109 protein-coding genes and 1 pseudogene (1 of these 110 cut by a window edge) are annotated in these 113,167 nt (G+C 68.5%); 47 read left to right on the plus strand and 63 right to left on the minus strand.

Annotation, left to right across the window (positions count from 1 at the left end):
* The 11 genes and pseudogenes from KF889_14725 to KF889_14775 form a co-directional block, all read right to left on the minus strand.
* Window positions 1-219 (minus strand): hypothetical protein (locus KF889_14725; protein MBX3500700.1); only part of this gene is annotated, 219 nt, incomplete at its 3' end.
* 163 nt (window positions 220-382) lie between these two features.
* A complete protein-coding gene (locus KF889_14730) occupies window positions 383-1,348 on the minus strand; it encodes an ATP-binding cassette domain-containing protein (protein MBX3500701.1) in 966 nt (321 codons plus the stop codon).
* Window positions 1,349-1,499: 151 nt separating this feature from the next.
* Window positions 1,500-2,474 (minus strand): ABC transporter ATP-binding protein, encoded by a 975-nt coding sequence (locus tag KF889_14735; GenBank protein ID MBX3500702.1) that lies wholly within the window; start codon window positions 2,472-2,474, stop codon window positions 1,500-1,502.
* A gap of 175 nt (window positions 2,475-2,649) precedes the next feature.
* Window positions 2,650-3,510: an ABC transporter permease gene (locus tag KF889_14740; protein ID MBX3500703.1), complete on the minus strand. Its 861-nt coding sequence runs from the start codon at window positions 3,508-3,510 to the stop codon at window positions 2,650-2,652.
* Window positions 3,507-4,424 (minus strand): ABC transporter permease, encoded by a 918-nt coding sequence (locus KF889_14745; GenBank protein MBX3500704.1) that lies wholly within the window; start codon window positions 4,422-4,424, stop codon window positions 3,507-3,509. The genes KF889_14740 and KF889_14745 overlap by 4 nt, the downstream gene beginning before the upstream one ends.
* Before the next feature lie 236 nt (window positions 4,425-4,660).
* Entirely contained in the window at window positions 4,661-5,014 is a 354-nt protein-coding gene (locus KF889_14750) for a cupin domain-containing protein (GenBank protein ID MBX3500705.1), read from the minus strand.
* A 78-nt stretch (window positions 5,015-5,092) separates the two neighbouring features.
* Window positions 5,093-5,485: pseudogene (locus KF889_14755) on the minus strand (VOC family protein).
* A 71-nt stretch (window positions 5,486-5,556) separates the two neighbouring features.
* The gene (locus KF889_14760; GenBank protein MBX3500706.1) at window positions 5,557-6,405 is read right to left on the minus strand and encodes a helix-turn-helix transcriptional regulator; all 849 of its coding nucleotides are present in this window, start codon (window positions 6,403-6,405) and stop codon (window positions 5,557-5,559) included.
* A 159-nt stretch (window positions 6,406-6,564) separates the two neighbouring features.
* Window positions 6,565-6,906, minus strand: a complete 342-nt coding sequence (locus KF889_14765; GenBank protein MBX3500707.1) for a hypothetical protein — start codon at window positions 6,904-6,906, stop codon at window positions 6,565-6,567.
* A 29-nt stretch (window positions 6,907-6,935) separates the two neighbouring features.
* A complete protein-coding gene (locus KF889_14770) occupies window positions 6,936-7,757 on the minus strand; it encodes a hypothetical protein (protein ID MBX3500708.1) in 822 nt (273 codons plus the stop codon).
* 202 nt (window positions 7,758-7,959) lie between these two features.
* Window positions 7,960-8,703, minus strand: coding sequence for a GntR family transcriptional regulator (locus tag KF889_14775; GenBank protein MBX3500709.1), 744 nt, complete (start codon window positions 8,701-8,703; stop codon window positions 7,960-7,962).
* Between the two features lie 68 nt (window positions 8,704-8,771).
* Here KF889_14775 and KF889_14780 point away from each other — a divergent pair, with 68 nt between their 5' ends.
* The 6 genes from KF889_14780 to KF889_14805 all read left to right on the plus strand — a co-directional run bounded on the left by KF889_14780 (window position 8,772) and on the right by KF889_14805 (window position 15,205).
* Complete coding sequence (locus KF889_14780; protein MBX3500710.1) at window positions 8,772-9,944, plus strand: acyl-CoA dehydrogenase family protein; 1,173 nt, start codon at window positions 8,772-8,774, stop codon at window positions 9,942-9,944.
* The gene (locus tag KF889_14785; GenBank protein MBX3500711.1) at window positions 9,941-11,074 is read left to right on the plus strand and encodes a CoA transferase; all 1,134 of its coding nucleotides are present in this window, start codon (window positions 9,941-9,943) and stop codon (window positions 11,072-11,074) included. The genes KF889_14780 and KF889_14785 overlap by 4 nt, the downstream gene beginning before the upstream one ends.
* A 142-nt stretch (window positions 11,075-11,216) precedes the next feature.
* Window positions 11,217-12,341, plus strand: coding sequence for a CoA transferase (locus tag KF889_14790; protein MBX3500712.1), 1,125 nt, complete (start codon window positions 11,217-11,219; stop codon window positions 12,339-12,341).
* Between the two features lie 56 nt (window positions 12,342-12,397).
* Window positions 12,398-12,916 (plus strand): MaoC family dehydratase, encoded by a 519-nt coding sequence (locus KF889_14795; protein MBX3500713.1) that lies wholly within the window; start codon window positions 12,398-12,400, stop codon window positions 12,914-12,916.
* A gap of 91 nt (window positions 12,917-13,007) precedes the next feature.
* Window positions 13,008-14,459 carry a M81 family metallopeptidase gene (locus tag KF889_14800; GenBank protein MBX3500714.1) on the plus strand — a complete coding sequence of 484 codons (1,452 nt, stop codon included), beginning with the start codon at window positions 13,008-13,010 and terminating at the stop codon, window positions 14,457-14,459.
* A gap of 71 nt (window positions 14,460-14,530) precedes the next feature.
* Window positions 14,531-15,205, plus strand: a complete 675-nt coding sequence (locus KF889_14805) for a hypothetical protein (GenBank protein MBX3500715.1) — start codon at window positions 14,531-14,533, stop codon at window positions 15,203-15,205.
* 113 nt (window positions 15,206-15,318) lie between these two features.
* Here the strand turns inward: KF889_14805 and KF889_14810 are convergent, their stop codons facing one another.
* The 4 genes from KF889_14810 to KF889_14825 all read right to left on the minus strand — a co-directional run bounded on the left by KF889_14810 (window position 15,319) and on the right by KF889_14825 (window position 19,722).
* The gene (locus KF889_14810; GenBank protein ID MBX3500716.1) at window positions 15,319-15,795 is read right to left on the minus strand and encodes an SRPBCC family protein; all 477 of its coding nucleotides are present in this window, start codon (window positions 15,793-15,795) and stop codon (window positions 15,319-15,321) included.
* Window positions 15,796-15,844: 49 nt separating this feature from the next.
* Complete coding sequence (locus KF889_14815; protein ID MBX3500717.1) at window positions 15,845-17,074, minus strand: MFS transporter; 1,230 nt, start codon at window positions 17,072-17,074, stop codon at window positions 15,845-15,847.
* 145 nt (window positions 17,075-17,219) lie between these two features.
* Window positions 17,220-18,194 (minus strand): 2-dehydropantoate 2-reductase, encoded by a 975-nt coding sequence (locus KF889_14820; protein MBX3500718.1) that lies wholly within the window; start codon window positions 18,192-18,194, stop codon window positions 17,220-17,222.
* Between the two features lie 4 nt (window positions 18,195-18,198).
* The gene (locus tag KF889_14825) at window positions 18,199-19,722 is read right to left on the minus strand and encodes an AMP-binding protein (protein MBX3500719.1); all 1,524 of its coding nucleotides are present in this window, start codon (window positions 19,720-19,722) and stop codon (window positions 18,199-18,201) included.
* Between the two features lie 73 nt (window positions 19,723-19,795).
* Here KF889_14825 and KF889_14830 point away from each other — a divergent pair, with 73 nt between their 5' ends.
* Complete coding sequence (locus tag KF889_14830) at window positions 19,796-20,584, plus strand: class I SAM-dependent methyltransferase (GenBank protein ID MBX3500720.1); 789 nt, start codon at window positions 19,796-19,798, stop codon at window positions 20,582-20,584.
* A 17-nt stretch (window positions 20,585-20,601) separates the two neighbouring features.
* Here KF889_14830 and KF889_14835 read toward each other — a convergent pair whose 3' ends face one another.
* From KF889_14835 to KF889_14845, 3 genes are all read right to left on the minus strand, one after another.
* Window positions 20,602-22,035 (minus strand): amidase, encoded by a 1,434-nt coding sequence (locus KF889_14835; GenBank protein MBX3500721.1) that lies wholly within the window; start codon window positions 22,033-22,035, stop codon window positions 20,602-20,604.
* A 190-nt stretch (window positions 22,036-22,225) separates the two neighbouring features.
* On the minus strand, window positions 22,226-22,756 hold the full coding sequence (locus KF889_14840) for a chromate transporter (protein MBX3500722.1): 531 nt from the start codon (window positions 22,754-22,756) through the stop codon (window positions 22,226-22,228).
* Entirely contained in the window at window positions 22,753-23,313 is a 561-nt protein-coding gene (locus KF889_14845; GenBank protein MBX3500723.1) for a chromate transporter, read from the minus strand. The genes KF889_14840 and KF889_14845 overlap by 4 nt, the downstream gene beginning before the upstream one ends.
* 333 nt (window positions 23,314-23,646) lie before the next feature.
* On the opposite strand from KF889_14845, the gene KF889_14850 reads away from it, so the two are divergent.
* Genes KF889_14850 through KF889_14860 form a run of 3 tightly spaced genes read left to right on the plus strand, consistent with a single transcriptional unit; the run spans window position 23,647 to window position 28,624 of the window.
* The gene (locus KF889_14850; protein MBX3500724.1) at window positions 23,647-24,660 is read left to right on the plus strand and encodes a 2-hydroxyacid dehydrogenase; all 1,014 of its coding nucleotides are present in this window, start codon (window positions 23,647-23,649) and stop codon (window positions 24,658-24,660) included.
* A gap of 9 nt (window positions 24,661-24,669) precedes the next feature.
* Entirely contained in the window at window positions 24,670-26,187 is a 1,518-nt protein-coding gene (locus KF889_14855) for an L-lactate permease (protein MBX3500725.1), read from the plus strand.
* A gap of 19 nt (window positions 26,188-26,206) precedes the next feature.
* Entirely contained in the window at window positions 26,207-28,624 is a 2,418-nt protein-coding gene (locus tag KF889_14860; GenBank protein ID MBX3500726.1) for a glycoside hydrolase family 65 protein, read from the plus strand.
* Here KF889_14860 and KF889_14865 read toward each other — a convergent pair.
* The 5 genes from KF889_14865 to KF889_14885 form a co-directional block, all read right to left on the minus strand.
* Entirely contained in the window at window positions 28,598-29,362 is a 765-nt protein-coding gene (locus tag KF889_14865; protein ID MBX3500727.1) for an HAD-IA family hydrolase, read from the minus strand. The genes KF889_14860 and KF889_14865 overlap by 27 nt on opposite strands.
* 103 nt (window positions 29,363-29,465) lie before the next feature.
* On the minus strand, window positions 29,466-29,609 hold the full coding sequence (locus KF889_14870) for a hypothetical protein (GenBank protein ID MBX3500728.1): 144 nt from the start codon (window positions 29,607-29,609) through the stop codon (window positions 29,466-29,468).
* A gap of 747 nt (window positions 29,610-30,356) precedes the next feature.
* Window positions 30,357-30,965: a DUF882 domain-containing protein gene (locus tag KF889_14875; protein ID MBX3500729.1), complete on the minus strand. Its 609-nt coding sequence runs from the start codon at window positions 30,963-30,965 to the stop codon at window positions 30,357-30,359.
* A gap of 61 nt (window positions 30,966-31,026) precedes the next feature.
* Complete coding sequence (locus tag KF889_14880; GenBank protein MBX3500730.1) at window positions 31,027-31,569, minus strand: DUF882 domain-containing protein; 543 nt, start codon at window positions 31,567-31,569, stop codon at window positions 31,027-31,029.
* Between the two features lie 58 nt (window positions 31,570-31,627).
* The gene (locus KF889_14885) at window positions 31,628-32,437 is read right to left on the minus strand and encodes a DUF882 domain-containing protein (GenBank protein MBX3500731.1); all 810 of its coding nucleotides are present in this window, start codon (window positions 32,435-32,437) and stop codon (window positions 31,628-31,630) included.
* Between the two features lie 132 nt (window positions 32,438-32,569).
* Here KF889_14885 and argE point away from each other — a divergent pair, with 132 nt between their 5' ends.
* The gene (gene argE, locus KF889_14890) at window positions 32,570-33,742 is read left to right on the plus strand and encodes an acetylornithine deacetylase (protein ID MBX3500732.1); all 1,173 of its coding nucleotides are present in this window, start codon (window positions 32,570-32,572) and stop codon (window positions 33,740-33,742) included.
* 190 nt (window positions 33,743-33,932) lie between these two features.
* Here the strand turns inward: argE and KF889_14895 are convergent, their stop codons facing one another.
* The 4 genes from KF889_14895 to KF889_14910 form a co-directional block, all read right to left on the minus strand.
* Window positions 33,933-34,664: a hypothetical protein gene (locus tag KF889_14895; GenBank protein MBX3500733.1), complete on the minus strand. Its 732-nt coding sequence runs from the start codon at window positions 34,662-34,664 to the stop codon at window positions 33,933-33,935.
* 166 nt (window positions 34,665-34,830) lie between these two features.
* Window positions 34,831-37,488: a glycosyltransferase family 4 protein gene (locus KF889_14900; GenBank protein MBX3500734.1), complete on the minus strand. Its 2,658-nt coding sequence runs from the start codon at window positions 37,486-37,488 to the stop codon at window positions 34,831-34,833.
* Window positions 37,489-38,424 carry a cyclic nucleotide-binding domain-containing protein gene (locus tag KF889_14905; GenBank protein MBX3500735.1) on the minus strand — a complete coding sequence of 312 codons (936 nt, stop codon included), beginning with the start codon at window positions 38,422-38,424 and terminating at the stop codon, window positions 37,489-37,491. It abuts the gene before it with no gap.
* A 42-nt stretch (window positions 38,425-38,466) separates the two neighbouring features.
* Window positions 38,467-38,616 (minus strand): hypothetical protein, encoded by a 150-nt coding sequence (locus KF889_14910; GenBank protein ID MBX3500736.1) that lies wholly within the window; start codon window positions 38,614-38,616, stop codon window positions 38,467-38,469.
* A 439-nt stretch (window positions 38,617-39,055) separates the two neighbouring features.
* On the opposite strand from KF889_14910, the gene KF889_14915 reads away from it, so the two are divergent.
* Genes KF889_14915 through KF889_14925 form a run of 3 tightly spaced genes read left to right on the plus strand, consistent with a single transcriptional unit; the run spans window position 39,056 to window position 42,174 of the window.
* The gene (locus tag KF889_14915) at window positions 39,056-40,228 is read left to right on the plus strand and encodes a hypothetical protein (GenBank protein ID MBX3500737.1); all 1,173 of its coding nucleotides are present in this window, start codon (window positions 39,056-39,058) and stop codon (window positions 40,226-40,228) included.
* 13 nt (window positions 40,229-40,241) lie between these two features.
* Window positions 40,242-41,189, plus strand: a complete 948-nt coding sequence (locus KF889_14920) for an ABC transporter ATP-binding protein (protein ID MBX3500738.1) — start codon at window positions 40,242-40,244, stop codon at window positions 41,187-41,189.
* Entirely contained in the window at window positions 41,179-42,174 is a 996-nt protein-coding gene (locus KF889_14925) for an ABC transporter permease (GenBank protein ID MBX3500739.1), read from the plus strand. The genes KF889_14920 and KF889_14925 overlap by 11 nt, the downstream gene beginning before the upstream one ends.
* A gap of 138 nt (window positions 42,175-42,312) precedes the next feature.
* On the opposite strand, the gene KF889_14930 is transcribed toward KF889_14925, so the two are convergent.
* The 5 genes from KF889_14930 to KF889_14950 form a co-directional block, all read right to left on the minus strand.
* On the minus strand, window positions 42,313-42,783 hold the full coding sequence (locus tag KF889_14930; protein ID MBX3500740.1) for a DUF1488 family protein: 471 nt from the start codon (window positions 42,781-42,783) through the stop codon (window positions 42,313-42,315).
* Complete coding sequence (locus KF889_14935; GenBank protein ID MBX3500741.1) at window positions 42,708-43,952, minus strand: HipA domain-containing protein; 1,245 nt, start codon at window positions 43,950-43,952, stop codon at window positions 42,708-42,710. Before KF889_14935 ends, KF889_14930 begins: the two co-directional genes overlap by 76 nt.
* A gap of 82 nt (window positions 43,953-44,034) precedes the next feature.
* Window positions 44,035-44,343, minus strand: a complete 309-nt coding sequence (locus KF889_14940; protein ID MBX3500742.1) for a hypothetical protein — start codon at window positions 44,341-44,343, stop codon at window positions 44,035-44,037.
* 15 nt (window positions 44,344-44,358) lie between these two features.
* On the minus strand, window positions 44,359-45,243 hold the full coding sequence (uraD, locus tag KF889_14945) for a 2-oxo-4-hydroxy-4-carboxy-5-ureidoimidazoline decarboxylase (protein ID MBX3500743.1): 885 nt from the start codon (window positions 45,241-45,243) through the stop codon (window positions 44,359-44,361).
* 108 nt (window positions 45,244-45,351) lie between these two features.
* A complete protein-coding gene (locus KF889_14950) occupies window positions 45,352-46,068 on the minus strand; it encodes an RNA pseudouridine synthase (GenBank protein MBX3500744.1) in 717 nt (238 codons plus the stop codon).
* A gap of 219 nt (window positions 46,069-46,287) precedes the next feature.
* Between KF889_14950 and KF889_14955 the strand changes: the two genes are divergently transcribed.
* The 4 genes from KF889_14955 to KF889_14970 all read left to right on the plus strand — a co-directional run bounded on the left by KF889_14955 (window position 46,288) and on the right by KF889_14970 (window position 51,895).
* Window positions 46,288-48,099, plus strand: a complete 1,812-nt coding sequence (locus KF889_14955) for an FAD-dependent oxidoreductase (GenBank protein ID MBX3500745.1) — start codon at window positions 46,288-46,290, stop codon at window positions 48,097-48,099.
* Window positions 48,084-49,916: a 2-oxoacid:acceptor oxidoreductase subunit alpha gene (locus tag KF889_14960; GenBank protein ID MBX3500746.1), complete on the plus strand. Its 1,833-nt coding sequence runs from the start codon at window positions 48,084-48,086 to the stop codon at window positions 49,914-49,916. Before KF889_14955 ends, KF889_14960 begins: the two co-directional genes overlap by 16 nt.
* Window positions 49,917-50,081: 165 nt before the next feature.
* Complete coding sequence (locus tag KF889_14965) at window positions 50,082-51,137, plus strand: 2-oxoacid:ferredoxin oxidoreductase subunit beta (protein MBX3500747.1); 1,056 nt, start codon at window positions 50,082-50,084, stop codon at window positions 51,135-51,137.
* 152 nt (window positions 51,138-51,289) lie between these two features.
* Window positions 51,290-51,895 carry an alpha-ketoglutarate-dependent dioxygenase AlkB gene (locus KF889_14970; protein MBX3500748.1) on the plus strand — a complete coding sequence of 202 codons (606 nt, stop codon included), beginning with the start codon at window positions 51,290-51,292 and terminating at the stop codon, window positions 51,893-51,895.
* A gap of 1 nt (window position 51,896) precedes the next feature.
* Here KF889_14970 and KF889_14975 read toward each other — a convergent pair whose 3' ends face one another.
* The 5 genes from KF889_14975 to KF889_14995 all read right to left on the minus strand — a co-directional run bounded on the left by KF889_14975 (window position 51,897) and on the right by KF889_14995 (window position 56,684).
* Window positions 51,897-52,319: a PaaI family thioesterase gene (locus KF889_14975; protein MBX3500749.1), complete on the minus strand. Its 423-nt coding sequence runs from the start codon at window positions 52,317-52,319 to the stop codon at window positions 51,897-51,899.
* Between the two features lie 128 nt (window positions 52,320-52,447).
* Complete coding sequence (locus tag KF889_14980; protein ID MBX3500750.1) at window positions 52,448-53,134, minus strand: alpha/beta fold hydrolase; 687 nt, start codon at window positions 53,132-53,134, stop codon at window positions 52,448-52,450.
* Window positions 53,135-53,137: 3 nt separating this feature from the next.
* The gene (locus tag KF889_14985; GenBank protein MBX3500751.1) at window positions 53,138-54,067 is read right to left on the minus strand and encodes an NAD(P)-dependent oxidoreductase; all 930 of its coding nucleotides are present in this window, start codon (window positions 54,065-54,067) and stop codon (window positions 53,138-53,140) included.
* A gap of 33 nt (window positions 54,068-54,100) precedes the next feature.
* Window positions 54,101-55,180 (minus strand): phosphotransferase, encoded by a 1,080-nt coding sequence (locus tag KF889_14990; protein ID MBX3500752.1) that lies wholly within the window; start codon window positions 55,178-55,180, stop codon window positions 54,101-54,103.
* A 73-nt stretch (window positions 55,181-55,253) separates the two neighbouring features.
* Window positions 55,254-56,684 (minus strand): NAD(P)/FAD-dependent oxidoreductase, encoded by a 1,431-nt coding sequence (locus KF889_14995; GenBank protein MBX3500753.1) that lies wholly within the window; start codon window positions 56,682-56,684, stop codon window positions 55,254-55,256.
* Window positions 56,685-56,819: 135 nt separating this feature from the next.
* Between KF889_14995 and KF889_15000 the strand changes: the two genes are divergently transcribed.
* The 5 genes from KF889_15000 to KF889_15020 all read left to right on the plus strand — a co-directional run bounded on the left by KF889_15000 (window position 56,820) and on the right by KF889_15020 (window position 60,967).
* Window positions 56,820-58,541: a Kef family K(+) transporter gene (locus tag KF889_15000; protein MBX3500754.1), complete on the plus strand. Its 1,722-nt coding sequence runs from the start codon at window positions 56,820-56,822 to the stop codon at window positions 58,539-58,541.
* A gap of 153 nt (window positions 58,542-58,694) precedes the next feature.
* The gene (ppa, locus tag KF889_15005; GenBank protein ID MBX3500755.1) at window positions 58,695-59,225 is read left to right on the plus strand and encodes an inorganic diphosphatase; all 531 of its coding nucleotides are present in this window, start codon (window positions 58,695-58,697) and stop codon (window positions 59,223-59,225) included.
* Between the two features lie 51 nt (window positions 59,226-59,276).
* Complete coding sequence (locus tag KF889_15010) at window positions 59,277-59,681, plus strand: AAC(3)-I family aminoglycoside N-acetyltransferase (protein MBX3500756.1); 405 nt, start codon at window positions 59,277-59,279, stop codon at window positions 59,679-59,681.
* 45 nt (window positions 59,682-59,726) lie between these two features.
* Window positions 59,727-59,954, plus strand: coding sequence for a hypothetical protein (locus tag KF889_15015; GenBank protein ID MBX3500757.1), 228 nt, complete (start codon window positions 59,727-59,729; stop codon window positions 59,952-59,954).
* Window positions 59,955-60,070: 116 nt separating this feature from the next.
* Complete coding sequence (locus KF889_15020) at window positions 60,071-60,967, plus strand: TauD/TfdA family dioxygenase (GenBank protein ID MBX3500758.1); 897 nt, start codon at window positions 60,071-60,073, stop codon at window positions 60,965-60,967.
* Window positions 60,968-60,974: 7 nt separating this feature from the next.
* Here the strand turns inward: KF889_15020 and KF889_15025 are convergent, their stop codons facing one another.
* The 3 genes from KF889_15025 to KF889_15035 form a co-directional block, all read right to left on the minus strand.
* Entirely contained in the window at window positions 60,975-61,457 is a 483-nt protein-coding gene (locus tag KF889_15025) for a hypothetical protein (GenBank protein MBX3500759.1), read from the minus strand.
* Window positions 61,458-61,646: 189 nt separating this feature from the next.
* Window positions 61,647-63,545 carry a glycoside hydrolase family 15 protein gene (locus tag KF889_15030; protein MBX3500760.1) on the minus strand — a complete coding sequence of 633 codons (1,899 nt, stop codon included), beginning with the start codon at window positions 63,543-63,545 and terminating at the stop codon, window positions 61,647-61,649.
* Entirely contained in the window at window positions 63,542-64,606 is a 1,065-nt protein-coding gene (locus tag KF889_15035) for a glucose 1-dehydrogenase (protein MBX3500761.1), read from the minus strand. Before KF889_15035 ends, KF889_15030 begins: the two co-directional genes overlap by 4 nt.
* A gap of 113 nt (window positions 64,607-64,719) precedes the next feature.
* Here KF889_15035 and KF889_15040 point away from each other — a divergent pair, with 113 nt between their 5' ends.
* Window positions 64,720-65,511, plus strand: a complete 792-nt coding sequence (locus KF889_15040) for an SDR family oxidoreductase (GenBank protein MBX3500762.1) — start codon at window positions 64,720-64,722, stop codon at window positions 65,509-65,511.
* Between the two features lie 73 nt (window positions 65,512-65,584).
* Here KF889_15040 and KF889_15045 read toward each other — a convergent pair whose 3' ends face one another.
* Both KF889_15045 and KF889_15050 read right to left on the minus strand, forming a co-directional pair.
* Window positions 65,585-67,453, minus strand: coding sequence for an NAD(P)/FAD-dependent oxidoreductase (locus KF889_15045; GenBank protein ID MBX3500763.1), 1,869 nt, complete (start codon window positions 67,451-67,453; stop codon window positions 65,585-65,587).
* Window positions 67,454-67,524: 71 nt separating this feature from the next.
* Window positions 67,525-67,926, minus strand: coding sequence for a GFA family protein (locus tag KF889_15050; GenBank protein MBX3500764.1), 402 nt, complete (start codon window positions 67,924-67,926; stop codon window positions 67,525-67,527).
* A gap of 147 nt (window positions 67,927-68,073) precedes the next feature.
* Between KF889_15050 and KF889_15055 the strand changes: the two genes are divergently transcribed.
* Entirely contained in the window at window positions 68,074-68,820 is a 747-nt protein-coding gene (locus KF889_15055; GenBank protein MBX3500765.1) for a DUF1223 domain-containing protein, read from the plus strand.
* Between the two features lie 129 nt (window positions 68,821-68,949).
* Here the strand turns inward: KF889_15055 and KF889_15060 are convergent, their stop codons facing one another.
* Window positions 68,950-69,942: a D-2-hydroxyacid dehydrogenase gene (locus KF889_15060; protein MBX3500766.1), complete on the minus strand. Its 993-nt coding sequence runs from the start codon at window positions 69,940-69,942 to the stop codon at window positions 68,950-68,952.
* A gap of 81 nt (window positions 69,943-70,023) precedes the next feature.
* On the opposite strand from KF889_15060, the gene KF889_15065 reads away from it, so the two are divergent.
* The 3 genes from KF889_15065 to KF889_15075 all read left to right on the plus strand — a co-directional run bounded on the left by KF889_15065 (window position 70,024) and on the right by KF889_15075 (window position 73,030).
* Window positions 70,024-70,689 carry a methyltransferase domain-containing protein gene (locus KF889_15065; GenBank protein ID MBX3500767.1) on the plus strand — a complete coding sequence of 222 codons (666 nt, stop codon included), beginning with the start codon at window positions 70,024-70,026 and terminating at the stop codon, window positions 70,687-70,689.
* 188 nt (window positions 70,690-70,877) lie between these two features.
* Window positions 70,878-72,227, plus strand: coding sequence for a TolC family outer membrane protein (locus KF889_15070; GenBank protein MBX3500768.1), 1,350 nt, complete (start codon window positions 70,878-70,880; stop codon window positions 72,225-72,227).
* Between the two features lie 38 nt (window positions 72,228-72,265).
* Entirely contained in the window at window positions 72,266-73,030 is a 765-nt protein-coding gene (locus tag KF889_15075) for a DUF2497 domain-containing protein (protein ID MBX3500769.1), read from the plus strand.
* A gap of 77 nt (window positions 73,031-73,107) precedes the next feature.
* Here KF889_15075 and KF889_15080 read toward each other — a convergent pair whose 3' ends face one another.
* Window positions 73,108-73,668, minus strand: a complete 561-nt coding sequence (locus tag KF889_15080; protein MBX3500770.1) for a Spy/CpxP family protein refolding chaperone — start codon at window positions 73,666-73,668, stop codon at window positions 73,108-73,110.
* Window positions 73,669-73,872: 204 nt separating this feature from the next.
* On the opposite strand from KF889_15080, the gene KF889_15085 reads away from it, so the two are divergent.
* Window positions 73,873-74,607 (plus strand): response regulator, encoded by a 735-nt coding sequence (locus KF889_15085; protein MBX3500771.1) that lies wholly within the window; start codon window positions 73,873-73,875, stop codon window positions 74,605-74,607.
* Window positions 74,608-74,933: 326 nt separating this feature from the next.
* On the plus strand, window positions 74,934-76,115 hold the full coding sequence (locus tag KF889_15090) for a HAMP domain-containing protein (protein MBX3500772.1): 1,182 nt from the start codon (window positions 74,934-74,936) through the stop codon (window positions 76,113-76,115).
* Between the two features lie 98 nt (window positions 76,116-76,213).
* Here KF889_15090 and KF889_15095 read toward each other — a convergent pair whose 3' ends face one another.
* The 4 genes from KF889_15095 to KF889_15110 form a co-directional block, all read right to left on the minus strand.
* Complete coding sequence (locus KF889_15095; protein MBX3500773.1) at window positions 76,214-77,695, minus strand: hypothetical protein; 1,482 nt, start codon at window positions 77,693-77,695, stop codon at window positions 76,214-76,216.
* 325 nt (window positions 77,696-78,020) lie between these two features.
* On the minus strand, window positions 78,021-79,046 hold the full coding sequence (locus tag KF889_15100; GenBank protein MBX3500774.1) for an IS110 family transposase: 1,026 nt from the start codon (window positions 79,044-79,046) through the stop codon (window positions 78,021-78,023).
* 153 nt (window positions 79,047-79,199) lie between these two features.
* Window positions 79,200-80,132 (minus strand): LLM class F420-dependent oxidoreductase, encoded by a 933-nt coding sequence (locus KF889_15105; GenBank protein ID MBX3500775.1) that lies wholly within the window; start codon window positions 80,130-80,132, stop codon window positions 79,200-79,202.
* 317 nt (window positions 80,133-80,449) lie between these two features.
* The gene (locus KF889_15110; GenBank protein ID MBX3500776.1) at window positions 80,450-81,280 is read right to left on the minus strand and encodes a thioesterase family protein; all 831 of its coding nucleotides are present in this window, start codon (window positions 81,278-81,280) and stop codon (window positions 80,450-80,452) included.
* 185 nt (window positions 81,281-81,465) lie between these two features.
* Between KF889_15110 and KF889_15115 the strand changes: the two genes are divergently transcribed.
* Window positions 81,466-82,407, plus strand: coding sequence for a ribose-phosphate pyrophosphokinase (locus KF889_15115; protein ID MBX3500777.1), 942 nt, complete (start codon window positions 81,466-81,468; stop codon window positions 82,405-82,407).
* Window positions 82,408-82,416: 9 nt separating this feature from the next.
* On the opposite strand, the gene KF889_15120 is transcribed toward KF889_15115, so the two are convergent.
* The gene (locus tag KF889_15120) at window positions 82,417-82,725 is read right to left on the minus strand and encodes a DUF3574 domain-containing protein (GenBank protein ID MBX3500778.1); all 309 of its coding nucleotides are present in this window, start codon (window positions 82,723-82,725) and stop codon (window positions 82,417-82,419) included.
* Window positions 82,726-82,843: 118 nt separating this feature from the next.
* On the opposite strand from KF889_15120, the gene KF889_15125 reads away from it, so the two are divergent.
* From KF889_15125 to KF889_15135, 3 genes are all read left to right on the plus strand, one after another.
* Window positions 82,844-83,203, plus strand: a complete 360-nt coding sequence (locus KF889_15125) for a hypothetical protein (GenBank protein MBX3500779.1) — start codon at window positions 82,844-82,846, stop codon at window positions 83,201-83,203.
* Between the two features lie 255 nt (window positions 83,204-83,458).
* The gene (locus KF889_15130) at window positions 83,459-86,191 is read left to right on the plus strand and encodes a valine--tRNA ligase (protein ID MBX3500780.1); all 2,733 of its coding nucleotides are present in this window, start codon (window positions 83,459-83,461) and stop codon (window positions 86,189-86,191) included.
* A gap of 116 nt (window positions 86,192-86,307) precedes the next feature.
* Window positions 86,308-86,703, plus strand: coding sequence for a DUF559 domain-containing protein (locus tag KF889_15135; protein MBX3500781.1), 396 nt, complete (start codon window positions 86,308-86,310; stop codon window positions 86,701-86,703).
* A 19-nt stretch (window positions 86,704-86,722) separates the two neighbouring features.
* On the opposite strand, the gene aroA is transcribed toward KF889_15135, so the two are convergent.
* The 5 genes from aroA to KF889_15160 all read right to left on the minus strand — a co-directional run bounded on the left by aroA (window position 86,723) and on the right by KF889_15160 (window position 91,506).
* A complete protein-coding gene (gene aroA / locus KF889_15140; GenBank protein ID MBX3500782.1) occupies window positions 86,723-87,985 on the minus strand; it encodes a 3-phosphoshikimate 1-carboxyvinyltransferase in 1,263 nt (420 codons plus the stop codon).
* A gap of 96 nt (window positions 87,986-88,081) precedes the next feature.
* Window positions 88,082-89,071 carry a hydroxyquinol 1,2-dioxygenase gene (locus tag KF889_15145; protein ID MBX3500783.1) on the minus strand — a complete coding sequence of 330 codons (990 nt, stop codon included), beginning with the start codon at window positions 89,069-89,071 and terminating at the stop codon, window positions 88,082-88,084.
* 12 nt (window positions 89,072-89,083) lie between these two features.
* Entirely contained in the window at window positions 89,084-89,569 is a 486-nt protein-coding gene (locus KF889_15150) for a hydroxyquinol 1,2-dioxygenase (protein ID MBX3500784.1), read from the minus strand.
* A gap of 113 nt (window positions 89,570-89,682) precedes the next feature.
* On the minus strand, window positions 89,683-90,663 hold the full coding sequence (locus KF889_15155; protein MBX3500785.1) for a LysR family transcriptional regulator: 981 nt from the start codon (window positions 90,661-90,663) through the stop codon (window positions 89,683-89,685).
* Window positions 90,664-90,720: 57 nt separating this feature from the next.
* Window positions 90,721-91,506, minus strand: coding sequence for a helix-turn-helix transcriptional regulator (locus KF889_15160; GenBank protein ID MBX3500786.1), 786 nt, complete (start codon window positions 91,504-91,506; stop codon window positions 90,721-90,723).
* 138 nt (window positions 91,507-91,644) lie between these two features.
* Here KF889_15160 and KF889_15165 point away from each other — a divergent pair, with 138 nt between their 5' ends.
* Window positions 91,645-92,787, plus strand: coding sequence for an MFS transporter (locus tag KF889_15165; protein MBX3500787.1), 1,143 nt, complete (start codon window positions 91,645-91,647; stop codon window positions 92,785-92,787).
* Window positions 92,788-92,836: 49 nt separating this feature from the next.
* Window positions 92,837-93,205, plus strand: coding sequence for a hypothetical protein (locus KF889_15170; protein ID MBX3500788.1), 369 nt, complete (start codon window positions 92,837-92,839; stop codon window positions 93,203-93,205).
* Between the two features lie 49 nt (window positions 93,206-93,254).
* Here KF889_15170 and KF889_15175 read toward each other — a convergent pair whose 3' ends face one another.
* Complete coding sequence (locus tag KF889_15175) at window positions 93,255-94,460, minus strand: serine hydrolase (protein MBX3500789.1); 1,206 nt, start codon at window positions 94,458-94,460, stop codon at window positions 93,255-93,257.
* A 15-nt stretch (window positions 94,461-94,475) separates the two neighbouring features.
* Window positions 94,476-96,050: an ABC transporter substrate-binding protein gene (locus KF889_15180; protein MBX3500790.1), complete on the minus strand. Its 1,575-nt coding sequence runs from the start codon at window positions 96,048-96,050 to the stop codon at window positions 94,476-94,478.
* A 108-nt stretch (window positions 96,051-96,158) separates the two neighbouring features.
* Between KF889_15180 and KF889_15185 the strand changes: the two genes are divergently transcribed.
* From KF889_15185 to KF889_15200, 4 genes are all read left to right on the plus strand, one after another.
* A complete protein-coding gene (locus KF889_15185; protein MBX3500791.1) occupies window positions 96,159-96,953 on the plus strand; it encodes a helix-turn-helix domain-containing protein in 795 nt (264 codons plus the stop codon).
* Window positions 96,954-97,106: 153 nt separating this feature from the next.
* Window positions 97,107-98,300, plus strand: a complete 1,194-nt coding sequence (prpF, locus tag KF889_15190) for a 2-methylaconitate cis-trans isomerase PrpF (protein MBX3500792.1) — start codon at window positions 97,107-97,109, stop codon at window positions 98,298-98,300.
* A 108-nt stretch (window positions 98,301-98,408) separates the two neighbouring features.
* Window positions 98,409-99,524, plus strand: coding sequence for a 2-dehydro-3-deoxygalactonokinase (locus tag KF889_15195; protein MBX3500793.1), 1,116 nt, complete (start codon window positions 98,409-98,411; stop codon window positions 99,522-99,524).
* Between the two features lies 1 nt (window position 99,525).
* Window positions 99,526-100,155, plus strand: coding sequence for a 2-dehydro-3-deoxy-6-phosphogalactonate aldolase (locus tag KF889_15200; protein MBX3500794.1), 630 nt, complete (start codon window positions 99,526-99,528; stop codon window positions 100,153-100,155).
* A 34-nt stretch (window positions 100,156-100,189) separates the two neighbouring features.
* Here the strand turns inward: KF889_15200 and KF889_15205 are convergent, their stop codons facing one another.
* The 7 genes from KF889_15205 to rlmB form a co-directional block, all read right to left on the minus strand.
* Window positions 100,190-100,744: an N-acetyltransferase gene (locus tag KF889_15205; GenBank protein ID MBX3500795.1), complete on the minus strand. Its 555-nt coding sequence runs from the start codon at window positions 100,742-100,744 to the stop codon at window positions 100,190-100,192.
* 230 nt (window positions 100,745-100,974) lie between these two features.
* Window positions 100,975-101,454: a 3-dehydroquinate dehydratase gene (locus tag KF889_15210; GenBank protein ID MBX3500796.1), complete on the minus strand. Its 480-nt coding sequence runs from the start codon at window positions 101,452-101,454 to the stop codon at window positions 100,975-100,977.
* Window positions 101,455-101,464: 10 nt separating this feature from the next.
* Window positions 101,465-103,312: a sugar phosphate isomerase/epimerase and 4-hydroxyphenylpyruvate domain-containing protein gene (locus KF889_15215; GenBank protein MBX3500797.1), complete on the minus strand. Its 1,848-nt coding sequence runs from the start codon at window positions 103,310-103,312 to the stop codon at window positions 101,465-101,467.
* 57 nt (window positions 103,313-103,369) lie between these two features.
* On the minus strand, window positions 103,370-104,005 hold the full coding sequence (locus tag KF889_15220) for a TetR family transcriptional regulator (protein MBX3500798.1): 636 nt from the start codon (window positions 104,003-104,005) through the stop codon (window positions 103,370-103,372).
* A gap of 1 nt (window position 104,006) precedes the next feature.
* Window positions 104,007-105,554, minus strand: a complete 1,548-nt coding sequence (locus tag KF889_15225; GenBank protein ID MBX3500799.1) for a sulfatase-like hydrolase/transferase — start codon at window positions 105,552-105,554, stop codon at window positions 104,007-104,009.
* A gap of 45 nt (window positions 105,555-105,599) precedes the next feature.
* The gene (locus tag KF889_15230) at window positions 105,600-106,094 is read right to left on the minus strand and encodes a GNAT family N-acetyltransferase (protein MBX3500800.1); all 495 of its coding nucleotides are present in this window, start codon (window positions 106,092-106,094) and stop codon (window positions 105,600-105,602) included.
* Complete coding sequence (rlmB, locus tag KF889_15235) at window positions 106,081-106,938, minus strand: 23S rRNA (guanosine(2251)-2'-O)-methyltransferase RlmB (protein MBX3500801.1); 858 nt, start codon at window positions 106,936-106,938, stop codon at window positions 106,081-106,083. Before rlmB ends, KF889_15230 begins: the two co-directional genes overlap by 14 nt.
* Before the next feature lie 447 nt (window positions 106,939-107,385).
* Here rlmB and KF889_15240 point away from each other — a divergent pair, with 447 nt between their 5' ends.
* The 7 genes from KF889_15240 to KF889_15270 form a co-directional block, all read left to right on the plus strand.
* Entirely contained in the window at window positions 107,386-108,300 is a 915-nt protein-coding gene (locus tag KF889_15240; GenBank protein MBX3500802.1) for a D-2-hydroxyacid dehydrogenase, read from the plus strand.
* 249 nt (window positions 108,301-108,549) lie between these two features.
* Complete coding sequence (locus KF889_15245) at window positions 108,550-109,662, plus strand: LLM class flavin-dependent oxidoreductase (protein ID MBX3500803.1); 1,113 nt, start codon at window positions 108,550-108,552, stop codon at window positions 109,660-109,662.
* 190 nt (window positions 109,663-109,852) lie between these two features.
* Entirely contained in the window at window positions 109,853-111,082 is a 1,230-nt protein-coding gene (locus tag KF889_15250; protein MBX3500804.1) for a glycosyltransferase, read from the plus strand.
* Window positions 111,079-111,777: a class I SAM-dependent methyltransferase gene (locus KF889_15255; GenBank protein ID MBX3500805.1), complete on the plus strand. Its 699-nt coding sequence runs from the start codon at window positions 111,079-111,081 to the stop codon at window positions 111,775-111,777. Before KF889_15250 ends, KF889_15255 begins: the two co-directional genes overlap by 4 nt.
* The gene (locus KF889_15260) at window positions 111,777-112,160 is read left to right on the plus strand and encodes a GtrA family protein (protein ID MBX3500806.1); all 384 of its coding nucleotides are present in this window, start codon (window positions 111,777-111,779) and stop codon (window positions 112,158-112,160) included. Before KF889_15255 ends, KF889_15260 begins: the two co-directional genes overlap by 1 nt.
* A gap of 5 nt (window positions 112,161-112,165) precedes the next feature.
* Window positions 112,166-112,825, plus strand: a complete 660-nt coding sequence (locus KF889_15265; protein ID MBX3500807.1) for a class I SAM-dependent methyltransferase — start codon at window positions 112,166-112,168, stop codon at window positions 112,823-112,825.
* Between the two features lie 9 nt (window positions 112,826-112,834).
* Window positions 112,835-113,167 carry the beginning of a glycosyltransferase family 4 protein gene (locus tag KF889_15270; protein MBX3500808.1) on the plus strand. It continues 801 nt past the right edge of the window, so the window shows 333 of its 1,134 coding nt (coding positions 1-333); the start codon lies at window positions 112,835-112,837; its stop codon lies off the right edge, out of view.

A 113,167-nucleotide genomic window follows, 5' to 3' on the forward strand; every position in this document is an offset into this window, starting at 1 on the left:
GTTGATGGTGAGCTGGCTGGTACCGTTCTGCGTGATCGTCGCGCTGCCGCCGACCACCGTGCCCTCTGTCGGCAACTGGGCGTGGGCCTGTCCGCTCGCCGCGAACAGGCCGGCCGCCAGCAGCGTCACTGCCGCCGTCCTGGTCAGCCAGGAGATACGGCAGGGCTGCGGCCGGACGGTGTGGCCACTCTCCAAGGGGACGCCGACCCGCTTTGACAATGCTCACTCCCCATCAACATCGGCTCAATCGTCGTGCGACTATATCAGCAAGCGTCCCTGAGCGCAGGCGAGATCGATTCCAATAATGTGCAAAGTTCCGTTCGGCGCGAGATGGCGCTCGACCTGCGCGGGTGCGCTTGATGCCGCGGTCGCAGTCGCGAGTTCAGGCGGCCCGAGCCGGCGCGAGATGACACTCGACGATACCCGCGGTCCTCGCCGTGGTCGCGGGCGCCACGCTGCTGCATCGCTCGAGCGCCACCGGGCAGCGCGGGTGGAAGCGGCAGCCGGGCGGGATGTTGGACGGATCGGGCAGAGAGTCGCCCAGCCCGACATCCGGCACGCCGAGCCCGGGCTCCGGCGTCAGCACCGAGGCGAGCAGCGCCTTCGTGTAGGGATGCTCGGGCGCGTGGAACAGCGTGTCGGTCGGCGCGCGCTCGACGATGCGGCCGAGATACATCACCGCCACCTCGGTCGCGACGTGCTCGACCACCGCGAGGTTGTGGCTAATGAATAGATAAGTGAGATTGAGATCGCGGCGCAGCTCGGCCAGCAGGTTGAGGATCTGCGCCTGCACCGAGACGTCGAGCGCCGAGGTCGGCTCGTCGCAGACCACGATGCGCGGGCGCAGCACCAGGGCGCGGGCGATGGCGACGCGCTGGCGCTGGCCGCCGGAGAGCTGCGCCGGCTGGCGCTCGCCCATCTCGACGGTCAGGCCGACGCGCACCAGCATCTCGTCGACGCGTCTGGCCATCTCGGCGCCGCTCATGCCGCCCTGCGCCGCCAGCGGCAGGCCGACGATGTCGCGCACGCGCCGCAGCGGGTTGAGCGAGGCGAAGGGGTCCTGGAACACCGGCTGGATCAGGCGCGCGCGGGCCTTGCGATCCATCTCGAGCACGCGCTGGCCGTCGACCAGGATCTCGCCGGCCTCCGGCGGCAGCAGGCCGAGGATCAGGCGGGCCAGGGTGGACTTGCCGCAGCCGGATTCGCCGACGACCCCCAGCACGCCGCCCGCCGGCACGGCGAAGGACACGTCGTCGACCGCCACGACATGCCTGTCGGGCTGGAACATGCCGCCCTTCACCCGGAACGTCCGCCGCGCCCCGCGCACTTCGATGGCGGGCGCGGTCATGCCTTTTCCTCTTTACCTTCCCCCGGAGGGGGAAGGTGGCGCGGAGCGACGGATGGGGGATGCCTCAACGCGACAGGTGTCCGGCTTCGACATCCCCCTTCCGCCCTTCGGGCACCTTCCCCCTCCGGGGGAAGGTATTTGGCGAGCGCGATCATGCCGCACGCATCCAGTCCTGCGGCAGGCGGCAGAGGTACTCGTGGTCGCTGCCGGCGCGATGGCGCGGGATGTCGCCGGCGCAGATGTCGGTGGCCTGCGAGCAGCGGTCGCGAAAGCCGCAGCCGGCGAAGCCGGGCGACACCTTTGGCACCACGCCGGGGATCGAGCCCAGCGGCTGGTCGCGCCTGACCTTGCCGGGAACCGGTACGCATTCGAGCAGCCCGCGCGTGTAGGGATGTGTCGGCCGCGCGAACAGATCGGCTGTCGCCGCACTCTCGACCACCTCGCCGGCGTACATCACCGAGACGCGATGGGCGACGCGCGCCACGACGCCCAGATCGTGCGTGATCAGCAGGATGGCCAGCCCGAGGTCGCGCTGCAGACCGGCGAGCAGGCGCAGGATCTGCGCCTGCACCGTCACGTCGAGCGCCGTCGTCGGCTCGTCGGCGATCAGCAGCTCGGGATCGCACATCAGCGCCATGGCGATCATCACGCGCTGCCGCAATCCGCCCGAGAGCTGGTGCGGGAATTGGCCCAGCCGCATGCCGGGCGCGGTGATGCCGACGCGGCCCAGGAGCTCGGCGGCGCGGTCGAGCGCGGCGCGCCGCTTCGTGCCGCGATGGCGCGTCAGCACCTCGGCCATCTGCGAGCCCACAGTGTAGGCGGGGTTCAGCGAGGTCATCGGCTCCTGGAAGATCATCGCCATGCGATCGCCGCGCAGCTTCGCCATCTCCCGGTCGCTCATGCCGCGCAGGTCGATGCCGGCGAAGGAGAGCCTGTCGGCGCCACGCCTGCCGCCGCGCGCCAGCAGGTTCATGATCGCCAGCGCCGAGACCGACTTGCCACAGCCGGACTCGCCCACCAGGCAATGGGTCTCGCCGCGCGCCACCGTGAGCGACGCGCCGCGCACGGCCGCGACATTGGCGCCGAACTCGACGCGCAACCCTTCTACCTCCAGCAGCGCGGTCATTGCTCGCCCTGAAATCTTACCTTCCCCCGGAGGGGGAAGGTGCCCGCAGGGCGGATGGGGGATGTTGAAGACGGACACCGAATGCGTTGAAGCATCCCCCATCCGTCGCGCTTCGCGCGCCACCTTCCCCCTCCGGGGGAAGGTAAGAGGATGGGACATCCGCGACAGCCCTGCATCACTGCGTACTCGTGCCGAACTGGTCGCGCAGGCCGTCGCCCAGCAGGTTGATGCCCAGCACCAGCACGAACAGCGAGATGCCGGGGATCATGATCACCCACGGGCTGAAATACATGTACTCCTTGGCCTCGGAGATCATCAGGCCCCAGGACGGCAGCGGCGGCGGCACGCCCAGGCCGAGGAACGACAGCGCCGCCTCGAGCAGGATGGCCAGCGCGATCTCCAGCGTGGCGACGACCACGAGATGCGAGGCGATATTGGGCAGGATCTCGCGCCACAGGATATGGAAGCGCGAGCAGCCCGCGCACCAGGCGGCGGAGACGAAGTCGAGATTGCGCACCTGCATGGTGGTGCTGCGCGCCACCACGGCGAAGCGGTCCCACAGCAGCAGCCCCAGGGTCAGCACCAGCAGCGTGAAGGAGCTGCCCATCAGCCCGACCACGGCCAGCGCCACCAGCACGACCGGGATCGACAGGCGCGTGGTGATGGCGAACAGCACGGCGTCGTCGACTTTGCCGCCGACGAAGCCGCCCAGCACGCCCATGGCGATGCCGATGATCGCCGAGGTGATGGTGACGCCGATGCCGATCAGCATGGAGATGCGCGCGCCGTAGATCAGGCGCGAGAGATAATCCCGGCCGATCTGGTCGGTGCCGAGGAAGTGCATGGGATTGTGGCCGTCCATCCAGAACGGCGGCAGCAGGCGCTTGCCGAGATCCTGCGCATAGGGGTCGTGCGGGCTGATCCACGGGGCGAAGATCGCCGCGAACAGCGTCAGCCCGACGATCACCGCGCCGATCCAGGTGCCGGCCGCGCGCCAGCCGCGCCGCGGCGCGGCGATGGTGGTCATCGTCGTCATGCGGTGCGCAGCCGGGGATCGAGCACGGCGTTGAGGATGTCGGCCAGCATGGTGAGCGCGACGTAGATCACCGCCAGCACCAGGACCACCGCCTGCACCACCGGGAAGTCGTTCTTGCCGATGCTCTCCCAGGCGAGGAAGCCGACGCCGTGCAGGGCGAAGACCGATTCGATGACGATCGAGCCGCCGAGCATGAAGCCCAGCTGCACGGCGGCGATGGCGACCACCGGGATCGCCGCGTTGCGCAGCGCGTGCTTCAGCAGGATCGAGGCGCGCGACAGGCCCTTGGCGCGCGCGGTGCGGATATAGTCGGAGCCGATCGCCTGGATCATGCCGGCGCGGGTCAGACGCGTGAGCGCCGGGATCGCCGTGAAGGCCAGCACCACGCCGGGCATCACATAGTGTTCCCACGAGCCGGTGCCGGAGATCGGCAGCCAGCCCAGCTGCAGGCCGAAGGTGATCATCAGGATCAGCCCGAGCCAGAAGCCGGGCATGGCCTGGCCGAGCAGGGCGACGAACTGCACCACGCGGTCGATCCAGGTGTTCTCGTTGACCGCCGCGGCGATGCCCAGCGGGATCGACACGACCAGCGCGATCAAGAGGCCGGTCAGCCCCAGCGTGATGGTCACCGGCATGCGCTCGCCGATCAGCTGGGCGGTGCGCGCCCTGAAGAAGAAGCTTTCGCCGAAATCGCCGATCAGGGCGCGGCCCACCCAGTCGACGAACTGGATGTAGACCGGCCGATCCAGCCCGTAGGCCTTGCGGATCAGCTCCACGTCGGCCTGCGTGGCGTTGGCGCCGGCGATCGAGATCGCCAGGTCACCCGACAGCCGGGTCAGCATGAACGCGAGCGTCAGGACGGTCGCGGCGACCAGCAGTGCCACGACAAAGCGGCGGAGAAGGAAGCGGAGCATCGAAGCCTTAACCTATCCATCCGGACCGGCACGTTGCAAGCGACATGCCGTCTTTGGGTGCGCCGGCGTCCCGCCGGCTCATGATGCCGGCGGGACGCCGGCGGTCCCGATCAGACAAGGACGCCGACCAGCGCCGTCAGAACCACCATGCCCGGCAGGCTCCGCTACGCCGGCGTGCCTCTCGCTTGCCCCTGTCGCAGCTCGTCCCTTCGCTCGCGCGATGACATTGAGCGGAGCTACCGCGTGTCCTTCGGCGGGTTCTCCTCGAACCAATTCACGATCGCCGGCATCTGCTCCTCGAAATCGCCGGGGATCGAGAAGTTCAGGACGCCGGCACGGCTGGGGCTTCGGTTCTGGAAATCATGGAGCACTCCACCTGGCACGAGGACGAAGGAGCCCTTGGTGGCGTCGATCCAGCGATCGCCGACGAGAACGCTCATCGTTCCCTCGATGACGTAGAAGATGTCGTCCTCGGCGTGGGAATGCGCCCCGGGACCCTGCGTGCGGGGATCCAGCCACCATTCGGAGATGGAGTAGCGCCGCTCGGTCTCGTCTCCGTCCGCCTTGAAGACGGCGCTGATGCGTCCCATCGGATACGAACGACCCTCGCTTGGCGGGAGGAAGATCCCGGAGCGCTTCGCGGGGATCTGTTCCATTTGCCCCTTCGCGTAGGGGTCGTAGGAGCCAAAGCTCCACAGGTGGCCGTCGCAGTCGCGCGCCGAGTACTCGCGCGATCCGTACTCGGTGTCGGCCAGCGGCCGCTCGATCACCGCGCCGGCAGCCTGGGCCCGCGCGTAGTGCGCATCGATATCGGCGACGGCGACATACGTCCCGAGGCGCGCCGTGGCCCACGGATTCTTGGGATCCGGCTCGCGGGCAGAGCCCATCATGATCAGGCCGGCGCCGAGGCAGAGCTGGGCGTGCGCCACGGTGTTGTTCTCGCCGGGCACCACGAAGCGCTTCTCGAAGCCGAAGGCCTTGCTCAGCCACTCGATCGCCGCGGGCGCGTTCTCGTAGCGGAGACTGGGGAAGATGTTGGGGACGCTCGCTCTGTCGGCCATGGATCTCTCCGTCTCGGGAAAGGATGGCAGCACAACTAGGGCAGAGGGGCGTCACCGGTCTTGGATGAATTTTACCCGCCCACACCGCCGCTCTCCGGCAGCAGAGCGGCACGAAAGGCGCTCGGGGTGCACCCGGAGTAGCGGCGAAAATCTCGATTGAAATGAGCTTGGTCGCAGTAACCGCAGGCGAGCGCGAGCTCGGCCAATCGTTCCTCATCGGCCACGCGGATGCGGTCCACCGCGTGTGAGAAACGCAGGATATTGGCGACCGCCTTGGGGCTTAGGCCCACTTGCGCATGGAATCGCTGGATGAGGGTCTTGCGGCTGCAAGAGAGATCGCGGCTTAGAGTGCCGACCGAGCGTGCGCCGTTGCTCGCTTGCAGCATCTTCAGCGCCCAGGCGATGTCTGGCGACATGGGTCGTCCGCGTTTCAAGCGCTCGAGCAGGAATCGGTCCATGACGTCGAAACGTGCCGGCCAGTCCGGCGCGTGGCGGAGTCGCTCGACCAGCCTGTCCGCCTCGGCATCGCCCACGAGGTCGCCCAGCGCCACGCAGCGGTTGGCGATGTCCGACATGGCGACGTTGAGGAAGCGATAGGCGCCAAGCAGGGTGAAGTTCACCTGGACGCCGAGCTGCTCACCCTGGTACTCGGTGAAGACATGCACGTCATGCAGGCCCGCCAGGAAGCTGCGATGGATTCCACGCTCCGCTGGTCGATCGCCGGTGATGACGTCGATCGACGGCCCGAGGCTGACGATCATCGGCGCGCCGGCGAACGGCACCTGCAAACGGCGCATTTGTGCCTGCGAGCGTTCGCGATAGCCCTGGTAATCGGTGACGTAGGGAGCGAGCCGTGCGTCCGGGCAACGCAAGTACATTGCCCAGCTCAGGGTCTCGGAGCGATGGACGTCGACCTGCACGCCTGATTCATCCCCGGTCATGACGGCTCTGATATCCCCATGTGCGGCGGTTGCGCAACCAGTGACGACGGCCAGCCGTGGGGCAAGGGATGCCGGTTTCGTTGCGGGTCGTCGCGGTTCCGCTGGCCGCGGTCGACAGGCCGACCGCGCCGCCGACCTTCATGGTGCGCTCCAGCGCCCAGGACAGCCCGCGCGCCAGCGGGCGGCGTCGGGCAGCTTGGCTGGCAGCATTTTGTTGGCGAGCTGCAGGCCGCGCTTGATGGCGTGGAGTTGGTCCTCGATCGCCTGGCGGCGTTCCGCATCGAGCGCCACCCACTCGCGGATCGGGATCTGCGCGGGGTCGGTCAGGCCGTCCTGCAGCACGCGCTCCTGCACCTGCTCGGCCAGGGTCTGGGCGCGGGCCTCGTCGGCCACGGCGGCGCTGTGCAGGGTGCGGATGGTGGCGGCGCGTACGGCCGGATCGGCGATCGCCTCGGCCTGTCCCAGGCGCCGCTGCGCCACAGACGGTTCGCCGTCCGGCGGCGTGGCGTTCAGGATCTCCGCGCTCGCCTGCCGGGCGTGCTCGCGTGTCTGCGCTTCGGCGAGCAGCGCGTCGAGGGAGGCTCGGTCGGATGCCTCGATATGCTGTTCGTAGCGTGCGCGCAGGGCGCGCGCTCAGGGTCGCGCTCGACCGCGGCCTCGATCGCCGACACCAGCATGCGACTGGTCTGCCGGCGCAGCGTTGCCTCGGTCAGCGCGGAGTCCCAGTGGTGACGTTCGGCATGTTCGTTGACCTCCGCGCGCGTCGTGCCCAGGGCGCGGCGCAGCATTGCGTCGTCGCTCCAGTGCAGACGGGCGTCGGCCTGCATCTGCGCGATGCGCCGTTCGCCGGCCTGGTCGTACCAGCGCAACCGCTCGGCGGCGCTGTGGCGCTCGACCTGGGTGCTGAAGCTCGCCAGCCGGCGCTCGCTGAGGTCGTGCAGCATCTGGCGCTGGTCGTCGTCGACCATGGTCGCCATCTCGCGCGTCTGGGCCTCGCGGTAGGCGTCGATGACCGCCGGCGCCTTGGTCAGCGCTTCCTGGCCCTGCAGGTTGAGGTAGCCAGTCTGCGGATCGAACAGCAGTGTCTGCTCGGCCTCGCCCAGGCGCGAATCGGCGCCCTTGACGATGGCTTCGTTGTCGCCCGCGAGGTGCTCGGACAGCACGATGGCGACACCGGCGGCACCTTCGGCGGCCTGCAGGCCGAATTGCAGCATCGGCGAGGGGCCGAACTGGCCGGCAATGGCGTCGATATTGAGATAGCCGCCGCCGGGCACGGCCTGTGTGCTCACGCCAAGCGGCTTGTAGGGTGGGATCCAGATTCTGCCGGCCATGCGCGTTCCGCTTCATCGGGGCACGGCGCGGCGCCGTGGATCGGGCGCGCAAGACTCAACCGTGCCCCCGCGGGAAGGCTATGACAGGGCGTGCGGGAAGCCGATTTAAACCCCTACGGTTGTCGCCGACGGGGCTTTCGTCCTACGGAGAGAGGCAGTATTTCCACCCCTACGCGTGTCGTTTCTCGCCGCCCCGCGCCCGTCATTGCTTGCGCTGCAGCTTGATGGCGTAGGTGAAACGTTCGGCGGGGTGGAGGTTGAAGGCGACCTCGACCAGCTGGCGGTCGGCCAGCCGGTAGGCGCGGCGGATGGCGATGGCCAGCCTGCCGGCGCGCGTGCCGAGGCCTTCGGCGATCGCCCTGGGCGTCGGCGCCGCCGAGATCACCTGCTCGACCTCGGCGACGCGCACGCCGTACATCTTCTCGATCCAGGAATAGATCGTGCCCGGGGCGCGGCCGATGCGCAGGCCGACGCCGGCGTAGGCGGCGAGCACGAAGACCTCGGTCCAGCAGATCGGCCGCGCCTGGCCCTCGACGTGGCGGAAGCCCTCGACGCGCAGCCAACGCTCGCCACGCCTGCAGCCCAGACGGCGGGCAAGCGCCGCGTCGGCCGTCACCACCGCGCTCTTGTCGACCTCGAAGCGCGCCTCGGTGGCGTATTGCAGCAGCTCCTCGACGGAGGACACCGAGTGTACATAGAGCGCCTGGCCGGCGTGGCGCACCACCGTCGTGCCGGCGCCCTGGCGCGAGGCCACTAGGCCTTCGTCGCGCAGCCGGCGCAGCGCCTCGCGCACCGTGTGGCGGCTGACGCGGAAGCGGCGGCCGAGCACTTCCTCGGTCGGCAGCCGCGCGCCGATGGCGAGCGCGCCGCTTTCGATCTCGCGCCTGAGCGCGTCGGCGACCTTCAGATGCAGCGGCGCGGCATCGCGTGGGGCGGGCATGGCCATGATTTGTCCGGATAAGATACGGCGCGGATTGACAGCCGTTCAACGATGAAAATAGATTGTCCGGACAAATTTGGAGGACGGCCGTGCGCAGCATCGATCCGGATGACGAGGCGCAGCTTCTGGCGAGCATCGACAAGTGGGTCGACCGCGAGGTGGCGCCGCGCGTCAAGGAGTTCGATCACTCCGATCGATGGCCGGCCGAGCTGGTCGAGCAGATGAAGGCGCTCGGCCTGTTCGGCGCCACGGTCAGCCCGGAGTACGGCGGGCTCGGCCTGCCGGCGACGACCTATGCCCGGATCGTCATGCGCATCTCCTCGGTGTGGATGGCGCTCACCGGCATCTTCAACTCGCACCTGATGCTGGCGCTGGCGGTCGAGAAGTTCGGCACCGAGCCGCAGCGCCGCCAGTGGCTGCCGAAGTTCGCCAGCGGCGAGATCCGCGGCGGGCTGGCGCTGACCGAGCCCAATGCCGGCACCGACCTGCAGGCGATCCGCATGACCGCGCGGCGCGAGCGCGGCGACTACGTCATCAACGGCACCAAGACCTGGATCAGCAACGGCATCGAAGGCTCGTGCTTCGCGCTGCTGGTGAAGACCAACGCCGAGGCCAGCCCGCGCTATACCGGCATGAGCCTGTTCATCGCGCCCAAGGGGCCGGGCTTCACGGTGGGCCGCAAGCTTGAGAAGCTCGGCTACAAGTCGATCGATTCGGGCGAGCTGATCTTCCAGGACTACCGCATCCCGGCCGATCATCTGATCGGCGAGGTCGAGGGCCGCGGCTTCACCCAGGTCGCCGGCGGGCTGGAGCTTGGCCGCATCAACGTCGCGGCGCGCGGCGTCGGCATCGCCGAGGGCGCGCTGAAGCTCGCCACCGACTACGCGCAGATCCGCCAGACCTTCGGCAAGCCGATCATCGAGCACCAGGCGATCGCGCTGAAGATCGGCGAGATGGCGACGCGGGCGCGCGCCGCGCGGCTGCTGACGCTCGACGCCGCTGGCGCCTTCGACCGCGGCGAGCGCTGCGACATGGAGGCGGGCATGGCGAAGTACTTTGCCTCCGAGGCGGCGCTGGAGAACAGCACCGAGTCGATGCGCATCCACGGCGCCTATGGCTATTCGAAGGAATACGACATCGAGCGGCTCTACCGCGACGCGCCGCTGACCTGCATCGGCGAAGGGACCAACGAGATGCAGCGCCTGATCATCGCCCGCCAATGGACGAAGAGGCACGCGTCCATATGAACGCCAAGCCGCTCGCCGGCATCCGCGTGCTGACCCTGGAGCAGTTCGGTGCCGGGCCCTACGGCACGATGTTTCTCGCCGAGCTCGGTGCCGAGGTGATCAAGATCGAGCCGCCCGAAGGCGATCCGTCGCGCCAGGTCGGGCCGCACAGGCTGGGCAAGGACGACAGCCAGTACTTCCAGGCGTGGAACCTCGGCAAGAAGAGCGTGACGCTCGACATCAAGAGCGAAGAAGGCCGCCGGCAATTCGAGTCGCTGGTGGGGACCGCGGACTGCGTGGTGAACAACCTGCGCGGCACGCAGCCGGCGAAGCTCGGCATCGACTACGCGGCGCTGAAGCATCTGAAGCCGGCGATCGTCTGCCTGCACATCTCCGCCTATGGCCGTTCCGGCGAGCGCGCCGACTGGCCGGGCTACGATTTCCTGATGCAGGCCGAGGCCGGGCTGATGGAGCTCACCGGCGATCCGGAGGGCGCGCCGACGCGGGTCGGCGTGTCGCTGATCGACAGCATGAGCGGGCTGACCGGCGCCGTCGGCCTGCTGTCCTGCCTGCTGCGCGCACGCAGCACAGGGCAGGGCTGCGACGTCGAGACCTGCCTGTTCGACGTCGCGCTGCACCAGCTCACCTATCCCGGCACCTGGTATCTCAACGAGGGCGATGTCTCGCCACGCGTGCCGCGCAGCGCGCATCTGGCGCTGGCGCCGGTGCAGACATTTCCGACCAGGGACGGCTGGATCTTCGTCATGTGCATGACGCAGAAATTCTGGCTGTCGCTGGTCGAGGTGATGGGGCGGCGCGATCTGCTCGACGACCCGCGCTTCGCCGACCCCAACACCCGCGCCGTCAACCGCGCGGCGCTGACCGATGCGCTCGATCCCACGTTCCGAACGCGCACCACGGCCGAGTGGCTGAGCCTGCTCAACGGCCTCTTGCCGGCAGCACCGGTCTACCGCCTCGACCAGGCACTCGACAGTCCCTTCGTGCGCGGCTCCGGCATGGTCTCCGAGGTGCCGCATCCGACGAAAGGCACGCTGCGCGTGATCGCCAATCCCCTGCGCATCGACGGCGAGCGTCCGTCACAGGCCGCCTGCTCGCCGCTCGGTGCGGACACCATCACGTATGTATCCTGATCATGTTCCCTCTCCCCGCGAGCGGGGAGAGGGTTAGGGTGAGGGGCTGATTCGAGTGACGTACCATCGTCGTGCACAACCTGATGCAACCCCTCACCCCGACCCTCTCCCCGCTCGCAGGGAGAGGGAGCAAGGACCTGTCATGAAGCTCCAAGGCATCAAGGTCGTCGACCTGTCCTGGTTCCTGCCGGGGCCGTACCTCACCACCGCGCTGGCCGATCACGGCGCCACGGTGATCAAGGTCGAGCCGCCGGGCGAGGGCGATCCCGGCCGCCACATCAGGCCGCCGGACCAGCGCACATCGGTGTTCTTCCGCAACATGGCGCGCGGCAAGAAGAGCGTGGTGATCGACCTCAAGAGCGAGCAGGGCAGGGCCGACCTGTTCCGGCTGGCATGCGAGGCCGACGTGCTGGTCGAGTCGTTCCGCCCCGGCGTCGCCGCGCGCTTCGGCATCGGCTACGAGGCGGTGAAGGCAAAGAACCCGGGCATCGTCTATTGCTCGATCTCCGCCTTCGGCCAGGACGGCGCCTATCCCGGCCGCGCCGCGCACGACCTCGCGCTCGAGGCGATGACCGGCGTGCTGAGCCTCACCTTGGGCGACGACGGAAGGCCGGCGATTCCCGGCATTCCTGCCGCCGACGTGGTGAGTGGCCTGCACGGCCTGGCCGGCGTGCTGATGGCGCTGCTGCGCCGCGTCAGCACCGGCAAGGGCGACTACATCGACGTCTCGATGCACGAGGCGCTGATGGCATCCTGCGCCAATGTCGTCGGCGCGCCGTTCACCGACGGCACGCAGCCCGACGTGAAGAACCAGCGCACGACAGGCGGCTCGGCCTTCTATCGCATCTACGACACGTCCGACGGCCGCCAGCTGGTGCTCGCCGGGCAGGAGATGAAGTTCGTGCAGAACCTCCTGGGCGCCCTGGGTCGGCCGGATCTCGCGCCGCTCTGCGAATGGCCCGGCGCGCACCAGAAACCAGTGATGGAATTCCTCGAGGCGACGTTCCGCTCCAGGCCGCTGGCGCACTGGATGGAGTACCTGTCGACGCTCGACGTCTGCTACGGCCCGGTCAATACGCTGCCCGAGGCGATCGAGGATGCCAATCTGAAGAAGCGCGGCATGATCGTGACCGACGAGATGGGCCGCAAGCATCTCGCGCCCGTGGTGCGCTTCAGGGACGAACCATCGCAGCCGCTCTACCGCGAGCCGCTGCTGGGCGAGCATGACGCGATGTACCTGTCATCCCGGGCGCAGCGAGGGATCTAGACTGCCCCTGGATCCCTCGCTGCGCCCGGGATGACAGATTCGATAGGATGAGGCCAATGGCGAAGACGTCCAAAGAGGTCGGACAGCAGCGCTATCGCGAGCAGTTCGGCCGCTATTACGAGGATTTCCAGAAGGGCGACGTCTACGAGCATCGTCCCGGCCGTACGATCACCGAGAGCGACAACACCTGGTTCACCCTGCTGACGATGAACCAGCACCCGCTGCATTTCGACAAGGCCTATGCCGCGAAATCGGAGTTCGGCCGGCCGGTGGTGAACTCGTGCCTGACCTTGTCGATCGTCGTCGGCATGAGCGTCAGCGACGTCAGCCAGAAGGCGATCGGCAATCTCGGCTGGACCGACATCAAGCTGACGAAGCCGGTCTTCGTCGGCGACACGCTCTATGCCGAGTCCGAGGTGCTGGACAAGCGCGAATCGGCGAAGCGGCCGACGCAGGGCGTGGTCAGCGTGCGCACGACGGGCCGCAAGGCCGATGGCACGGTGTTCATCAGCTTCGAGCGCACCATCCTGGTGCCCAAGCGCGGCCACGCGGTCGACGACAAGGCGGATTACTAGCACATTGCTGTTATCCCGAGCGCAGCGAGGGATTCAGGCCGGCCCTGGATCCCTCGCTGCGCTCGGGATGACAGAAATGGGAGATTGATCGATGCGTATCGCCGTCATGCAGTTCTCGCACGAGACGGTGACGTTCCTGAAGAACGACACCACGGTCGAGGACTTCATCTATCCCGGCTCGCCGATGCGCGACGAGGCGCTGCTGTCGCACGATCCCAGGGCCTATATGGGCGGCTTCGTGAAGCTCGCGCGCGAGCATGCCGATGTCGAGCTGGTCGGCATCGAGTCGCCGGGCTGGCCGAAGACGGGCACCGGCTCGGGCTGGGTGACGGCGGAGGCGTTCGAGCGCTTCACCGGCCGCATGGTCGAGGAGCTCAAGGCGCGCGGGCCATTCGACGGCGCCTATCTGTGCATCCACGGCGCCATGGGCGTGCGCGGGGTCCCCAGGCCCGAAGCCGAGCTGGCGCGGCGCGTGCGCGCGGTGATCGGGCCCAGGGCCTTCATCGCCGCGACCTTCGATCCGCACGCCAACGAGGACGAGGAATTCCTGCGCCACGCCGACATGGCGTTCTGCGTGAAGTACTTCCCGCACTACGACATGCACCTGCAGGGCGAACGCGCCGGGCGCATGCTGGTGCGCGCCATCCGCGGCGACTACAAGCCCTCGACGGTTACTGTAAAGGTGCCGATCATCACCGCGACCGTGCTGCAATGGACCGGCGCCTCGCCGTGGATGGACCTGGTGCAGCGCGCGCTGACCTGGGAGGCGCGCGAGCCCGACGTCTATGTGAACTTCATGTTCGGCTTCCCGTGGGCCGACGTACCGGATGTCGGCATCACCGTGCAGGTGCTGACCAACGACAAGCCCGATCTGGCGAGGAAGATCGCCGATGACATGGCGCAGGCGATCTGGCGGCAGCGCAAGGCGCTGGTCGGCGCGGCCAGGGTGCATCTCATAGCGGAGGGCGTCGCGCTGGCCGGGCAGGCGGTCAAGCGCGGCGAGGCGCCCGTCGTGCTCGCCGACCACAGCGACCGCTCGGGCTACGCGACCTGGATCCTGAAGGAGGTCATCGCGCAGGACCTGCGCGACGTGCTCTTCGCCACCATCGCCGACGCCGAGGCGGCCGACGCGCTGCAGAAGATGAAGCCGGGCGATCCGTTCGACCGCATGATCGGCGGCCGCGTCGATGAATCGGCCGGCGAGCCGGTGCGCATCACGGGCACGGTGCGCCTGGTTTCGCCGCATGGCGGCGCGGTCGATTTCGGCAAGGGCAATTGCGTGGCTATCAGCCGCTACCTGGCACAGGTCACCGAGCCGTCGCAGATCACCGGGTTCGGTCTCGACCTGGCGCGCTTCAAGGTCTTCGCCATCAAGTCGCGCGTGCATTTCCGGCGCGGCTTCGACGACAGCGGCTTCGCGAAGACCATCCTGCTGGTCGAGCCGAGCGAGCCATTCCTCGGCACGGTGCGGCTCGACGCGCTGCCCTACGAGAATGTCGACCTCAAGCGCTTCTATCCTTACGCCGATCTGACGTTCCCCTGAATCATCAAGGCGCCGCTTGATCGGCACGCGCTTCGCAGGCAGCGTCGCTGCGTCAACAAGGAGCGTGGATCATGGGTATGCAGCGATGGATGCCGGCGCTGGCCGCCGGCGTGCTGGCGATCGGGCTGTCGGCGAAGGCGGGCGCCAACGAGGTGGTCGAGTACTGTCAGACCAGCCTGAACAGCGACCCGGCTGCGAAGACCTTCCCCGACGTTCCCAAGTTCTGCGGCTGCGTCGGCGAGAAGACCGCGGCGGGCGATCGGGCACTGACCGTCACCGTCATGAAGGCGTCCGACGAGGCGCGCGCCAAGGGCAGCAGGCTCGATCCGGCGACCCTGCCCGCCGACCAGGCGAAAGCCCTGGAGAGCCTGCGTGGCGTCGTACGGGGCTGCATGCAGCTCGTGATGCAGGATGCCGCGCCCCCGACCGCGCCCTCCTCGCCGGCCGGCAAGGTCACCGGCATGGCGGCGTGGGGCCAGCTGGTCGGCAACACCGTCGCCGGCAAGGTGGGCGGCAAGGACTACGCGGAGTTCTACCAGCCGGACGGCACGGTCAAGACAATGGAGGACAGCGAGCTCACCACCGGCAAATGGTCGGTCGAGGGCGATCAGGTCTGCTTCGTCTATCCGAAGGAGGACAAGGCGTGCTTCACCGTGGAGGTGGCGGGCGACGACGTCACCTTCACCGAGAAATCCGGCACCGGCATCCGCCTGAAGATCCTGAAGGGCAATCCGCGGAACCTGTGATCGCTCTTCCATTCTGCGGCCTTCTGGATCCCTCGCCGCGCTCGGGATGACAGCCTGCAGCATCTGTCATTCCGAGCGCAGCGAGGAATCCGGGCTTCGCTGATTCCAGGTCGCTACCCGGTCGCAAGCAGGGCGGCGAGGCGGTCGTAGTTCATTTCCATGCCGGTGGTCATGCCGGAGCCCATCACGCCGTCGCGCACTTCCTTGCCGGGATATCGGATGGTGATGGTGAGCGTGGTCCTGCCGTCGGACTCGCTGAGCGTCTGCGAGACCAGCGCCTCGCCGGGATACCAGGGCTCGTCGAATTTCTCGGTCGCCACCAGCTTTTGCGGCACGATCGCTTCGGTGATGGTGCCGCCCAGGCCCATGGTCGGGCCATCCTCGCCGTTGCGCCAGGCGAAGCGGTAGGCGGTGCCGGCCCTGGGCTCGATCGCGCACTCCGTCATCGTCCAGCCGGGTGGGCCGTTGAGCCAGCGCCGGATGGCGTCGGGCGTGGAGATGGCGGCGAAAACCCTGTCGCGCGGCGCGTCGAAGCTGCGCGAGATCGACAGCTCGTTGTCCGAGGGCGTCGCAAGCGTGATGCTGCTCATGGCTCGCTCCTGTAGTTAACGCATTAGTTAACTATAGCGAGGTCCGTCGTCAAGCCGGCTTTCTTCGCGCGCCGGCCAGCAGCAGCACCAGCGAGCCGATGATCAGGATGTTCAGCACGTTGAAGGCGATGCCGCTGCCGAAGGCCGGCGCGTAGGTGCCGTAATGGTCGTAGAGCCGGCCGGCGAACCAGGCGCCGAAGGCCATGCCGGCCTGCGCCGTCGACAGGGTCAGCGGAATGCGCCACGACGCCTGCGACGCCGAGAAGAGATCGCGCACCGCCACGGAGTAGGCGGGGATGATGCCGGAGAAGCCCAGGCCGAAGGCGGCGGCGACGAAGAACAGCCCGGTCTCGTCCTGGGTCAGCAGGAAGCCGCTGATGCAGATCGCCTGGCAGATCGCGCCGACGAGCACCGTGCGCAGGCCGCCGATGCGGTCGGCCAGCACGCCCCAGAGCTGGCGCGAGACGAAGGCGGCGGCCAGCATCACCGAGAGCATCATCGCGCCGCGCGCCGCGACGATGCCTATGTCGCTGCAGAAGGCCACGAGATGCGCCTGCGGCACCGCCATCGGGATGCAGCAGAAGAAGCCGGCGATGCAGAGCATCACCTGGGCGACGGTGGGATGGATGCCGGCGATGCGGTGGCCCTGCGCGGCCCGGCCACCTCGGGTCGGATGCGGCACGGCGGCGATCGGCAGCGGCTTGAGCAGCAGGGTCGCGGGCAGGATCACCGCGGCGATCACCACGGCATAGCCCAGCATCACGTTCTGCCAGCCCCAGGCGCTGAAGCCGCGCTCGAACAGCGCGGGCCAGACGACGCCGGCGATGTACTGCCCTGAGGAGATCAGCGCGATCGCCGTGCCGCGCCGTCGCTCGAACCAGCGGCTGACATAGACCAGCAGCGGCGCGTAGATCGCGCCATTGCCGAGCAGGCCCAGCATCAGGCCGTGGCCGACATAGAGCGCCCAGATCGGCCCCAACGAGGAGAGCGCCAGGCCGCAGGCCACCATGATCGCGCCGAAGGCCAGGGTGGTGCGCACGCCGATCTTGTCGGCCAGCCAGCCCATCAGGATGCCGCCGGCGGCGGTGCCGAACCAGGCGAAGGAGCCGGCCAGCGCCACGGTCGAGCGGTCGGTGCCCAGCGCCTCCTGGATCGGCTTCATGCCCACGACGATCAGCAGCGGCGAGCCGAAGGAGATCGACAGGATGCCCAGCACGATCCACGCCGTGCGCCACGCGGGCGGGCCGTCGATGCCCTGGGGTTTGCTGGATGGGTCCACTTCGGCTCCTGTCGTCCTGAGCGCAGCGAAGGACCTTGCGGTGATGCGAACGGACATGACGCAGGTCGATGTCCGCGATACCGCAAGGTCCTTCGCTGCGCTCAGGACGACGGGTTGTTTCCTCCGCGGGGGAGGGTAGGGCGAACTACGCCACGCCCGCAACCTTGGCGCGTTGGCGCACGAGGGCCAGCACCGTGTCGCAGGTCGGCGTCTTCAGGCCAGTGATCACGCCCATCTCGACCACGGCGCCGAGCAGCGCCTCGATCTCCATCGGCTTTTTGGCCTCGAGGTCCTGCAGCATCGAGGTCTTGTGCGCGCCGACCTCGTTGGCGCCCTCGATGCGCTTGTCGACATCGATGGCGAATCTGATGCCGGTCTTCTCCGCCACCGCCTGGGCCTCGACCATCATGGCGCGGACCACCGCGCGCGTGCCGGGATCGGACGTGATCAGGTCGAGCGTGGCGTGGGTGAGCGCCGAGACCGGATTGAGCGACAGGTTGCCCCACAGCTTGATCCAGATCTCGTCGCGGATGCGCGGGCGCGCCGGCGCGCGCAGCCCGGCCTTGATCATCGCCTGCGACAGGGCCGCGATGCGCTCGCTGCGCGAGCCGTCGGGCTCGCCGAGCGTGAAGCGGTTGGAATAGGTGTGCTCGATCACGCCGGGCGCGGTGATGGTGGCGGCGGGATAGACGATGCAGCCGATGGCGCGGCGCGGATGTAGCCGCTCCCACAGCGAACCATCAGGATCGACGCTCTTCAGCCGCAGATCGTCGTACTCGCCGCCGTGCTTGTAGAAGTACCACCACGGCACGCCGTTCATCGCCGTGACGATGGCGGTGTCGGGGCCCAGCAGTTTCTCGATCTGCGGCAGCGCCGCCGTCAGCCCGTGCGCCTTGAGGCTGACCACGACATAGTCCTGCGGTCCGGCCGCCGTCGGATCGTCGGTGCAGGGCACCTTCACGGTGTGCGTCTGGCCTTCGGAAATCAGCGTTAGCCCGTTGGCCTTCATCGCCGCGAGGTGGGGCCCGCGCGCGAAGAACGTCACGTCGGTGCCGGCCATCGCCATCTTCGCACCGAGATAGCCGCCGATCGCCCCGGCACCGAAGATCAGCACACGCATGACGTCAGGCTCCGAGGCCGAGCTTCTCCGCCAGGCCGATACGCTGCAGCTTGCCGGTTGCGCCCTTGGGGATCTCCTGCAGGAACACGACCTTTCGCGGCACCTTGAAGTCGGCGAGCTTCCTGGCGGCGAAATCGCGGATCTCGCGCTCGGTGGCGCTCTGGCCCTCGCGCAGCACGATGGCAGCGGCGACTTCCTCGCCGAGCTTGTCGTGCGGCATGGCGAAGGTCACGACCTGCGCCACAGCGGGATGATCCATGATGGTCTCGTCGACCTCCAGCGGGCTGACTTTCTCACCGCCGCGGTTGATCAGCTCCTTCAGCCGGCCGGTGATGCGCAGATAGCCTTCCTCGTCCAGGGTCCCCTGATCGCCGGTGCGGAACCAGCCGTTGCTGAAGGCGCTGGCGTTGGCGGCGGGATTGGCCTCGTAGCCCGACGTGACGTTGGGCCCGCGGATCACGATCTCGCCCAGCGCGCCGCTGGGCAGGATGTTGCCCTCCGGGTCCATGATCGCGACCTCGGGGCCGGCGGCGATGCCCACCGAGCCCGGCTTGCGCGCGCGCGGCGGCAGCGGGTTGGATGCCATCTGGTGCGCCGCCTCGGTCATGCCGTAGCTTTCGATCACCGGCGCGCCGAAGACCGTCTCGAGCTCGGTCATCACCTGCGGCGGCAGCGAGGCCGAGGACGAGCGGATCAGGCGCAGCTTGCAGCGGCCGATGATCTCGGCGTTGCGCTCGGCGCGCGCCAGGATGGTCTGGTGCATGGTCGGCACCGCCGTGTACCAGCTGGGCTTCACCTCATCGAGCCAGGCGAAGAAGCGCAGCGCGTTGAAGCCCGGCGAGCAGACCACCGAGCCGCCGGCCGCCAGCGAGGAGAGCACCGCGGCGATCAGGCCGTGGATGTGGAACAGCGGCATGATGTTGAGGCAGGCGTCGGCAGGCGTCAGCGACAGGGTCTGCGTGATGTGCCGCGCCGAGGCGCAGACATTGCGCTGCGCCAGCGGCACGATCTTGGGCCGCGACGTGGTGCCCGAGGTGTGCAGCACCAGCGCGATATCGTCGGGCTCGGCCCTGCCGGGCAGCGCCGGCTTGCCGGCCATCGGCTTCTCGGGCCGCAGCGTGAAGGCACCCGCGCCCCGGGCGCGATCGGGCACCACCTCGACCAGCGGCACGCCGAGCTTGTGCGCCACGGCGCGCGCCGGCGAGTCCTCGCCCTGCTGGATCAGCAGCGCCCTGGCCTTCAGGTCGGTGAGATAGAACTCGAACTCCTCGGCGCGATAGGCCGGGTTGAGCGGCGCGGTGGTGGCGCAGGACGCCACGGCGATGAAGGCGGCCGCCATCTCCGGCCCGTTGGGCAGCACGATGGCGACGCGGTCGTTGCGGCCGATGCCCATGGCGTTGAGGTCGACCATGGTCCTGGCCGCGAGGTCGCGCAGGCCTGCGAAGCTGAGCGGCTGATGCTCGGGCGCACCGATCGCCGGCGCCGAATCGGCACCGCGCGCCAGCAGGTCGAGAACCGTGTCAGCCATGCGATCATCCCCGTGCGTCGAATGCCGGGTATTTAGCCCGCTCGCGGAGGGCGCGCTACTGCGGCGGCGCGACGTGGTATTGTTCGGTGACGGCAGCAACGGGGCGGACATGTGGTGGTGGCTGCACGCGATGGCGCCCCGGATGGGCGGCCTGTGGAAGCGCGGCCGCCATCCGCTGCTGCACGCCCACGCCGCCAGCATCCGCGGCATGCGTGAGGCGCCGGGCCTCGCGGAGCGGCGCCGGCACCTGACCGCGGCGGCGTGGGCGGATGCCGAATTCACCGCCGAATGGGCGACCGATCTCGTCGTCGATGCGTGGCTGCACTACATCGCGACACCGGGACGCAGCGTGCGCTCGATCCTCGAGGTCGGCACCTATGAGGGTCGCTGGGCTCTGCTCATGGCCGAGATGTTTGCCGGGAGCAAGATCGCCTGCGTCGATTCCTTCGCCGGCGGCGACGAGCATCAGCGCGACGATGGCGTGGCGCAGGTCGAGCGCCGCTTCGACGCCAACACGGCGCGGCTGGGCGCGCGCGTCGAGAAGCTGAAGGGCCGCAGCGACGCCACGCTGGTCGCGCTGGCGGCCGCCGGCCGGCGCTTCGATCTGTGCTACATCGATGCCGGCCATTTCCACGACGACGTCATCGTCGATTCGATTCTGGCCTGGAGCCTGCTCGACGTCGGCGGCATCCTGGTGTGGGACGACTACGGCTGGGACGGCTATCCGACCTACTTCAAGAACGTGCGCGCGGCGATCGACCGCTTCGTCGACACTCACCGGGGCGAATACGAGGTCCTGGTGTCGTGGCCGCCCGTCGCCATCCGCAAGACGGCCGAGACCCGACGCGACGTGAGGACCTGAGCGGCGGCGGGCGCCCGTCAGGCCGACAGCGTCGCCAGGTTCGGCACCGGCCGGGCGATCGAGGCATCGTCGGCGAGGTGCGCCTCGAGCGCCTGGGCGACCTCGAGCACGAACTGATCGCCGTGGTGCGGGCCGACGATCTGCAGGCCCAGCGGCGTGCCGGTGGGATCGAGGCCGGACGGGATCGAGATCGCCGGATGGCCGGTGTTGGTGATGGCATAGGTCATCGCCAGCCAGTGGAAGTAGGTGCGCAGCGGCTCGCCGTTGATCTCCTTGATGGTGAGCTGCTCGACCGGGAAGGGTGGCACCGCCACGGTGGGCGTGATTAGCACGTCGACGTCGCGGAAGAAATCCTGGAAGGCGCGGAACACGCGCGTCTGCTCGGCATGCGCCGCGGCGGCGTCGGCCAGCGTCATCTTCAGGCCCTGCTCGACATTGGCGACGATGTTGGGGCCCAGCTTGTCGCGGTGCTGCTCGTAGCGCTTCAGGTGCGCGGTGAGGAAGTTGGTGGCGCGCAAGGCCTCGAAGACGTCGTTGGCGCGGCCCATGTCGGGATCGCGCCACTGCGCGGTGCGGAAGATCGGCGCCAGCTTGCGGGCGCGGTGCTTGAAGGCGTCGCTAATGCGGTCATCGACGATGGCGAAGCCGAGATCGATCGAGAAGGCGACGCGCAACGACGACAGGTCGACCGGCTTGAGCGAGGCGAAGGAGGCAGCATCGACCGGCTTCGACAGCGGATCGCGCGGATCGTAGGCGGCCATGGCGCTCATCAGCAGCGCGGTGTCGGCGACGTCGCGGCCCATCGGCCCGAGCACCGACAGCGGCGTCCAGCCCAGCGGCCGGCGCTCGCTGGGCACCACGCCGGGCGAGGGACGGAAGCCGACGACGCCGCAGAAGGCGGCGGGGATGCGCAGCGAGCCGCCGGTGTCGGAGCCGCTGCAGATCGGCACCATCGAGGTCGCCAGCGCCACCGCCGAGCCGCCCGAGGAGCCGCCGCAGATGCGCGCCGGATCGAACGGATTGCGCGTCGGGCCATAGACCGGGTTGGTGGTGTTGGCGCCGGCGCCGAATTCGGGCGTGTTGGTCTTGCCGACGACGATGGCGCCGGCATGGCGGATCGCCGCCACCGTGCGCTCGTCCTTGTTGGGGATATTGTCGGCCATCAGCGGCGAGCCGAAGACGGTGCGCAGGCCCTCGGTCTCCTGCAGATCCTTGATGCCCACCGGCAGGCCGTGCAGCGGACCGATGCGATCGCCGGCCATCACCGCGCGCTCGGCGGCGCGCGCCTCGGCGCGGGCGCGGTCCTCGCACATCGCGACGAAGGCGTTGAGCTTCGGATTGACCTCGCCGATGCGCTTGAAGCAGGAGTCGAGCAGCTCGACCGGCGAAAGCTTGCGCCTGCCGATCATTCGGCGCAGCTCGACGGCGCTGAGGTCGCAGGGTTCGGTCATTCTCGACTCCTCTTCACACTCACATCTTCCGTTTCCTCCCTCTCCCCGCTTGCGGGGAGAGGGTCGGGGTGAGGGGTCGACTGAGGTTGCGCACGATGGCGGTGCGCAATCCGATGCAGCCCCTCACCCCAACCCTCTCCCCGCAAGCGGGGAGAGGGAGTTGAAGCCAGACCACAGGCAAGAGCCGATCCTATACCAGACCCAGCGCGCCCATTGCTGCGGCGATCGCCAGCCAGATCAGCGGATGGGCGCGGGTCGTGGCGGTGAGGACGGCGACGGCCGCCGTGAGGCCGACGGCGACCCACGAGGCGGCGGCGCCACGGGCGATGATGTAGCCGGAAGCCAGCACCAGGCCCACCGTGACCGGCGCGGCGGCGCTCTGGATCAGCTCGCGCCAGGCCGAGCCCTTGAAGCGGTCCCAGACGCGGTAGACGAAATAGGTCAGCACGCTCGAGGGGCCGATCAGGCCGATGGTGCAGACCAGCGCGCCGGGAATGCCGGCGACGTGATAGCCGATCAGGGCGACGACCAGCATGTTGGGGCCGGGCACGCCCTGGGCCAGCCCGAACAGCTCGGCGAATTTCTGGTGCGTGATCCAGCCCTGCTGCTCGACGACGAAACGGTGCATTTCAGGCAGCACCGAGTTGGCGCCGCCGATGGCGAACAGCGACATCAGCGCGAACTGGCCGAGCATCAGCAGCAACGTGTCGGCGAGCTTCATCGGCGCCCGCGCATCCACGCCGTGACGACGATCGACAGCGCCGCCAGCACCAGCACGACCGGCACCAGCGGCCAGCGCATGACGGCGATGGCGAGGAAACCCAGGGCAATGAAGGCCAGTGCCTGGAGGTTGCCGAGCATCGGCCGCGCCATCTTGAGCCCGGTGGCGATCACCAGCCCGGCGCCGGCGCAGGCGATGCCGGCGAAGGCGCCCTGCACGCGCGGGATGTCGCCGTAGGTGGCGTGCACGATGCCGAAGCCGATGACGATCCAGAACGGCACGAAGACCAGGCCGGCGAGCGCGGCGAGAATTCCCGGCACGCCGGCGAATCGCCATCCCACGCAGATCGAGACATTGACGATGTTGGGACCGGGCAGGATCTGGCCCAGCGACACCAGGTCGGTGAACTCCGCCGCGGTGACCCACCGGCGGCGCTCGACCATCATGCGCCGCGCGAACGGCATGACGCCGCCGAAGCCCGAGATGGCGATGCCGGCGAAGCCGATGAACAGCTCGGCGGGCGTGATGCGGCGCGGTGCGGGAACGGACTCGGTCACGGACGATGGTCTTGTCTTGGCGCCGCGCCGCTCCAGCGGCGCCTCTGGCTTGACGGTTGAAGAGCGCCGCTGGAGCGGCGCGGCTCGAACGGCGCGACAGTCCGGCGTCGCGGCAGGCGGCGGGAGAATGCGCTGCCCGGCGTCATCAATCCCGCACCCGCGCCGGCCGGTCGGCGCTCGACAAGGCGCCGCACTATATCGCTGTACTCCCCGGCGCGCGTCGGTGATCTTCGCCTTTCGTCCACCTCGGTCCCCAGCCTGCCGTGCGGGAACCGCAGAACGATGTCCGCAGGGGCTTTGCGCATGACGAAGGGTCAACCCAAGGTGCCATCTTTGGATGTCACCGTGTTCAGCACCAAACCCTATGACCGGCAGTTCCTCGAGGCGGCGAATGCGGGTCAGGGGCACCGGCTGCACTTTCTCGACATGCGGCTCTCGATGGAGAGCGTGGCGCTCGCGCAGGGCTCGACGGCGGTCTGCGCCTTCGTCAACGACGAGCTGGGCGCGCCCGTCCTGGCGGAGCTGTCGCGACTGGGCGTCCGTCTCGTGGCGCTGCGCAGCGCGGGCTTCAACAACGTCGATCTGGAGGCGGCTCGCGATCTCGGCGTGAAGGTGGCGCGGGTGCCGGCCTATTCGCCTCATGCCGTCGCCGAGCACACGGTCGCGCTGATCCTGGCGCTCAACCGCAAGATCCATCGCGCCTACAACAGGGTGCGGGAAGGGAACTTCGCGCTCGACGGCCTTCTGGGGTTCGATCTCAACGGCAAGACCGTCGGCATCGTCGGCACCGGGAAGATCGGCGAGGTGCTGACGCGCATCCTCAACGGATTCGGCTGCGATCTGATCGGGAACGACATCGTCGCCAATCCGGCCTGCGAGACGCTGGGCATGACCTATGTCTCCCGCGAGGAGCTCTTCGCGCGCGCCGACATCGTGAGCCTGCATTGCCCGCTGACGCCGGACACGCGCCACATGATCCGCGGCGAGACGCTGGCGCTGCTCAAGCGCGGGATGATGCTGATCAACACCAGCCGCGGTGCCGTGGTCGAGACCCGCGCCGTCATTCGCGGGCTCAAGGAAGGCGTCATCGGCAGCCTCGGGCTCGACGTCTACGAGGAAGAGGCCGATCTCTTCTTCGAGGATCTCTCCAACCATCTCATCCGCGACGACGTCTTCGCGCGCCTGCTCACCTTCCCCAACGTGCTGGTCACGGGACACCAGGCGTTCTTCACGAAGGAGGCGCTGTCCAGCATCGCCGATACGACGATCGCCAACATCACGGCCTTTGCCGGGCGCGGCCGGGCGATGCACGAGGTGTCCGTCGAGAAGATCGCGACCAGGACGTGACCGTCGGCAATGCACGCCCTGCTCGCCGCCCTGCCGATAGGGCTCGTCATCGCCGCCATGGTCGTCTTCCGGTGGCGGGCGGCCAGCGCCGGCGTGCTCGGGCTGGCCACGGCGCTCCTGCTGGCGATCGCGGTCTTCGGGCACGGCACGGATGTGCACCGCGAGCTCGGCCCGGGCATGGCGATCGGCGGCGCGATGGTCGAGGCGCTGTTCATCACCCTCACCATCCTCTGGATCATCTTCCCCGCGCTCTGCATCTACGAGATGCAGGCACGCTCGGGGGCCTTCGAAACTATCCGCAGCGGCCTTTCGCGGATCTCGTCCGATCCGCGCATCCTTGCCCTGCTCGTGGCCTGGTTCTTCGGCCTGTTCATGGAGGGCGTGGCGGGATTCGGGACGCCCGTGGCGCTTGCGGCGCCGATTCTCGTCGGGCTGGGTTTCGCGCCGGTCCGGGCGGTGACGCTGGCCCTGATCGGCCACGCCGCCGGCGTTTCCTTCGGCGCGGTGGGAACGCCGATCCTGCCGCAGATGGCCGCCAGCGGCCTGTCCGGTCTCGAGCTGGCGCGGCCGGCGGCGCTTCTCCACGCGCTGCTCGGCGGCATGCTGGCCGCAGCAGTGTTCATGATGGCATCGCCGGACAGGACGCGGCCGCGTGACTGGCTGTGGCCGGCGCTTGCGGCCTTCCTCTTCCTCGCGCCCTTCCTGCTCCTGGCCTGGCTGGTGGGCCCCGAGCTGCCGACTCTGGGCGGCGCCATCATCGGCGGCAGCCTCTTCGCCCTGATCGCCGGCGGCCGCCGCGGTGGCGGCGGCGATCGGCCGGGACCGGCGGCCGGCGAGATGGCGTGGGCCGCGCTGCCCTATCTGCTGCTGCTGGCGCTGATTGTCCTCACGCGCCTCGTGCCGCCCGTGCGCGAAGCGATGCGCGGCATCGAGATCGCATGGAGCCTGTCCGGCGCCTTCTCCGGCCGCATGGAACCGATCTATCATCCGGGGACGCTGCTCTTCCTTGCCTTCATGCTCGGCGGTCTGCTGCGCGGCCGCTCGCCGGCCGAGCTTGGCTCGGCGATGGCGGGCGCGGCCCGGCGGCTCGGCGTGGTGGCGCTTGCGCTCGCGGCCATGCTCGGGCTCTCGCGCGTGCTGATGCATTCGGGCATGATCGAGACCCTGGCGCAGGCCGCGGCCGCGAGCGGCGCGCTGTGGCCGTTCCTCGCGCCCTTCATCGGTGTGCTGGGCTCCTTCGTGACCGGCTCGGCGACTTCATCGAACATACTGTTCAGCGACTTCCAGCGGAGCACCGCCACGGCCCTGTCGCTCCCGGCGGCGGTGCTGCACGGCGCGCAGAATTTCGGTGCCGGCATCGGAAACATCATCAGCCCCCACAACATCATCGCGGGCGCGGCGACGGTCGGCCTGGCGAGCGGACGCGAGGGCGAGGTCATGCGCGACACCATCGTCGTCTGCCTTCTTTATGCCGCTGGCGGTGGAGGCATGATCTACCTGATGCTGAGAGGCGCGTCGGCGTTCTGACCGGAAGGGAGAAGACCGCATGCTTCGCGAACGAAGGCCGCCATCACGCGATGCCTTTCCTCCCGATCCCTGGAAGCTCTCGGTGGTCAAGCTCGAGGCGGAGATCTCGGACGAGCTCATCGGGCAGACAGAGACGATGTTCGCGCTGTCCAACGGCTATCTCGGCATGCGCGGCATCCTGGACGAAGGCGCGCCGATCCAGGAGCCCGGAACCTATCTCAATGGCTTCTACGAGTACCGGCCCATCACCTACGGCGAGATCGCCTGGGGCTTTCCGCAGCACGGCCAGAGCATGCTCAACTGTCCGGACGGAATCCCGATCCGGCTCTTCGTGGATGGCGAGTCGCTCGATGCGGCCAGTGGCGGTGTCCTTTCCTTCCGCCGGCAGATCAATCTCGAGGAGGGACTTCTGGAGCGCGAGATGGAGTGGCGGACGCGATCGGCGAAGCGGGTTCGCCTGCGCACCGTGCGGCTCGTGTCGCTGGCCGATCGTCACCTGGCGGCGATCGAATGGGAGCTGACGCTGCCCGAGGCGGGCGCGGACATCGTGATCCGCTCCGACCTCGTCGAGCGCCAGCCCCTGCCGCTCTTCGACCATGACCCGCGTCTGGCGAGTGGTCACACGGAGAAGGTGCTTGAGCCGCTCGGACGCCATGGCGATGGCGCGAGGGCGCTCCTTGCGTACGGCACGAGCATCAGCGGGCTGGTTCTCGGCTGCGGGATGGATCACTCGATCGAGGCGGACGCCCCGGTCGACATCGAGCCGGGGCTTGACGAGAGCGGCGCCTCGATCGCCTTCAGCCTCCGAGCCGAAAAGGGCGCGGTCATCAGGCTGCGCAAGTATCTCGCCTACCACTACGACAAGGCCGTTTCGCCCGCCGACATGATCGTCAGGACGGGCGAGACCCTGGACCGGGCGAAGGGCGCGGGGTTCCCGGCGATCCGCGGGCGCCAGAAGGCGGACATGGCCGCTTTCTGGAAGCGCGCCGACGTGGAGATCGACACCGCGGATCCGCGCATGCAGCAGGTGGTGCGCTGGAACCTCTTCCAGCTCCTCCAGGCCTCCGAGCGCGTCGAAGGGCGGAGCATCGGCGCCCGCGGCCTGACCGGCCGGACCTACGAAGGACACTACTTCTGGGACACGGAAATCTACGTGCTGCCGTTCCTGATCTACACCAACCCTGCCGTGGCGCGACAGGTGCTCATGTTTCGCTGCGACACGCTCGACAAGGCGCGGGCGCGCGCGATCGAGCTGGGTCAACGGGGCGCCACCTTTCCCTGGCGGACCATCAATGGCGAGGAGGCGTCGGCCTACTACGCGGCTGGCACGGCGCAATATCACATCAATGCCGACATCGCCTACGCCGTGAGGAAGTACGTGGAGGTCACCGGCGACGAGGATTTCCTGCATCGCCATGGCGCGGAGCTCATGGTCGAGACGGCGCGGCTCTGGTGCGACCTCGGCTTCTTCTCCAGGCGCAGGGACGGCAGGTTCTGCATCAATGGCGTGACCGGCCCGGACGAGTACAACGCCGTCGTCGACAACAACTACTTCACGAACCTCATGGCGAGCGCGAACATGGCCTACGCCGCCGACATGGTGGCGTCGATGCAAGTCCATGCGCCGGAAGCCTATGACGAGCTTGTCGCGCGCACCGCGCTCGGCGAGGACGAACCGAGCGAGTGGCGGCTCGCCTCGGAGCGCATGTATCTGCCCTACGACGAGCGCCTCAAGGTGCATCCCCAGGACGACAGCTTCCTCGACAAGGAGGTCTGGGATTTCGAGAGCACGCCGGAGGCCAACTATCCGCTCCTGCTGCACTACCACCCGCTGAACCTCTACCGCCGGCAGGTCATCAAGCAGGCCGACACGGTGCTCGCCATGTTCCTGCTGGGGGAACGGTTCAGCGAGGAGGAGAAGAAGCGCAACTTCGACTACTACGATCCGATCACCACGCACGACTCCTCGCTGTCGATCTGCATACAGAGCATCGTCGCCAACGAGATCGGCTATCGACAGAAGGCGGCCGAGTATTTCCGCTTCGCCGCGACGATGGATCTGTCCGACATCGGCGGGAACATGAAGCACGGCGCCCACATCGCCTCGATCGGCGGAACCTGGATGGCGCTGGTCTATGGATTCGCCGGCATGAGGGACTATGGCGGGCGTATCTCGTTTCGTCCGTCCCTTGCGTCCGAATGGCGGTCGCTGCAGTTCCCGCTGCGGGTCCGGGGCCAGCTGATCAGGGTGCGCATCGATCACGACATGACGAGCTACGTGTTGATGGAGGGCGAGGGGCTGGCTCTCTGGCATGCGGGCGAGGAGCTGCGCCTGAGCAGGGCCGATCCCGAAGCCCGTCGGCCAACGCCGCGCGTGCCGGTCGGGGAGCCGGCGGCTGGTCCGGGGGTGTCAGACCCCGCCGTGACCGGCGCCTGAACGCCCGGCGACCGAAACCCGGGACAGGTCCGCGACGACGGCGTGCGCGCCGCGGTCGACCAGGCGGCGCTCTCTTTGCCGGCCTTCGCCGATGCCGATGAGCAGCCTGAAGCCGGCGCGGCGGCCGGCCTCGATCCCGGCTTCGGCGTCCTCGAAGAGAACCGCCCGATCCGCCGTCGTCCCAAGCCGCCGCAGCGCTTCGAGCAGCAATGCCGGGTCGGGCTTGCCGGGAAGTTCCAGGCGCTCCGCGTCGATGCCGTCCACGCGTGTATCGACGAGGTCCTTGAGGCCGGCCGCCTCGAGAACGGTGGCGCAGTTGGCGCTGGACGAGGCCACCGCGATCTTCAGGCCGCTTGCGCGCAGCGACGTGATCAGCTCCACCGCTCCCGGATTGGCCCGGCTGTCGCGCCTCAGCCGATCCTGGACCAGGCGATTCTTCGTCCGGCCGATGCCCGCGATGGTATCGAGCGTCTCGGCGGCCTCGGCATTTCCCTCGGGCAGTGTCAGCCGTCTCGAGGCCAGGAAGGTGCGGATGCCTTCGAGCCTTGGACGGCCATCGACATATCGCAGATAGTCCGCTTCGATATCGAAGCCTTGCGCGGCCGGGGTTGCACGGGAAAGGACCTGATCGAAGACCTGCTTCCAGACCGCGGCGTGGACGCGCGCTGTGTCCGTCAATACCCCGTCGAGATCGAAGACCGCCGCATCGAAATCATCAGGATCGATCTCGGCAATCATCTTCACTCCAGATCATCGCTTCCCGGCGGGAGTCCGATCTGGATCAGGTCGCCCTGCGGATGGATATTTTCAAGAAGGCGACGGCTCGCCCCACGACAGCCCGTCAGCTGCCCGACATCGAACCCAGGATCAGGGTGATCGCACCGCCGAAGAAGAGGGCGGTCACGGCCCATTGCAGGCCTTCACCCAGCGCGTTCTGCACGCTGGCGATGACGTCGCAGACCCGCTCGAAACCGCTGCGGTACATCGTTGCTCCCCCTTGCGCCCCATGATTGAAGGTGGACGCGGTCTGCGCCGCGTTCCACTTGAAGACTTGTCTGCTTGCGATCGCCGAGGCGGCGGCGGTCCACGATACTCCCCCTGGATCCCGCCGCCGTTGCTCCTCGCGCCCCCAATTCCCCCGTTAGTAAAGAGTTCCCCCAAAGCGAGACTTGGCAGATCGATATTCCCTAGACTTCCCCAGACTTCGTCGTTGCTTGTCAGTCCCTGATCACGATCCCGGCGGGCGCACCTTGTCGGTCCCGGCGAGCATAATCCCCCGCCCGCCGGCCAATAACGCTGTGCTGTGTTCCGCTGGGATTTGTCGAACCGCCCTCAGGCGGCGCTTACCCTGGATGAACCAACTTTGATGCTTTCCAATCCCCTTGACGATCAATCCGAACTGTCAACCCCGGGTTGATTCAAGAGCCCCGGGAGCCTTATTCGTGGATTGTAATTATCTTTCGCTGTATTGCCGTCACGCGTTAAACTTGCGTGATGAGGGGAATGTGCCGATGTCGAAGATTGCTGTCAAACTCAAATTCACACCATTGAATTGGCTGGAGAATTTGCCGCCTGTTGATAACTTTGGCGTGATTTTGACGATAAATTAATGAGCCAAATTGGAAGGCGATTCAATCCATTATGGATGAATCTTTACCAAGGATCGCACTCACGCTGCGGTGAGGCTTTTCAACCGGCGTTCGACCGACTTTTTCGCGTCGGCGCTCATTTTTCACGATCCGCCGTTCCATTGGCGCAGCGCGCCGGTGTCGATATGCACGAAGCCGCTGGCGGGATAGGCGCCGATGCCGCCCATGCCCAATCCCAGGCCCGCTGCGGTGGCGCGAATCCGCTCGACGCTGTAGCCCGGCAGCATCACGTCGATCGCCTGGCCGCGCATGTGCAGGCTGTCGCGGGCCACGCCGTTGTGCACGGTGGACAGCCAGGCATTGGTCTTCGGCGAGCGATAGGCCGAGGCGACATGCCAGGCGCCCTTCGAGCCCAGCCGCTTCTGGATCATCCAAAGGATGTCGTAGAGCCGGGGATCGAGCGCCACCCGGGTGCCGCTGCGGCGATCGCGCAGGAAGCGGTCGAGACGATCGAGCTGCGGACGCGAATAGACGCCGTCCGTGCGATAGACCGCGGTCGTCATCTCCTTGGTCTGCAGGTTGACGAAGGAGAGGATGCGCGGCGCGCGATCGTTCGGGTCACCCAGCCGCCAGGCCAGGTTGGGCGGCGCCATGTTGGCGGAGCGCGACCGCGCTTCGTACTGGGCCGAGGCATCAGTGCCGATGGCGAGGAGGGCGAGCGTACCCAGCAGGGCGATGGCTGATCGATGCATGCAGCCATCCTGCAATGCCCGTCAGGACGCGGCCGGTGTCAAAAAAGGGGCCGGGAAGCACCTACCAGCGGCGAAACGGGCCGGTGTCGAGATGCACGAAGCCGGTGCGCGGGTAGTAGCCGACGCCGCCCATGCCCAGCTCGATCGCCGCGGCACGCAATTGCGCCGCGCTGCGGTCGGGCAGGACGACGTCGATCGCCCGTCCGCGAATGTGCAGGCTGTCGTCGGCGACGCCGCTCGAGATGATGGCCAGGAAGGCGTTGGACTGCCGCGAACGGTAGCCCGACAGGACGTGATAGGCCGCCGTCGAGCCCAGCCGCTGGCGCGTCAGCCAGAGGATGTCGAACAGCCGCGGATCGATCGCCACGACTCGGCCGCTGGTGCCGTCGCGCAGGAGGTGGTTGAGCCGCTTCAGCGCGTCCGGCACGTAGGCGCCATCGCGCCAGTAGGCGACGGTGACCGACTCTCTTGTGCTCGGGTTGAAGAGGGACAGGGTGCGCGACCGTTGCCCGTCGGCGCCGGCGAGGTGCGGCGTCAGGGCTGGCCGCGCCGATGCGGCGCAGAGCAGGGCAGCCAGCAGGACGATGGCGAGCGCACGCGACATGGGGCGCCATCCGGATTGTGTGGCGCGATGCTACACCCGCGCCAGCGGTCTGTCGCTCCTACCAGCGTCGAACCGGGCCGGTATCGAGATGCACGAAGCCGGTGCGCGGGTAGTAGCCGACGCCGCCCATGCCCAGCTCGAGCCCGGCGGCGCGCACCTGCGCGGCGCTGCGGCCGGGCAGGATGACGTCCATCGCCTGGCCACGCATGTGCAGGCTGTTGTCGGCAACGCCGCTCGACGTGCTGGCCAGCCAGGCATTGGTCTGCGGCGAGCGATAGGCCGAGACGACGCTGTAGGCCGAGGTCGAGCGCAGGCGGTGGCGCACCAGCCAGAGGATGTCGAAGAGCTGCGGATCGATGTTGACCTGCGTGTCGCTGCGGCTGTCGCGCAGGAAATGGTTGAGCCGCTGCAGCGCGGCCGGCACGTAGGCGCCGTTGCGCCGGTAGGTGACGGTGATCGACTCGCGGGTGTGGAGGTTGAAGAACGACAGCGTGCGCGGCGCGCGCTGGTCGACGATGGCGGGACGCGGCGGCAGGACGGTGCGCCGCGCCGGCGGGGCGTAGCGCCCGACGCCCCATTTGGTCGACGGCCGCCTTGCCGCCGGCCGCGCCGCGGCCCGCCCGCGGATCGAGCCGGCCTTGCGGATGGCGGGTTTGCGGATGGCGGGTTTGCGGGCCGCCGGCTTGCGGACGGCGCTGCGCATCTTGGCCGACGACTTCGCGACCGGCCGCGCGGGCGCCGCGACCGGCTTCTTGGCGTGCACGATCGGGGACCGCTTGGCGGTCTTCTTCACCTGGGCAAAGGCCTCGACGCTGCCGGCGACGCTCACGAGGACCGCCAGCAGGGCGATGGCGAGGGTACGCAACATGAGGGGGCGCCATCAGACTGGAGTGGCGCGATGCTACACGCCGGGCCGACGGACAACAATCGCCAGCATGATTGTGCGGCGCTGCGGCGCATGCCAAGACTGGCGCCGGTAGCGTGCGGGAGAGCGTGGATCATGGCTGGCGAGACCGTCAATTCGACCGAGATGCTGCGACGCCTGGTGGGCTTCGACACCACGTCGCGCGACTCCAACATGGCACTGATCGAGCATGTGAAGGCCTATCTCGCCGACCACGGCGTCGATTCGACCGTGGTGCCGAACGAGGAGGGCACCAAGGCCAATCTCTACGCCACGATCGGCCCGATGGTCGAAGGCGGCGTCGTGCTGTCGGGCCATACCGACGTCGTGCCGGTCGACGGCCAGCCCTGGGATGCCGATCCCTTCACCCTGCGCGACGGCGGCGACCGGTGGTTCGGCCGCGGCACCTGCGACATGAAGGCGTTCCCCGCCGTGGCGCTGGCGCTGCTGCCGGAGTTCAAGAGATCGGGCATGAAGGTGCCGGTGCACCTGGCGCTCTCCTACGACGAGGAGATCGGTTGCCTGGGCGCGCATTCGCTGGTCGAGCGGCTGATGGGCGACGTGCCGCGGCCGCGCGCGGTGATCGTCGGCGAGCCCACCATGATGGGCGTGGTCAATGCGCAGAACTGGGGCGGCGGGCTGATCACCACCTTCACCGGCTTCGAGGCGCATTCCTCGATGACGCATCTGGGGGTGAGCGCCATCCATTTCGCCGGCGAGTTCATCCACTTCCTCAATGGCCTGCAGGATGAGCTGGCGGCGCGCAGGCGGCCTGACCTCGACACCGTGCCCAACCACACCACGATCAATGTCGGCGTGATCAACGGCGGCACCGCCGGCAACATCCTGGCGCGCCAGTGCATCGTCAACTGGGGCTATCGCACCCTGCCGGGCGACGACGAGTGGGAGGTGCAGCGGCGCGCCGTTGCCTATCTCACCGACACGCTGCTGCCCGCCATGCGCGCGCGCCATCCGGCGGCCAACATCGAGACCAAGCGGCGCTCGATGGTGCCGGGTCTCAAGCCGGACGAGAACCGCGAGGCCGAGCAGCTGGCGTTGCGCTGGACCAACACCAACCGCACCTATGCCGTGCCCTACGGCACCGAAGCCGGCATCTTCCGCGCCGTCGGCATCCCCACCGTGATCTGCGGCCCCGGCGACATCGCCCAGGCGCACCAGCCCAACGAGTTCATCCTCAAGTCGCAGATCACCGCCTGCGAGACCTTCATGCGCCGCCTGATGGACTGGGGCGCCAGGCAGGCGGCGTAGGCAGGGTGTCGCCTACGGCGTTGAACTCCCTCTCCCCGCGTGCGGGGAGAGGGTCGGGGTGAGGGGTCGATTCAGGTTGCGCACGATGGTGGTGCGCCACTCGATGCAGCCCCTCACCCCAACCCTCTCCCCGCAAGCGGGGAGAGGGAGCAATGGCCATCGCGGATCCGTCATGTCTACCGCACGCGCGCTATCGCGGTGCGAAGTACTCGACCTCGCCGCGGCTTGAGGGCGGCCAGACATCGGCGACGGTGCGCGAACCGTCGCTGCGCATCTCGCCCAGCCCGCCACAGGCGACGTTGGGGTAGAACGCGCCGTCCGGCGCCGTGGCGCCCGGGCCGGGCACGACGATCGCGGTATGGGCCTGGGCGGAACCGCCCGAGCCGGCGACCACGAGCCCGCCGGCATTGGCGTGCTGCTGCGCCGCCTGCGAGTCGGCAAGCGTGCTCCAGTGCTGGCGCATGTGGTCGACCTGCTCGTAGGCCATCTTGCCGCCGAGCTCGTCGAAGCCCATGCGTTCGGCGACGTGGGCCACCGACTGGTTGCCGTAGTGCGGATGCAGGGCGAGGCTTTCGCGCGCCAGTGCCGCCAGATGCGTCGCGGCGGCATCGACGGGCAGGGCTTCCTCGGGCGCGCCGAACAGGCGGCGGAAGAACCGCCTCAGTGCCCAGAACGGCCCCTGGTTCGCAAGCGACGGCGCGCGCGCGTACGGCTCGTTCCAGTCCCTGTCGTTGGTGTAGAGCGTGCGTGAGGCGCTGTCGTCGCGCCAGATCCCGGTGCGGTCGCTGTCATCGGTTCGGGTGGGCGGATCGTCGGACTCGGCGAAGCGTGCCGGCTCGCCATCGCTCGACGACGAGGAGGCGCTGTCGGCCGTCTCGGCCGACTGGAGATCCGATTCATACCCCGACTCGGAATACGCCATGGTGATGCTCCCCCGCGTGTGCTCCCTCTCCCCGCAAGCGGGGAGAGGGTTGGGGTGAGGGGCTGCCGCAAGTGGCGCACGACGACTGTGCCCAACCTGAAACGACCCCTCACCCCGACCCTCTCCCCGCAAGCGGGGAGAGGGAGGAAAACGAATCCGACCGACGCTACGCCGGCGCGGGCAGGAGGCCAAGCACGCGCATGTAGCCGTCGGCCATCCGCTCGAGGCTGAACGCGCGCTGCGCCCGCAGCCGTGCCTCGCGGCCCATCTCGGCGCGCAGCCCGGGTGTCGCGAGCAGCCTCTCCAGCGCGCCGGCGAGGCCGTGCGAGTCGCCGCGCGCCACGAGATGGCCGGTGACGCCGTCGACGACCTGCTCGTTCATGCCGCCGGCATCGGTGGCGACGACCGCCAGGCCATGCGCCATGGCCTCGAGCGACGCGTTGGGACAGCCGGCCGGTTCGGCGACCAGCGCGAAGGCGTCGAGGCCGGGCAGGAATTCCTCGGCGGCGACATGGCCGAGCCAGCGCACCGGAAGATCCGCGGCGCCGGCCCGCAGCCCGGCCGCGTAGGCCTCCTGGCCGATGTCGGGCGCGCCGCCGACCAGCAGCTCGAATTCATCGTGCCGCGCGCGCAGTCCGCGCACCGCGTCGAGCAGCTGCTCGAGCTTCTTGTCCGGCGCGATGCGGCAGAGCGTGCCGAGCTTCATGCGCGCGCCGGGCGACGGCGTCGCCGCCGGGCGCGGCGCCACGCCGTTGGGGATCACATGCACCGGGCAGCCCAGCGCTTCGGCCGCGATGGGCATCTCGCGCGCGTACTTCACCACCACGCCGTCGAGCACGTCGCCGTAGTCGGCGGGACGCAGAAACGGCAGCGCCTTCGCCGGCGACGCGAAGTAGCGCTCGAGCGAGCGGAAATACATCTCGCCCGGGCTGACGTCGAAGATGCGATGGCCGACGGCGAGATCGCCGATGCGCAGCTTCATCTCGGTGATGGCGTTCCAGTACACGATGCTGGCGTAGCGGCCGGCGTCGGCGACGGCGCAGGCTTGCGCGGCCAGCGCCGGAAGGTCGCGCTGGATGGCGGCGGGCATCGCGTGGATCGCGTGACCGGCGCGTTGCAGGCCCAAGGTGCCGGGGCTGGACCGTTCCCGCGTCTCGCCGACGAGGAACGCCGCGCAGCGCACGCCGCGGCGCCGCAGCTCGCCCATCAGGCGCGCCAGGCTGGATTGCGCGCCGCCGACGGCGAAGTCGTTGCACACGAAGAGGACGCCGTCCCTCGCTGTGTCGTCCGCCAGCACGCGGCGCACCAGGCTCGCGTAGCGCCGCGACATGCGCGCGGCGGAGAACTCGTCATCCACCGTCGACGCCTGACCACGACCCCTGGTGTGCAGCGCCAGGATCGCGTCGGCAAAGGCCCGCGGTTCGGCGTCGACATCGACGAAGCTGCATTGCTTGAAGCCGCGCTCGAGCTCGTCGGCGCCGTTGGTGCGCGTTGCGACGATCGGCAGGCCGCTTCGCGCCGCCTCGATCTGCGACAGGCTCAGCCCCTCATAGGCGCTCGTCGCGAGGTACACGTCGGCCAGGCGCAGCCACGCATCGATGTCCTCGACCGGTCCGATCCAGTGGATGAATTCCTTTGCCGCCGCGCGATCGTCGCCGCGATGGCCGACGACGATGGCATGGGCATCGACGCCGGCGCGGCGCAGGCAGGCGACGATGGGCGCGATCCGGTCGAGTCGCTTCTGCGGCCGGTCGTTGGCGATGCTGAGCACGACCAGCGCGTCGGGCGCGATGGCGAGATGCTGCCGCGTGGGCGGCGTGCTTGCGCCACTCGCCGACGCCGGGCGGTCGGCGACGCCGTTCCATGCCGTGCGCACCGGGTGCAGCCCCTCGGCGCGCGCCTGGCGCGTCACGCCCAGGGAGCAGCCGATGACCAGCCGCATGTTGCGCGCCGCCTCCGCCTGGCCCGGTGGCCAGCCCTGGCGGTCGTTGTGCAGGGTGAGAAGGCAGGGCCGCTCCAGCGCGGCCAGCGCATCGAGCGCGTCCGAGGACAGCAGGTGCAGGCTCAGCACGTCGGCGCCCCAGGCACGCAGCGCATCGCGCAGGCGGCCCATGCGTGCCGCCCCGCGTGCCGTGCCCGCGTAGGCGAGGAACGCATCGGGGCCGGCGTCGAGCGCCTCGCGCTGCGGCCTGTCGAGGACGAAGAGGCGGCTGGCGACGCGCTCGCGCGGCAGCAGCCGCGCGAGCTCGGCCGCGACCCGCTCGGCGCCGCCGACATGCAGCGAGGTGATGCAGATCGCCACCCGCGGACGCGGATCGCGCCGTGCGCCGAGTCCGCTGGCGGGCACCAGCCTGTGCGTGGCGCCGCATCGCAGGATCGCGTCCATCAGGCCGGGCGCGGCGTGCAGGTGTCGGGCCAAGGCGTCCGGCTGGCCGACCGACACGATCGCCGGTTCCTCGAGCTGCCCGGCGCTGCCGTCGAGCCTGCCGGCCTGGCGCTCGAAGACATCGCGCCACGCACCCTCGGGCAGGCCCGATTCATCGAGCGGTGGGCCGATCAGGGTGGCGGAGGAGGGGCCGGCGAGCCGCAGCATGGCCGGCTCCGACGGCAGCGTGCCGGCGCGCAGCAGCCAGGCGACGCGCCCGCCCGCGATCGCGTCGGCCAGCGTGGCAAGCGGCGTGGACGATGCCTGAAGCCCGCTCTCCCGCAGACGCCGCAGCGTGCGCCGTGCCATCCACGGCGGCTCGTCGGCGTGCCAGATGACGATCTTCGGTGGCGCGGTGGCGACGACGACGGCGGCGTTCCGCCTGAAGCCCGGCACCATTCAGGCGGTGACGTGGCCGCGTTGCTGCGCGACCTCGCTGATCGTCTTGACCAGCTCCGGGCGCTTGCCGGCGAGGTCGCGGAAATCGACGACGTCGAGCACGAGAAGCTCGGCGGTGTCGAGCACGGTGACCGTGGCGCTGCGCGTGCCGCCGGACAGCAGCGCCATCTCGCCGAAGAAATCGCCCGGCCCCAGCTCGGTGTCGGTGCGCCAGCCTTCGACGCGCACGCGGCCGGAGACGATGAAGTACATGCAGTCGCCGTCCTGGCCGCGCCGCATCAGCACCTTGCCGGGGCGCGCGTCGTCGATGCGCAGCAGGTGCACGATGTCGGCGATCAGATCGAGGCCGCCGTCGCGGAACAGCGGCACGCGCGCGCACAGGTCCCAGGTGCGCAGGAAGTCGCGCCGGCGCAGCTCGACCGAGAAGCCGCTGGCGAGGATGCCGGCCCACATGGCGAAGACGGCGATGCCGCTGACCATCACCACGCCCGCGACCATGCGCCCGGCCACGGTCTGCGGCGTGACATCGCCGTAACCGGTCGTCGTCAGGGTCACGATCGCCCACCACATCGCCGCGGGGATGCTGTGGAAGACCTCGGGCTGGATGTGGCGCTCCAGCACGTAGACCAGCGTCGCCGACAGCAGCAGCACGATCAGGAACACGGTGAGCACGCTGACCAGCGAGGTTCGCTGGGTGACGATCACCCGGCCGAGCATCGCCAGGCCCTCGGAGTAGCGCACGTACTTCAGCGACCAGACGATGCAGAACAGCGACTTGTCGTCGCCGGTCAGGTCGACATTGAGGCCGATGGGCATCGCCAGCATGGCCAGGAAGTCCGACAGGCCGGCGGGCGACAGGACATACCTCATCCTCGCGCGCCACGCGGGCGCCGACGATCCCTCGGGCGCCACCCAGATGCGCACCAGCCACTCCACGACATAGATCGCGGCGACGACGAAGGCGGTGCGCGAGGTGAGCTAGTGGGCCCACTCCGGCAGACCGGACAGCGTGTAGAGCACGACGGCGACAAGGCCGGTTGTTACCGTCGCGAAGTATGCGATGCGGAATTGTCGGGCTGCTGCTGTTCGGCCGTGGCGGCTGATGATCTGGCGGATGGTCTGGCGCACGCCATCAGTCTAGCGGTGAAGAGCGTGTGGATTCCACCCGCTTGACCGAATCCCGATCGCGAAGCGCCACCGCGCCGTCGCGCTGCGCGACGACCGGCTACAGCCGGTCGGTCGCGCCGCCCACCCGCGTCGCGCTGCGAAGTAGAGTCCTGTCCTGTCCTGTCCTGTCGTGTCGTGTCCTGTCCTGTCCTGTCCTGTCGTGTCGTGTCGTGTCGTGTCGTGTCGTGTCCTGTCCTGTCCTGTCAGCCGTCCCCGCGACGTCCCTGCGGACGTCCCGGGGACGTCTACGCAACCGATAATGTGATGCCTTTTCAATGCGACGACGTCGCGTCAGCCCCTTGACGGGAGGGTGGCGGACCGGCCATTTGAGCGGCGGTCCGGCGCTTCGGAGAGGGGCGCCGGGCATCCCATCGACTGCGCTCCACAGACGGACCCCATCATGCGCCGCGCACTCGTGCTTCTCGTATCCCTGCTGTCGCTCACCATCCTGCCCGTTCTCGCCGCCGAACCGCCGGCGCAGCCACCAGTGAAGGGACTGTGGCTGCTGACGGAGTATCCCTCGACCGTCGCCAAGCCGGGCGAGATCACCACCGTGAAGCTCAAGCTGCAGAACGCCGGCTTGGCGCCGGAAGTGCTGGCACTGTCGGTCGCCGACGTGCCGCAGGGCTGGAAGGTCGACATCCTGGGCGGCGGCCAGGTGGTCGGCGCGGCGATGCCGGCGATCAACGAATCGGTGACGCTGAACCTGCGCCTGGAGCTGCCGGCCGACACCGCGCCCGGCACCTATCCGGTCACCGTCGCCGCCAAGGGCGCCGCCAGCAGCGCCGAGTTGAAGCTGGCGATCACCGTGGGCGGCGACGTCGCCGCCAAGCTGTCGATGAAGACGCGGCTGCCGGCGCTGCGCGGCACGCCCAAGTCGAGCTTCGAGTACACCTTCACGGTGTCCAACGATTCGGGCAAGGACCTCGTGGTGCGCTTCGCCGCCGAGGGGCCGCGCGGCTTCCAGCCGACCTTCACCGAGGCCTATGGCAGCAACGAGATCAACCAGATCCCGATCGAGGCCGGCCAGAACAAGGACATCAAGGTGCGCGTCGGCCTGCCGCGCGACGTCGCCGCCGGCGACTACACCGTGCGCGTGCGCGCCACGGCCGAGAACGTCACGGCGGAAGCGCCGGTCACGCTGCAGATCGTCGGCACGCCGACGCTGCGCGTCTCGGGCCGCGACGGAAGGCTGAGCGGCGCGGCAGAGGCGGGCACCGCCTCGCCGGTGGTGATGGTGGTCAGCAACGAGGGCAGCGCGGTGGCCGACGACATCGAGCTCACCGGCTCGCTGCCGTCGGGCTGGACGGTCGAGTTCGAGCCCAGGCTGATCGACAAGCTGCCGCCGGGCGAGAAGAAGGAAGTCGTGGCGCAGATCAAGCCCACGGCCAAGGCGCTGGCCGGCGACTACATCGCCACGCTGCGCGCCGCGGCCAAGGCCGGCGACTCGGCGTCGGCCGATTTCCGCATCGCCGTCACCACCTCGACCCTGTGGGGCATCGTCGGCGTCGGCGTGATCGCCGTGGCCCTGCTGGTGCTGGTCGGCGCCGTGGCGCGATTCGGGCGCCGATGAGCCGGGGCCGCCGATGAGCGAAGACCTCGTCATCGAGGCACGCGGGCTGACGCGGCGCTACGGCCGCGGGCCCGCCCTGGCCGTCGACCACATCGACCTCGACATCAGGCGCGGCGAGATCTTCGGCCTGCTCGGGCCCAACGGCGCGGGCAAGACGACGACCATCCTGATGATCCTCGGCCTGACCGAATCGACCGAGGGCACCGTCACGGTGCTCGGCCACGACCCGCTGCGCGAGCCGCTGGAGGTCAAGCGCCGCGTCGGCTACCTGCCCGACGCGGTCGGCTTCTACGACAATCTCAGCGCGCGCGAGAACCTGATCTACACCGCGCGGCTGGCCGGCATCGCCAAGGCCGAGGCCAGGGCGCGCATCGAGGAATCGATCGAGCGGGTGCGTCTGTCCGACGTGATCGACCAGCGCGTCGCCACCTACTCGCGCGGCATGCGCCAGCGGCTGGGCCTGGCCGAGATCCTGATGAAGCGCGCCGAGATCGCCATCCTCGACGAGCCGACCTCGGGCCTCGATCCGCACGCCACGCTGGAGCTGCTCGACATGATCCGCGGCCTGAAGGCCGACGGCGTGGCGGTGATCATCTCCTCGCACCTGCTCGATCGCGTGCAGAGCGTGTGCGATCGCGTCGCCCTGTTCAGCAAGGGCAGGCTGGCGATGCAGGGCACGGTGGGCGAGCTGGGCCGCGAGGTGCTGGGCGTGCACCACGACCTGCTGGTCGAGGGCGATGCCGCCGACCTCGCCGAGCGCCTGCGCAAGGTCGAGGGCGTCACCGCCGTCGAGCCGACCGAGGGTCGCGCGCTGAAGGTCCTCGCCGACCGCGACGTGACGGCGGAGATCGCCGCCGCCACCGTGCGCGACGGCGGCCGTCTGCGCCAGCTCCGGTCCATCGAGCCCAGCCTCGAGGCGATCTACGAGCGCTATTTCGCGGGAGAGAAGCATGCGGCGTAGCGGCTCGCCCTTCACCGGCACCGCCGCGGTGTTCGCCAAGGAATACGCCGACCATCTCGGCAGCGCGCGCATGCGCGTGATCGAGGCGTTGGTCGTGATCGTCGGCGTGGTCGTGGTCTGGGTCGCCATGCGCGACCTGAAGGACAAGGTCACCCAGGACCAGTTCATCTTCCTGCGGCTGTTCACCTACGCGCCCGAGCACCAGCCGATCAACTTCGCCGGGCTGCTGACCTTCCTGATCCCGCTGGTCGCCATCGGCCTGGGCTTCGACGCCATCAACGGCGAGTTCAACCGCCGCACCATGAGCCGCGTGCTGTCGCAGCCGATCTATCGCGACGCGCTGCTGATCGGCAAGTTCCTCGCCGGCCTGGCGACCTTGGCCACCGGCCTGATCGCGCTGTGGCTGCTGGTGATGGGCGGCGGGCTGATCGTGCTGGGCGTGCCGCCCGGCGGCGAGGAGGTGGCGCGCGGCCTGGCCTTCCTGTTCGTCGCCACGGCCTATGGCGGCGTCTGGCTGGCGATCGCCATGCTGTGCTCGGTCCTGTTCCGCTCGGCCGCCACCTCGGCGCTCACGGCGCTCGGCATCTGGTTGTTCTTCTCCTTCCTCTGGCCGGTGATCGCGCCGGCGATCTTCGACGGCATCCTGCCGATGATCGCGCCGCAGCGCGTGCTCGCCGGCGGCGCCACGGCCGACGACGTCGCCGGCCTGCTCGACGTGCAGCAGCTGATCATGCGCTTGTCGCCCACGGTCGTGTTCCAGGAGGCGTGGCTCGGCGTTTTCAGCCCCGACCAGTTCAGCGACCAGCAGATCATGCGCATCCGGCTCGACCCGCGCCTGGGCCACCGCGTCATTCCCGGCGCGCCGCTCAGCTTCGGCCAGAGCCTGCTGATGGTCTGGCCGCAATTCACCTTCATGGTGGCTGGCGCCATCGTGATCTTCACGCTGGGCTACATCTCGTTCCAGCGCCAGGAGGTCAGGGCGTAGCGTTCGCTCGTCGTCATCCTGAGCGCAGCGAAGGATCTCGCGGTAGCGCGCACGCGCACCATCGACGGTGTCTGACCGCGAAAGTGCGAGATCCTTCGCTGCGCTCAGGATGACAGTGGCGTTTGATCAGCCGCGCGCTCAGTCGAGGTCGTCGGTCGTGATCAGCACCGAGTCGTCCGGCTCGACGGCGCCCGCGAGGAACTTGCGCCGGGCCTCCTGTTCGATCGCGTTTCGGTTGGCCTCGAACGTCTTCAGCTTGTCCTTGCGCTCGGGCTTGTAGTGGTCGTCGAGCGCTTCGCGGGTGATGGCGCACAGCACGCGCCGCGTGCCGTCGTCGCCCCAGAAGCGCACGGCCTCGTTGATGCTGTCGTAGCGCGGCTGCGGATCGGGGAAGTTCAGCACGCGCGCGTCGAGCAGGCCGAGCACGCCCAGGATGCTGAGCGCCGATGACAGCTGGATGTCCTTCTCGCCGTTCTCGAAGCGCGAGATGGTCGGCGTGCTGACCTCGGCGAGCTGCGCCAGGCGCCGTTGCGTCAGGTTCTGCGCCCTGCGCCGCGCCCGTGCCTCTTCGACAAGAGCCGTCCAATTGAGGCGAAACTGCCCTGCCATCGCTTCTCCATCAGGCCGATCAGGTCGCGCTTGAGCCGGGCCGCGCCGTGGTCGGCGGCCCTGATCGCGGCGATCGCCGCGGCCATGCGTTCACCGAGATCCTCGACCGCGCTCAGGATCGCCGGCTCGGCGAGCCCGAAGCCCGCGCCCAGCGCCGCCACGTGCTTGGGCATCAGGTTGCCGAGCGTCAGGTTCTTCGCGCCGCCGACGCCCAGCGCGATGGTGCGGTAGCCGTAATTCGCGGCGGCGATCAGGTCGTAGCCCGGCGTCAGCCGCAAGCCGTCGCGCGTGTGCAGCATGGCGAAGTTCTTGAGATGCGCGTCCGTGTTGCCGGTCAGCAGGCAGGCGAGGATGCGGCGGAACAGGCGATCCGCCTCGACCGGCAGGCAGCCCGGCGTGGTGCGGATGAAGGCGCCCATCTCCTCGTAGGCGCCCTCGTACTTGTCGTCGCCCGAACGGCGGCCAAGCAGCTGGTTGAACTCCTCGAAGTGCAGCCTGCGCACGCCGCCGCGGCCGACGCGACGGTCGAAGCGCCGCACGATCAGGGCGGGCTCGCCGACCCCATCGACTTCGCCGATCGTCATTTCGACGACCTGGTCGCGCGGCAGCAGCTCGGCGGTGGCCAGGGTGGTGAGAAGCTCGAGCTCGACGACGTCGCCCAGCCGGCCCGATGCCAGCTTGGCGATATGCGTGCTGATCTCGCCCAGCCCGGCCGGGCGCAACCGCCGGCCATCCCGTACGACCATCAGCTTGCGCTGCACGCCCGACAGCGAGGCGCGGCTGCGCAGCGCCGCTTCGACGACCTCGTCGCCCGAGGTCAACGTGCCGTCGGATCGCGCGTCGGGATCGACGACGGAGACGGCGCCGGCGAGATCGCGGCCGAAGCCGATCAGCAGGGCGAGCTTGTCGTCGGGCGACACACCCAGCGCCCGCGCCTGGGCGGCGAGCAGCCAGCCCTCGGCCGTGAGGTTGTCGAAGAACGGGTGAAGCCCGCCATCCTGCACGAAGGGCTGCGCGCGCAGCGGCAATGTGTGGGACACCGGCCGGGCCTGCGCCGCGCCGAGATAGGTGCTGTCGTAGGTGAACGTGCAGCGGCCGCCCGGATCGCGGCTCAGCGTGCCGGCGAAGACGTCGTCGTAGTAGACATTGCCCCAGCGAGGCGTAGCCACACAAACTCCGTTTTATACATCTTCTCCAGTATCATATTCTATAAAGCATGTTTTATCAAATCGTCGGTTCTCAGCTGCCGCCCTACGACATGGCTTTGCGCACCATGTCGACCAGCTTGAAGCCGAGGAGCATGGTGAGCGGTGCGGTGACGAGGCAGCCGATGATCAGGCCGACGGTGGCCGCGGTGGTCGAGCGCGTCTGCTGCGTCAGGCTGTAGTACAGCGCGCTCACCCACGATCCGGTCAACGGGATCACGACGCAGATCGCCACGAGCCCAATGGTGATCTGGGCGAACACGAAGGGAAAGTCCTTGTCGAACCGCGTCAGCGCCGCCGCCGCCGCGAAGGCGACCAGCAGCAGGACGGGGAAGAGCCACCAGGGGATTCTCATGCCGGACTCTGTAACCTAACTTCCACGATACGTCGAATAGCTCCATGGCGTCGCCAGCAGCGGCACGTGGTAGTGGCCCTCGGGCTCGGCGATGCCGAAGCGCAGCGGCACGATGTCGAGGAACGGCGTGTCGGCGGCAGGCACGCCGCGACGGGCGAAATATGCACCGATGTTGAAGCGAAGCTCGTAGACGCCGATACGCAGCGGCTGGTCGCCGACCAGCGGCTTGTCGGTGCGGCCGTCGGCATTGGTGATCGCGCTGGCGAGCCGGGTTTCGGGACCGTCGTCCTGCAGCTCGCAGAGGTCGATGCGCACACCCTCGGCCGGGCGGCCGATATGCGTGTCGAGCACATGGGTCGACAGGCGGCCGTTGACATTGGCCTTGCCCGGGCCGTCGACCGCGCCGTCGAGACGCAGGCGGGTGATCAGGCCGATTTCACCCAGCGCCGTCGCGTGCTCGATGGCGGCGTCGTTGGCCAGGCGGCGCTCGAACTGGCGCAGGATGGAGCTGCGCGTGTGGCGGCGCACGCAGACGATGAAGGGGATGCCGAAGCGCTGCGTGTAGGCCGCGTTGAGCTGATGGAAGCGCGCGTACTGCGGCTCGCTCAACCGGTCGAGCCCGGCGCCGGCCTGCTCGGCCGTCGAATCGGCCGTCAGCGCGCCCGCGCGCGCCGCCTTGCCGGCGAGGTCGGGATGGCCGCGCAGGAACTGCGTCTGCGTCTCGACCGATGCGGCGTCGACGACGTCGAGCATCGCGCGATGCAACTCGGCGACGGTGCTGAAGGGACGCTTCGATGCGGCCCCGTCGGCGACCCACGGCGCATGCTCGAAGATCGAGCCCAGCGCGGCGACGAACGCGTCGCGTGGCATGGCGTTGAGCTGGTCGAGGGTCAGGGTCATCGGGGACTGGCTCGGCGTCACTCCCTCTCCCCGCTTGCGGGGAGAGGGTCGGGGTGAGGGGCTGTCTCAGGTTGCGCACGGCGGCGGTGCGTCACTTGAGGCAACCCCTCACCCTAACCCTCTCCCCGCAAGCGGGGAGAGGGAATCTGAGTACCCGCAGGCCTGCAACGCCTCGAGCATGTGGTGCGGCGGCGGGGCGGTCACCTCGATCGGCGGCTTTGCCGGATAGAGCGGCAGGCGAATGGCGCGGCTGTGCAGGTGCAGCGGCGCGCGTGGCGGTTTGGGCCCGTAGACCGGATCGCCCAGCACCGGACAGCCCAGCGCCGCGGCATGGACGCGGATCTGATGGGTGCGGCCGGTGCGCGGGCGGAACTCGATCCAGGTGAGATTTGCGCTGCGGCCCTTGACCTCGTAGTCGGTGATCGCGCTCTGGCCCGCGGGGTCGGGCACCATCTTCCAGCCGGTCTCCTTGCGGCTCTCCTTGCGCAGCGCCAGGTCGATGGTGCCGCCGTCCTGCGGCGGCGCGCCGCCGACGACCGCCCAGTAGGTCTTGCCGGCAAGACCCTCACTGAACAGCCGACCGAGCCGGCGCAGCGCCTTGGGGTGGCGGCCCAGCACCAGGCAACCCGAGGTGTCGCGGTCGAGCCGATGGGCCAGCGCCGGGGGGCGCGGCAGGCCGTAGCGCAGGGCGTCGAAACCGGCCTCGAGGTTGGGGCCGCCGCCCGGGCCGGCATGCACCGGCAGGCCGGCCGGCTTGTCGATCACCAGCACCAGCCCGTCGCGATAGAGCACGCGGTCGGCCAGCGAGGGGGAGGGGCTCTTCATCCTGCGCGATGCATGCCACGGCGCTGCCGCCCGGACCACTCAAAGGTCGCGGCTCATTGAATAACCTTGCCGTGCGTAAGGATACATCTAGTCGCTGCGACTCTTTCGCAACACTATTGCTTGATGCAGCGGTGTGCCGCAATTCCTTGACAGGGATAGCCTTAACGGTCTCAATCCGGGCCACCGAATGAAGAAACGTTCACGTCCGGGAGGGCTGTGTTGAAGCCGACTGATATCGGCAATCCGGATTACTTTCATAAGGTCGTGGATTGCCAGTGGGCGTGTCCTGCCCACACGCCTGTACCCGAGTACATCCGCTTGATCGCGCACGGTCGGTACTCCGACGCCTACATGATCAATTGGAAGTCGAACGTCTTTCCGGGAATCCTCGGTCGCACCTGCGACCGCCCCTGCGAACCGGCCTGCCGCCGGACCCGTGTGGAAGACGAGACGTTGGTGAAGGGCAAGCGCGAGCCGGTGGCGATCTGTCGCCTCAAGCGCGTCGCCGCCGACTACAAGAATGGCGGGATCGACGAGCGCATGCCCAAGGCGCCGGCCAGGAACGGCAAGCGGATAGCCTGCATCGGCGGTGGCCCGGCCTCGCTGACGGTGGCGCGCGACCTCGCGGTGCTGGGCTACGAGATCACCATCTTCGACCAGGATCCCAAGCTGGGCGGCTTCATCCGCACCCAGATCCCGCACTTCCGCCTGCCCGAATCGGTGATCGACGAGGAAGTCGGCTACATCACCGGCATCGGCAACATAGACTTCGTGCACAAGCGCATCGACTCGCTCAAGGCGGTGCTGGCCGAGGGCTACGACGCGGTGTTCGTGGGATCCGGCGCGCCGCGCGGCCGCGAGCTCGACGTGCCCGGCCGGCAGGAAGCGGCCGAGAACATCCATATCGGCATCGACTGGCTGTCCTCGGTGTCGTTCGGCCACATCACCAAGGTCGGCAAGCGCGTGATCGTGCTGGGCGGCGGCAACACGGCGATGGATTGCTGCCGCACCGCACGCCGCCTGGGCGGCGAGGACGTCAAGGTCATCGTCCGCTCGGGCTTCGAGGAAATGAAGGCGTCTCCCTGGGAGAAGGAAGACGCCATGCACGAGGACATCCCGATCCTGAACTTCCTCGTGCCGAAGGAAGTGAAGCACGAGAACGGCAAGATCAAGGGTGTGCTGTTCGAGAAGGTGAAGGCCGAATACGACGCCAAGGGGCGCCGTTCGCTGGTGCCCACCGGCGAGCCCGATCCGTTCTACGAGTGCGACGACGTGCTGGTCGCCATCGGCCAGGAGAACGCCTTCCCGTGGATCGAGAAGGACGCCGGCGTCGAGTTCGACAAATGGGGCATGCCGGTCGTCGACGAGCGCACCTTCGCCTCGACCAACGGCAAGGTGTTCTTCGGCGGCGACGCGGCGTTCGGTCCGAAGAACATAATCTGGGCGGCCGCCCACGGGCACGAGGCGGCGATCTCGATCCATGCGCTGTGCACCGGCGGCGCGGTCGGCCTGCGCCCGGCGCCCGGCGTCAACATCGTCAGCCAGAAGATGGGCATCCACGAGTGGAGCTACGACAACGACATCTCGGTCGTGCAGCGCTTCAAGGTGCCGCATCGTGACAAGGCCGAGTCGCTGAAGGACATCATGGCCGAGGTCGAGCTCGGCTTCGATCCCGAGCTGGCGTGGAAGGAAGCGCAGCGCTGCCTGAACTGCGACGTGCAGACGGTCTTCACCGACAATCTGTGCATCGAGTGCGACGCCTGCGTCGACATCTGCCCGATGGACTGCATCTCCTTCACCGCTAACGGCGACGAGAAGGAGCTGCGCGGCCGGCTCAACGCGCCGGCGCTGAACCAGACGCAGGACCTGTACGTGTCCGGACTGCTGAAGACCAACCGCGTCATGGTGAAGGACGAGGACGTGTGCCTGCACTGCGGGCTGTGCGCCGAGCGCTGCCCGACCGGTGCCTGGGACATGCGCAAGTACTACGTCGAGATGACGCACGCGGAGCACGCATGCCACAAGCGATAGAGGCGGTGAACGACTTCGTCGTCAAGTTCGCCAACGTCAACGGCTCGGGCTCGGCCTCGGCCAACGAGCTGTTCGCCCGCTCGATCCTGCGCATGGGCGTGCCGGTCAGCCCGCGCAACATCTTCCCGTCCAATATCCAGGGCCTGCCGACCTGGTACGAGGTCAGGGTCAGCGGGAAGGGCTATCTCGGACGGCGCGGCGGCGTCGACCTGATGGTGGCGATGAACCCGCAGACCTGGGACGAGGACGTCAAGGAGATCGAGCCCGGCGGCTATCTGTTCTACGACGCCACCAAGCCGATGCCGGTTTCGGCCTTCCGTCCCGACATCAACCTCATCGGCGTGCCGCTCACCGCGATCACCAACGCCACCTATACCGACGCCCGACAGCGGCAGCTGTTCAAGAACATCATCTATGTCGGCGCGCTCTCGGTGCTGCTCGACATCGATCCCAAGGAGATCACCCGGCTGTTCGGCGAGCAGTACAAGGGCAAGGAGAAGCTGCTCGACTCCAACGTCAAGGCGCTGAACCTCGGCCGCGACTGGGTGCTGCGCCACATGGATCCGGCCAGCGTGAAGCTCAAGGTGCGGCGCGCCGACAATGTCGGCAACCGCATCTTCGTCGAAGGCAACAACGCCGCGGCACTGGGCTGCGTCTATGGCGGCGCCACGGTCTGCGCCTGGTATCCGATCACGCCCAGCTCCTCGCTGGCCGAGGCGTTCCAGGCGCATTGCAAGCGCCTGCGCCACGACAAGGAGACCGGCAAGGCCAAGTACGCCATCGTCCAGGCCGAGGACGAGCTGGCCTCGATCGGCATGGTGATCGGTGCCGCCTGGAACGGCGCGCGCGCCTTCACCGCGACCTCCGGCCCCGGCATCTCGCTGATGACCGAGTTCATCGGCCTGGCGTATTTCGCCGAGGTCCCGGCGGTGATCATCAACGTGCAGCGCGGCGGGCCGTCGACCGGCATGCCCACCCGCACGCAGCAGGCCGACATCCTGGGCTGCGCGCTGGCCTCGAACGGCGACACCAAGCACGTGCTGCTGTTCCCCGAGGATCCCAAGGAGTGCTTCGACTTCGGCGCGGAGTCGCTGAACCTCGCCGACCGCCTGCAGACGCCGGTGTTCATGATGACCGATCTCGACATCGGCATGAACCAGCGCCTGTGCGATCCCTTCGAGTGGGACGACGCCAAGGCCTATGATCGCGGCAAGGTGATGACGGCGGCGGAGCTCGAGGCGGGCAAGAAGTTCGGCCGCTACCTCGACGTCGACGACGACGGCATTCCGTTCCGCACCTATCCCGGCACGCATCCGACCAAGGGCGCCTTCTTCACCAGGGGCACGACCAAGGACGAGTTCGCGCGCTACTCGGAAGAGGGCCCGGTCTACGTCCGCAACATGGAGCGGCTGGAGAAGAAGTTCGACACCGCCAAGAAGATCGTGCCCATGGCCATCGAGCGCAAGGCAAAGGCCGCCACCAAGATGGGCGTGATCTATTTCGGCTCGACCAGCCCGGCGATGAACGAGGCCTTCGACCAGCTCGACGAGCAGGGCATCGCGCTCGACGGCCTGCGCGTGCGCGCCTATCCGTTCGGCCAGGAGGTCGTGGATTTCGTCAACGGGCACGACACGGTCTACTTCGTCGAGCAGAACCGCGACGGGCAGCTGCGCATGCTGCTCATCGACCAGCTCGGCGTCGATCCGAACAAGATCGTCGCCGTCCTGCACTACGACGGCACGCCGATCACGGCGCGCTTCATCACCAAGGCGATCGGCGAGCACCTCGCGCCGCCCAGCCGCATGGCGGCCGAATGATGGGCGCGTCGAACGTCATACCGTCCCCCGGAGGGGGAAGGTGCCCGAAGGGCGGAAGGGGGATGTCGAAGCCGGACACCGGTTTCGTTGGGACATCCCCCTTCCGTCGCGCTTCGCGCGCCACCTTCCCCCTCCGGGGGAAGGGAGATTTTGGAGCGTAGGGTCATGACCTATATCGCCAAGCCCAAGCTGCATCACCCCACCCTGCTCAAGAACAAGGCGGGCTTCACCAGGCGCGACTACGACGGCGCGATCTCGACGCTCTGCGCGGGATGCGGCCACGACTCGATCAGCGCTGCCATCGTGCAGGCCTGCTTCGAGCTCGACATCCTGCCGCACCAGGTCGCCAAGCTTTCGGGCATCGGCTGCTCGTCGAAGGCGCCGACCTACTTCCTCGGCGGCAGCCACGGCTTCAACACCGTGCATGGCCGCATGCCCTCGGTGATGACCGGTGCCAACCTCGCCAACCGCGACCTGATCTATCTCGGCGTCTCGGGCGACGGCGACTCGGCCTCGATCGGCTTCGGCCAGTTCGCCCACGTCATGCGCCGCGGCGTCAACATGACCTACATCGTCATGAACAACGGCGTGTACGGCCTGACCAAGGGCCAGTTCTCGGCCACCGCCGATTACGGCTCGGTGAGCAAGAAGGGCGTCAAGAACAGCGACTCCTCGATCGACATGGTCTCGGTCGCCATCCTGATGGGCGCCACCTTCGTCGGCCGTTCCTTCTCGGGCGACAAGCAGCAGCTGATCCCGCTGATCAAGGCGGCGCTGCAGCATCGCGGCGCCGCCTTCCTCGACGTCATCAGCCCATGCGTCGCCTTCAACAACCACGCCGGCTCGACCAAGAGCTACGACTACGTGCGCGAGCACAACGAGGCGGTCAACCGCGTCGACTTCATCGAGACCCGCTCGGAGATCACCACCGACTACGCGCCGGGCGCGCTGCAGGTGGTCGAGCAGCACGACGGCTCGATCCTGCGCCTGCGCAAGCTCGACGAGCGATTCGATCCGAGCAGCAAGGCCGACGCACTGCACCGCGTGCAGCAGGCCGACGCGGCGGGCGAGGTGCTGACCGGGCTGCTCTACGTCGAGCCGCTGCCCAAGGATCTGCACGCCAACCTCAATACCGTCGACGCGCCGCTCAACACGCTGAACGAGGCCGAGCTCTGCCCCGGCAAGAGCGCGCTCGACAAGATCAACGCCTCGCTGCGCTGAGTTTCCTTCCCCCGGAGGGGGAAGGTGCCCGAAGGGCGGATGGGGGATGTCGAAGACGGACAGAGGAGTCCGTCTTCGACATCCCCCATCCGCCAGCGCTGCGCGCTGCCACCTTCCCCCTCCGGGGGAAGGTAGTTTGAAGGGAGGCGGCGATGACCGACCTCTTTGCGACTCCCGAACGCCTGCGCATCCCGGGCGCGGATGTGGTCTACCATCGCGGATTCCTGTCCGAGCCCGCGGCGGCGGCAATGCTGCGCCGGCTGATCGACACGATCCCCTGGCGCCAGGACGACATCGTGCTGTGGGGCAGGCGCATCGCGCAGCCGCGTCTGACGGCGTGGTATGGCGATCCCGGGCGCAGCTACACCTATTCCGGCCTGACGCTCGAGCCGCTGCCGTGGACCGATGAACTCCAGTCGTTGCGCAGGATGTCCGAGCGCGTCGCCGAGGCGAGCTTCAACAGCGTGCTGCTGAACCACTACCGCGACCACAACGACAGCGTCGGCTTCCATTCCGACGACGAGCCCGAGCTTGGTGCCACGCCGACCATCGCCTCGGTCAGCCTCGGCGAGACGCGCACGCTGACGTTCAAGCCCAAGAAGCGCGAGGACTCGGAGTCGATGCGCGTCGCGCTGGAGTCCGGCAGCCTGCTGGTGATGAAAGGCGACACCCAGCGCAACTGGCGTCACGCCATCGCCAAGGAGTCGCGGCCCTGCGGCCCGCGGGTCAACCTGACATTCCGCCGGATTCTCGACTGAGTCAGGTTGGGAAGATCAGGCAGGTTGTCGTGCCGTGCGCCAGCAGGCGCCCCTGGCCATCCGTCAGGCGGCCCTCGGCGGTCCCCACGCGGCGCCCCCGACTGAGCACGAGACCTTCCGCCCTGATCATGCCGGTCTGCGGCGTGATCGGCCGCAGCAGCGAGATCTTGAACTCCAGCGTCGTCTGCCCGAGTCCCTTCTCCAGGGTCGACTGGATGGCCAACCCCATGCAGCTGTCCAGCAGGGTCGCCGAGAGCCCGCCATGCACCGTGCCGGCGGGATTGAGATGTGCCTCGGACGGTGCGGCGACCACGACGACACGGCCGTTGTCGGCCTCGACGACGTCGTATCCCAGGGTTCGGGCGATCGTGTTGAGCGGCAGCGTGCCGTCGGCAAGCCCCTGGACGAACTCGAGGCCATTCATCTCGTTGCGCTGCTCGGGACTGACGGTTCCATAGGTTCGGCTTCGCACGTTCGGCCCTCACGCGTTCGACATCGGCAGAGTGACAGCCGCGCGGTACTGGCGCTGGCGAATTTCGGACCCGACTGGAATCAGGTCCCGCCGATCCAGCGCCGCGCCGCCGCGATGGTCTCGCGCGGCCGTTCGAGGGGCGGGAAGTGGCGGCAGCCGGCGAGCGCGATGAAGCGTGCCATCGGCATGAGGCTTACCATGCGCCGGCCGATGGCGACGGGCACGAAGCGATCGTCCTCGCCCCACATCAGCAGGGTCGGCACCGTGATCCGCCCGAGATCGCCCCAGCGATCGGCGCGGCCGACCAGGGCATCGTGCTGGCGCGCGAAGCGGTCGGCGCCGGACGCCCGGGCCATGGCGCGGAAGCGATCGCGCGACGCCTCGTCGTCCTCCGCGACGATCACCGGCGCCCATTCCTCCAGCATCGCCTCTATGCCCTCGGCGCGCACGCCCGCAGTCAGTCGCAACGCGCCGGCAGGGTCGCCATGTGCGCCCGGATTGCAGTTCATCAGCCACAGCCCGGCGATGCGCTCCGGCGCTGCCAGCGCCACCTCGAGCGCCAGACGGCCGCCATAGGCCGTCCCGGCCAGCAGGAAGCGCCGCGGTGCCGCCGCCAGGATGTGGGCGGCCGACTCCTCCAGGCTCGGCGCGTCCTCGACCATGACCCTGCAATCGGCCACGTCGGACAGCGCGTCGACCTGGGCGGCGTAGAATTCGGCGCCGCACGGCATCGCCGGCAACAGGATCAGGGTCGGACGATTGGTCATGCGCTACGGCCGCGCTTCGAGCCATCGGCGATAGTCAACCGCGCATGCCGACGCCGATGTGAAGCGCGGCTGGTAGCCGAGGTCGCCGGTCAGCCGGCCGATCGCCAGCATCGCGCGGTCGCGATCACCGAACAGATCGACGTTGGCCGGCGCGCCGACCGTGACCGTCGCCCCCAGCGCTGCGGCCCATTCCGACAGCTTCCACGTCGTGCCCGGGCCGACGTGATAGAGATCGAAGCGCGGGCTCGCCTTGTCGATCAGCGCCAGCACGGCACCGGCGACATCGCGCGAGTACACCCAATCTCGCGAAGGATCGCGCGGCAGCACGACCGGCTTGCACTCCAGTGCCAGCTGCGCGACCTGGAACGGCGGGCTGAGCGTGTCGCGCGCGCCGGTGGGGTGCTCCCAGGGCCCGAACACGGCCGACAGGCGCACCATGCGCACGTCCATTGACCACAGCGTGCGCAACCGCCGCGCGACGCCTTCGCCGGCGAACTTGGTGATGGAGTAGAGACTCGACGGCGCCGGTGCTGGATCGTCCTCGGCCAGCGGCACCTCGCGGAACGCCGCGTCGCCGAACGCCGAGGCCGAGCTCAGCAGGATGAAACGCTCCACGCCCGCCGCGCGCGCCGCCGCCATGGCGCGCGGCAGGCCGCCGAGATTGACGTCGAGCACGCGCTGCGGCTCGGCCGCGTCACGCGCGGCGTCGGCGGTGATCGCCGCGCCGTAGATCGCGACGTCGGGTCTGCCGGCGAAGGCACGCGCGACGTCCTCGTCGCGCCGCACGTCGCCGGTGATCGCCGTCGGGTTGCCGGGCAGGGCGGCGTAGGGCTCGCGCGCATCGAACAGGCTGACGCGATCGCCGCGCGCCAGCAGCGCCTCGGCGATCGCCAGCCCGACGAAGCCGGCGCCGCCGATGATCAGGACATGCATGCCGGCAGACTTTCTGTCATCCCGAGCGCAGCCCTAGCCGGGCATCCTGGCCGCCGCGTCGAGATCGGCGATCGCCGTCAGCACGCGCTCGACATTGGTGTGGAACAGCTGGAGGCCGCGGGCGTTCGAGGGATCGAGCGTGCCGATGATGATCACGGCGTAGACCAGGCAATAGAGCACGTCGGTGCGATAGTCCTCGAGCGCGTCGTCGAAGCCGTAGCCCTGCACGCCGTTGTCCTTCAGCGTCTGCACGTAGAGCCTCAGCCAGTCCATCTCGTGCGCGCGCCGGGTCTGCGGATCGACGTTGCCCGACACGAAATAGGCGACATCGAACGTGCCGCCGCCGGCCGAGCTGACCTGCCAGTCGACGGCGGCCAGCGCGGCGCCGCCCGCGCTGCCACCGAAGAACAGGTTGTCGGCGCGATAGTCGCCGTGCAGCAGGGTGCGCGGCCTGCCGGCGATGCCGTCGAGCATGCGAATGACCTTGGTCGCGAGCGCCTCGCCGGTACGCTTCATCTGCGGCGTCAGCTTGTCGCCGACGAACTGCACGAAGGGCGCCCAGCATCCCTGGAAGGCCGGCTCGGCGAAGTGATGGATCGGATCGTTGGTCGCCGGCAGCCAGCCCAGCGCGCCCAGGCGCGGGCTGTTCCACCAGCTGGCGTGGCAGCGCGCGATGCCCTCGATCGCCAGCCGTACCTCCTCGGCGCTGCAGCCCTCGAGCTGGTCGCCGACGCGCGCTGGCGCCAGATCCTCCATCAGCATGACGAAGTCGCCATTGGCCGGATTGGACGCGCCGTAGTGCAGCGCGGGCACGCGGATGCCGGCGGTCGGACCGACATCACGATAGAAGCTCACCTCGCGATCGTAGAAGCGGAACATCATGGCGAGCTGGCGCGAGCGGTCGTCCTCGGTCGGCAGCTTGGCGATCAGCGTGCCGGGCGAGCCGTTCGCCGCGCCGTCATAGCGCAGATGCAGCCGTCCGAGCTTGCCGAGGAAGCCGACGCCGGCGGCGATCGGCTCGTAGTCGTAGGCGACGACGCGGTGGCCCAGGGCGGCGCTCAGCCACTCTGCCGACAGGGCGTCGGGATTCTTCGGGATTTCCAGTGCGGCCATGGCGAACCCTCCCGGTACGCTCTTTCATTGGCCCCACCGTTACCAGAAGACTGCAACGAGAGACAGGTCTGCCCTACGCGGCAGGTTCTTGCGAAGCGCGCGCGAAGGAGTGCGGGAACTCGGGCGTGTCGTAGGCCATCATCGTCGCGTAGTGGTGCTCGATGTCGGCGGTGAACAGGTCGCGGGTGATGGCGAAGGCCAGCCGCGGCACGGCGAACTTCATGCCGTTGATCGAGGCGCCCGAGGGGCCGAAGCTCATCATGGTGCCGAAGTCGAAGACATGGATGTCCTTGAGCCACGGCGCGGCGCCTTGCACCCTCTCGACAAGCTCGAAGCCGGCGCCGAGATAGGGATAGCGGCCCAGGCGCGCATCCTGCTCTCCCGATTGCGGCGTGTAACGGTCGGCCCAGGTGGCGACATGCGGGATTGCCTCGGCGATCTCGCGGCGCGCGGTGATGTCCATGTCGAAGCCGGTGCCCGATATGGCGAAGTCGGCGCCGTATTTGCCTCTGGGCGTGGTGATCTCGATCGCGCCGTCGATGGCGCGCGCATCGACCCAGGGGCTGCCGGTGTGCAGGTGGAAGTTCGCGTGCTGCGTGACGCGGTTCCAGGTCTCGACCGGCAGCGCCTCGCGGATTGACAGCAGGTGTCGCATGAAGCGCCAGCGCGTTGCGTCGTCGAGCGTGCCGAAATGGCGCAAAAAGCCGGCCGAGGAGATCGCCTTGTAGGGCTGCACGCGCTGCAGCTCGGGCCGCCGGCAGTACAGCCGCACCTCGGCCGCGCCGGCCTCCAGCGCCGTGGCGGCGTTGTCGAAGGCCGAGGCGCCGGCCCCGAGCACGGCCACGCGTCGGCCGCTCAAGGCGGCAAAGTCGATGGCGTCGGCGGTGTGGGCGCGCAGGTGCACGGGCAGGCCGGCGATCTGCGGCGGCATGGTCCAGCTGCCGCTCTTCTCGATACCCATCGCCAGCACGACCTTGCGCGCGAAGATCAGGCGCTCGCGGGCATTCTCGCATACCCCGGCGATCAGGTATCCGTCGCCCGGCCGCACCTGCCTGAGTTCGACGCCGTTGCGTACCGGCAGCGCGAGCACGCGGCGCAGCCACAGCAGGTAGTCGTGCCAGGTCTCCTTGGCGATCTTGCCCAGCGCCTCGAAGGCGGCGGCACCATGCTGCGCCTCGAACCACGCCTGGAAGGTCAGGCTGGGCATGCCCAGGTCGGGGCCCGTCACCGTCTTCCAGGTCCTGAGCGTGCGCATGCGCGCGAAACTGCGCCACGGGCCTTCGCCGCCCACGGGCGCGCGGTCGATGACCAGGATGTTGTCGACCCGCTCGCGCAGCAGCTGGGTGGCGACCGCCTGGCCGCCCTGGCCGGCGCCGACGATCAGAACGTCGAGGATGGGCTGTCCGTCAGCAGTCCGGCGTGGCGGCACCCAGCGCGGCTCGGGAAAGCAGGTCAGCGCATGGTCACGCTTGATGTGCGCTTCGAGCGCGGCGAGGCCGGACATGGTCATGCGCCGACCCTAGGGGCTGGGGGCGCGCCACTCCAGTGGCGCGTCATGGTCGATACGCGCATGACGCGCCACTGGAGTGGCGCGCCCCGACCGCAACTCGCTATAACCGGGGCGGGGAACACCACGAGCATGCCGCACCATACGCCCCTGATCGCGACCATCGTCGCCGGTATCGGCATCGCCTTCCTGTTGGGGGCGCTGGCCAACCGGCTGCGCCTGTCGCCGCTCGTCGGCTACCTCGTGGCCGGCATTGTCGTGGGGCCGTTCACCCCGGGCTATGTCGCCGACCAGAAGCTGGCCGCCGAACTGGCGGAGATCGGCGTTGTTCTGCTGATGTTCGGCGTGGGCCTGCATTTCTCGCTCAAGGACCTGCTCAACGTGAAGCGCGTCACCATCCCCGGCGCGCTCGGCCAGATCGCCATCGCCACGATGCTGGGGCTGCTTTTGTCGCTGGCCATGGGCTGGGGCGTGGTCGCCGGCCTCGTCTTCGGCCTGGCGCTCTCCGTCGCCTCCACCGTCGTGCTGCTGCGCGCCCTGGAGGAGCGCCGCATGATGCAGACCGAGCGCGGGCGCATCGCCGTCGGCTGGCTGATCGTCGAGGATCTGGTGATGGTGCTGGCGCTGGTGCTGCTGCCGGCGCTGGCGCATGCCTTCGGCAGCGCCGGAACCGACGCCGGCCTTGGCGCGCGCGCCTGGAATGTGCTGCTGGCCCTGGCCTTCACCGTCGGCAAGGTGGCGCTGTTCATCGCCCTGATGCTGCTGGTCGGACAGCGGCTGATTCCCTGGCTGCTGCACCGCGTGTCGCTCTCGGGCTCGCGCGAGCTGTTTCGCGTGGCGGTGCTGGCGATCGCTCTGGGCGTGGCCTTCGGCGCGGCGATGCTGTTCGACGTGTCGTTCGCGCTCGGCGCCTTCTTCGCCGGCATGGTGCTGAGCGAAAGCGAGCTCAGCCACCAGGCGGCCAACGAGACGCTGCCGCTGCGCGACGCCTTCGCCGTGCTCTTCTTCGTTTCGGTCGGCATGCTGTTCGATCCCATGATTCTGCTGGAGCAGCCGCTGGCGGTGCTGGCGACCCTGCTGATCATCATCGTCGGCAAGTCGGCGGCCGCTTTCATCATCGTGCGCGCTTTCCGGCTCTCGCGCGGCACGGCGTTCACCATCTCCGCGAGCCTGGCGCAGATCGGCGAGTTCTCGTTCATCCTGGCCGGCGTCGGCATCGCGCTGAACCTGATGCCCTCGGCGGCGCGGGACCTGATTCTCGCCGGCGCCATCCTGTCGATCCTGATCAACCCGCTGCTCTTCGTGATTCTCGATCGGATGCGTGCGAGGTCGCGGCCGCAGCCGGTGGTTCAGGTGTCCAGCGAGGACGACGATCCGCCGGTGACCGCGCTGAAGGACCACGCCGTGATCATCGGCTTCGGCCGCGTCGGCAGCGTGATCGCCGAGGCGCTGCGAAAGGACGGCACCGGCATGCTGGCCATCGAGGAGCGGCGCGACTACGTCGAATCGGCGCGCCTGTTCGGCATCGAGGTGATCCTTGGCGACGCCCAGACGCCCAAGGTGCTGGCCGCCGCCAACATCGCCGGCGCCCGGCACCTCTTCGTCGCCATCCCCAACGGCTTCGACGCCGGCCAGATCGTCGTGCAGGCCAAGGCGCTCAATCCCGAGCTGGAGATCGTCGCGCGCGCCCATTCCGACGCCGAGATCGAGCATCTCAGGGAATGCGGCGCGCACGCCATCGTCATGGGCGAGCGCGAGATCGCGCTCGCCATGTACGACCAGATGGCCAGCGGCCGCGCGCGCGCCCGCGCTCGCGCCGCCGCCGACATGAACCGCCCTTCGGCGCCGCATTGATTTCTTCTCCCGGAGGGGGAAGGTGGCAGCGCGAAGCGCTGACGGAAGGGGGATGGGGGATGTCGAAGACGAACGCGGGAGTCCGTCTTCGACATCCCCCATCCGCCTTTCGGGCACCTTCCCCCTCCGGGGGAAGGTAGGAGGAGAGAGTCCATGGACCTGACCAAGATCCCGATCGGCCGCAACCCGCCCTGGGACGTCAACGCGCTGATCGAGGTGCCGCAGGGCGGCGAGCCGGTGAAGTACGAGCTCGACAAGGAATCCGGCGCGATATTCGTCGACCGCTTTCTGCACACCGCGATGTTCTATCCCGGCAATTACGGTTTCATCCCGCACACGCTCTCGGGCGACGGCGATCCGGTCGACGTCGTCGTGGTCGGCCAGACGCCCGTGGTGCCCGGTGCGGTGATCCGCTGCCGGCCGGTCGGCGTGCTCTTGATGGAGGACAATGCCGGCAGCGACGAGAAGATCATCGCTGTGCCGGTCGATTCGCTGCACCCGTTCTACACCGGCGTGAAGAACTATGACCAGCTGCCAGCGATCCTGACCCAGCAGGTGGCGCACTTCTTCCAGCACTACAAGGACCTCGAGCCGGGCAAGTGGGCCCGCACCCTGGGCTGGGGCGACGCCGAGAAGGCGGCGCAGATGATCGTCGAGGGCGTCGAGCGGGCGAAGAGGGCCTGAGCCTTGTCCGCTTTCGACATTCGTGTGCTGGCGCCCGCCGACGTGGCGCTGATGGAATCGCTGCTGGATGTGTTCGGTGAAGCCTTCGACGATCCGAGGAGCTATGGCGCCGCGCGTCCCGATGCCGAGTACCTCGCGCGCCTGCTGGCCCGCGACAGCTTCATCGCCATCGTGGCGCTGAAGGACGGTGCCGTGGTGGGCGGCCTGGCGGCCTACGAGCTGCACAAGTTCGAGCAGGCGCGCAGCGAGATCTACATTTACGACCTCGCCGTGGCCCAAGCGCACCGGCGCCAGGGCATCGCCACGGCCCTGATCGAGGAACTGCGGCGCATCGGCAGGCAACGCGGCGCCTGGGTGATCTTCGTGCAGGCCGACCACGGCGACGATCCGGCCATCGCGCTCTACACCAGGCTGGGCGTGCGTGAGGACGTGCTGCATTTCGACATTCCGCTTTGACGATGTTCGTCCGGCACCCGTCGCCGGCGCCGGCGTTATGGCGGCATGAGGATCACCATCGAAGCCACCAACCAGAAGGTCATGACCGCCGACGGGACGGAATGCTGGCTGTGGCGTGGCCGCACTGCGGGCGGGCTCGACTGCCTGGTGGCGGTCGCCTCCGTCGGCTGCCTGCCGCAGGATGCCGAGACCTTCGAGCGCGAGGCCGGCCGCGAGGCCGAGGAGCTGTACGACGGCCGGATGTTCGGCGAGATTCCGCCCAAGCCGATCTGAGCCCGTTGGGCGCCGCCTCAAGCCAGCCGCGAGTCTGCCCTGCGCGCCTCGCGTTGCCGGTTCGCGGCGGCGGGCGTAGACTTGCGGGCAACGCAGAATCGCCCGCGGAGGACGCCATGACCGTCGTCGTCAGCCCGCTCACGCCGAATTTCGGCGCGGAGATCGCCGGCATCGACCTGCGCCGGCCGCTCGACGAGGGGCATTTCGAGGTCATCGAGGACGCCTTCAACCGCTTCTCGGTGCTGGTCTTCGTCGAGCAGGAAATGACCGACCAGCAGCAGGTCGATTTCAGCAAGCTGTTCGGGCCGCTGGAGACCAGCGTCACTGCGATCCGCAAGGACACCAAGTCGCGCCTGCGGCCCGATCTCGCGGAGGTCTCCAACCTCGACGAGAACAACGAGATCCTCGGCGCCGATGACCGGCGCCGCATGTACAACCTCGGCAATCAGCTCTGGCACACCGACAGCTCGTTCAAGCGCGTGCCGGCGCGCGCCTCGCTGCTCTATGCGCGTTCGGTGCCGCCCTATGGCGGCTGCACCGAGTTCGCCGATCTGCGAGCCGCCTACGACGCGCTGCCGGAGGAGACCAAGCGCAAGCTCGAGGGGCTGGTGGCCGAGCATTCCATCTTCTGCTCGCGCGCCAAGACCGGCTTCACCAACTTCTCTCAGGAAGAGCGCGAGCAGCTGCCGCCGGTGCCGCAGGTCGTGGTACGCACGCACCCGGGCTCGAAGCGGCGCACGCTCTACATCGCCTCGCACGCCGACCACATCATCGGCTGGCCGCTGGAGGAGGGGCGCAAGCTGCTCGCCGAGCTTATCACGCACGCCACGCAGCGGCAGTTCGTCTATACCCATCGCTGGCGGGTCAATGACCTGGTGATGTGGGACGACCGCTGCACCATGCATCGCGGCCGGCCGTTCGACGACCTGAAGTACAAGCGCAACGTCCAGCGCTCGACGGTGTCGGACGAGATCACGACGATCGAGCGCGAGGGCATAAGGCTGGTGGCGTGAGGCACCGCTAACCCAGATCCCAGGGCGCCGGCCTCGGATCGGATGGGAAGGCCGTGGAGGCGACCGGCTCGGCGACCACATTGCCATCGGGATCGACTCTCACCTCGATCGTCCGATGTCCGATCGTGACCGTTCCGTGCCAGGTTCCGTCGGCTTCTCTCACCATTTCCGTCATCCCGCGATAGCCGGCCGCGGCGGCGAGGCTCTTGGCTTGCGCTTCGCTCAGCGCGACCTTGCCACGGTCCGCCTCGTACACGCCGACGCGGCAGTGGTGCATGAACCGCGGACGACGGATATGGCCGTTCGCCGGGGCGACCCTGCCATCCCTGCGGATCGCCGCAAGATAATCCGACGCTTCTGCGCCCTTCAGCACGCCATCGCCATCGGTATCGGCCTTCGTCCAGATCCGCGAGCAGGCCCGCTCCGACAGCCCCCATGCCGGACCGGCGAGGAAGACGGCGATCACGGCGGCGCCGGCAAGGCTCTTCATTCAGCGAGTCCTGCCGGACGATTGCAAAGGGTAGTTCCGCGCGAATCGGCAGCAAGCGCGGAGCCCCCCGGCAGATGGGCGCAACATGCGATGGTCGAGATTCCGCCGCGTGCCATGGCGCATTCTCCGGGCGGCTGTTGTCGGCGAGGGTTCCATAAGGTCAACGGTCCGGCCGGTCGGGGAGTTGCCCTACGGCTCGTCGTCGGGCGTGCGCGACAGCGGTGCGGCCATCCTGGGCCCGCCGCCAGGCCGGCCCGGCGTGCGAGGTGCGCGGCTGGCGTGCACGCCGGTGCCATCGCATCGCGCGCGCTGATCGGCCGGGCGCGCGGCGCGCGTCAGATTGAAGGCCGTGTTGATGAGACAGACATGGGAGAAGGCCTGCGGGAAGTTGCCGATCTGCCGGCGAGCCGCGGGATCGTACTCCTCGGCGAGCAGGCCGAGGTCGTTGCGGATCGACAGCAGGCGGTCGAACAAGGCACGACCCTCGTTCCAGCGGCCTGTCGAGCAGTAGGCGTCGGCCAGCCAGAAGCTGCAGGCGAGAAAGCAGCCCTCGCCGGGCCGCAACCCGTCGTCGATCTCCGCGGTGTTGTAGCGCCGCACGAAGCCATCCGTGACCAGTTCCCGCTCGATCGCCGCGACCGTGCCGAGATAGCGCGAATCGCGCGCGTCGATGAAGCCGACCTGCGCCATCAGCAGCAGGCTTGCGTCCAGCGAGTTCAAATCGTACGCCGCGCGGAAGGTGCCGCGCGGCCCGTCGAAGGCATTGGCGTGGATGTCGTCGCGGATCTCTGTGCGCGAGCGACGCCAGGCGTCGACATTTCCCGGCAGGCCGTACTCTTCGGTCGCCTTGATCGCCCGATCGAACACGACCCAGGCCATGACCTTGGAGAAGGTGAAGTGGCGCGGCGGCCCGCGGATTTCCCAGATGCCGAAGTCCGGGTTGCGCCACTCGCGCTCGACGTGCTCGACAAGGCCGACCTGCAGCGCCCAGCCGCTCCGAGTCGACGTCAGGCCGCCCTTGCGTGCCTGGGCGAAGGTGTCCATCAGCTCGCCGTACACATCGAGCTGGAACTGGCGATGCGCGTCGTTGCCGATGCGCACCGGTCGGGAGTCCAGGTAGCCGGGCAGCCAGTCGACTTCCCATTCGGTCAGCCGCCGTTCACCCATGATGCCGTACATGATCTGCATCTGCGACGCGCTTCCGGCGACGGCACGATGCAGCCAGTCGCGCCAGGCCGCCGCTTCGTCGTAGACTCCGGCGTTCATGAGCGCGAGCAGGGTCAGCGTCGAGTCGCGGATCCAGCAGAAGCGGTAGTCCCAATTGCGTTCGCCGCCGGCGCGCTCCGGCAGCGACGTCGTCGGCGCCGCCACGATGCCGCCTGTCGGCGCGTATGTCAGCGCCTTGAGCGTGATGAGAGAGCGACGAATTGCCTCCTCGTAAGGGCCACCCGTCTGCGTATCGGCCGTCCAGCCGCACCAGAAACGCTCGGACTCCGCCAGGGCGTCGCGGCAATCCGCCGGCGGCGGTGGCGGCAGGTGCGAGGGACCATAGCTCAGGTCGAAGGCGATGGATTCGCCCCGGCGCACGCTGAACGACGCCCGCAACGCCGAGCCCTCGATCCGGCCTTCGACCGGAGAGCGCAGCACCAGCATGTCGGGGCCGGCAACGGCGCACATCGTTCGGTCGTCGAGCCAGCTCAGCCAGGGTGTGGTCGCGCCATATCCGAAACGAGGCCGGAACTCCAGCTCCATCGCCGTCTCGCCTTCGTCGCCGCGCACGATGCGCATGAGATCCGACGCGTCGTCGCGCGGCTGCATGAAATCGATCAGGGTCACGGCGCCGTCTGTCGTCCTGAAGCTCGTTTCCAGGATCAGCGATCCCGGGCGATAGCGCCGCGACACCACGACGGGGCCCGTGGTCGGAGCGATGCGCCAGCAGCCATGCGAGGCATCGCCGAGCAGAGCGGCAAAGCAGGCATCCGAATCGAAACGCGGCCAGCACAGCCAGTCGATCGAGCCGTCCAATCCCACCAGGGCGGCGGTCTGGCAGTCGCCGATCAGGCCGTAGTGTTCGAGCGGCATGCTCATGCCGGCAGGCCCTGGAACTCGATGACGACCTTGATATCGCCGGCACGGCGCTCGAACGCCTCCTGCCAGCGCGAAAGCGGCACACGTCGCGTGATCAGGCCGCCGAGCCATTGGGGATCGGCGGCCGCCAGCGCTACCGCGCCCGCTTCGTAGTGCTTGAGGTTGGCATTGACGGTGCCGAACACCGTGGTGTTCCGCACCACGGCGCGCCGGTTGAAGCCACCGACGTCGAAGGACAGGAGCTGGTTCGCGCTCGGCACGCCGGTCAGGCAGACAATCCCGTTGACGCCAATGCGCGTCATGGCGTCGACCACAAGCTGGCGCGAGCCGGTGCATTCCACGATCACGTCGGGATGCAGGTCAGCCGGAATCCTGCCGTCGTGGTAGGTGCCGCCCAGAGCGTGGACGAGCGCGGCCTTGTGAGGGCGCTCGGGTCGGTCCAGCACGTGGACGTCGAGACCGCGCTGTGCCGCCATCAGTGCCGCCAGCAGGCCGACCGGGCCGGCGCCGGTGATCAGCGCAGTCGTCGGCTGCCAGCTTCGGGCGCGCGCGCCGATGCGCCCGATGTGATCCCACGCCTTGGCCAGCACGCTGGCAGGCTCGAGCAGCACGGCGAGAATGCCGAGCGCGGGCGACACGCGAACCGCATAAGCGGGCTCGAGCCGGAAGCGTTCTGCGGCGAAGCCGTCGAGCGACTTGATGCCTCGTTCGGTGTAGCGGCCATTGCGGCACATGTCCCATTCGCCCATGGCACATGCGCCGCAGGGCAGGGGATCGGCTCGCCGCACGATACCGACCACGAGATCGCCCTCGGTGAACCCCGAACCTTCAGAATCGCCCGGGACCTCCATGACTCGCTCGAGCGATTCGTGGCCGAGCACCAGTCGCTGGTCGCCCGCCGGCGCCCATCCGTAGGAGCCATCGATGATCTCGCGATCGGTGCCGCACACGCCCAGCGCCATGGCCTGGACCAGCAGGTCATGCTCGCTGCGGCGCGGCTCGGGCCGCTCGTCGAGACGGACCGAATGGGCGACGCCGGGTTCCACGGTGATGACCTTCAAGGATGCGGCCGCTGCTGTGTCGGTGCATGAACGGACCACTCACAAGCACGGTTCCGTGCTGCAGGCCGGCGCGCTAGGGTCTCCCGGCATTTTTCACATGCGGGAGAGAGACGATGGAATGCCGGATGGACGGGCGCGTGGCGGTGATCACCGGCGCCAGCATGGGCCTGGGGCGCGCCATGGCGGAGACCTTCGCCAAGTCGGGCGCGAGCGTCGCGTTGCTGGCGCGGCGGCCCGAGAAGCTTGCCGAAGCCAAAGGCGAAATCTCCAAGGCGGCGGGCACCAAGGTCGAGGGCTATAGCTGCGACGTCAGCAACCGCCAGGACCTTGAAGGCGCCTGGGCGCAGGTCGTGCGCGACTTCGGCAAGGTCGACATCCTCGTGAACAACGCCGGCTCCTCAGCCGCCAAGCCGTTCGAGACCGTCACCGACGCCGATTGGGAAGCCGATTTCAACGTCAAGGTCTGGCCGGCGATCCGCCTGTGCCGCCTGGCGCTGCCGGGCATGAAGGAGCGGAAGTGGGGCCGCATCATCAACGTGCTCAACATCGGGGCCAAGGCGCCGACGGCCAGCTCCACGCCGACCAGCGTGTCGCGCGCCGCCGGCATGGCGCTGACCAAGGCGCTCTCGCACGAGGGTGCGCCGCACAACGTGCTGGTCAACGCGATGCTGGTCGGCCTGATCGAGAGCGACCAGTGGCGGCGGCGCTTCGATGCCGGCGCCGGGCAGGGCAAGACTTACGAGCAGTTCCTGCAGGGCATGTCGGACGCGCGCAAGATCCCGCTGGGCCGCATGGGCCAGGCGCAGGAATTCGCCAACATGGCCTGCTTCCTGGCGTCGGACGCGGGCTCCTACATCAACGGTGTCGCGATCAACGTCGACGGCGGCACCAGCCCGGCGGTTTAGGAGGCTCTGTCATTCCGAGCGCAGCGAGGAATCCAGGGTCGCCCTGGATCCCTCGCTGCGCTCGGGATGACAGTCAGGCGCTTTTCGTCTCGAACACATACGGCGCGAGCGAGGCCTGCGCCTCGACCCGCAGCTCGTGCCATTTCCTCGGGCCGCCGTAATAGGCGAGGCTGCCGGGCTCGGCCTTGCCGTCGCCGTTGTAGTAGGAGAGGCAGTCGCGCAAAGGCGCCGTCATGATGTCGGCCTCGCGGCAATGCCTCGCGTAGGCGACCTCCGGATCCTTCTTGACGTCGACGATTGCCGCGCCCTTCGCCTGCATGGTCTGCAGCATCCAGACGATGTAGTCGGTGTGGCCTTCCAGCCCGCGGGTGAAGTTGAACTGGCCGCCGCCGCCCTGCGGCCCCGACATGATGAACATGTTGGGGAAGCCCTGGCTGTGCATGCCGAGGAAGGTGCGCACGCCTTCGCCGTGCCACTTGTCGCGCAAGGTGCGTCCGTCGCGGCCGGTGATCATGTTGAAGGTACCGGTGGCCATCCACTCGAAGCCGGTGGCGTAGATCAGCACGTCGAGCTGGTACTCAACGCCATCGTGCACGACGCCCCTGGGCGTGATCCTGCTCACGCCAAGCGGCGCGGTGTCGATCAGGTGCACGTGCGGCAAGTTGAAGGCCGGCAGGTACTCGTCGTGGAAGGTCGGTCGCTTGCAGCCGTAGGGGTACCAGGGCTTCAGCGCCGCAGCGGTCTTCGGATCCTGCACGACGGCATCCACCCGCGCGCGGATCTGCTCCATGATGCGGAAGTTGGTGTTGAGCTGCGCCTGGATCAGCTCCTCCGGCGAGAGCTGGCGCTCGTAGACCCTGCGTTCCTTGACCGAGGCGACGCGGCCGGCGAGGAAGTCGTCATTGCCCTGCAGCGCCGTGCGGCCCGAGGAGATCGTCGCGAGGCGCTCGCGCCGTGCCTTGGCCCAGCCCGGCTCCTTCGACCAGGTGTCGATCTCTTCCTGAGTAGTCGCGCGCTGGTCGCGCACGTCGATGGTCGAGGGCGTGCGCTGGAAGACGTAGAGCTGCTTCACCACCTTGGCGATCTCGGGGATCACCTGCACGGCGGTGGCGCCGGTGCCGATGATGCCGACGCGCTTGCCCTCCAGATCGTAGGTGTAGTCCCAGCGCGAGGTGTGGAAGGCCTTGCCGGCAAAGCTCTCCATGCCCTCGATGCGCGCCAGCTTGGGCGTGGTGAGGATGCCGTTGGCGAGCACGACGTAGCGCGCCCGCATGCGATCGCCGCGATCGGTCTGCACCGTCCAGCGCGAAGTGGACTCGTCCCAGGTGGTGCGCTCGACGGTGGTGTGGAACAGGCAGCGCTCGTAGAAGCCGTAGCGCTCGGCCATCGCCTGGCAGTACTCAAGGATCTCGAACCCCGAGGCGAATTTCATGCTCGGGTAGTAGCCCATCTCCTCCAGCAGCGGCAGGTAGGAGTAGGATTCGACGTCGCAGGCGATGCCGGGATAGCGGTTCCAGTACCAGGTGCCGCCGACATCGCCGCCCTTCTCGCAGAAGCGCACGTCGGTGAAGCCGGCCTCGCGCAGCTTGTACCACAGCACCAGGGCGCCGAACCCGGCGCCGATCACCAGGATCTCGCACTCGTCGCTGAGCGCCTCGCGCGGCACCGGCGGGGCGGAGTAGGCGTCCTCCAGATACTTCGCGAACTCGCCTTCCATCGCCATGTAGTCGGCGGCGCCGCGGCGCGCCTCCTTGTTGGCGCGGTACTTCGCCTGCTCCTCGGCATTGAACTTCGCGCCCGGCGGCGGCTCGGGCAGCGTCTTCAGCGCCACGTCGGACACGGCCGAGTAGCCCTTGCCGGCGATCTTATCGGTCGCCTTGGCGGCGCGCGTGTTGAACAGCTTCCGCCCGGTGGCGGGGTCGATGCGGATCGGCGCGTTCATGGCCAAGGATATAAACGCCGGTTCAGCCGGCCGGCAACGTCACCGGACCGCATGGCGGGCGCGCGCCGCCGTCAACCCGGACGCCGCTCGAAGGCCGGCAGGCCGTCCGGAATGTGGTGGAACGGCTGCTTGTCGACGGTGAAGATCGCCAGGGCCGGTCCGCCATAGGCCTTGGGATCGTCGAGCGTGCCGATCTTCACCACGACCACGGGGCGCGGCGGACGCGTCGCGACATGGGTGCCGCATTCCGGGCAGAACTCGCGCGTGACCGGATTGGCGAGGTCCTTGCGCGTGAACTGCCTGGGCGTGCCTTGGGTGTAGCGATGGGCGTCCTGTGGCATGACCATGAACAGGTTGGGCGCGCCACCGGTGATGTACTGGCACTCTCGGCAATGGCATTGCGCCTTCATCATAGGTTCACCGTCCACGACATAGCGCAACGCGCCACAATAGCATCCACCTTCGAGCCTCATGACCCTTCTCCCTGAATTCGGCCTGTCGGATCGAGGGTACCCTTCGTCGGTGGTCGACGAAACGTTATCGCGGCGGATTGATCGCGATGTGATTGGCCGGTGCCGTGGCGCTTGGGCAGGATCGTGCGCATGAGCACGACAGGAAGAATGAGCCGTCGCGCCGCGCTGCGCACTGCCGCCGGCGCCTTGGTCATGGGCGCGGGCGTCGTCCGGGCGGCTGATCCGCCCCGCTTCCCTCTGGTGGTCGAGCTTTTCACCTCGCAGGGCTGCTCGTCCTGCCCGCCGGCCGACCGCCTGCTGGGCGGCCTGGCGACGCGCGCCGACGTCGTCGCGCTGTCGTTCCACGTCAATTACTGGGACAGGCTGGGCTGGAAGGATCCCTTCGCCAGCGAAGCCGGCACGGCGCGCCAGTACGGCTATGCGCGCGTGCAGGCACGGCCCGGCGTCTACACGCCGCAGATGATGGTCAACGGCGTGGTGCACAATCCCGGCGTCACGCAGTCCAGCCTCACGCAGCTGCTCGCGACCGGCGCCAGGGCCAATCCGCTGACGCTCAGCCCAACCCTGAAGGCCGGACCGAACGAGGGAGTCGTCCTGGCGCTGCCCGCCCTCACCGGTGCCGGCGCCGGCGACGAGCACGATGTCTGGCTGATCACCTACGACCGCGAGCACGTTACCCAGGTGCCGCGCGGCGAGAATCGCGGCGCGCGCCTGGTCAATCGCAACGTCGTGCGCAGCATCGAACGGATGGTGACGTGGCGCGGCGCGGCGCAGTCCTGGACGCTCGATGCCCAGCGCGTCTCGCCGGCACGCTCCGTCGCGGTGCTGGTGCAGCGGCGCGATCTGGGGCCGATCGTCGGCGCCACCCGGCTCGAACGCGGCGAATCGAGCTGAAGCGCTCCTCGAAGATCAAAGTCACCCTGTCATCCCGAGCGAAGCGAGGGATCCGAGAACAGCCTGGATCCCTCGCGTCGCCCGGGATGACAATGATTGCGTTCGAGCAACCGCACGCCGCTCGAGATTTCAACCCAGTTCGTCGACGTCGTTGCGCAGCCTCTCTCCGGCCTGCCAGCGCGCGAGGTTGTCGAGGAAGATGCCCAGGATCGCCTCGTTCTGGCCCAGCGAATGGCTGGCGGTGTGCGGCGAGACGATCACGTTGGGCAGATCCCACAAAGGCGAGTCCGCGGCCAGCGGCTCGCGCTCGAAGACGTCGAGATAGGCCCCGGCCAGCTTGCCGCTCTGCAGCGCGTTGATGATGTCGCGCTCGACCGCGACCTCGCCGCGCGCGACGTTGACGAAGCAGGCGCCGTCGGGCATCGCCGCGAATGCCTTCGCGTTGGCGATACCGCGGGTCAGCGGGGAGGCGGGGCAGCACAGGATCAGCCAGTCGGCGCGCGGCAGCACGTCGTGCAGACGCTCATAGGCGATCGTCTCGTCGCAGGGCGGCACCGGCTCGGCGCTGCGGCGCGCGCCGATCGCCGTCATGCCCAGCATCTTCAGCAGCTGGGCGATGGTTTGGCCGATCGGCCCCAGCCCGACGATCACGGCGCATTGGCCGGCGAGGTCGCGCGGCGATCGATCGCCCAGTCGCGGCTCCCAGGCATGGCGGCGCTGGGCATCGGCGAGCAGGGGGAAGCGGCGGTTGAGCGCGATCACCGCGCCCAGGGTCGAATGCGCCACGGTGATCGCCGTGGCGCCCGAGGCGGTGGTCACCTTCACGCCGCGCTCGCGCAGCTCGCGATAGATCGGCCGCTCGGCGCCGGCGGGATGGATCTGCAGCCAGCGCAGCCGGGGCGATTTACGAATGACGGTCTCGAAGCCGCGCAGCTCGGGCGTCGGGTTGTCCTTGCTCGACCTGCCGGTCACCTCCCGGGTCATGAAGGCGATCTCGGCGTCGCAGGGGCCCGTGTCGGCCAGCGCCGCCTCGGCGGTGACGAAGGCGATGTCGGGCTGGGTAGCGGCGATCCGCCGGCCCCAGAGGCGCAGGGCATGGGCGGAGAGCAGCAATCTGGTCATGGCCCGGGACGTTGCCGGCACGGCCCGTGCGTGTCTATAACCAGCGCGCCTGCCCGCAAGCGCTGACCGCCCGAGTTCCCGATGGCCACCGACTATACCACCGCCCGCCGCAACATGATCGATGGCCAGCTGCGGCCCAATGGCGTGCTGGCGGCCGAGGTGCTGCAGGTCTTCGCCGACCTGCCGCGCGAGCGCTTCGTGCCGGCCGAGCGCCGCTCGGTGGCCTACAGCGACGAGGCCGTGCCGCTGGGCGGCGGCCGCTATCTGGTCGAGCCGATGCTGCTGGCGCGCATGCTGCAATTGCTCCAGCCCATGGCCGACGACACCGCGCTGGTCGTCGGCGCCGGCACCGGCTATGGCGCCGCGGCGCTGGCGCGGCTGGTGCGCTCGGTGGTGGCGCTGGAATGCGAGCCGCGCCTGGCCGCCGAGGCGCGCGCCAATCTCTCCGCCCTGGGCGCCAGCAATGTCACCGTGATCGAGGGCCCCCTGGCCCAGGGCGCGGCGGCGAAGGGACCGTTCAGCCTGATCCTGGCCGAGGGCTCGCTGCCGGCCATCCCCGATGCGCTGACGAAGCAGCTGGCGGACGAGGGTCGCCTGGCCGCGGTGATCGCCGGCGACGTACCGGGCCGCACCGGGCAGATGCGGCTGGGCCGCCAGGTGCAGGGCGTCTTCTCCAGTCGGCCGATTTTCGACGCCGGTTCACCGCTCCTGCCGGGCTTCGAGAAGCCCAAGGCCTTTGTCTTCTGAGCAGGCCTGTATCGGCGTATGTCAAGGGTATATGAACGTTGGTAATGTAAGAATTCGCCGGTATGATTCAGAGGCGGAAATGCCAACGAGATAAAGTCGCTACCTGCTGATTGGCCCCTAATGGTAGTATCAACGCATGGTAAGGGTCGATACATGGGCGCGGCTGGACCGGCCATGAGGGGATGGTGATGCGTACGCGCCTGGCTGTGATTGCCCTTGTCGGTGCGCTCGCGAGCGCCGCCCCGGCCCAGGCTCAGACCCTGCGCCAGGCGCTGGTCGGCGCCTACAATTCGAACCCCGATCTGCTGGCCCAGCGGGCCCGACTGCGCGGCGTCGACGAGACGGTGGCCCAGCAGGTCGCCAACTGGCGGCCGCAGATCCGCGCCACCGCAGCGGTCGGCCGCGGCCAGCTCAACAGCTCGACCCGCACCATCGGCCAGCAGGATCTGACGCCGCGCCAGTTCGGCCTCACCGTCACCCAACCGTTGTTTCGCGGCGGCAAGACGCTCGCCGGCACCCGTGGCGCCGAGTCCGATGTGCTGGCCGAGCGTGCGGTGCTGCTCGATCGCGAGCAGTCGACCCTGCTCAACACCGTGACCGCCTTCAGCGACTACGTGCGCGACCTGGCCACGGTCGATCTGCGGCGCAACAACGTGAACGTCCTGGGCCAGCAGCTGGTCGCGACGCAGGCGCGCTTCCGCGTCGGCGAGCTCACGCGCACAGACGTCGCGCAGGCCGAATCGCGCCTCGAGGGCACGCGGGCCGACCTGATCGCCGCCCAGGCGCAGGCCGCCAATTCACGCGCCGCCTACATTCGCGTCGTGGGTGTGGCGCCGGGCCAGTTGCAGCCGCCGCCGCTGCTCGGTTCGGTGCCGCAGTCCGAGGATGCGGCGATCAGCGCCGGTCAGGAGCGCGCGCCGGGTGCCATCGCCGCCTGGCATCGCGTGCGCAGCGCCGAGTACGCCGTCGACAACGCCTTTGGCGACCTGCTGCCGACGATCAACCTGGTGGGGTCCTGGACGCGCACATACGACTCGCAGATCCGGGGCGATCGCATCGACAACAAGTCGGTTCAGATCCAGGCCTCCGTGCCGATCTACCAGAACGGCGCCGAGCACAGCCGCGTGCGCGCCGCCAAGCAGACCGTGGGCCAGCGCCTGGCCGAGCTCGACGGCGCACGCCGCCTGGCGGCGGAGACGGCGGTGCGCGCCTTCCGCCAGTACGAGGCTGCACGGGCCCGCGTCGAGGCGATCACCGCGCAGATCCGCGCCGCTGGCGTGGCCCTGGAGGGCGTGCGCCAGGAGGCGCAGGTCGGCTCGCGCACCACGCTCGACGTGCTCAACGCCGAGCAGGAACTGCTAAACGCCCAGGTGCAGCTGGTAGCGGCGCAGCGCGACGTGGTGGTCGGCCACTACACCCTGCTGTCGGCAACCGGACAGCTCACGGCGCGCACATTGGCGCTGCCGGTCGAGTATTACGACGAGGAGCGGAACTACAAGAACGTGCGCGATGTGTGGATCGGCACGAGCATCAAGTGACCCGCCCGACGGCCGCCGCATAGAGACTGGAACTGCCCATGAGCGACAGCAAGCCGCAACACGACCCCTCGATGGACGACATTCTGGCGTCGATCCGCAAGATCATCTCCGACGACGAGGCACGCGCCGCGGCAGCCCCGGGTGCCGCCGACTCGCCGCTCTCGACGGCCGCCGCGCCGGGTCCCGCTCCGGCGCCGGGAAAGCCCGCCCCCCAGGCCGCCGGTGACGACGTGCTGTTGCTCACCGACCTGGTCGAGGAACCGTCGCCGCCGACACAATCCGGAGCCGGGCCCGCCGCGGCCAAAGGCGGCGAGCCGGGCTCGGCCAGGCGCCCGGGCGACGGACCTCAGCCATCGCCAGGCATCGCGCCGATCCCGTCGCCGCCCAAGGCGCCGGTGATGGGCATCAACGAGCCGCAGCCGGCGACCGCGAGTTCGCCGCCGCGCCCGGGCGCGTCGCCCCTCCAGCCTCCGGTCGCACCCGTGCCGCCGGTAACCACCCCACTGCCAACCACACCGGTGAGTGCCATGTCCGAAGCCAAGACGTCTGCCCCGTCCTCGACCTCCACCCGCGAGACCGGCGGCAAGGTCTCGGCCTCGTTCGAGAAGCTCAATCGCGCCGTGATCGATGTCGAGCCGGCACCGAGCACGCCGGCGCCCGCGGCCTCGGGCGGCGGCAAGAGCCTCGAGGACCTGGCGCGCGAGATGCTCAGGCCCATGCTGCAGGAGTGGATGGACAAGAACCTGCCCGACCTGGTCGAGAAGCACGTTCAGCGCGAGATCGAGCGCATGGCGCGTCGCTGAGGCCGAGCGCCGGCGCTCCAACGCAAGCGGCCGCCGGGTGACCGGCGGCCGTTGGCATTCGAGGGGGCGTTGAACGCTTACTTGGTCGGCGCGGGCGCCGGGGCGCTGGTCGGCTGCGGCCCGTGCATCGGCGGCATGTGGTGACCGCGGTGGCGGTCCATGCCCATGCGGCGGCCGCCGCCGATGCGCACGACGTCGGCCAGCTTGGTCTTCTGCTCGGGGGTCAGCACCGGCGTCAGCTTCTCGACCGCGGCGCGCATCGCCTTGGTGGTCTCCAGCGACGCGGCCAGGAAGCGCTCGCGCTCGGCCAGGCTGGCGGCGGCGTCGCCGCGCGTGTTGGCCGGCGGGGTGTCGCACAGCTTCAGCATGGGCTGCGTCGCGGCGCGCGCTTCGCTGGCGAAGGTCTGCCAGGCGCTCTTCTGCGCGTCGGTGATGCCGAGCTTGACCTCGGCGTAGGCGATGCGGCCGGCGATGCGGGCGGGCGCCTCGGTGCAGATGCGGGTGTGCATCTGGTGGCGCCTGGCGTCGCGGTCGGCCGGCGAGGGCGCCGTGGGCGGCGTCTGGGCGACGGCGACGGCGGAGCCGATCAGAGCGAGGCCGGCGACGGCGGCGGCCATCATGGTCTTGCGGGTGAGCATGGACGGTGGTCCTTTCCGGAGGGGTCGGCGATGAGCCGATGCACAGCCATATAGGAAGGATACGCCCGGCAATGGTGACCTGGCCTTGACGTAGTGTAACGGTCAGTTGCCGGGTATGACACCGACCTCCTGCTCACGCGTTGGAATGCCTTATTATCCCCGCACGGGAATCACCCGGCCTGCGCCGGACAGGAGTCCACGCCCGTGGCACGCACACCGCATCTCTTGATCGTCGATGACGACCGCGAAATCCGCTCGCTGCTGTCGGGCTTCATGACGCGCAACGGTTTTCGGGTCAGCGCCGTGCCCGATGCCCGCCAGGCCATGCAGGCGATGGCCAACGCGCGCGTCGACCTGGCGCTGGTCGACATCATGCTGCCGGGCGAGGACGGCCTGGCGCTGAGCCGCAAGATCCGCGAGCACGGCCCGACGCCGATCATCCTGGTCACCGCGATGTCGGAGGATACCGACCGCATCATCGGCCTGGAGCTGGGCGCCGACGACTACGTGGTCAAGCCGTTCAATCCGCGCGAGCTCTTGGCGCGCATCCGCGCCGTGCTGCGCCGCGTGAGCGTCGCGGCCGACGACAGCGAGAGCGCGCCGCCGGTCTACAGCTTCGAGGGCTGGTCGCTCGACGCCGCCCGGCGCACGCTCAATGCCCCCGACGGCGCGCTGGTGCCGCTGGGCAGCAGCGAGTTCGACCTGCTGCTCGCCTTCCTCGAGCGGCCGCAGCGTGTCCTCAACCGTGACCAGCTGCTCGACATCGCCCATGGCCGCGCCGCCAACGTGCTCGATCGCAGCATCGACGTGCAGATCAGCCGTCTGCGCCGGCGCATCGAGCCCAACCCGGCCGAACCGACCTTCATCAAGACCGTGCGCGGCGACGGCTACATCTTCACCCCGGCGGTGACGCGCGACGGTGGCGAGGTGATCCCGTGACCTGGCTGCAACGCCTGCTGCGCGGCCCCGACCGCCTGGCGCCCTACATCGCGCTGGTGGTCGTGCTGTCGATCCTCGCCGTGCAGGCGGTGACCCTGCTGGCCGCGCATCTCATCCGCAATCCCGAGGTGCATGCGTACTCGCCGCGCTGGGTGGTGCAGGAGGTGGTCAACGCCGTAACCCGCATCGACGCCGCCACCCAGCCGACGCCGCTGGAATCGGCGCGCGCCTCCGAGGCCGCCCAGCTGCTGCGCTTCGAATGGCGCGAGACGCCGCCGGATACCGCGGTCGCCACGCCGCACCACCGGCTGGAGCGCTATGTCGCGATGCGGGTGTCGCAGCCGCTGCAGGGCCGCGAGGTGCGCGTCGAGGTGCGCCGGCGCGACGGCCCGGTGCCGCGCTTCGCCCGTCCGCGCATCATCACCGTGCCGGCCGAGGACCTGCAGCAGCCACAAGCACAGCAGCAGGTCGGCGGCGCGCCCCCGCCCGGGCCGAGGCAGGGCCGCCCGACGGCGCCGTGGCGCGAATGGGTGCTGACCGGCAATTTCGAGGTCGCCGTGCAGGTGCGGCCCGATGGCTGGCTGATCGTGCGCGGCATCGACAACGCGCCGTTCATCGACGGGCCGATCGCGCTGGTCTTCTGGCTGGCGCTGGCGCTGATCGTCATCGGTGGCATCTCGTGGATCGCCGCGCGCCGCCTGGTGCGCCCGCTGCGCCGGCTGGCGGCCTCGGCCGAGCATCTGGGCCTGCATCGCGACGCCACGCCGGTCGCCGAATCCGGGCCGCTCGAGGTCCGCACCATCGCCCAGTCGCTCAACCGCATGAGCGAGCGCGTCTCGCGCTTCGTCGAGGACCGCACGCGCATGGTCGCGGCGATCTCGCACGATCTGCGCACGCCCCTGACGCGGCTGCGCCTGCGCGCCGAGCTGGTCGAGGACGAGCAGACGCGCAACAAGATCCTCGCCGACATCCGCCAGATGGAGCAGATCGTCGGCGAGACGCTGTCGTGGTCGCGCGAGGACGCTGCGCGCGGGCCGCGCGGGCCGGTCGACATCGCCGCCCTGCTGCAGGGGCTCAGCGAGGACGCCACCGACGCCGGCAAGGCGGTGCATTACGAGGGGCCCGACCACCTGGTGCTGAGCTGCCACGCCGGCGCCGTGCGCCGCGCGCTCGACAACCTGGTCGACAACGCCGTGTCCTATGGCGGCGAGGCCCAGGTCATCCTGCGCGAGCTGCCGCAGGCCATCGAGATCGAGGTCGCCGACCGCGGTCCGGGCATCGCGCAGGAACAGCTCGACCGCGTCTTCGCCCCCTTCGTGCGGCTCGAGGCGTCGCGCAACCGCGACACCGGCGGCGCCGGGCTGGGCCTCGCCATCGCCCGCGACGCGATTCGCGCCCATGGCGGCGACATCAGGCTGGAGAACCGCACCGACGGGCAGGGCCTGCGCGCCACCGTCACGCTGCCGAAGACGCAGGCCCCGACGGCATTGGCCATCGCCGCGCAGTAGCATCCACTGCGGGTACGTGTTCTCAACAACGCAATAATGCAAGCCTGACACCGAATGGCTCCGAGCATGCGCAGCATGAATCGGGTGTCAGGCTTGCGTTATTGCGTTGTTCTCGGAGGCCGCCTGGCCAGGGCTCCGCACAGCGCGGCGATGACGAGCAGGCGCAGCATCAGCAGGCGGTCGAGGCGGGTTTCCGACAAGCGGAGCTCGGCGCCCGCCGGCACGGGACCCAGGACCAGGCTGTCGCCGCAGGCGCGCGGGATCAGCTCAGTGCCGTCGGCCAGGTAGCCGACGATGCCGAAGGGCGCGCCGCGGATCGATAGATAGGGCGTGTCGGCCCGCACGCCGCGGCGAATCGCGGCGACGTTGGTTTCGTGCGACGCGGTAGGGGCGATGTCGCAGGCGTCGGCAAGGCTGGCGTAGTTCGGCGCGTACTCGCGCACGGCCCAGCCGTGGACGGTGTCGACGTACTGGCGTCGCGCGACATCGTCGTCGACCGCGCCCGAGGACCAGAAGCGGATGCTGCCGGCGGCGTCGATGGCGATGACGACCGACAGGGTGGCGAGCGAGAGCAGCGTCAGCCCCTGCAGCGGGCGCGACGAGACGGCCGGCCATCCCAGCGCGAGCGCGGCGAAGCCGATGAAGGCGGCGGGGAACATGAGCCGCCAGACGAACAGCGACTGGTCCAGCAGCGGGATGGCGTCGGCCAGCGCGAACAGCGGGCGGGTCTGGATCGCCAGCGTTGCGACGAACGCGGCGGCGAGCAGCCAGACCCGCATGGATAGGCGTCGGCCGCCCAGCGCGAGCATGAGCGCGACGGCGATCGGCAGCCAGAGGCCCAGCGTCTGCGGCTGCAGCGGCGTCGCCAGCTCGGCGATGGTGAAGAACGTGTCGGCGAAGCGCACCGGCAGGCCGGACGTGCCGAGGATGAAGTCGCGCCAGAGCATTTGCGGCAGCCAGAACGGCGTCGAGACGACCAGCGCGGCGAACAGCGCCGGCAGGCCGGTGCGCGCCAGCCGGTGCCAGTCGGGCAGGGCAATGGCGAGCGCCACCGGCAGCGCGGCGGCGAGCGCGTGGCCGAAAACGATTGGATGGGTGCAGAGCTGGGCCAGCAGCAGGCCGAAGAGCAGCAGGCGCCGGCCGCGCAGCAGCGCGACCACGACCCATGGCACCAGCGCGAACACCCAGATCTCGGCCAGCGCCATGCGCATCATCCACAGGCCGTACACGTAGTTGGCGCTGAGGAAGATGATGGCGGCGAGATAGCCGTGGCGTCGCCGATCCGCCGGAAGCGACTCGATCAGCGCCTGCACGCCGCCGGCCAGCACCAGTACCGCGACCGCCGCGACCAGCTTGATCGCGACGAACGCCGGCAGGCCGGCGAGGTTCAGCGCGACCGACGGCAGGTAGGGCAGGATGCTGTAGTAGACGAAGACCGGCAGCACGCTGCCGGTCGCGCGATCCTCGAGCAGCAGGCTGGGCGCGCCGTCGCGCATCTGGTCGGCGAGGCCAACGATGCGATGGGCATGGTCCGGCCCGTCATAGCCGGGCGGCAGGATCTGGTAGGCCGCGATGAGCACCGCGACACACCAGAACACCGATCGCGCCGACGGCAATGGCCTGCGTTGGCGCGCTGTTGAGCCACCTGTCATGTATGGACGGCCCCCGTTTCGCAAGGTGTGAGTAGCGACGTTTGGCGAGCAGGTAGGAGCAGTCATGTATGCGACCTGTGTGTGCGGCAGTGAGAGCCGCTGGCCAAGAAGGTATCCGTGGCCGTGATCTCCAATCATCCCGACGCCCTCGAGGGGCGATGACAGCAGGGAGTGTTCCCGGTCCGGTAGGCCTACCGATTTCGCCATCTATCGTTGCTGGCTCCTTGCGAAGGGTTGGCGCCGGCTCGTCGTCTCAGGCGGCGAGCGGAGCGCGATAGGGCTGGTTGTCCCTGAGCATGGCCCACAGGATGCGGGCGGTGCGGGCGGCCTGGGCGACGGCCAGCACCTTCTTCTTGTGCTGGCGCGCCATCAGGCGGCGCAGCCAGGGCGAGGCTTTGTCGGGCTGGCGGGCGACGTGGCGCAGCCAGGCGGTGGCGCCGAGCACGAGCAGGCGGCGCAGGGTGCGGTCGCCTTGCTTGGTGATGGCGCCGAGGCGTTGCTTGTCGCCGCTCGACTGGTCGTGCGGCGTCAGGCCGAGCCAGGCGGCGAAGTCGCGGCCGCTCTTGAACATCGCCGGATCCGGCATGGTGGCGAGCAGGGCATGGGCGGTGAGCGGGCCGACCCCGGGCGCGCTCCCCAACAGCAGCGCCCGGGCGTCGGCCCGCGCTTCAGCCACGATGCTTGCCTGCAGCTCCTCGATCGTCGTCTCGAGCTGGGCATGATGGGCCGCGAGGCTGCGCGCAGACATCAGAGCCGAGCGCGGCAGCCCTGCCGTGTCCTCGCCGATCGCCGCCAGCAGCTGATCCAGGCCGCGCTTGCCGACCGGCGCCACGATGCCGAACTCGCCCAGCAGCGCGCGCAGGGCGTTGGCCGTCTGCGTGCGCTGGCGCACCAGCAGCTCGCGGCTGCGATGCAGCGACAGCGCCGCCTGCTGCTCCACCGTCTTCAGCCGCACGAAGCGCATGTCTGGACGGCTCATCGCCTCGCAGCACGCCTCAGCGTCGCGCCCGTCGTTCTTGTTGCGCTTGACGTAGGGCTTCACGTAGGCCGGCGGCATCAGCCGAACCTCGTGGCCCAGACCCTGAAGCACCCGCCCCCAGTGGTGCGCCGAGCCGCACGCCTCCATGCCGATGGTCGCCTTCGGCAGCCCGGCGAAGAACTCCGCCATCCGCGCCCGCTTCAGGCGACGACGCAACACCACCTTGCCGCTGGCGTCGCGGCCATGCAGCTCGAAGACGTTCTTCGCGATGTCCAGTCCGATCGTGATAGCCTGTTCCATGGACGGTCCCCTTTGACTGGCTGCTTCAACGACACCAGTGTGGCACGCTCGATGCCGTTTGGGGGCCGTCCACCCCATCATCCCGAGCGCAGCGAGGGATCCAGGGAAGACAGCGTGGATCCCTCGCTGCGCTCGGGATGACAGGGGGAAATTCTACCCCGCGAATCCCGGCATCACCTCGCCGGCCAGCAGCTCGAGGCTCTCGACGTCGTTCCTGTATGCGCTGCTGATCAGCAGCTGCACGCCGGCGTCGCGGTAGCGGCCGACGAGGTCGGTGACCTGCGCCACCGTGCCGGCGAAGCCGTAGAACTGCGCCGGCACCGCCTGACGCTGCTTCTTGGCGGCCAGCGCCGCCTCATCGCGGGCGATGACGAAGCTGGTGATGTTGCTGCGCTCGATTTCGCCGTAGTCGCGGCGCTCCGCCTCGCAGTGGCGGCGCAGCACCTCGTATTTGTGCCGCACCATCTCGGGCGAGCCGCCGACATTGCAGGCATTGGCCAGCCGGGCCACCGCGCGCAGGGTGAGCTGCTCGCCGCCGCCGCCGATCATGATCGGCGGATGCGGCTTCTGGATCGGCTTGGGCTCGAGGATGGCGTCCTCGACCTGGAAATACTTGCCGCGAAACGTGGTGCGCTTCTCGCGCCACATCGCGAGGATCAGCCGCGTGGCTTCCTCCATCTGGCGGATGCGCACGGCCGGCCGCGGCGGGAACTCCCAGCCATACTGCCGGTACTCGGTCTCGAACCAGCCGGCGCCGATGCCGAGGGTCAGGCGCCCGCCGCTGATCTGATCGACGCCGGCGGCGATCTTCGCCAGATGGGCGGGGTTGCGGTAGTGCACGGACGACACCAGGGTCGCCAGGCGGATGCGCCGGGTCACCGCGGCGAGCGCCGACAGCACCGTCCAGCCCTCCATGAACGGCTCATCCGGCGCGCCGACATTGCCGATCTGGATCAGGTGATCCATCACCGAGAACCACGCGAAGCCATGCTCCTCCGCCCACTGCGCCTTGGCCTTGACCGCCTCGAAGATCCCCGCGGGATCGGGACCGAAAAGCCAGGACGGGTTGTGCAGGCCGAACTTCATGCCGATCTCCGTGCGCCGTTCGCGCCAGCCTAGCGTGCATCAACCGTCCGTGCCATGCGCGGGGACTGGGCGCCTGCCTTCCCCCTCCGGGCAGGGCGATCGCACATGGATGATTTGACTCGTTTTTACCTTCCCCCGGAGGGGGAAGGTGCCCGTAGGGCGGATGGGGGATGTCGAAGACGGACACCGATTTCGTTGAGACATCCCCCATCCGTCGCGCTGCGCGCGCCACCTTCCCCCTCCAGGGGAAGGGAAGTCCGAGATCCATATGCGATTGCCCTGCTCCTTCGGGGGAAGGCACAGCATTGCGGTGCGGTTCACACCTTGAAGTACGCGATCTGATGCGAGGTCGCGAGCAGGCGGCCGTCGGGTGACCACAGCTCGCCGCTCTGGTCGCTGTAGGAGCGGTGGAAGCGGCGCGCATCGGCGCGCGCCACGACACGGCGCGTGGCGATGGATCGCAGCTCCTCGGCATCGCTGTGGAAGTAGGTGGTGAGCGACACCGTGCCGAACGGCACGATCTGCCCGCGCACCTGGAAGATGCGGCCGAAGAACGTGTCGGCCATCGACGTGAGGCTCAGCACATCGACCTCGCGCTCGATCGCGTCGGCGAGCCAGTAGGCGGATGACGCCGTGCCGGGCGGCGACAGCGGCTCTTGCGAGCGTACCGGCCCGCCTGACTCGAACCAGAAGCGGTAGCGGCTGACCCACGGCACCGTGTCGGGCAGCACCAGCTCGCGCAGCGATTCGGCGGCCGGTATCGACGGCGGCGTCGCCGGCTGATGGCTCCAGCTCTCGCGCCGCTCGGCCAGCACCGCCGTCGCCGTGGCGCGCGGCTGCGGATCATCGCCCTGGTGGATCTCGACGCTCCAGTGCTGCGTCGAGCGGCTGGCGCGCACGCGGCGCAGGCTCAGCCGCAACGCGCCCTCGTGGATCGGCGCGGCGAAGTTCACGCTGAGCGCGATCGGCTGGCCGGCGGCGTCGGGATGGCACAGCAGCGCGTTGAGACAGGTCGCCGCCGTAATGCCGCCGAACTGGCCGACGAAGGCCCAGTAATCGGTGCGGGCGTCGGCGAGGGAGATGCCGTCGGCGTCGCGGCGGACGGCGATGGCGCGGTCGAACGGGTGGACGCTCTGCAGTGTTGTCATATCCTCTCCTGTCATCCCGAGCGCAGCGAGGGATCCAGGACAGCCCTGGATCCCTCGCTGCGCTCGGGATGACAGGGTTGGCGTTCAAGTGCTCGGCGCCAACTACCCACAAGGTAAAGTGGCGATATGGACTTTCCGTGCCCGCTCTCCTATCAAGCGCGTCCAACGGTCGGGGAGAGCGTGGCGTGCGGGAGATCACGGTGTTCTCGGGCAGCGCCCATCCCGGCCTGGCGCGCGAGATCTGCGAGCGATTGGGCGTGCCGCTCTCGCCCGCGCGCCTGAACCGCTTCGCCAATGACTGCCTGGAAGTGCAGCTGCAGGCCAATTGCCGCGAGCGCGACGTCTTCATCGTGCAGCCGCTCAGCCCGCCGGTGCAGGAGCACCTGGTCGAGCTGCTGCTGATGATCGACGCGGCGCGCGGCGCCTCGGCCTCGCGCATCACCCCGGTGATCCCGTTCTACGCCTACGCCCGCTCCGACAAGAAGGACATGCCGCGCGTCTCGATCGGCGGCCGGCTGGTCGCCGACCTGCTGGTGACCGCGGGCGCCAGCCGCGTGCTGACCTTGGCGCTGCACTCGCCGCAGGTGCACGGCTTCTTCAGCGTGCCGGTCGATCATCTGCACGCGCTGGGCGAGATGGCCGCCCACTTCCGCCGCTACGATCTCTCCAACGCCGTCGTGGTGGCGCCCGACCTCGGCTACGCCAAGGAGGCCAGCGCCTTCGCCCGCCGTCTGGGCACCGGCGTCGCCATGGCGGTGAAGAAGCGCTTCGAGAACGACAAGGTGGTGATCTCCGACATCATCGGCGAGGTGAAGGGCAGGGACGTCTTCGTCATCGACGACGAGATCGCCAAGGGCAGCACGCAGATCGAGCTGCTGGGCCACCTGCGCCGCGAAGGCGCGCGCACGGTGCGCATCGCCTGCACCCACGGCCTGTTCTCCGGCGGCGCGCTCGACCGGCTCTCGGCCCAGGACGACGTCCTGGAGATCGTCAGCACGAACACGATTCCGGTTGCCGAGCCTCAGCGCTATCCGAAGCTCACGGTGCTGTCGATCGCGCCGGCTCTCGCCGAGGCGATGCGGCGGATCCATGCGGGGGAGTCGGTGAGCGAGCTGTTCCACGCGTGAACCGCCCTCTCAAATGACATCCAGGTCGACTTTCGCACTGGTGATCCAGACCTGATTCTGACTGAAACGTTGCTTGTAGTGCCTCGCGATGACCGAGGCGCCGGCAAAGACCTCGTCGAGGGCCTCGCCGATGACGACAAGGATGAAGGACTCCTCCCGCTCAAGTTGACCGGTGTCGGGATTGGACCAGCCGCCGCGCGCCTCGGTCACGGAAAAGCCCAGGCCCGCGAGCGCCTTCGCCACGACCTCGTCTTCGAATTCGCGCCACATCTCATCCGTGACCGTTCCGCCGCCCGGGATGTTGCGGCCGAGAAAGATCGTGAGCTGGTGCTATTCCCTTGGGCCGGCCATGGATTCCCCGATCTCCCACCTTGAAACCGGCGCATTCTCTATTCACATTCATTCTGAATGAGTGCCCCACCGTATGGAGGCTACCATGCCGGCCCGCCGCAAGAGTGTCGATGTTCAGGACCCGTCGGAGGTTGTGAGAGTCACGGCGCAGCTTACCGGTGCGCAGCTGGTCGCGCTTGACTTCGTCGCGAAGCGCGACGGGACAAATCTCTCCAGCGTGCTGCGCAGGGCCGTCAACGAACTGATGTCGAAGGAAGCCGCCAAAGACCCGGACCTGAAGGCAGCGCTGCTTCGGGCGGAAGTGGCGATCGCCTACCGCGAATGGCTCGTCACGCAGCAGGCCCCGGTGGGCGTTTCGGGCGATGTGCTCGCCGCATTCTGGAAACGAGTCAAGGCCGAGTCCCGCACCACGAGGAAGACAGGCCGGGAAAAGGCCGCAGCTTAGCGAGCGGAGGATAGCCAACACCCGAGTTCCGCCCTCGCCCGACGCCATGGCCGCCGTTGACCCCGAAGGACGACTGCGGCTGGGCACGGCCCTCTCGGAGACCAGCCGGAAGACCGGCCTCACCAATGCCGATATCGAGGCAATCGAACGCACCCGCGGCACCCGACCCGCCAAACCGATGCGCTTCCGATGACACCCGGGTTCCACCCCAGCCCAAAATGCCGTAAACCCCAGCGCCTCAGAGGCTTGAGGCAGATGCTGGACAAGACGTACGACCCCAAGGATATCGAGGCCCGACGCTACGCCGAGTGGGAGCGCTCGGGCGTTTTCGCCGCGCGGCCGGATTCGCGCAGGCCGCCCTACACCATCGTCATCCCGCCGCCCAACGTCACCGGCTCCCTGCATATGGGCCATGCGCTCAACAACACGCTGCAGGACATATTGATCCGCTGGCGCCGCATGAAGGGCGACGACACCTTGTGGCAGCCCGGCACTGACCATGCCGGCATCGCCACCCAGATGGTCGTCACCCGCCAGCTCGAGGAGAAGGGCATCGGCCTGGCGCTGGGCCAGGCGCCCAAGAATCCCAACCAGCAGCTGCTGAACCGCGACGAGTTCCTCGAGCGGGTCTGGCAGTGGAAGGCCGAGTCCGGCGGCACCATCACCAACCAGCTGCGCCGGCTGGGTGCCTCGTGCGACTGGGGGCGCGAGCGCTTCACCATGGACGAGGGCCTGTCGGCGGCGGTGCTGAAGGTCTTCGTCGACCTCTACAAGCAGGGCCTGATCTACAAGGACAAGCGCCTGGTGAACTGGGATCCCAAGATGCTCACGGCGATCTCGGATCTCGAGGTCGAGCCGCGCGAGACCAAGGGCAGCCTGTGGTACCTGCGCTATCCGCTGGAGGGCGGCAAGCCGGACGAGTTCATCGTCGTCGCCACCACGCGGCCCGAGACCATGCTGGGCGATACCGGCATCGCCGTGCATCCCGACGATCCCAAGTGGCGCCTGCTGATCGGCCGGCGCGCCATCCTGCCGGTGGCGGGACGCTCGATCCCGATCGTCGCCGACGAATACTCCGACCCGGAGAAGGGCTCGGGCGCGGTGAAGATCACGCCGGCGCACGACTTCAACGATTTCGAGGTCGGCCGCCGCCACAAGCTGCCGCAGGTCAACGTGCTCGACCGCTTCGCGCGGCTGGTGCTGAAGGACAACACCGAGTTCCTCGCCGGCCTGCCCGCGGACGCGGCCGCCGGCGTGGTCGAGAAGTATCACGGCCTGGACCGCTTCGAGGCGCGCAAGAAGATCGTCGCCGAGCTCGAGGCGCTGGGCCTGGTCGAGAAGATCGAGCCGCACACGCATACCGTGCCTTACGGTGACCGCGGCGGCGTGCCGATCGAGCCGTTCCTGACCGTGCAGTGGTACGTCAACGCCGCCGAGCTGGCCAAGGCGCCGATGCGCGCGGCGCGCGAAGGCAGGGTGAAGTTCGTGCCCGAGCGCGGCCGCGACGAGTTCTTCCGCTGGATGGAGAACATCCAGCCCTGGGCGATCTCGCGCCAGCTGTGGTGGGGCCACCAGATCCCGGCGTGGTACGACCAGCATGGCAACATCTTCGTCGAGATGTCGGAGCAGGAGGCGCGCGCCTCGGCACGGCGCAAGCACGGCCAGGACGTCGAGCTGACCCGCGATCCCGACGTGCTCGACACCTGGTTCAGCTCCGCCCTGTGGCCGTTCTCGACGCTCGGCTGGCCGGAGCAGACGCCGGCGCTGGACCGCTACTATCCGACCAGCGTGCTGGTGACCGGCTGGGACATCCTGTTCTTCTGGGTCGCGCGCATGATGATGATGGGCCAGCACTTCATGAAGGAAGTGCCGTTCCGCACCGTCTACCTGCACGCGCTGGTGACCGACGAGCGCGGCCAGAAGATGTCGAAGTCCAAGGGCAACGTCATCGACCCGCTAGACCTGATCGACAAGTATGGCGCCGACGCGCTGCGCTTCACGCTCACCGCGCTGGCGGCCATGGGCCGGCCGATCAAGCTGTCGACCGCCCGCGTCGAGGGCTATCGCAACTTCGCCACCAAGCTGTGGAACGCCACGCGCTTCAGCCAGATGAACGGCGTGACGGTGGTCGAGGGCTTCGACCCGAATACCGCGACGCAGACCCTGAGCAAATGGATCATCGGCGAGCTGGCGCGCTGCCAGAACGCGGTCGAGAAGGCGCTGGTCGAGTTCCGCTTCAACGAGGCAGCGAACGCGCTCTACGAGTTCGTCTGGGGCACGTTCTGCGACTGGTATGTCGAGCTTGCCAAGCCGGTGCTCTCCGGCGACGACGAGGCGGCCAAGACCGAGACCCGCGCCGTCACCGGCTTCGTGCTGGCCGAGGTCGTGAAGCTGCTGCATCCCATCATGCCCTTCATCACCGAGGAGCTGTGGGACACGCTCGACCAGCGCGCCGCGAAGGGCACGCTGGTGGCGCAGCCCTGGTCGGTGCTGCCTGAGGACATCGCCGACGCGGCGGCCGATGCCGAGATGGGCTGGCTGGTGAAGCTGATCTCCGACATCAGGAGCGCGCGCAACGAGGTCAACGTGCCGGCTGGCGCGAAGCTGACGCTGCTGGTGCGCGACGCCGGCGCCGAGACCCGCGCCCGCCTCGAGCGCCACCGCGCCGCGATCGAGCGCCTGGCCCGCGTCGAGCAGATCCAGCTCGACGCGCCGACGCCGAAAGGCGCGCTGCAGCTCGTGCTCGGCGAGGCGACCTACGCCCTGCCGGTCGCGGACGTCATCGACCTGAAGGCCGAACGCGCGCGGCTGGAGAAGGAGATCCGCAAGCTCGACGGCGAGGTCTCCAAAATCGACGCCAAGCTGGGCAACGCCCAGTTCATGTCCAAGGCACCGGAAGAGGTCGTCGCCGAACAGCGCGACCGCCGCGACGACGCCGTGGCGACGACAGCCCGCCTCCGCCAAGCCATGGACCGCCTCGCCAGCTGACCCTTCTTCCTCCCTCTCCCCGCTAGCGGGGAGAGGGTCGGGGTGAGGGGCTGCTCCAGGTGACGCACAACCGTTGATTAGTGGAAGAAACGTCGAATACGCGCATGTTTACCGGGATGCGCATCTTCCGCGGTGCCTACCGCACACGAACCAACCGATCCCGAAGCCTGCGCCGCGATTCCACCGACGCCGAGCGCATTCTCTGGTCCGCCCTGCGCGCCCGTCAGCTCGATGGCCTGAAGTTCGTGCGCCAAGAGCCGATCGGCCGGTACTTTGCCGACTTCGCATGCCGCGACGCAAAGCTCGTCGTCGAGCTCGATGGCGGCCAGCACGCAGACAGCGCCTATGACAAGCGACGCGATGCAGCGATGATCGATGCCGGCTACCGGGTCCTGCGACTTTGGAACAACGACGTGATGAACAACCTCGAAGGTGCGCTCGTGATCATCGCTCGTGAAGCCCGACGGGCCCCTCACCCCGACCCTCTCCCCGCAGGCGGGGAGAGGGAGTAACGGCAGTCGCGGCCGCGCCCTACGTGAACCGAACCCCCAGCGATTCCAGCGCCTTCCAGTAGCCGGGCCAAGTCTTGGCGGCGCAGTCGGGGTCGAGGATGGTGATGCCGGCGATCTTCAGCCCGGCGAGCGCGAAGCTCATGGCGATGCGGTGGTCGGCGCGGGTGTCGATGCGCGCGGGCAGGGTCTGGCCGGCCAGCGACGGGTCGGACGCGACCAGCAAGTCGTCGCCCTCTTCGCGGCCCAGGCCGGGTCGGATCGCCGAGAGCCCGGTGGCCAGCGCCGAGATGCGATCGCATTCCTTGACGCGCAGATTGGCGATGCCGGTGAAGCGCACCGGCGTGACATTGAACGCGGCGAGCACGGCGAGCGTCGGCACCGCGTCCTGCATCTGGGCGCCGTCGATCATCGGCGGCAGATGCGGGAAGGTGCGGATCACCGCCAGCGCCTGCGCGTCGGGCTGGGTGAAGGCGTCGGCCGGCACGCCGAGGTCGATCGCCCCGCCGGTCAGGATCTCGGCCGCCCACAGATAGGTCGCGGCCGAGGCGTCGGGCTCGATCAGGTAGTCGGTGGCGCGATAGCCGCCGGGCTCGACGCGCCACTCGCCGTTGCCGGTCTGCCGCGCGGTGGCGCCGAAGGCGGCCATGGCTGCGAGGGTGAGGTCGACATAGCCGCGCGCGCCGATGTCCTTGCCGACCAGCGCCACCTCGACCGGCTCGGCCGACAGCGGCGCGGCCATGAGCAGGGCGGAGACGTACTGGCTCGACAGGCCGGCATCGATCTCGACCCGGCCGCCGGGCATGCGGCCATGGCCGCGGATGGTGACCGGCGGACATTCGGTGGCGGCGTGCGCGTCGACGCCCAGCGAGCGCAGCGCCTTCAGAAGCGGGCCGATCGGCCGCTTGCGCATGTGGTGGTCGCCGTCGATCACCACCTTGCCGTCGACGCTGGCCACCGCGGCTGTGAGGAAGCGTGTCGCGGTGCCTGCATTGCCGAGGAACAGCGGCGCCTCGGGCGCGCGCAACTCGCCGTCGCCGGTGACGGTGAAGCTGGTCTCGTCGGGCTCGTCGATCGTCACGCCCATCTCGCGCAGCGCCTCGGCCATGTAGCGCGTGTCGTCGCTCTTGAGCGCGCCGCTCAGCCGCGACGTGCCGTCGGCGAGCGCCGCCAGCAGCAGCGCGCGGTTGGTGATCGACTTCGACCCGGGCGGCGCCACGCGTCCGCGCAAAGGTGCTCCGGGCGGGATCACGGTGGTGGAGTCACGCTTGTCGATACTGGTCATGGTCACGGAAGTAGGAACGGTCTGAATCACCGCGACCAGTATACTGCCCTTATCAACCGATATTCACTAAGCCAGTCTCGAGCTGAGCCGGACGGCTCAGAAATCGACCGGGTAGGGCGACAGTTCGCCACTCTCGTAGCGTCGGGGCAGGTCGGGCGTGACGTTCTCCCAGACGTACAGCATGGAGCGCTTGCGGGAGTAGCCCTGGTGGCGGATGTCGGCCGGCATGGCGGCGACATCGCCGGCCTTCATCGTCACCCGCGCGCGCGGCGAGCCGGTGTTCTTGTCGGCGACATCCCAGACGATCTCGTCCGAGAGCTGGATGAACCACTCGACGCGATCGTTGCCGTGAAACACCGGCAGAATGTATTCCTCGGTCGTCGGGCAGGCGAGCGAGGCCTTGCACACCGCCGTCACCGACGGGTTCCAGGTGACGTCGGAACGGCTGAGATACTTGAACAGGCTAAAGGCGTGCAGCTGGCCTTCGAAGCCGGGCTCAGCGACGATCTCCGGCTCGTCCTGCGAGACGTCGGCGAAGGCGCGGTTGACCGGCATGTCGTCGCGCAGGGGCGAATCGCCTGGCAGGCCGGGCATGCGTTGTGTCTGGATGCGCGAGCGCTCGATCGCCTCGATGTTCTCGCCCTGTTTGGTGCCGAACGCCGAGCCGGTTTCGACCGGCGCTGCAAAGGGGTCGAAGCCCTCGTTGACCCAGTCGCGCAGGAGCGCCTTGAAGGTCGCCATGATGTGCGCCGAGTCGAAGCGTTCGGTGTAGTCGACGCCGGCCTCCTTCATGACGCCGTTGAAGCTGCCGGCATACATGTCGACCTGGCCATAGAGGTTGCGCGTACCGACGACGTGGTCGAAGTTGACCCATCCGTAGAAGAAGTTCCACGCCACGTCGCGCATGCAGGCCCGCAGGAAGGCCTCTGCCGACATCTGGTGCGAGCGCATCTGACCCTTGGCGGGCCATCGCACTGTGACGAAGTACTCGTCGCGCGACAGCTCGAATTTTCCCAGCCTGAAGGTGCGGTAGCCGTTCTCGTTGCTGGGATCGGTGGCGATGACCTGTGCAAGTGTCGTCGACATGAGTTCACTCCCCTACTTGAGGCAGATCTCGTTCCATTTCTGTCGGCTGAGCTCGCCCAGCGTCGTCTGCTGCAGGATCACGCCGAGCCGGATGGCGGTGAAACGATAGCCGCAACCCGACGCGAGTAGAGCCTGGTGGCCGCGTTTCAGCCTGATCCGGCCCATGCGCTGCCCCGCTGGTGCGTCGCCGAGCAGCACGGCGCCGTTGCCGGCGGACGGGGGCGGCGACGCGAGCTTCAGGAACTCGATCTCGACCTCGCCATCCATGCACAGCGCGAACTCGTCATGGGCGCAGGCGAACCACGGCGAGGTGCCCTCGGCACGCATGACCTCCTGCACGTACTCGAGGTTCTTGCCGACGACGACGCGTTCGTATGGCTGCGATTTCGACGCCACCTCGAAGATGTTGGAGAAGACATAGTGCTTCGGATCGCCGCTGACGATCTCGATGCTGCCCTTCTGGTAGTCGGTGAGCGACCCGAACACGGTGGCGGTCACTGGATGCCTCCCTCGATAGGCGCCTGTTCTTGTTGATGCGCACTATATCGGCGGGGCGCGCCAGCGACTATCGGGTGAAGCGCGAAGCGAGCGTTTGCGAATCGCGAACAATGTCAGGCGACGGTGGTGGCCAACCTCGGTCGCGCCTCGGCCGCCACGTCGTCGTGCGGCAGGAAGCCATTGGTCTTCAGCACCTGGTCCCACGGCGGCTCTCCGGCGAACCTCTCCGCGATGAAATCGACAAACAGCTTGACCTTGATGTTGTGGCGATGCGTCGTCGGGTAGACTGCGCTCAGCCAGTAGGACGACAGCCGGTATCCGTAGAGCACGGGGGTCAGCCGACCGGCGATGATGTCGTCGGCGGCCGCGATGGTCGGAATGCAGACAATCGCGGCATGCGTCAACGCATGTTCCTTCAGGAACTGCACGCTGTTGGTGCGCAGGTGTGCCGGCAACTCGATCTCGACCGCCTTGTTGCCGCGCATGAACCGCCAGTGATTGCGCGTCGGATAGCCGTCGTAGACGCCGAGCCGATGGCGAAGCAGGTCCTCCGGCCGGCGCGGCATGCCGAAGCTGGCGATGTACTCCGGGGTCGCCAGGAACATCCGGCGTACCGGAAAGATACGCCGCGCGATCAGCGCCTCCGATGCGGGTTCGAAGAGCTGCAGGGCAACATCGAAGCCCATCTCGACCGGATCGACCACGCGGTCGTTGACGAACATGTCGACGACGATATCTGGGTACCGTTCCTGGTACAGGTGCAGCACGCGCGACAGATGACCGAGCGCGAAGCCCGGCAATACCGTGATCCTGAGTGCGCCCGTCGGCGAGCCCTTGATCTCGCGCATGCGATCGGTAAGCCCGTCGAGGCGCGCCACCAGCTCGGCGCATTCCGTATAGTACGTCGCACCGGCCTCCGAGAGCTTGACCGAGCGCGTGCTGCGATGAAACAACGGTGTGCCGACGAATTCCTCGAGCTGTTTGATGCGCTGGGTCACCACCGAGTTGGCGACGCCGAGCTGGCGGGCGGCCTCGGCGAAGCTCTGCGCCTCGGTGACCCGGACGAACGCCTGGATACTCAGGAAACGGTCCATCGGGCGCCCCGCCGGTCCATTGCCCCATCACGCAATGATAACACGCCCGATGGGGCGTCAGTCGCCGGCGAAATAGCGGCTGGGCGGGGCGCCCAGCGCGCGGCGGAACATGGCGGAGAAGGCGCTCACCGAATCGTAGCCGAGGTCGAGGGCGATGCGGGTGATCGGCTGGCCGGCGGCCAGCCGTGCCATCGCCGCCAGCAGCCGCGCCTGCTGGCGCCAGTCGGCGAAGCTCAGCCCCGTCTCCTTCTGGAACAGGCGCGCCAGGGTGCGGCCCGAGGCGCCGGCTTCGCGCGCCCAGTCGTCGAGCGTGCGCGGATTGCCCGGCGCGGCACGCAGCGCGCGGCAGACGCGCTCCAGCCTCGGATCGACCGGCATCTTCAGGTCGAGCGCGACCGAGGGCAGGGCGGCGATCTCGTCGAGCAGCAGGCTCATCAGCCGACCCTGCGGCCCCGCCTCGTCGTAGAGTACCGGCAGCTCGCAGGCGCGCAGGATGAGCTCGCGCAGCAGCGGCGAGACGGCGATCACCCGCACCGCCGGCGGCAGCGCCTCGGCCTCGGCGTTGCGCACATAGAGCGTGCGCATCGACACCGCGCCCGACATGCGGATCTCGTGCGTCACATGCGCCGGCATCCACACCGCGCGCTGCGGCGGCACCACCCAGGTGCCGGCCGCGGTGGCCACGGTCATCACGCCGCGCGCGGCGAAGATCAGCTGCGCGCGCTCGTGACGATGGGGAAGGATGTGGAAGCCGTCGGCGAAGTCCTTGGCCATGGCCGCGACCGGGCGCGCGACGCGCTGGTAGTCGCGGGGATCGGTGGATTTCGAGCGGATCCTGGCCATGTCCGTATCGAGACAATTCTAGTCGGTTTCGCGCGTGCGCGACAGGGCCGGCGGGCGTAGGTTGCCAGCGGTTATCGGGAGTAAACGCCGGTGAAGAACACGAGTCCGACCGCCCTGTTGCTCAATCTCGGCCACGCCATGGACCACTGGGTGCTGGTGATCTTCCTCTACACGGTGAGCGTGATCGCCGGCGTCTGGGGCACGGACTGGAAGGAGCTCACGCCCTACGCCTTCGGCTCGCTGTTCATGTTCGGCGCCGGCTCGATCGTGTCGGGCAAGCTGGGCGACCAGTGGGGAAGGCGGGCGATGATGATCATCTTCTTTGCCGGGCTGGGCGTCTCCAGCCTGGTCATCGCGCTGACCTCGACGCCCTGGCAGATCGGCATCGCGATGACCGTCATGGGCGCCTTCGCCTCGATCTACCACCCGGTCGGCATTCCCATGCTGGTGCAGAACGCCGAGAAGCCCGGCTTCACCATCGGCATCAACGGCCTGGTCGGCAATCTCGGCATCGCCATCGGCGCGAGCGCCTCGGTGTGGCTGGCGACGCGCTTCGGCTGGCAGATGGCCTATGTCGTGCCGGGCATCATCTGCCTCGCCGCGGCGATCACCTTCGCGGCGCTGGTGCCGAAGGAGACCGCCGCGCCGGCCAGGCGCAAGCCCAAGATGCTCGACCTGCCGCCCTCGGTGATGGCCAGGGTCTTCGTCATCATGACCTTGACGGCGATGAGCGGCAGCATCGTCTTCAGCTTCACCACCAACGGCAGCGGCGAGATGCTCAAGGCGGGCGTGGCCGCGCTGGCCCGGGACCCCTGGCTGCTCGGCGTGTCGGTCTTCGTGATCTTTGCCGTTGCTTCGCTGGCGCAGCTCGTGGTGGGCTCGCTGATCGACCGCTATCCGCTCAAGCAGATCTACCTGCCGGTGATCCTCTGCCAGATCCCGCTGTTCATCCTGGCCTCGCAGGTCAGCGGCTGGGCGCTGGTCGCGGTGGCCGTGGGCTACATGATCTTCGTCTTCGGCGCGATCCCGTTCACCGATGCGATGATCGTGCGCTACATCGACGACAGGATGCGCTCGCGGGTGACCGGCACGCGGCTGGCGATCGGCTTCACCGGCAGCTCGCTGGTGACGGCGCTGCTCGGCCCGTCGGTCAAGGCGGCCGGCTTCCCGACCCTTCTGCTGGTGTTGGCGGGCGTCGCCACCTTCACCTTGATCGCGCTCTCCTTCCTGCCCGACGAGCGCACCGCGCTGGCGGCCTCGCGGGTCAAGCCGGCTGAGTAGGATTGCGCTATACTTCCCGGCGTGTGCCATCGGCTCGTTGGGGAGTGTCATGTCGTCACGATTCGTCCTCGGCGCCGTCCTGCTGGGTGCGTTCGTCCTGCCGGCGGCCGTCGACGCGCAGCAGAAGCCGCTGCCCTATGGCACGGTGAAGATCGGCGATCAGCTCAAGCAGACCATCGCCACGGTCCTGCAGCTGCGGAGCGGCGATCGAGCCTGCACCATGATCATGAAGGACAGCGCCGGCAAGGAGTTCACCGAGCTCGCCAGCTTCGACTTCTGCCAATGGAACATCATCGGCAAGCGCGTGACGCTCACTTACCGGATGGAGGAGGTGATGGCGGAAGCCTGCCAGGGCAATCCGCGCTGCACGAGGAAGGATCGGATACCGCTGATTGTCGACGTGAAGATGATTCGCTAGGGGCGTGCTCCATCCGTCATCCCTCGCGGCGCTCGGGATGACAGCGTGATCAGGCACCAAGTGCGCGGCCGATGGCGGCGAAGGCGGCGAAGGTCTCGCGGCTGCCCTCGAGCGAGAGCGGCGTCGGCCAGGTCGAGAGCTTCACCGCGGCGTAGCCGATCTGCGGATCGAGATAGATGAACTGCCCGTAGATTCCGCGCGCGGCACAGGTGCCGCGATCCGGATCGACGGTCCAGAAATTGTTGTGATAGGCGCCACGCGGCAGGGCATTGAGATAGACGCCCTCGAAGATTCCACCGCGGCCGGTACGGGTCTCCTCGATCCACGCCTCGGGCACGATCCGGCGTCCGCCGACGCGGCCGCCGTTCAGCAGCAGCTGGGCGAAGCGGCCATAGTCACGCAGGGTGGCGCAAAAGCCGCCATCGGCCAGCGCCATGCCGGCGCGATCGACGGTGAAGCTGGCGTCCTCCTCGGCGCCCAACGGTGCCCACAGTTCGCGCGACACGAGGTTGGACAGTGATGTGGCGGTGGCGCGCTCGAGCACGAAGCCCAGCACGTCGGTCTCGATCGAGCGATAGCGGAAATGCGTGCCGTGCGCGCGCTCCTGCTCGGTGAGCGTCAGCACCAGCTCCCAGATCGTGCGCGGCCAGCCGGGCACCGGCTTGGAGCCCCAGCCGCAGGCGACGCCGAGCTTCTGCATGTGCGATCCGGGCGTGTCGTAGCTCTCGTCGAAGGCAACGCCCGAGGTCATGTCGAGCAGGTGCTGCACCGTGGCGCCGCGATAGGCCGTGGCCCTCAGCTCCGGCAGGTACTGCGTCACCGGCGCGCCGGGATCGAGCCGGCCCTGGCCAACCAGGATGCCGGTGACGATGCCGACGATTGACTTCGCCACCGACATCGAGAGGTGCGCGCGCCTGGGGATCATGCCGTTGAGATAGCGCTCGCAGAGCACCGCGCCGCGATGCAGCACGAGGAAGCCGTCGGTCCAGCTGTCGTCGATGAAGCCGCCGATGGTGCGCGGCCGGCTGTCGAAGTCGTAGGCGATCGACTCGATGTCCTGCGGAGCCGCCGGCAGCGGCATCACCGGTCCCGGACCGCGCCAGACCTGTGCGGTGGGCGTCATCTCGCGCATGTGCTGGAAGGTCCAGCGATGGTAAGGCGCCAGGTCCCAGCCGTATTGCGGCAGCAGCGGCGCGCCATGGTCGCGCGGATCACGGTAGACCGAGATCGGGTCGGTCTCGGGCTCGACGGGCATGTCCATGGCGCGATCCTACTTCTTCGACACGCCCCAGGCGCGCGGCTTGTCGAGCGCCCAGGATTCATAGCCCACGAGCCCGGGCGAGACCGCTTCGATGACCGGGTAGTAGTAGAGCGGCAGGATGGGCACCTGCTCGGCCATGCGGGCCTGGATCTGAAGCAGCAGCGCCTTGCGCTTGGCGAAGTCGGTGATGGTGCCGGCCTCGGTGATCATCTCGATCGCCCGGGCATCGTCCCACTGCACCGTCGCCGTCTTGGACTTGTCGCCGATCAGCATGCCGTAGATGATCAGCGGATCGGTGCGCGAGGAATAGCCGAACGACGACATCTGGAATTTGCCATTGAAGAAGTTCTGCAGCTGCGCGCCCCAGTCGAGCAGCTCGATCTCGGCCTTGATGCCGACCGCCACCAGCATCGCCTGCACCAGCACCGCGGTCTCGTACATGCCGATGTAGCGCTTGTTGGCCTGCATCCTGATCGTCTCGCCCTTGTAGCCGGCCTCGCGCAGCAGGGCCTTGGACTTCTCGGGGTCGTACTTCGGCCACGTGCCGAAGGCGGGATCGAAGTAGGCGCTCGATTGCGGCACGCCTGAAGGATTCTGCGGCGAGAGCCCTTCGGTCTTCACCCGCGCGATCTCCGCCAGGTCGAGCGCATGGGCAATCGCCAGCCGCAGCTTGGGGTTGCCGAGCAGCGGGTCCCTGGTCTGCAACAGCATGGCGGTGAGCGACAGGCCGGGCGCCGTCTGGACGGTCACGCCGCGCTTGCGCATGTCCTCGATGCGCGTGGCCTGCAGCTGCGTGACGACGTCGATCTGGCCGGCGACCAGCGCTGTCTCCGCCGCCGTCTTGTCGGGCACGACGACGAAGCGCACCTCGTCGACATAGGTCGTGCGATCGCCGCTGTAGCCGTCGCGCCTGGCCTTGAGTGGCACGTAGCCGTCGAAGCGCTCGAGCACGACGTGGCGCTCCGGGCGCCACTCCTTGAGCTTGAACGGGCCGCTGCCGATCGCCGAGTTGGCGATCCAGGCGCCCGAGGCGTCGACGTTCTTCGGGCTGGCGACCCAGACGTTGCAGATGATGTCGGCCAGCCGCGCCAGGAACAGCGGGTCGGGGGTAGCCAGGGTGAAGACGAGGGTGCGCGCGTCCGGCGCCGATACGGAGTCGACCTTGAGGTTGCGCGAGCCGTCGAACACCGGCGCGCACAGCCATCGGGTCTCGTTCGGCGCGCGCACGGGCGCCATGCGGCGGTCCCACAGCCACTTGAAGTCGGCCGCCAGCACCTTGTCGCCGTTGTGATAGGCCGCGCCGTCGCGGATGCGGAAGGTATAGACCCTGCCGTCCTCCGACACCGTCCAGCTCTCCGCCAGCGCCGGCCCGACCGTGAGGTCGTTGCGATAGGCGACGAGCTGCTCGTAGATGTGGTTGAGCACCGAGTCGGTGTTGCCGTCGGTGCGGCTGGCATCGAGGCTGCGGATGTCCGCGGTCAGCGCGATGGACAGCACGCCGCCGCGCTTGTGTTCCTGCGCCGCGGCCGTCCCGGCGACAAGCATGGCCCCGACAAGAGCCGGCAATACTCCCCTGATCGACATTGCCATCTCCCCTGACGAATCCTACTGTATTGAATATCAATACAGATGCATCGTATAATGCTACAAACCGTATCGACGGTCGGGTGTCGCTGTCAACGAGTGTTGGGAATGAGTCGCAGCAAGAAGGCCGCGAAGCGGCTGCCGGACGGCCTGGATCCGCGATTGACGCTGAGCACGGTGGTCAAGGCCATGAAGGTGCAGGAGGTGATCGGCGAGGCCGGTCGGCCACTGTCGCTGGCTGAGATCGCGAGCGCCGCCGGTATCGACCGCAGCGCGGCGCAGCGCATCGTGCACACGCTCGAAGGCCTGGGCTACCTGCAGCGTGGCGAAGGCCGCTCGGGCTTCCGCCCCGCGCAGCGCGTGCTCGATCGCTGCTTCGACTTCCTGCGCATGGACCCGCTGATCGAGCGCGCCACACCGGTGCTGCTGGAGCTGCGTCGCTCGACGCGCGAGCGCGTCGATCTCAGCCTGCTCGACGGAACCATGATCAACTACGCTGTGCGCCTGCAGAGCAAGCGCGAGACCTTCTTCGCCACGCTGATCGGCCGGCGCCTGCCAGCTGTATTCACCTCGGGCGGGCGCGCGATGATGGCGCGCATGGACGACACCGAGGTCGACGCGCTGCTCGATCGTTCCGAGCTGAAGGCATACACGCCGAAAACCATCGCCGATCGCGCCGGCATCTGGCGCAAGGTCCGCGAGGCGCGCTCCGACGGGTATGCCCTGGTGCAGGAGGAAATCCAGATTGGCGAGGTGGTGCTGGGTGCTGCCATCACCGACCGCGAGGGGCGCCCGGTCGCCGCCGTGCATATCGCCGGCTCGCTCAGCCAATGGTCGCCGCGGATTTTCCGCGCCCAGTTCAGTCCCCTGGCCATGGAAGCCACCCGCGCGCTCAGCCAATGACGAGCTGAAGCGGCGTGCCAGCGGGCCGCACAGCCTGTCTTCCCGAGCGCAAGGGCTCTTTGCGCTGCCGGAGGATCCTTGGGCTCGGGATGACAGCGCGTTTCCGACCTTGCGGCTTATGCTTTAAGAAGGCGGGGCAGGGGACCGAGACCGATGACCCAACTCCGCATTCCCGCGATCTACATGCGCGGCGGCACCAGCAAGGGCGTGTTCTTCCACGAGGCGGCGCTGCCGCCGCCGGGCCCGACGCGCGACCGCCTGCTGCTGCGGGTGGTCGGCAGCCCCGACCACTACGGCAAGCAGATCGACGGCATGGGCGCGGCGACGTCGAGCACCAGCAAGGTGGTGATCATTGCGCGCTCGAGCCGGCCGGACTGCGACGTCGACTACCTCTTCGGCCAGGTGGCGATCGACAAGCCGGTGGTCGACTGGTCGGGCAATTGCGGCAACCTCACCGCGGCGGTCGGTCCATTCGCGATCAGCGAGGGCCTGGTGGCCGCGCCGCGCGACGGCGTGGCCGTGGTACGCATCTGGCAGGCCAACATCGCCAAGCGCATCGTCGCACATGTGCCGATGAAGAACGGGGAGGTGGTCGAGGAGGGCGATTTCGAACTCGACGGCGTGACCTTCCCGGCGGCCGAGATCCGCATCGAGTTCCTCGAGCCCGGCGGCGGCGAGGACGACGAGGGCGGGCCGATGTTCCCGACCGGCAACGTCGTCGATCGGCTCGCAGTGCCCGACATCGGCACGCTCGAGGCGACGCTGATCAACGCCGGCAATCCCACCATCTTCGTCGACGCCTCGGCGCTGGGCCTGACGGGCAGCGAGCTGCAGGACGACGTCAACAGCGACGCCGCGCTGCTGGCGCGCTGCGAGACGATCCGCGCCGCCGGTGCCGTGGCGATGGGGCTGGCGAAGAGCGCCGACGCGGCGACGCGCGAGCGCCCGCACACGCCCAAGCTCGCCTTCGTCTCGCCGCCGCAGGACTACGTCGCCTCGAGCGGCAAGCCCGTGGCGGCGAAGGACCTGCAGCTCTGCGCCCGTATCCTGTCGATGGGCAAGCTGCACCACGCCATGACCGGCACCGGCGCGGTGGCGCTGGCGGTCGCCGCGGCGATCCCCGGCACCATCGTCGAGCGCATCGTCGCCGGCCGCGCGCCGGGCGCCAGCGTGCGCTTCGGCCATCCCTCGGGCACGCTGGCGGTCGGTGCCGAAGCGGTGAAGCGGGGCGACGAGTGGGTCGTCACCAGGGCGATCATGAGCCGCAGCGCGCGCCGCCTGATGGAAGGATGGGTGCGCGTGCCGGCCGACACGCTCGACGCGCAGCGCGCGCTGGCGGCGGAGTAGGGCGATGGCTGCGTCCAAGCTGATGCCACTGACGATGCTGGGCGCCGGCGTGGCGATCGCCGTCATCAACGTCGTCTCCGTCGCCGGCTGGAACGTCTATTTCGGCAAATGGCTGGCGGCGGTGCCGGTCTTCCTGGCGCTGGGCGTGGCGATGCTGATCTTCCCCGGCGCCGAGGCGCCGCCCGGCACTTCTCGTGGCGAGGAGGCCGAGCACTACTGGAAGGCCGCGCCCACATCGCGCAAGGCGATCTGGATCCTGTCGGGTGCGGTCGGCCTGGCGATCGGCCTGTACGCCGTCGATCATCTCGGTTACTTCGAGCGGTGAGCGTGGCGCTGATCGGCCTCGACTGGGGCACGACGTCGTTGCGCGGCTGGCTGATCGGCGGCGACGGCACGATCCTCGATCGCCGGGGAGGCGGGCCGGGCATCCTCGCCGTGACCGACAACGACTTCGCCTCGGCCCATCGCCGCTTCATCGATGGCTGGCTGAGCCTGCCAACGCTCGCCTCGGGCATGATCGGCAGCAAGCAGGGCTGGATCGAGGCGCCCTACGTGATCTGTCCGGGCGGTTTCGCCGATCTCGCGCCCGGGCTTCGCGCCACGCCCGACGATGCGCTGCGCATCGTGCCAGGCATCGCCTGGCAAGTGCCCGGCCTCGCGCCCGACGTGATGCGCGGGGAGGAGACGCAGATCTTCGGTGCGCTCGAGGCCGAGCATGCGTCCGGCCTGTTCATCCTGCCGGGCACCCACAGCAAGTGGGCGCGCGTGGCGGGGGGCCGCATCGTTTCCTTCGCCACCTTCATGACCGGCGAGCTCTTCGCCGTGCTGCGCCAGCACTCGATCCTCGGCCGGCTGATGGCCGAGGGCGCCATGCCCGACCTCAACGCCGCCGCCTTCGAGGCCGGCGCCGAGGTCGGCCTGCATCACGCCGACGACCTGCTGCACCGCCTGTTCGAGGTGCGCACGCTGGGCCTGTTCGAGCGCCTCCCGGCCGACGACGCGCCGAGCTACCTGTCGGGCCTGCTGATCGGCGCCGAGATCGCCGCGGCGCTGCAGCGCGAGTCGCCGGGCGAGACGCCGCCGACCCTGATCGGCGCGCGGCCGCTCTGCGCCGCCTATCAGCGCGTGCTGGCCGCGCAGGGCATTGCCGCGCGCATCGCCGACGAGGACGTCACGCCGCGCGGCCTGTGGCGCATCGCGCGCGCCGCCGGCATGATCGGCTGACATGAGCGAGACCCTGCGCGCCGCCCTGGCCAAGTGCCCCCTGATCGCCATCCTGCGCGGCATCACGCCGGAGGAGGCGCCGGCGATCGGCGAGGCGCTGGTCGAGGCCGGCTTCATCGTCATCGAGGTGCCGCTGAACTCGCCCAGGCCCTTCGAGAGCATCGCGCGGCTGGCCAAGGCGCATCCGATCCACCTGATCGGCGCCGGCACCGTGATGACGACGTCGGATGTCGATCGCGTCGCCGATGCCGGCGGCCGGCTGATCGTGATGCCGCACGCCGATCTCGACATCGTGCGCCACGCTCGGGCCCGCGGCCTGCTCTGCCTGCCGGGCATCGCCACGCCGAGCGAGGGCTTCGCGGCACTGAAGGCCGGCGCGCACGGGCTGAAGCTGTTTCCCGGCGAGATGCTGACGCCTGCGGTGCTGAAGGCGCTGCGCGCGGTGTTCCCGAAGGACACGCTGATGCTGCCGGTGGGCGGCGTCAGCGACCGCACCATGCCGGCCTACTGGGAGGCCGGCGCCGACGGCTTCGGCATCGGCTCCTCGCTCTACAAGCCGGCCATGAGCATGGCCGAAATCGCCAGGCGGGCGAAGGTTCTGACCGCTGCCGCTCGGTTACTCAAACGTTGATCTGCTGGGACCGCCGGCGTCTCGCCGGCCTTCTTCATGAAGCCGGCGAGACGCCGGCGGTCCCAGGAAGACTCAGATCGCCGGCGCCGAGCGCACGCTGCATCAGCACCGAGTCGACCCAGCGGCCGTGCTTGAAGCCGATCGAGCGCAATGTGCCGACCTCGCGGAAGCCGAACTTGGCGTGCAGGCCGATCGAGGCGGCGTTGGCGCTGTCGCCGATCACCGCGATCATCTGGCGATAGCCCAGCGCCGTGCAGCGCTCGATCAGCGCCGGCAGCAGGGCCGAGCCGATGCCGCCGCGGCGGACTTCCTGGTCGATGTAGACCGAGTTCTCGACCGCGAAGCGGTAAGCCGGTCGCGGCCGGTAGGCGCTGGCATAGGCGTAGCCCAGCACGCGGCCCTCGGCCTCGGCGACGATGTAGGGATAGCCGGCCGCGAGATAGGCCGCGCGTCGCTTCGCCATTTCCTCGAGCGACGGCGCCTCTTCCTCGAAGGAGGCCAGCCCGTGACGGACGTGATGGCCGTAGATGGCAGTGATGGCGGGCAGGTCGTCATCGCGCGAATCGCGCACAAGGGGCAGCGAGGTCATGTCCCGCAGCCTCGCACGATCCATGCCAACTTGTCCAGACAAGTTAAATATCGGCGGGTGGAGTTTCCTCGATCAGCGGCAGGGCGTACCACTCGCCGAGCACGAGTAGGTGGCCGGCGCGGAAGAGACCAGGATCAGCATGCTTGTCGTCATCCCGAGCGTAGCGAGGGATCTAAGCCCGATCCTGGATCCCTCGCTACGCTCGGGATGACAGGAAGGCGCAACATACCTCAGCGCGGCCCGACGCGCAGCGGCGGCGACCATGCTTCGGGCAGCTTGCCGACCAGGCGGACGGCCGCCTGCATGGCGACGATGTAGCCATAGGGGCCCAGCCCGGCGATCACCGCGGTGACGGCGCTCGACAGCTTGGAGTGGCGGTGCAACTCGTCGCGCGCGTGGATGTTGGAGATGTGCACCTCGATGATCGGGCCCTCGAAGATCTTCATCGCGTCGTAGATGGCGATCGAGGTGAAGGAGTAGGCGGCGGGATTGATGATCACTGCGTCGGCGCTCTGCCGCGCCGACTGCAGCAGGTCGACGATCGCGCCCTCATGGTTGGACTGGTGGAAGGAAAGCGTCGCGCCGAGCTGCCCCGCCAGCTCTTGGCAGCTCGCCTCGATCGCGCCCAGGGTCGTCGTGCCGTAGATGTGCGGCTCGCGAACGCCCAGCATGTTCAGGTTCGGCCCGTTGATGATCATCAGGCGGCTCATCGAATCCTCCTCACGTCAGTCTTGACTGTGCGGCCAGCCGCACCGGGGCGTTGGCCGCGCCGTACCCCTTGTACTGCCGGCGCTCGACGATCTCGAAGAAGAAGCGCTGGTCGAAGGTCTGGGTATAGACCTGCAGGTACTCGCCGCTCCCCTCGCGGTCGTAGAGGATGCCGTGCGCGCGCAACGCTGCGATCTGCTCGGCCGGCAGGTCGGTCTTGGCCTCCAGGTCGTCGTAGTAGTTCTCGGGGATCGGCAACAACGCCACGCCGTTGCGCTTCAGCGTCGCGACGGTGGCCCGCAGGTCGTCGGTGGCGAAGGCGATGTGCTGCACGCCCGAGCCGAAGACCTCGTTCAGGAACTTGGCCGACTGGGTGCGCGGGCTCTGCGAGGCGTTGAGCACCAGGCGCAGCCTGCCGTCGGCGGCCTCGATCACCTGGCTGCTGACCACGCCGCCGGGATCGACGATCTCCGCCGGCGCGATCTTCGCGAGGTCGAACAGCGACGTGTAGAACAGCAGCCAGGTCAGCGTCTCCTCGTAGTGCATGGACTGCGAGATGTGGTCGACGGTGCGCAGCCCGGCATCCTCGCGCGGCGGATCGTCGGGCTGGCTGAACTCGATGTCCCAGACGCGGCCCAGCTCGCTCCTGGTGTCGAGCAGGTAGACCAGGCTGCCGCCGACGCCGCGCACCGCCGGGATGTCGAGCTCGCCCGGCGCCACGGCCTGGTGGAAAGGTTGGTCGAGCAGGGCGGTGGCGCGCCTGTGCGCCGCCGTGGCGTCCTCGACGCGGATGCCCAGGGCACAGACAGCCGAACCGTGCGTGAGGTTGAAGGAATGGGCGAAGCCTTCCTTCTCGCGGTTAATCACCAGGTTGATGTCACCCTGGCGCCAGCGTGTCACCGCCTTCGACCGATGCAGGCCGGCGCGCCGGAAGCCCAGCGCGGCCAGGGTCTGCTCGAGATGGGGTGCCGCGACGTCGTCGACGGCGAACTCGATGAACTCGACGCCCGACGTGCTCGCGCGTGGCGGCATGGCGGGACGGCCGGCCGGCCAGCCGAGCTGATCGAACATGAAGCGCAGCGAGCGGTGGCCGTCGATGGCGACCGAGCGCGCCGAGCCGGCGCGGAACTGGTCGTTGAAGATCTCCAGCGACAGCGGCCCGTCATAGCCGGTGAGCGTCAGCGCGCGCATGAAGTCGAGCACCGGCAGATCGCCTTGGCCGGGGAAGTTGCGGTAGTGCCGGCTCCACGACAGGTAGTCCATCTGCAGCAGCGGTGCGTCGGCGAGCTGGACCAGGAAGATGCGATCGCCCGGGATCGCGCGCACGGCGCCGAGGTCGGTCTTGCGCGCCAGCATGTGGAAACTGTCGAGCACCAGCCCCACCGCCGGATGATCGGCGCGGCGCACCGCCTCCCAGGCGTCGCGGTAGTCGTTGATGTGGCGGCCCCAGGCCAGCGCCTCGAAGGCGATGCGCAGACCGCGCCTGGCGGCGCGTTCGCCCAGCTCGCGCAGATCGGCGGCGGCCCGGTCGATGCCGCCCAGCGCATCGGGCGAGACGTTGCTGCAGAGCATCAGCAGGTCGCAGCCGAGCTCGGCCATGACATCGAACTTGCGCTCGGCGCGGGCGAAGGCGCGCTCGCGCTGCAGGCCCTGCATGCCCTCGAAGTCGCGAAAGGGCTGCAGGGTGACGATGCCCAGGCCGAGGTCGCCGCAGATGCGGCGTACGTCGGCAGGAGAACCGTTGAACGTGACGAGGTCGGTCTCGAAGATCTCGACCGCGTCGAATTTGGCATTGGCGATCGCCTCGAGCTTTTCGCCGAGCGTGCCGCTGAGGGAAACCGTCGCGATCGAGGGCTGCATGGCGACTCCCTGGAAGGTCCGGACCCAGAATGTACCATACAGTTAATTCTGTCTGAACTAGGCCCGAACGTAGCGCAGGATGATGTCGGCGACTTCGGCGCGGCGCTTGGCCAGCGCGCGGGCGGAGGCCATGTCGCGCTTGAAGATGGTCGAGAAGGTCGCGCGGTTGGCGACGTTGAAGAAGCACAGCGCGCTGATCGTCATGTGCAGGTCGATGGCGCCGATGCCGGGCCGGAACGTGCCCTGGGCGCGGCCGCGCGCGTAGAGGCGGCTGATGGCGCTGATCGCCGTGGTGTTGACCGCCTGGATGGCGCGCGAGCGCTTCATGTGCCGCGCATGGTGGATGTTCTCGATCATCACCAGCCGGATGAAATCGGGATGGGCATTCTGGTAGTCGAAGGTGAACTCGACCAGCCGGCGCAGCGCATCCTCGGGCGACAGATGGGCGAGGTCGAGCGTCGCCTCGACGTTGCGGATGTTGCGATAGGCCTGCTCGAGGACGGCGACGTAGAGCCCTTCCTTGCTCTTGAAGTAGTAATAGATCATCCGCTTGCTGGTGCGGGTGAGCGCGGCGATGGCGTCGATCCGCGCGCCGCTGTAGCCGTGGCGCACGAACTCCGTGGTCGCGACCTCGAGGATGTTGCGGCGGACGCCTTCGGGATCCTGGATGCGCGTCGGCTTGCGGCGCGCCACGTCAGACGCTCGCCACGGCTTCCAGCTTGGGCGAGCGCTCGGGCGGCAGGTGGGCGTAGAGATCGGCGATCAGGTCCTTCTTGCGCGCCTGCCAGGCGGTCTCGTTCCAGAGGTTGCGGCGCTGCAGCGGATCGTTGGCGCAGTCGTACAGCTCGCCGACCGAGCCGTCGCCGTCGTACAGCGAGCTCTTCTCGTAGACCGTGCACACCAGCCCGTCGCGATAGATCGTGCGCAGATGCAGGCTGGTGCCCTTGAAGACGCTGTCCCACTCGGTGATAACGCGCTCGCGCTTCTGGCCCTCGGCCTCCACCGCGCCCGCCGGCAACTTCTTGCCCTGCATCCATTCCGGCACGTCCAGCCCGGCGATGGCGCAGAAGGTCGGCGCGAGATCGACCTGGCCCACCGGCCGGTCGACCACGCCGGGCGCAACGCCCGCGCTCTTCGCCGGCTTCCAGATGAAGGGCAGGCGCATCAGGGCGTCGATGTGGTAGGGGCCCTTGAACAGCAGGCCGAAATCGCCCTGCAGCTCGCCATGGTCGGTGGTGTAGAGCACGTCGGTGTCGTCGGCCCAGCCGCGCCTGGCGATCGCCTGCCACACGCGGCCGCAGGCCTCGTCGATCAGCTCGTTCTCGACATGGGTCAGCGCGTTGATCTCGCGCAGCTGGTCGGCGCTCAGATTGGCCGGCACGAAATCCGGCGGCGCCTCGAAGCAGGTCACCGTCCTGCCCTCGTACCAGTCGCGCCAGTGCTTCGGCTTGTCTTCCATCATCGCCAGCGCCGCTTCGCGGTCGGCCGGCCAGTTCGCCGGCAGCTTCTCCTGCCGCCAGGGGTGGCGGCCGATCTCGGATTGCGGCGGATCCCAGGGGTGATGCGGATCGGGGAAGCTCACCCAGCAGAACCAGTCGGCATCGGCCGGCAGTGAGTCGAGCCAGGCGATGGCGCGGTCGGCAACCCAGTCGGTGTGATAGAGGCCGCGGTCAACCGGGTTGTGCTTGACCTGGATCGCGCCGGTATCGCCGCCGCCGGCCGAGTCCTGCTCCAGGCTGGGCAGCTTCAGCACGTTGTAGAAGCCGTCGATGGTCTGCGGATGGTTCTTCGCCAGCCACAGTGGATAGTGCAGCGGGCCGCGCGCGCCGTGCGAGGCCAGCTCCATGTGGTCGAAGCCGCGATGCGGGCCGTGCTCGCCCAGCCGGCCCATGCGGTTCTCGTAGAAGCGCCCCCTGGCGTCGAGATAGGGCTCGAAATGCGCCTTGCCGATCAGCGCGGTGCGATAGCCCGCCTTGTCCTTGAGATAGGCCGCGACGCTGGGCGAATCCTCGGGCAGCGGCACGCCGTTCATCCACACGCCGTGCGTGCGCACGTACTGCCCGGTGATCATGGTCGAGCGCGCCGGCATGCAGACCACCGCCTGCGCATGGCCGCGCGTGAAGCGCACGCCTTCGGCCGCCCAGCGATCGACGACCGGCGTGCGCGCCACCGTGCCGCCGTTGCAGCCCAGCGCGTCGTAGCGCTGCTGGTCGGTGGTGATGAACAGGATCTTGCGGCCCATTGGCTCCCCCCCAAGGCGTGCCGGCATCCCGAGCGCGGTTCCGCCCTAAGGCTCGTCGGCTTCTTGCGCCAGTGTATCGAATGGATCGCCGAAGATCACATGCGCCATGGTCGGTACCTGGATGGCGCCGAGCTTTCTGTAGAAGGCCAGTGCCCGCGCATTGGTCGGCTTGGCGACCCACCAGACGAAGACGTCGCCTTGCTTCTTCGCCTCGCGCATGACCGCGGCCATCAGCCGGCGCGCCACGCCCTCGCCGCGCGCGCCTTCCTCGACAATGATGTCGTTGAGGTACAGCCCGCGCGCGGCATGGGCGGTGTCGTAGCTGTCGTGGAACATCACGTAGCCCACGACCCTGCCGGCGATCTCGGCGACCAGCACGCGCACGCGCGGGTCGTCGAACACCGCCTGACGCATCGCCTCGGGCGTGAAGTTGCCAGTCGGCTCGTTGTCGTGGACGCTGAGCGCGTGCGCCAGCTTGGCCACGGCGTCGGCGTCGTCGGGCCGCGCGGGGCGGATCGCGACAGGTTCAGAAGAAGTCAAGCGACAGCCCCTCCCGCCGGTCGCGCACCAGCTCGTAGAGCGCCACGGCGGTGGCGTTCGACACGTTGAGGCTGGGCATCGCGCCGCGCATCGGCAGGCGGGCCAGCAGGTCGCAATGCTCCAGGGTCAGCCGGCGCAGGCCTTCGCCCTCGGCGCCCATCACCAGCACGACGCGGCCGTCATGCTTGGCCGCCGACAGCAGCTGGTTGCCGCGCTCGTCGAGCCCGATCACCCAGAAGCCGGCCTCCTTCAGCTCGCGCAGGGTGCGGGCGAGATTGGTGGCGCGCATCAGCGGGATGCGCTCCAGCGCGCCCGAGGCGGCCTTGGCCAGCGTGCCGGTCTCGTCCGGCGCGTTGCGTTCGGTGACCAGCACGCCCGACGCGCCGAAGGCCTCGGCCGAGCGCAGGATGGCGCCGACATTGTGCGGATCGGTGACCTGGTCGAGCGCCACCACCACCGCCTTCTCGCCGCCGCGCGCCAGGATGTCGTCGAGTGTCGGCTCGGGCAGCGTGCCGACCGCGGCCAGCAGGCCCTGATGCACGGCGCCGGCGGGCAGGTGCGATCCGATGCGCTCGCGCGGCACGATCTCGGGTTGCGGCACGGCGCGGCCCTTGAGGTCGATCTTCGCCAGATCCTCGTGCAGGCGCTGCGCGGCCTCGGCGGTCGCCAGCACGCGGAACACCCGGCGCTGCGGATTGGCCAGGGCCGCCGTCACGGGGTGGCGGCCGAACAGCCAGACCTGCCCGCCGCCTGGCGCGCCGCCGCGCTCGCGGTCGCGCTCGAAGACGCGGGGTTCGGGGGCGCGGGACGGCCGGCGGCCGCGATCATGAGGACGATGAGCCATGGCCGCGCGCTATAGCCGCGACCGGGCGGCGACGCAAATGGCGGCGTAAGCTCACCTTACCTTCCCCCGGAGGGGGAAGGTGCCCGAAGGGCGGAAGGGGGATGTTGAAGACGGACACCGTTTCGTTGAGGCATCCCCCATCCGGCGCTACGCGCCACCTTCCCCCTCCGGGGGAAGGTAAGGCACCCCGTCACAGCGCGATCTCGACGCTTCGCGCGTGCGGTCGCGCCAGTAGAGCGTCGGTGTCGTCTTTCGCTGATCACGGTGATGTCGGGCCGCAGGCCGAGCAGCGCCTCGACCTTGCGCTCCAGCGCCATGTTGCAGTTCCAGGCGACGATCCGCATCATCGGCAGGAAACCCGATGAGGGAAGGGAGTCATCCGTAATGTCCAACGGCCTGCCGGCGCGCGAGGCGCTGACGATTCTGTTCGCCCATGTGGCGTACCGCATGGGCGACCGCTTCATGGCGCGCGGCACCGGCACGAAGTTCGTCGAGGTCCGCACCCGCGAGGACTACGAGGCGGCGATCCCGAACGCCGATGTCGTGGTGGTGTCGGGCATGTGGCGCAACGACCTGCTGCCCGGGGCCGGCAGGCTGCGCTTCATCCAGTCGATCAGCGCCGGCGTCGACCAGTACGACAAGGACGCGCTCAGGGCCAGGGGCGTGCGCCTGGCCAGCGCCCAGGGCTCCAACGAGCGCGCCGTGGCCGAGCACGCGATGTCGCTGATCCTCGCCATGTCGCGCCAGCTGCATCTCGGCCGCGACAACCAGCACGCCAGGGTCTGGCGCGGCATGATCGGCGATCTGTCGAAGCGCGAGGACGAGCTGGGCGGCAAGACGCTGGTGGTCGTCGGCATGGGCCGCATCGGCAGCCGGCTGGCGACCCTGGCCAAGGCGTTCGACATGCACGTCGTCGGCACCAAGCGCGACCCGTCTCGGGGCGCCGAAGCGGCGCATGAAGTCGTCGCCGACGGCAGGCTGCTTGACGTGCTGCCGCGCGCCGACTACGTGGCGCTGACCTGTCCGCTCACGCCGCAGACGGAGAAGCTGATCAACACGGCGGCGCTCAAGGCGATGAAGCCCTCGTCCTTCCTGATCAACGTCGCGCGCGGCAAGGTGGTCGACGAGCCGGCCCTGATCGAAGCGCTGAACGCCGGCCGGATCGCCGGCGCCGGGCTCGACGTCACGGTCGAGGAGCCGCTGGCGCAAGCGTCGCCGCTATGGACCATGCCGCAGGTGCTGGTGACGCCGCACACCGCCGGCGAGACTCGCAAGTACGAGGACAATGTGCTCGACCTGCTGATGGAGAACCTCGACCGGCTGTATCGCGGCGAGACGGCCTTGAGGAACCAGATCGTCTAGAGCGACGAGCCCGAATTCGGCGCCGCCCTGTCTTCCCGAGCGCAGCGAGGGATCCAGGGAAGCTGCCTGGATCCCTCGCTGCGCTCGGGATGACAGGTGGGTCCGATTGACCGCTCGATGCTCTAGGTCTCGGAGGCGGGTAAGCCCCGCTGACCCAAATGCCCGCGTGACTCGGTTGTGGCCGCGCGCAAGACTCGCGGCCTGACCGGGACCGGTCGTCGTCCCGGCGTGTCAGTGGGAGGAGCCAGCATGCAGTTCGGGTACTTCACCATGCCGTCGCATCCGCCGGAGCGGCCGCTCGCGGCGGGCCACGAATGGGATCTCCAGGTGATCCGCTGGCTCGACGAGCTGGGTTTCGCCGAATGCTGGATCGGCGAGCACCACACCGCGCCGTGGGAGCCGCATCCGTCGCCCGACCTGCTGGTGGCGCAGGGCCTGATGCAGACGAAGAACATCAGGCTCGGGCCGGGCGGCTTCCTGCTGCCCTATCACCACCCGGCGGAGCTCGCCAACCGCGTCGCCATGCTCGACCACATCTCGGGCGGCCGGCTGAACTTCGGCGTCGCCGCCTCGGGCCTGCCGAGCGACTGGGCGATGTTCAATGTCGACGGCATGTCGGGCGTCAATCGCGAGATGACGCGCGAGGCGCTCGACATCATCCTGAAGATGTGGAGCGCGAAGGAGCCCTTCGACTACAAGGGCAAGTTCTGGCACGTCACCGCGCCGGAGACGATGTTCGGCTTCCTCAAGCACCACATCCGGCCGCTGCAGACGCCGCACCCGCCGATCGGCGTCGCGGGGCTGAGCAAGGGATCGGACACGCTGAAGCTCGCCGGCGAGAAAGGCTTCCTGCCGATGAGCCTGAACCTCAGCCCGGCCTATGTCGGCAGCCACTGGGAGGCGGTCGAGATCGGCGCCGCCAAGGGCGGCCGCACGGCCGACCGCGGCGAGTGGCGCATGGTGCGCGAGGTGTTCGTCGCCGACACCGACGAGGAGGCGATGAAGCTCTCGGTCGGCTCGATGATGGGCCGCATGATGCGCGAGTACTTCCTGCCGCTGCTGGGCAATTTCGGCTTCCTCGAGTACCTCAAGGTCGACCCGAACCACGCCGATTCCGACGTCACGCCGGAATATTGCGCCAGGCACAACTGGATCGTCGGCTCGCCCCGGACGGTGATCGAGAAGATCGAGAAGGTCTACGACGAGGTCGGCGGCTTCGGCCAGCTGCTGGTCTTCGGCTTCGACTATGTCGAGAACCCCAGGGCCTGGCAGCGCTCGCTCGAGCTGCTGTCCAAGGAGGTGATGCCCAAGGTGCAGCACCTGAAGCCGAAGAAGCCGGTGGCGCGGGCAGCGGCGGAGTGAACTGCACGATCGCCCCACTGAAGGTGCGGCGATCGCTTCTCCCGGAGGCGCATTACCGCTTCAATTTGAAGCAGAATATGAGCTTTGGGGATGTACTAAGATGCAGAGATAGTGTATTGATATAGCTGAATTAGCTGTTGTCCAGGATATGACTTGACGTCCCATTTTGGGCGTTGGGTGGAAAATCGAAATGGAACTAAAGCCCATTAGCCGCCCGGCGCGGGTATTCGTCACCTTGGCTGCGCCTGACGTATCCATCGTCATGCCTTGCCTCAACGAAGTGCAGAGCCTGCCGCATTGCATTGCCAATGCGCGGGCCGCTTTGCATGCGATCGAGCAGACATACGGGCTCACCGGCGAGATCGTCATCGCCGACAACGGCTCGACCGACGGCAGCCAGGCACTGGCGGAGAGCCTTGGCGCGCGGGTCGTCAATGTGTCCGCCAGGGGTTACGGCTCCGCCCTCATCGGCGGGTTCAGCGCCGCATCGGGGCGCTATCTGATGATGGGCGATGCCGATGGAAGCTACGACTTCACCGACGGCGTGGCGATGGTCGGCCGACTGATGGAGGGTGCCGATCTCTGCATGGGATCGCGTTTCGACGGCGGCATCGCGCCCGGCGCCATGCCGTGGAAAAATCGCTATATCGGCAACCCGGTCCTGACCGGAATCCTCAACCTTCTGTTCCAGTCCGGCATCAACGACGCCCACTGCGGTTTGCGAGCGATCACCAAGGATGCTTTCCTCGGCCTTGGCCTGCGTGGCAGCGGCATGGAATTCGCGAGCGAGATGGTCATCAAGGCCAGCCTGAAGCGGCTTCGCATCGACGAAGTGCCGGCCAAGCTGCGGCCTGACCTGCGGGACCGTCCGCCCCATCTGCGCCCTTGGCGCGATGGTTGGCGTCACCTGCGCTATCTGCTGATGCTGAGCCCGACTTGGGTCTTCGGCGTGCCGGCGGCGCTGGCGATGGTCCTTGGTCTGGCCATTCTGTGCGCCTCGGTCCTCTATTCCTTCGGGATCGTCGGCGGAACCCGGCCGTTCGGCGCGGGCTGGGCGATCATCGCCGGCTTCCTGCTCACCTGCGGGCATCTCTCAGCCATCATGGCGATGGCGACGTACTTCCACGGCGTGCGTGCCGGCTATCGTCTCATGCACCCGGTCGTGCAGCGCTTCGGGCACTGGCTGACGCTGGAGACAGCGCTGATCTCAGGCGGTGTCCTCATCCTGGGATCCTTTCTCCTGATCGGCGGCATCGGTATTTACTGGACCGCAACCGGCTTCCTGGCTCTGCCCTCGACTTTGCCCCTTGTCGGCGCCGTGGTGATGGGCGCCATCGGCATGCAGACGATCCTGGGCGGCTTCCTGATGGCAATCATGGCCGGGCACGAGGCCAACCTGGCGCCGAGGCTGAAGGGATGAACGACGCCCGCCGTCGCCAGGCGCCGCGTATCTGGGACACGGACTGGCTCGTCCTGCGCCAGCTGACAAGCAGCCTCGAGGCACAGGCGCGTGAGCACGTCGCTCGCGGCGCGACCCTAGTCGATCTGGGTTGCGGTTCGATGCCTTATCGCGAGCTGATCTCGCGGCTCGGCATCTCCTATGTCGGTGCGGACATCGACGGCGACACCGATCTGAAGATCGACGAGCAGGGCAGGGTCGCCATGGAGGATGCGCGCGCCGACGCCGTGCTGTCGGTGCAGGTTCTCGAGCATGTGCGCGACCTCGACGCCTACTGTGCCGAGATCCGGCGGCTTCTAAAGCCGGATGGAACGCTGCTCCTCTCGACCCATGGCACCTGGCTCTATCACCCGCACCCGGAGGACCATCGTCGCTGGACGCGGACTGGGCTGGTCCACGACCTGGGCACGAGAGGATTCGAGACTCTTGCGCTCGAGCCGCTGGTCGGCCCGCTGGCGACGACGACACTTATTCGGCTGGCAGGCTTCGCCTTCGTGCTGCGCAGAATTCCCTTAATCGGGCGATTGCTCGCCGGATCGCTGGCCGCGCTGATGAACGTTCGCGCGACGATCGAGGATGCGATCACGCCGACACAGATGCGGCTCGACAATGCCTGCGTCTATCTTGTCCATGCGCGCAAGAGGGCGGTGCCGTGATGGCGCGTCACGTCCTCGGCTATGCCGGTGTTTCAGGCCTGTGCCTGGTGATCCACAATCTTCTGATGATCGGGTCTGACGCCATTGGCGCTACGCTGCCGTTGGCTGTCTTTTCTTCCTACCTGGTAGTGGTAGTCACGGGATATGTGCTGCACAGCCTGATCAGCTTTCGCAGAAAGATGCACGCCATGGCATTGTTGCGCTACGCGCTGGCGATGTCCGTGAACATCCCGTTGGCGATAGCGACGACCTGGATATGGACCAGCCCCGTTGGATTGCCGATGCACTGGGCCGCTCCCATCGCAACTCTCTGCATGATCGTCATCAACTACCTGCTGAGTCATTGGGCGATCGGCCGCCGGGCACAAGTGCGCTGGCGATGAACGCCGTGAGCCGGATCGTGCCCCGCGTCACGCCAGCAGTCCTTCAGCGCATCCTTGGCCGTCATCTCGCGATGTACCGGTCCAAGGTGCCCGTCTACCAGAGTGTCATGCTCAACACACTGCTGGACGTATGGGCAGGGCATCACGAGCGTCTGCTCGACGTTGGCGGCGGCACCGGCGTCATCGCACAGGCGATAGCAGAGCTGTTTCCCGTCGGACATGTGCAAGCCGTCGACCTTGTCGATCGTTTCTGCCCCACCCTGTCGGTCGAGACGCGACGGTATGATGGACGGCATCTTCCGTTTGCCGACGGATCGTGCGATGCCGCCACGCTCAACAATGTGCTGCACCACGTGCCGACCGAGGAACGCGTTGGCCTGATGCGGGAAATACGTCGCGTGGTCGATGGGCCTGTCTATATCAAGGACCACGTCAGCACCGGCCGCATCGATGACTGGCGGTTGACCGCGATGGACGCGATTGGCAATGTTCCTTTCGGCGGTAGGCTTTGGGCGCGATATCTGTCCGGCCATGAATGGGATGAGCTTGCCGCTTCGTCCGGATATCGAATTGTCGCCAGCGCAGGCGGTACCTATCGGACTGGGCTCTATGCCTTGATTTTTCCCAATCGGCTGGAGATCACACTACGCCTCGACCCACTCTGAGTGGACGGGATGCGCTTTCTCTGCGTTACTCACTTCTTCGAGGGCCATGGCGGCGGGATCGAACGGGTTGCCGGCCATCTAAATCGCCACATCGCGCGTGCGGGCCACGATGTGTGCTGGGCGGCAAGCGCGATCGTTGACGCGCCCCTCGATCCTCGGGTTGAGATCCTGAATCTGCGGTGTGTCGATCCGCTTGAGCGACTGACCGGCCTGCCCATGCCACTGCCGATGCCGTCCGCCGGCGGCGCGATGCGGCGGGCCGTCAGGCAGGCCGATGTCGTCGTCATTCACGACGCGCTCTACGCCACGTCCATTCTGGCGATGGTGTTCGCCGCCATCGCG

This window comes from Alphaproteobacteria bacterium, assembly GCA_019635875.1.
In the GTDB taxonomy this organism is placed as follows: Bacteria; Pseudomonadota; Alphaproteobacteria; order Reyranellales; family Reyranellaceae; genus JAFAZJ01.

Excerpts from the sequence above, each read along its gene's own strand:
- KF889_14730 (MBX3500701.1), bottom strand. The coding sequence starts at position 1,348 with ATGACCGCGCCCGCCATCGAAGTGCGCGGGGCGCGGCGGACGTTCCGG.
- KF889_14735 (MBX3500702.1), bottom strand. The coding sequence starts at position 2,474 with ATGACCGCGCTGCTGGAGGTAGAAGGGTTGCGCGTCGAGTTCGGCGCC.
- KF889_14740 (MBX3500703.1), bottom strand. The coding sequence starts at position 3,510 with ATGACGACGATGACCACCATCGCCGCGCCGCGGCGCGGCTGGCGCGCG.
- KF889_14745 (MBX3500704.1), bottom strand. The coding sequence starts at position 4,424 with ATGCTCCGCTTCCTTCTCCGCCGCTTTGTCGTGGCACTGCTGGTCGCC.
- KF889_14750 (MBX3500705.1), bottom strand. The coding sequence starts at position 5,014 with ATGGGACGCATCAGCGCCGTCTTCAAGGCGGACGGAGACGAGACCGAG.
- KF889_14770 (MBX3500708.1), bottom strand. The coding sequence starts at position 7,757 with ATGGCCGGCAGAATCTGGATCCCACCCTACAAGCCGCTTGGCGTGAGC.
- KF889_14775 (MBX3500709.1), bottom strand. The coding sequence starts at position 8,703 with ATGGCCATGCCCGCCCCACGCGATGCCGCGCCGCTGCATCTGAAGGTC.
- KF889_14785 (MBX3500711.1), top strand. The coding sequence starts at position 9,941 with ATGAACGCCAAGCCGCTCGCCGGCATCCGCGTGCTGACCCTGGAGCAG.
- KF889_14790 (MBX3500712.1), top strand. The coding sequence starts at position 11,217 with ATGAAGCTCCAAGGCATCAAGGTCGTCGACCTGTCCTGGTTCCTGCCG.
- KF889_14795 (MBX3500713.1), top strand. The coding sequence starts at position 12,398 with ATGGCGAAGACGTCCAAAGAGGTCGGACAGCAGCGCTATCGCGAGCAG.
- KF889_14800 (MBX3500714.1), top strand. The coding sequence starts at position 13,008 with ATGCGTATCGCCGTCATGCAGTTCTCGCACGAGACGGTGACGTTCCTG.
- KF889_14805 (MBX3500715.1), top strand. The coding sequence starts at position 14,531 with ATGGGTATGCAGCGATGGATGCCGGCGCTGGCCGCCGGCGTGCTGGCG.
- KF889_14810 (MBX3500716.1), bottom strand. The coding sequence starts at position 15,795 with ATGAGCAGCATCACGCTTGCGACGCCCTCGGACAACGAGCTGTCGATC.
- KF889_14820 (MBX3500718.1), bottom strand. The coding sequence starts at position 18,194 with ATGCGTGTGCTGATCTTCGGTGCCGGGGCGATCGGCGGCTATCTCGGT.
- KF889_14825 (MBX3500719.1), bottom strand. The coding sequence starts at position 19,722 with ATGGCTGACACGGTTCTCGACCTGCTGGCGCGCGGTGCCGATTCGGCG.
- KF889_14835 (MBX3500721.1), bottom strand. The coding sequence starts at position 22,035 with ATGACCGAACCCTGCGACCTCAGCGCCGTCGAGCTGCGCCGAATGATC.
- KF889_14840 (MBX3500722.1), bottom strand. The coding sequence starts at position 22,756 with ATGAAGCTCGCCGACACGTTGCTGCTGATGCTCGGCCAGTTCGCGCTG.
- KF889_14855 (MBX3500725.1), top strand. The coding sequence starts at position 24,670 with ATGCACGCCCTGCTCGCCGCCCTGCCGATAGGGCTCGTCATCGCCGCC.
- KF889_14860 (MBX3500726.1), top strand. The coding sequence starts at position 26,207 with ATGCTTCGCGAACGAAGGCCGCCATCACGCGATGCCTTTCCTCCCGAT.
- KF889_14865 (MBX3500727.1), bottom strand. The coding sequence starts at position 29,362 with ATGATTGCCGAGATCGATCCTGATGATTTCGATGCGGCGGTCTTCGAT.
- KF889_14870 (MBX3500728.1), bottom strand. The coding sequence starts at position 29,609 with ATGTACCGCAGCGGTTTCGAGCGGGTCTGCGACGTCATCGCCAGCGTG.
- KF889_14875 (MBX3500729.1), bottom strand. The coding sequence starts at position 30,965 with ATGCATCGATCAGCCATCGCCCTGCTGGGTACGCTCGCCCTCCTCGCC.
- KF889_14880 (MBX3500730.1), bottom strand. The coding sequence starts at position 31,569 with ATGTCGCGTGCGCTCGCCATCGTCCTGCTGGCTGCCCTGCTCTGCGCC.
- KF889_14885 (MBX3500731.1), bottom strand. The coding sequence starts at position 32,437 with ATGTTGCGTACCCTCGCCATCGCCCTGCTGGCGGTCCTCGTGAGCGTC.
- argE (MBX3500732.1), top strand. The coding sequence starts at position 32,570 with ATGGCTGGCGAGACCGTCAATTCGACCGAGATGCTGCGACGCCTGGTG.
- KF889_14895 (MBX3500733.1), bottom strand. The coding sequence starts at position 34,664 with ATGGCGTATTCCGAGTCGGGGTATGAATCGGATCTCCAGTCGGCCGAG.
- KF889_14900 (MBX3500734.1), bottom strand. The coding sequence starts at position 37,488 with ATGGTGCCGGGCTTCAGGCGGAACGCCGCCGTCGTCGTCGCCACCGCG.
- KF889_14915 (MBX3500737.1), top strand. The coding sequence starts at position 39,056 with ATGCGCCGCGCACTCGTGCTTCTCGTATCCCTGCTGTCGCTCACCATC.
- KF889_14920 (MBX3500738.1), top strand. The coding sequence starts at position 40,242 with ATGAGCGAAGACCTCGTCATCGAGGCACGCGGGCTGACGCGGCGCTAC.
- KF889_14925 (MBX3500739.1), top strand. The coding sequence starts at position 41,179 with ATGCGGCGTAGCGGCTCGCCCTTCACCGGCACCGCCGCGGTGTTCGCC.
- KF889_14930 (MBX3500740.1), bottom strand. The coding sequence starts at position 42,783 with ATGGCAGGGCAGTTTCGCCTCAATTGGACGGCTCTTGTCGAAGAGGCA.
- KF889_14940 (MBX3500742.1), bottom strand. The coding sequence starts at position 44,343 with ATGAGAATCCCCTGGTGGCTCTTCCCCGTCCTGCTGCTGGTCGCCTTC.
- uraD (MBX3500743.1), bottom strand. The coding sequence starts at position 45,243 with ATGACCCTGACCCTCGACCAGCTCAACGCCATGCCACGCGACGCGTTC.
- KF889_14950 (MBX3500744.1), bottom strand. The coding sequence starts at position 46,068 with ATGAAGAGCCCCTCCCCCTCGCTGGCCGACCGCGTGCTCTATCGCGAC.
- KF889_14960 (MBX3500746.1), top strand. The coding sequence starts at position 48,084 with ATGCCACAAGCGATAGAGGCGGTGAACGACTTCGTCGTCAAGTTCGCC.
- KF889_14965 (MBX3500747.1), top strand. The coding sequence starts at position 50,082 with ATGACCTATATCGCCAAGCCCAAGCTGCATCACCCCACCCTGCTCAAG.
- KF889_14970 (MBX3500748.1), top strand. The coding sequence starts at position 51,290 with ATGACCGACCTCTTTGCGACTCCCGAACGCCTGCGCATCCCGGGCGCG.
- KF889_14975 (MBX3500749.1), bottom strand. The coding sequence starts at position 52,319 with ATGAATGGCCTCGAGTTCGTCCAGGGGCTTGCCGACGGCACGCTGCCG.
- KF889_14980 (MBX3500750.1), bottom strand. The coding sequence starts at position 53,134 with ATGACCAATCGTCCGACCCTGATCCTGTTGCCGGCGATGCCGTGCGGC.
- KF889_14985 (MBX3500751.1), bottom strand. The coding sequence starts at position 54,067 with ATGCATGTCCTGATCATCGGCGGCGCCGGCTTCGTCGGGCTGGCGATC.
- KF889_14990 (MBX3500752.1), bottom strand. The coding sequence starts at position 55,180 with ATGGCCGCACTGGAAATCCCGAAGAATCCCGACGCCCTGTCGGCAGAG.
- KF889_14995 (MBX3500753.1), bottom strand. The coding sequence starts at position 56,684 with ATGTCCGGCCTCGCCGCGCTCGAAGCGCACATCAAGCGTGACCATGCG.
- KF889_15000 (MBX3500754.1), top strand. The coding sequence starts at position 56,820 with ATGCCGCACCATACGCCCCTGATCGCGACCATCGTCGCCGGTATCGGC.
- ppa (MBX3500755.1), top strand. The coding sequence starts at position 58,695 with ATGGACCTGACCAAGATCCCGATCGGCCGCAACCCGCCCTGGGACGTC.
- KF889_15010 (MBX3500756.1), top strand. The coding sequence starts at position 59,277 with ATGGAATCGCTGCTGGATGTGTTCGGTGAAGCCTTCGACGATCCGAGG.
- KF889_15015 (MBX3500757.1), top strand. The coding sequence starts at position 59,727 with ATGAGGATCACCATCGAAGCCACCAACCAGAAGGTCATGACCGCCGAC.
- KF889_15020 (MBX3500758.1), top strand. The coding sequence starts at position 60,071 with ATGACCGTCGTCGTCAGCCCGCTCACGCCGAATTTCGGCGCGGAGATC.
- KF889_15025 (MBX3500759.1), bottom strand. The coding sequence starts at position 61,457 with ATGAAGAGCCTTGCCGGCGCCGCCGTGATCGCCGTCTTCCTCGCCGGT.
- KF889_15030 (MBX3500760.1), bottom strand. The coding sequence starts at position 63,545 with ATGAGCATGCCGCTCGAACACTACGGCCTGATCGGCGACTGCCAGACC.
- KF889_15040 (MBX3500762.1), top strand. The coding sequence starts at position 64,720 with ATGGAATGCCGGATGGACGGGCGCGTGGCGGTGATCACCGGCGCCAGC.
- KF889_15045 (MBX3500763.1), bottom strand. The coding sequence starts at position 67,453 with ATGAACGCGCCGATCCGCATCGACCCCGCCACCGGGCGGAAGCTGTTC.
- KF889_15050 (MBX3500764.1), bottom strand. The coding sequence starts at position 67,926 with ATGAGGCTCGAAGGTGGATGCTATTGTGGCGCGTTGCGCTATGTCGTG.
- KF889_15055 (MBX3500765.1), top strand. The coding sequence starts at position 68,074 with ATGAGCCGTCGCGCCGCGCTGCGCACTGCCGCCGGCGCCTTGGTCATG.
- KF889_15060 (MBX3500766.1), bottom strand. The coding sequence starts at position 69,942 with ATGACCAGATTGCTGCTCTCCGCCCATGCCCTGCGCCTCTGGGGCCGG.
- KF889_15065 (MBX3500767.1), top strand. The coding sequence starts at position 70,024 with ATGGCCACCGACTATACCACCGCCCGCCGCAACATGATCGATGGCCAG.
- KF889_15070 (MBX3500768.1), top strand. The coding sequence starts at position 70,878 with ATGCGTACGCGCCTGGCTGTGATTGCCCTTGTCGGTGCGCTCGCGAGC.
- KF889_15075 (MBX3500769.1), top strand. The coding sequence starts at position 72,266 with ATGAGCGACAGCAAGCCGCAACACGACCCCTCGATGGACGACATTCTG.
- KF889_15080 (MBX3500770.1), bottom strand. The coding sequence starts at position 73,668 with ATGCTCACCCGCAAGACCATGATGGCCGCCGCCGTCGCCGGCCTCGCT.
- KF889_15090 (MBX3500772.1), top strand. The coding sequence starts at position 74,934 with ATGCGGGTGTCGCAGCCGCTGCAGGGCCGCGAGGTGCGCGTCGAGGTG.
- KF889_15100 (MBX3500774.1), bottom strand. The coding sequence starts at position 79,046 with ATGGAACAGGCTATCACGATCGGACTGGACATCGCGAAGAACGTCTTC.
- KF889_15105 (MBX3500775.1), bottom strand. The coding sequence starts at position 80,132 with ATGAAGTTCGGCCTGCACAACCCGTCCTGGCTTTTCGGTCCCGATCCC.
- KF889_15110 (MBX3500776.1), bottom strand. The coding sequence starts at position 81,280 with ATGACAACACTGCAGAGCGTCCACCCGTTCGACCGCGCCATCGCCGTC.
- KF889_15125 (MBX3500779.1), top strand. The coding sequence starts at position 82,844 with ATGCCGGCCCGCCGCAAGAGTGTCGATGTTCAGGACCCGTCGGAGGTT.
- KF889_15130 (MBX3500780.1), top strand. The coding sequence starts at position 83,459 with ATGCTGGACAAGACGTACGACCCCAAGGATATCGAGGCCCGACGCTAC.
- KF889_15135 (MBX3500781.1), top strand. The coding sequence starts at position 86,308 with ATGCGCATCTTCCGCGGTGCCTACCGCACACGAACCAACCGATCCCGA.
- aroA (MBX3500782.1), bottom strand. The coding sequence starts at position 87,985 with ATGACCAGTATCGACAAGCGTGACTCCACCACCGTGATCCCGCCCGGA.
- KF889_15145 (MBX3500783.1), bottom strand. The coding sequence starts at position 89,071 with ATGTCGACGACACTTGCACAGGTCATCGCCACCGATCCCAGCAACGAG.
- KF889_15155 (MBX3500785.1), bottom strand. The coding sequence starts at position 90,663 with ATGGACCGTTTCCTGAGTATCCAGGCGTTCGTCCGGGTCACCGAGGCG.
- KF889_15160 (MBX3500786.1), bottom strand. The coding sequence starts at position 91,506 with ATGGCCAGGATCCGCTCGAAATCCACCGATCCCCGCGACTACCAGCGC.
- KF889_15165 (MBX3500787.1), top strand. The coding sequence starts at position 91,645 with ATGGACCACTGGGTGCTGGTGATCTTCCTCTACACGGTGAGCGTGATC.
- KF889_15170 (MBX3500788.1), top strand. The coding sequence starts at position 92,837 with ATGTCGTCACGATTCGTCCTCGGCGCCGTCCTGCTGGGTGCGTTCGTC.
- KF889_15175 (MBX3500789.1), bottom strand. The coding sequence starts at position 94,460 with ATGCCCGTCGAGCCCGAGACCGACCCGATCTCGGTCTACCGTGATCCG.
- KF889_15180 (MBX3500790.1), bottom strand. The coding sequence starts at position 96,050 with ATGTCGATCAGGGGAGTATTGCCGGCTCTTGTCGGGGCCATGCTTGTC.
- KF889_15185 (MBX3500791.1), top strand. The coding sequence starts at position 96,159 with ATGAGTCGCAGCAAGAAGGCCGCGAAGCGGCTGCCGGACGGCCTGGAT.
- prpF (MBX3500792.1), top strand. The coding sequence starts at position 97,107 with ATGACCCAACTCCGCATTCCCGCGATCTACATGCGCGGCGGCACCAGC.
- KF889_15195 (MBX3500793.1), top strand. The coding sequence starts at position 98,409 with ATGGCTGGCGGCGGTGCCGGTCTTCCTGGCGCTGGGCGTGGCGATGCT.
- KF889_15200 (MBX3500794.1), top strand. The coding sequence starts at position 99,526 with ATGAGCGAGACCCTGCGCGCCGCCCTGGCCAAGTGCCCCCTGATCGCC.
- KF889_15205 (MBX3500795.1), bottom strand. The coding sequence starts at position 100,744 with ATGACCTCGCTGCCCCTTGTGCGCGATTCGCGCGATGACGACCTGCCC.
- KF889_15210 (MBX3500796.1), bottom strand. The coding sequence starts at position 101,454 with ATGAGCCGCCTGATGATCATCAACGGGCCGAACCTGAACATGCTGGGC.
- KF889_15215 (MBX3500797.1), bottom strand. The coding sequence starts at position 103,312 with ATGCAGCCCTCGATCGCGACGGTTTCCCTCAGCGGCACGCTCGGCGAA.
- KF889_15225 (MBX3500799.1), bottom strand. The coding sequence starts at position 105,554 with ATGGGCCGCAAGATCCTGTTCATCACCACCGACCAGCAGCGCTACGAC.
- rlmB (MBX3500801.1), bottom strand. The coding sequence starts at position 106,938 with ATGGCTCATCGTCCTCATGATCGCGGCCGCCGGCCGTCCCGCGCCCCC.
- KF889_15240 (MBX3500802.1), top strand. The coding sequence starts at position 107,386 with ATGGGCGACCGCTTCATGGCGCGCGGCACCGGCACGAAGTTCGTCGAG.
- KF889_15245 (MBX3500803.1), top strand. The coding sequence starts at position 108,550 with ATGCAGTTCGGGTACTTCACCATGCCGTCGCATCCGCCGGAGCGGCCG.
- KF889_15250 (MBX3500804.1), top strand. The coding sequence starts at position 109,853 with ATGGAACTAAAGCCCATTAGCCGCCCGGCGCGGGTATTCGTCACCTTG.
- KF889_15255 (MBX3500805.1), top strand. The coding sequence starts at position 111,079 with ATGAACGACGCCCGCCGTCGCCAGGCGCCGCGTATCTGGGACACGGAC.
- KF889_15260 (MBX3500806.1), top strand. The coding sequence starts at position 111,777 with ATGGCGCGTCACGTCCTCGGCTATGCCGGTGTTTCAGGCCTGTGCCTG.